General features: G+C 37.3%; 79 protein-coding genes, 3 tRNA genes and 1 pseudogene (1 of these 83 running past the window's edge). 49 read left to right on the top strand and 34 right to left on the bottom strand.

Translation table 11 applies throughout. From position 1 onward, the window contains the following. Positions 1 to 12 precede the first annotated feature (12 nt). The 3 genes from LUA90_RS00630 to LUA90_RS00620 form a co-directional block, all read right to left on the bottom strand. Positions 13 to 96 (bottom strand) — tRNA-Leu (locus tag LUA90_RS00630). A 49-nt stretch (positions 97 to 145) separates the two neighbouring features. Continuing rightward, positions 146 to 218 (bottom strand) — tRNA-Gly (locus LUA90_RS00625). A gap of 93 nt (positions 219 to 311) precedes the next feature. Then, entirely contained in the window at positions 312 to 800 is a 489-nt protein-coding gene (locus LUA90_RS00620; protein WP_231460227.1) for a regulatory protein RecX, read from the bottom strand. A 60-nt stretch (positions 801 to 860) separates the two neighbouring features. On the opposite strand from LUA90_RS00620, the gene LUA90_RS00615 reads away from it, so the two are divergent. The 3 genes from LUA90_RS00615 to arsC all read left to right on the top strand — a co-directional run bounded on the left by LUA90_RS00615 (position 861) and on the right by arsC (position 4,425). Beyond that, positions 861 to 3,320: a bifunctional UDP-N-acetylmuramoyl-tripeptide:D-alanyl-D-alanine ligase/alanine racemase gene (locus LUA90_RS00615; RefSeq protein ID WP_231489769.1), complete on the top strand. Its 2,460-nt coding sequence runs from the start codon at positions 861 to 863 to the stop codon at positions 3,318 to 3,320. Between the two features lie 163 nt (positions 3,321 to 3,483). After that, positions 3,484 to 4,074, top strand: a complete 591-nt coding sequence (locus LUA90_RS00610) for a DUF502 domain-containing protein (protein WP_231460230.1) — start codon at positions 3,484 to 3,486, stop codon at positions 4,072 to 4,074. Between the two features lie 6 nt (positions 4,075 to 4,080). Continuing rightward, positions 4,081 to 4,425: an arsenate reductase (glutaredoxin) gene (arsC, locus tag LUA90_RS00605; RefSeq protein ID WP_231460231.1), complete on the top strand. Its 345-nt coding sequence runs from the start codon at positions 4,081 to 4,083 to the stop codon at positions 4,423 to 4,425. Between the two features lie 161 nt (positions 4,426 to 4,586). Here arsC and LUA90_RS00600 read toward each other — a convergent pair whose 3' ends face one another. From LUA90_RS00600 to LUA90_RS00590, 3 genes are all read right to left on the bottom strand, one after another. Beyond that, entirely contained in the window at positions 4,587 to 5,081 is a 495-nt protein-coding gene (locus LUA90_RS00600; protein WP_231460232.1) for a hypothetical protein, read from the bottom strand. A gap of 197 nt (positions 5,082 to 5,278) precedes the next feature. Then, positions 5,279 to 5,986 carry a TIGR00730 family Rossman fold protein gene (locus LUA90_RS00595; RefSeq protein WP_231460233.1) on the bottom strand — a complete coding sequence of 236 codons (708 nt, stop codon included), beginning with the start codon at positions 5,984 to 5,986 and terminating at the stop codon, positions 5,279 to 5,281. Between the two features lie 17 nt (positions 5,987 to 6,003). After that, positions 6,004 to 7,512, bottom strand: coding sequence for a sodium:solute symporter (locus LUA90_RS00590; RefSeq protein WP_231460234.1), 1,509 nt, complete (start codon positions 7,510 to 7,512; stop codon positions 6,004 to 6,006). A gap of 222 nt (positions 7,513 to 7,734) precedes the next feature. Between LUA90_RS00590 and recR the strand changes: the two genes are divergently transcribed. Both recR and LUA90_RS00580 read left to right on the top strand, forming a co-directional pair. Beyond that, positions 7,735 to 8,352: a recombination mediator RecR gene (gene recR, locus LUA90_RS00585; protein ID WP_231460235.1), complete on the top strand. Its 618-nt coding sequence runs from the start codon at positions 7,735 to 7,737 to the stop codon at positions 8,350 to 8,352. Between the two features lie 93 nt (positions 8,353 to 8,445). After that, entirely contained in the window at positions 8,446 to 9,258 is an 813-nt protein-coding gene (locus LUA90_RS00580; RefSeq protein ID WP_231460236.1) for an SDR family oxidoreductase, read from the top strand. A gap of 295 nt (positions 9,259 to 9,553) precedes the next feature. Here LUA90_RS00580 and LUA90_RS19500 read toward each other — a convergent pair whose 3' ends face one another. Then, positions 9,554 to 11,641 (bottom strand): HRDC domain-containing protein, encoded by a 2,088-nt coding sequence (locus LUA90_RS19500; protein ID WP_304622667.1) that lies wholly within the window; start codon positions 11,639 to 11,641, stop codon positions 9,554 to 9,556. A 355-nt stretch (positions 11,642 to 11,996) separates the two neighbouring features. Between LUA90_RS19500 and LUA90_RS00560 the strand changes: the two genes are divergently transcribed. Next, the gene (locus tag LUA90_RS00560) at positions 11,997 to 12,392 is read left to right on the top strand and encodes a LytTR family DNA-binding domain-containing protein (protein WP_231460237.1); all 396 of its coding nucleotides are present in this window, start codon (positions 11,997 to 11,999) and stop codon (positions 12,390 to 12,392) included. Between the two features lie 51 nt (positions 12,393 to 12,443). Here the strand turns inward: LUA90_RS00560 and LUA90_RS00555 are convergent, their stop codons facing one another. The 5 genes from LUA90_RS00555 to LUA90_RS00535 all read right to left on the bottom strand — a co-directional run bounded on the left by LUA90_RS00555 (position 12,444) and on the right by LUA90_RS00535 (position 18,656). Continuing rightward, the gene (locus tag LUA90_RS00555; RefSeq protein WP_231460238.1) at positions 12,444 to 13,751 is read right to left on the bottom strand and encodes an HlyD family secretion protein; all 1,308 of its coding nucleotides are present in this window, start codon (positions 13,749 to 13,751) and stop codon (positions 12,444 to 12,446) included. Continuing rightward, positions 13,741 to 15,933, bottom strand: coding sequence for a peptidase domain-containing ABC transporter (locus tag LUA90_RS00550; protein WP_231460239.1), 2,193 nt, complete (start codon positions 15,931 to 15,933; stop codon positions 13,741 to 13,743). Before LUA90_RS00550 ends, LUA90_RS00555 begins: the two co-directional genes overlap by 11 nt. 1 nt (position 15,934) lies before the next feature. Beyond that, positions 15,935 to 17,023 (bottom strand): hypothetical protein, encoded by a 1,089-nt coding sequence (locus LUA90_RS00545; protein ID WP_231460240.1) that lies wholly within the window; start codon positions 17,021 to 17,023, stop codon positions 15,935 to 15,937. Positions 17,024 to 17,182: 159 nt separating this feature from the next. Continuing rightward, positions 17,183 to 18,115 (bottom strand): grasp-with-spasm system ATP-grasp peptide maturase, encoded by a 933-nt coding sequence (gwsG, locus tag LUA90_RS00540; RefSeq protein WP_231489768.1) that lies wholly within the window; start codon positions 18,113 to 18,115, stop codon positions 17,183 to 17,185. 340 nt (positions 18,116 to 18,455) lie between these two features. Further along, a complete protein-coding gene (locus LUA90_RS00535) occupies positions 18,456 to 18,656 on the bottom strand; it encodes a hypothetical protein (RefSeq protein WP_231460244.1) in 201 nt (66 codons plus the stop codon). Positions 18,657 to 19,071: 415 nt separating this feature from the next. Between LUA90_RS00535 and LUA90_RS00530 the strand changes: the two genes are divergently transcribed. The 5 genes from LUA90_RS00530 to LUA90_RS00510 all read left to right on the top strand — a co-directional run bounded on the left by LUA90_RS00530 (position 19,072) and on the right by LUA90_RS00510 (position 24,565). Further along, a complete protein-coding gene (locus LUA90_RS00530; RefSeq protein WP_231460245.1) occupies positions 19,072 to 20,994 on the top strand; it encodes a histidine kinase in 1,923 nt (640 codons plus the stop codon). A gap of 9 nt (positions 20,995 to 21,003) precedes the next feature. Then, a complete protein-coding gene (locus tag LUA90_RS00525; RefSeq protein ID WP_231460246.1) occupies positions 21,004 to 21,750 on the top strand; it encodes a LytTR family DNA-binding domain-containing protein in 747 nt (248 codons plus the stop codon). Between the two features lie 102 nt (positions 21,751 to 21,852). After that, positions 21,853 to 22,092: a hypothetical protein gene (locus LUA90_RS00520; RefSeq protein WP_231460247.1), complete on the top strand. Its 240-nt coding sequence runs from the start codon at positions 21,853 to 21,855 to the stop codon at positions 22,090 to 22,092. A 128-nt stretch (positions 22,093 to 22,220) separates the two neighbouring features. After that, positions 22,221 to 22,373: a hypothetical protein gene (locus tag LUA90_RS00515; RefSeq protein WP_231489767.1), complete on the top strand. Its 153-nt coding sequence runs from the start codon at positions 22,221 to 22,223 to the stop codon at positions 22,371 to 22,373. Positions 22,374 to 22,492: 119 nt separating this feature from the next. Next, positions 22,493 to 24,565, top strand: a complete 2,073-nt coding sequence (locus LUA90_RS00510) for an FUSC family membrane protein (protein WP_231460248.1) — start codon at positions 22,493 to 22,495, stop codon at positions 24,563 to 24,565. 52 nt (positions 24,566 to 24,617) lie between these two features. Here LUA90_RS00510 and LUA90_RS00505 read toward each other — a convergent pair whose 3' ends face one another. Further along, the gene (locus LUA90_RS00505; protein WP_231460249.1) at positions 24,618 to 24,887 is read right to left on the bottom strand and encodes a hypothetical protein; all 270 of its coding nucleotides are present in this window, start codon (positions 24,885 to 24,887) and stop codon (positions 24,618 to 24,620) included. Positions 24,888 to 25,003: 116 nt separating this feature from the next. Here LUA90_RS00505 and LUA90_RS00500 point away from each other — a divergent pair, with 116 nt between their 5' ends. The 4 genes from LUA90_RS00500 to LUA90_RS00485 all read left to right on the top strand — a co-directional run bounded on the left by LUA90_RS00500 (position 25,004) and on the right by LUA90_RS00485 (position 32,405). Next, positions 25,004 to 25,627, top strand: coding sequence for a class I SAM-dependent methyltransferase (locus tag LUA90_RS00500; protein ID WP_231489766.1), 624 nt, complete (start codon positions 25,004 to 25,006; stop codon positions 25,625 to 25,627). Positions 25,628 to 25,778: 151 nt separating this feature from the next. Next, entirely contained in the window at positions 25,779 to 27,155 is a 1,377-nt protein-coding gene (locus tag LUA90_RS00495; protein WP_231489765.1) for a YeiH family protein, read from the top strand. Between the two features lie 544 nt (positions 27,156 to 27,699). Further along, complete coding sequence (locus LUA90_RS00490) at positions 27,700 to 30,816, top strand: SusC/RagA family TonB-linked outer membrane protein (protein WP_231489764.1); 3,117 nt, start codon at positions 27,700 to 27,702, stop codon at positions 30,814 to 30,816. Between the two features lie 11 nt (positions 30,817 to 30,827). Beyond that, a complete protein-coding gene (locus tag LUA90_RS00485; protein ID WP_231460253.1) occupies positions 30,828 to 32,405 on the top strand; it encodes a SusD/RagB family nutrient-binding outer membrane lipoprotein in 1,578 nt (525 codons plus the stop codon). 96 nt (positions 32,406 to 32,501) lie between these two features. On the opposite strand, the gene LUA90_RS00480 is transcribed toward LUA90_RS00485, so the two are convergent. After that, a complete protein-coding gene (locus tag LUA90_RS00480) occupies positions 32,502 to 33,380 on the bottom strand; it encodes an AraC family transcriptional regulator (protein ID WP_231489763.1) in 879 nt (292 codons plus the stop codon). A gap of 217 nt (positions 33,381 to 33,597) precedes the next feature. Between LUA90_RS00480 and LUA90_RS00475 the strand changes: the two genes are divergently transcribed. Both LUA90_RS00475 and LUA90_RS00470 read left to right on the top strand, forming a co-directional pair. Continuing rightward, entirely contained in the window at positions 33,598 to 36,057 is a 2,460-nt protein-coding gene (locus tag LUA90_RS00475; RefSeq protein WP_231489762.1) for a glycoside hydrolase N-terminal domain-containing protein, read from the top strand. A 92-nt stretch (positions 36,058 to 36,149) separates the two neighbouring features. Further along, positions 36,150 to 36,395 carry a DUF3253 domain-containing protein gene (locus tag LUA90_RS00470; RefSeq protein WP_231489761.1) on the top strand — a complete coding sequence of 82 codons (246 nt, stop codon included), beginning with the start codon at positions 36,150 to 36,152 and terminating at the stop codon, positions 36,393 to 36,395. Between the two features lie 106 nt (positions 36,396 to 36,501). Here the strand turns inward: LUA90_RS00470 and LUA90_RS00465 are convergent, their stop codons facing one another. Further along, positions 36,502 to 36,957 (bottom strand): nuclear transport factor 2 family protein, encoded by a 456-nt coding sequence (locus LUA90_RS00465; protein WP_231460257.1) that lies wholly within the window; start codon positions 36,955 to 36,957, stop codon positions 36,502 to 36,504. Positions 36,958 to 37,256: 299 nt separating this feature from the next. Between LUA90_RS00465 and LUA90_RS00460 the strand changes: the two genes are divergently transcribed. The 8 genes from LUA90_RS00460 (at position 37,257) to egtD (ending at position 45,749) form a co-directional block, all read left to right on the top strand. Next, a complete protein-coding gene (locus LUA90_RS00460; RefSeq protein ID WP_231489760.1) occupies positions 37,257 to 38,660 on the top strand; it encodes an MFS transporter in 1,404 nt (467 codons plus the stop codon). A gap of 418 nt (positions 38,661 to 39,078) precedes the next feature. After that, entirely contained in the window at positions 39,079 to 39,537 is a 459-nt protein-coding gene (locus LUA90_RS00455) for a GNAT family N-acetyltransferase (RefSeq protein ID WP_231489759.1), read from the top strand. A gap of 175 nt (positions 39,538 to 39,712) precedes the next feature. Beyond that, positions 39,713 to 41,098: a mercuric reductase gene (locus tag LUA90_RS00450; protein WP_231489758.1), complete on the top strand. Its 1,386-nt coding sequence runs from the start codon at positions 39,713 to 39,715 to the stop codon at positions 41,096 to 41,098. Between the two features lies 1 nt (position 41,099). Then, positions 41,100 to 42,059 (top strand): ABC transporter ATP-binding protein, encoded by a 960-nt coding sequence (locus tag LUA90_RS00445; protein ID WP_231489757.1) that lies wholly within the window; start codon positions 41,100 to 41,102, stop codon positions 42,057 to 42,059. After that, complete coding sequence (locus LUA90_RS00440; RefSeq protein WP_231489756.1) at positions 42,052 to 42,201, top strand: hypothetical protein; 150 nt, start codon at positions 42,052 to 42,054, stop codon at positions 42,199 to 42,201. Before LUA90_RS00445 ends, LUA90_RS00440 begins: the two co-directional genes overlap by 8 nt. A gap of 21 nt (positions 42,202 to 42,222) precedes the next feature. After that, positions 42,223 to 43,620: a glycine betaine ABC transporter substrate-binding protein gene (locus LUA90_RS00435; protein ID WP_231489755.1), complete on the top strand. Its 1,398-nt coding sequence runs from the start codon at positions 42,223 to 42,225 to the stop codon at positions 43,618 to 43,620. Beyond that, positions 43,620 to 44,771 carry an ergothioneine biosynthesis protein EgtB gene (gene egtB, locus LUA90_RS00430; RefSeq protein ID WP_231489754.1) on the top strand — a complete coding sequence of 384 codons (1,152 nt, stop codon included), beginning with the start codon at positions 43,620 to 43,622 and terminating at the stop codon, positions 44,769 to 44,771. Before LUA90_RS00435 ends, egtB begins: the two co-directional genes overlap by 1 nt. Before the next feature lie 6 nt (positions 44,772 to 44,777). Beyond that, the gene (egtD, locus tag LUA90_RS00425; protein ID WP_231489753.1) at positions 44,778 to 45,749 is read left to right on the top strand and encodes an L-histidine N(alpha)-methyltransferase; all 972 of its coding nucleotides are present in this window, start codon (positions 44,778 to 44,780) and stop codon (positions 45,747 to 45,749) included. Here egtD and LUA90_RS00420 read toward each other — a convergent pair. Next, positions 45,746 to 46,816 carry an aminotransferase class V-fold PLP-dependent enzyme gene (locus tag LUA90_RS00420; protein ID WP_231489752.1) on the bottom strand — a complete coding sequence of 357 codons (1,071 nt, stop codon included), beginning with the start codon at positions 46,814 to 46,816 and terminating at the stop codon, positions 45,746 to 45,748. The two genes, egtD and LUA90_RS00420, sit on opposite strands and share 4 nt — an antisense overlap. A 95-nt stretch (positions 46,817 to 46,911) precedes the next feature. Here LUA90_RS00420 and LUA90_RS00415 point away from each other — a divergent pair, with 95 nt between their 5' ends. Together LUA90_RS00415 and LUA90_RS00410 are read left to right on the top strand one after the other, a co-directional pair. Beyond that, the gene (locus tag LUA90_RS00415) at positions 46,912 to 47,385 is read left to right on the top strand and encodes a DinB family protein (RefSeq protein ID WP_231460267.1); all 474 of its coding nucleotides are present in this window, start codon (positions 46,912 to 46,914) and stop codon (positions 47,383 to 47,385) included. A 19-nt stretch (positions 47,386 to 47,404) separates the two neighbouring features. Further along, complete coding sequence (locus tag LUA90_RS00410) at positions 47,405 to 47,788, top strand: VOC family protein (protein WP_231489751.1); 384 nt, start codon at positions 47,405 to 47,407, stop codon at positions 47,786 to 47,788. Positions 47,789 to 48,090: 302 nt separating this feature from the next. On the opposite strand, the gene LUA90_RS00405 is transcribed toward LUA90_RS00410, so the two are convergent. Continuing rightward, on the bottom strand, positions 48,091 to 49,455 hold the full coding sequence (locus LUA90_RS00405; RefSeq protein ID WP_231489750.1) for a sensor histidine kinase KdpD: 1,365 nt from the start codon (positions 49,453 to 49,455) through the stop codon (positions 48,091 to 48,093). A 402-nt stretch (positions 49,456 to 49,857) separates the two neighbouring features. On the opposite strand from LUA90_RS00405, the gene LUA90_RS00400 reads away from it, so the two are divergent. Beyond that, on the top strand, positions 49,858 to 51,147 hold the full coding sequence (locus tag LUA90_RS00400; RefSeq protein WP_231489749.1) for an MFS transporter: 1,290 nt from the start codon (positions 49,858 to 49,860) through the stop codon (positions 51,145 to 51,147). Between the two features lie 266 nt (positions 51,148 to 51,413). On the opposite strand, the gene LUA90_RS00395 is transcribed toward LUA90_RS00400, so the two are convergent. The 9 genes from LUA90_RS00395 to LUA90_RS00355 all read right to left on the bottom strand — a co-directional run bounded on the left by LUA90_RS00395 (position 51,414) and on the right by LUA90_RS00355 (position 63,998). Continuing rightward, positions 51,414 to 52,847, bottom strand: coding sequence for a DNA/RNA non-specific endonuclease (locus LUA90_RS00395; protein ID WP_231489748.1), 1,434 nt, complete (start codon positions 52,845 to 52,847; stop codon positions 51,414 to 51,416). 569 nt (positions 52,848 to 53,416) lie between these two features. Beyond that, positions 53,417 to 54,427 (bottom strand): zinc-binding alcohol dehydrogenase family protein, encoded by a 1,011-nt coding sequence (locus LUA90_RS00390; protein ID WP_231489747.1) that lies wholly within the window; start codon positions 54,425 to 54,427, stop codon positions 53,417 to 53,419. A gap of 226 nt (positions 54,428 to 54,653) precedes the next feature. Beyond that, complete coding sequence (locus tag LUA90_RS00385) at positions 54,654 to 55,367, bottom strand: class I SAM-dependent methyltransferase (protein ID WP_231489746.1); 714 nt, start codon at positions 55,365 to 55,367, stop codon at positions 54,654 to 54,656. A gap of 611 nt (positions 55,368 to 55,978) precedes the next feature. Beyond that, positions 55,979 to 56,057: transfer RNA gene (locus LUA90_RS00380), tRNA-Met, on the bottom strand. A 276-nt stretch (positions 56,058 to 56,333) separates the two neighbouring features. Next, positions 56,334 to 57,347, bottom strand: coding sequence for an SDR family oxidoreductase (locus tag LUA90_RS00375; protein WP_304622666.1), 1,014 nt, complete (start codon positions 57,345 to 57,347; stop codon positions 56,334 to 56,336). A gap of 338 nt (positions 57,348 to 57,685) precedes the next feature. Further along, complete coding sequence (locus LUA90_RS00370) at positions 57,686 to 58,315, bottom strand: arylesterase (RefSeq protein ID WP_231460275.1); 630 nt, start codon at positions 58,313 to 58,315, stop codon at positions 57,686 to 57,688. A gap of 194 nt (positions 58,316 to 58,509) precedes the next feature. Next, on the bottom strand, positions 58,510 to 61,740 hold the full coding sequence (locus LUA90_RS00365) for an error-prone DNA polymerase (protein ID WP_231489745.1): 3,231 nt from the start codon (positions 61,738 to 61,740) through the stop codon (positions 58,510 to 58,512). Positions 61,741 to 61,767: 27 nt separating this feature from the next. Then, a complete protein-coding gene (locus LUA90_RS00360; protein ID WP_231489744.1) occupies positions 61,768 to 63,228 on the bottom strand; it encodes a DNA polymerase Y family protein in 1,461 nt (486 codons plus the stop codon). Between the two features lie 32 nt (positions 63,229 to 63,260). Next, on the bottom strand, positions 63,261 to 63,998 hold the full coding sequence (locus tag LUA90_RS00355; RefSeq protein ID WP_231489743.1) for an ImuA family protein: 738 nt from the start codon (positions 63,996 to 63,998) through the stop codon (positions 63,261 to 63,263). 589 nt (positions 63,999 to 64,587) lie between these two features. On the opposite strand from LUA90_RS00355, the gene LUA90_RS00350 reads away from it, so the two are divergent. Then, positions 64,588 to 65,040: a JAB domain-containing protein gene (locus LUA90_RS00350; protein ID WP_231489742.1), complete on the top strand. Its 453-nt coding sequence runs from the start codon at positions 64,588 to 64,590 to the stop codon at positions 65,038 to 65,040. A gap of 505 nt (positions 65,041 to 65,545) precedes the next feature. Here the strand turns inward: LUA90_RS00350 and LUA90_RS00345 are convergent. Next, positions 65,546 to 65,737, bottom strand: coding sequence for a hypothetical protein (locus tag LUA90_RS00345; RefSeq protein WP_231489741.1), 192 nt, complete (start codon positions 65,735 to 65,737; stop codon positions 65,546 to 65,548). 783 nt (positions 65,738 to 66,520) lie between these two features. Between LUA90_RS00345 and LUA90_RS00340 the strand changes: the two genes are divergently transcribed. From LUA90_RS00340 to LUA90_RS00285, 12 genes are all read left to right on the top strand, one after another. Beyond that, on the top strand, positions 66,521 to 67,630 hold the full coding sequence (locus LUA90_RS00340) for an XdhC family protein (protein WP_231460280.1): 1,110 nt from the start codon (positions 66,521 to 66,523) through the stop codon (positions 67,628 to 67,630). Beyond that, on the top strand, positions 67,630 to 68,220 hold the full coding sequence (locus LUA90_RS00335; protein WP_231489740.1) for an NTP transferase domain-containing protein: 591 nt from the start codon (positions 67,630 to 67,632) through the stop codon (positions 68,218 to 68,220). The genes LUA90_RS00340 and LUA90_RS00335 overlap by 1 nt, the downstream gene beginning before the upstream one ends. Then, entirely contained in the window at positions 68,217 to 69,197 is a 981-nt protein-coding gene (gene moaA / locus LUA90_RS00330) for a GTP 3',8-cyclase MoaA (protein WP_231489739.1), read from the top strand. The genes LUA90_RS00335 and moaA overlap by 4 nt, the downstream gene beginning before the upstream one ends. Before the next feature lie 4 nt (positions 69,198 to 69,201). Further along, entirely contained in the window at positions 69,202 to 70,380 is a 1,179-nt protein-coding gene (gene glp, locus LUA90_RS00325; protein WP_231489738.1) for a gephyrin-like molybdotransferase Glp, read from the top strand. A 7-nt stretch (positions 70,381 to 70,387) separates the two neighbouring features. Then, positions 70,388 to 71,128 (top strand): sulfite exporter TauE/SafE family protein, encoded by a 741-nt coding sequence (locus LUA90_RS00320; RefSeq protein WP_231489737.1) that lies wholly within the window; start codon positions 70,388 to 70,390, stop codon positions 71,126 to 71,128. Positions 71,129 to 71,160: 32 nt separating this feature from the next. After that, positions 71,161 to 71,394, top strand: coding sequence for a MoaD/ThiS family protein (locus LUA90_RS00315; protein ID WP_231460285.1), 234 nt, complete (start codon positions 71,161 to 71,163; stop codon positions 71,392 to 71,394). 6 nt (positions 71,395 to 71,400) lie between these two features. Next, complete coding sequence (locus tag LUA90_RS00310) at positions 71,401 to 72,513, top strand: HesA/MoeB/ThiF family protein (RefSeq protein ID WP_231489736.1); 1,113 nt, start codon at positions 71,401 to 71,403, stop codon at positions 72,511 to 72,513. After that, positions 72,510 to 72,953 carry a molybdenum cofactor biosynthesis protein MoaE gene (locus tag LUA90_RS00305; RefSeq protein WP_231460287.1) on the top strand — a complete coding sequence of 148 codons (444 nt, stop codon included), beginning with the start codon at positions 72,510 to 72,512 and terminating at the stop codon, positions 72,951 to 72,953. The genes LUA90_RS00310 and LUA90_RS00305 overlap by 4 nt, the downstream gene beginning before the upstream one ends. 1 nt (position 72,954) lies before the next feature. After that, positions 72,955 to 73,860 carry a bifunctional molybdenum cofactor biosynthesis protein MoaC/MoaB gene (gene moaCB, locus LUA90_RS00300; protein ID WP_231460288.1) on the top strand — a complete coding sequence of 302 codons (906 nt, stop codon included), beginning with the start codon at positions 72,955 to 72,957 and terminating at the stop codon, positions 73,858 to 73,860. A 110-nt stretch (positions 73,861 to 73,970) separates the two neighbouring features. Then, positions 73,971 to 74,750, top strand: a complete 780-nt coding sequence (locus LUA90_RS00295) for a (2Fe-2S)-binding protein (RefSeq protein ID WP_370634340.1) — start codon at positions 73,971 to 73,973, stop codon at positions 74,748 to 74,750. Between the two features lie 21 nt (positions 74,751 to 74,771). After that, positions 74,772 to 75,785 carry a xanthine dehydrogenase family protein subunit M gene (locus LUA90_RS00290; RefSeq protein ID WP_231460289.1) on the top strand — a complete coding sequence of 338 codons (1,014 nt, stop codon included), beginning with the start codon at positions 74,772 to 74,774 and terminating at the stop codon, positions 75,783 to 75,785. 16 nt (positions 75,786 to 75,801) lie between these two features. Continuing rightward, a complete protein-coding gene (locus tag LUA90_RS00285) occupies positions 75,802 to 77,928 on the top strand; it encodes a xanthine dehydrogenase family protein molybdopterin-binding subunit (RefSeq protein WP_231489735.1) in 2,127 nt (708 codons plus the stop codon). Positions 77,929 to 78,196: 268 nt separating this feature from the next. On the opposite strand, the gene LUA90_RS00280 is transcribed toward LUA90_RS00285, so the two are convergent. Further along, complete coding sequence (locus tag LUA90_RS00280) at positions 78,197 to 78,742, bottom strand: pyridoxamine 5'-phosphate oxidase family protein (RefSeq protein WP_231489734.1); 546 nt, start codon at positions 78,740 to 78,742, stop codon at positions 78,197 to 78,199. Positions 78,743 to 79,598: 856 nt separating this feature from the next. On the opposite strand from LUA90_RS00280, the gene LUA90_RS00275 reads away from it, so the two are divergent. Beyond that, positions 79,599 to 80,699: an AI-2E family transporter gene (locus LUA90_RS00275; protein ID WP_231460292.1), complete on the top strand. Its 1,101-nt coding sequence runs from the start codon at positions 79,599 to 79,601 to the stop codon at positions 80,697 to 80,699. 129 nt (positions 80,700 to 80,828) lie between these two features. Here LUA90_RS00275 and LUA90_RS00270 read toward each other — a convergent pair whose 3' ends face one another. Then, complete coding sequence (locus tag LUA90_RS00270) at positions 80,829 to 81,737, bottom strand: SMP-30/gluconolactonase/LRE family protein (RefSeq protein ID WP_231489733.1); 909 nt, start codon at positions 81,735 to 81,737, stop codon at positions 80,829 to 80,831. Positions 81,738 to 82,110: 373 nt separating this feature from the next. Here LUA90_RS00270 and LUA90_RS00265 point away from each other — a divergent pair, with 373 nt between their 5' ends. The 4 genes from LUA90_RS00265 (at position 82,111) to LUA90_RS00250 (ending at position 86,983) form a co-directional block, all read left to right on the top strand. Then, complete coding sequence (locus LUA90_RS00265) at positions 82,111 to 84,912, top strand: PAS domain-containing protein (RefSeq protein WP_231489732.1); 2,802 nt, start codon at positions 82,111 to 82,113, stop codon at positions 84,910 to 84,912. Between the two features lie 380 nt (positions 84,913 to 85,292). Then, the gene (locus tag LUA90_RS00260; protein WP_231489731.1) at positions 85,293 to 85,967 is read left to right on the top strand and encodes a YceI family protein; all 675 of its coding nucleotides are present in this window, start codon (positions 85,293 to 85,295) and stop codon (positions 85,965 to 85,967) included. A gap of 218 nt (positions 85,968 to 86,185) precedes the next feature. Further along, positions 86,186 to 86,608, top strand: a complete 423-nt coding sequence (locus LUA90_RS00255) for a ribonuclease inhibitor (protein ID WP_231489730.1) — start codon at positions 86,186 to 86,188, stop codon at positions 86,606 to 86,608. Positions 86,609 to 86,734: 126 nt separating this feature from the next. Beyond that, positions 86,735 to 86,983: a DUF3072 domain-containing protein gene (locus LUA90_RS00250; protein ID WP_231489729.1), complete on the top strand. Its 249-nt coding sequence runs from the start codon at positions 86,735 to 86,737 to the stop codon at positions 86,981 to 86,983. Between the two features lie 187 nt (positions 86,984 to 87,170). Here LUA90_RS00250 and LUA90_RS00245 read toward each other — a convergent pair. The 4 genes and pseudogenes from LUA90_RS00245 to LUA90_RS00230 all read right to left on the bottom strand — a co-directional run. Next, positions 87,171 to 87,700: pseudogene (locus LUA90_RS00245) on the bottom strand (GlxA family transcriptional regulator); the annotation flags it as partial. A gap of 103 nt (positions 87,701 to 87,803) precedes the next feature. After that, positions 87,804 to 88,481 (bottom strand): IS21-like element helper ATPase IstB, encoded by a 678-nt coding sequence (gene istB / locus LUA90_RS00240; RefSeq protein WP_255717522.1) that lies wholly within the window; start codon positions 88,479 to 88,481, stop codon positions 87,804 to 87,806. Positions 88,482 to 88,614: 133 nt separating this feature from the next. After that, the gene (istA, locus tag LUA90_RS00235; protein WP_231489727.1) at positions 88,615 to 90,159 is read right to left on the bottom strand and encodes an IS21 family transposase; all 1,545 of its coding nucleotides are present in this window, start codon (positions 90,157 to 90,159) and stop codon (positions 88,615 to 88,617) included. 201 nt (positions 90,160 to 90,360) lie between these two features. Beyond that, complete coding sequence (locus tag LUA90_RS00230) at positions 90,361 to 90,864, bottom strand: DJ-1/PfpI family protein (RefSeq protein ID WP_231489726.1); 504 nt, start codon at positions 90,862 to 90,864, stop codon at positions 90,361 to 90,363. Between the two features lie 141 nt (positions 90,865 to 91,005). On the opposite strand from LUA90_RS00230, the gene LUA90_RS00225 reads away from it, so the two are divergent. Beyond that, on the top strand, positions 91,006 to 91,443 hold the full coding sequence (locus tag LUA90_RS00225) for a VOC family protein (RefSeq protein WP_231460299.1): 438 nt from the start codon (positions 91,006 to 91,008) through the stop codon (positions 91,441 to 91,443). Positions 91,444 to 91,617: 174 nt separating this feature from the next. Here the strand turns inward: LUA90_RS00225 and LUA90_RS00220 are convergent, their stop codons facing one another. Then, positions 91,618 to 91,920, bottom strand: coding sequence for a hypothetical protein (locus tag LUA90_RS00220; protein ID WP_231460300.1), 303 nt, complete (start codon positions 91,918 to 91,920; stop codon positions 91,618 to 91,620). Positions 91,921 to 92,550: 630 nt separating this feature from the next. Between LUA90_RS00220 and LUA90_RS00215 the strand changes: the two genes are divergently transcribed. Next, positions 92,551 to 94,941: a TonB-dependent receptor gene (locus tag LUA90_RS00215; protein ID WP_231489725.1), complete on the top strand. Its 2,391-nt coding sequence runs from the start codon at positions 92,551 to 92,553 to the stop codon at positions 94,939 to 94,941. Between the two features lie 34 nt (positions 94,942 to 94,975). Further along, on the top strand, positions 94,976 to 95,176 hold the 5' portion of the coding sequence (locus LUA90_RS00210; RefSeq protein ID WP_231489724.1) for a DUF4374 domain-containing protein. The gene runs 1,041 nt beyond the window's last position; 201 of the gene's 1,242 nt are visible here — the first part of the coding sequence; the start codon lies at positions 94,976 to 94,978; the stop codon falls past the right edge of the window.

Raw genomic sequence — 95,176 nt, 5'->3', positions numbered from 1 at the left:
TTTTTTTTGAAGTACTCGGGGCGGGAATCGAACCCGCACGCCTTTGAAAGCACAGGATTTTAAGTCCTGCGTGTCTACCAGTTCCACCACCCGAGCAGGCGATTAACCTTTTAAAATAAATGCCTCCTGGTAAGAAGGCATTTAGAGCGAAAGACGAGATTCGAACTCGCGACCCCGACCTTGGCAAGGTCGTGCTCTACCAACTGAGCTACTTTCGCATTAACAAAACTGATATGCTGTTTCGTTTTGGTGATGCAAATATAGAGAGATTTATATTTCTGTCAAGAGATTTTTTATTAAAAATTTAATATTTAGTTTAAATTGCTGGCTTTCAGCGCTAGTAAAATTAAATCATTTTCAAATCCTCTTCCTTGTAGGTAGGTCATTAGCTTAATTTTCCGTTTTAACGGGTTAGATTCATTTAGCGTAGCGGCCTTTTTTTGTGCTAAATTTTCTAAAGTCTGCATGTAATCATCATCATCCATACTATACAATGCTTTTTGTAAAATTCTATCAGGCACGCCTTTTAATTTTAAACCTTGCTTAATTTTTATTCTTCCCCATTTTTTAATATTGAATTTGCCCGATGTGTATTGTTTAGCAAAACGCTCTTCGTTAATAAAATTATTAACAATTAAGTCTGATAAAATTTCTTCGAGTTCATCTCCGCGTAGTCCCCATTCTACTAATTTGTATCGTACTTCTTTTTGAGAACGTTCCTGATAAACACAGAAATTTTCAGCTTTTGCTAAAGCCTGCTTTTTATCTAAAATTGCGCCTTCTCTTTTATCGCTTTTCATAATTATTTACTGAAATTCGTAAAAATAAAAACGATTACCATATTTTTTTAAATATAGACCATGCTAAATCCGATATATACCATTTCAAACATTGTAGAAATATTAAGTGCCGATGCAAGAATTTTTGATGATAAATCTATTATACAGTATTTGGTTACAGATAGCAGGTCAGTTCTAATTCCCGAAAATTCGCTTTTTTTCGCACTTCAATCCCATAGGGATGGACATGAGTTTATAAAAGATGCTCGTAATAAAAGAATTACGAACTTTGTAATTAGTGATGAAAAATACATAAATCAGTATCCTGATTGCAATTTTATTATAGTTACAGATGTTTTGGTCGCGTTGCAGAACTTGGCTGCCGTTCATCGTAATCATTTTGATTTAACCACTATAGGCATTACCGGAAGTAACGGAAAAACGATTGTAAAAGAATGGTTGTACCAGCTTTTGGCTGCCGATTATAATATTGTTCGCAGCCCTAAAAGTTATAATTCACAAATTGGTGTACCACTTTCAGTTTGTCAAATTGATGCGCAAAATACATTAGGCATTTTTGAAGCAGGTATTTCTGCTGTAAATGAAATGGAAAATCTTGCCAAAATTATTAAGCCAGATATTGGTATTTTAACCAATATTGGCGAAGCGCATGCTGAAGGTTTTGCATCAAAAGAAGAAAAACTAATAGAAAAGCTAAAGCTATTTAAGAATGCTGAATTACTTATTTATTCTCCTGACTATGTAGGGGAGGTAAAATTTACGGATTTACCTGGAAAAACAAAATTTAGCTGGAGCAATAATCAAGCAGCAGATTTAAGAATAATCTCTGTAGAACAAGTTGATGAAACTTCTTATTTAAAGGCGATTTTCAATGATCGTGAAATTGAATGTGTTTTACCCTTTCGGGATAAAGCCTCAATAGAAAATGGAATAATTTGTTGGGCAACTTTACTCGCTTTGGGTTACACCGCAGAGCAAGCTGATTTTAAATTAGAAAAGCTGAGCCACGTTAGTATGCGTTTGGAGCTTAAAAACGGCATTAACCAATGTTCTATAATTGATGATTCTTACAGCGCTGATATTTCCTCATTGGTGATTGCCCTCGATTTTTTAAACCAGCAGAATCAACATCCCAAAAAAACAGTAATTCTATCTGAATTATTTGAAACAGGCAAAGCCGACCTCGATTTATATACTGAAATTGCAGATTTACTTTTGCAAAAGAAGGTTAACCGTTTAATTGGAATTGGTTCGCACATTAGTAAATATGCTGAAATTTTTAAATTTGAAACTCAATTTTTTGAAGATACTGATGTCTTTATTGAGGCTTTCCCAAGCCTGCAATTCAGCCACGAAACCATTTTAGTAAAAGGAGCGAGGCGATTTGAATTCGGCAGAATTAGCAAATTGCTTACACAAAAAATACACGATACGGTTTTAGAAATAGATTTGAACGCGATGGTTGATAATTTGCAGTTTTATCGATCTAAAATAAAACCAGGCGTTAAAATTATGGCTATGGTTAAGGCTTTTTCTTATGGTAGTGGAAGTTTTGAAATTGCAAATCTTCTTCAATTTCACAAGGTGGATTATTTGGCAGTTGCTTATGCCGATGAAGGCATCGCTTTGCGAAAAGCCGGAATAACCTTGCCAATTATGGTTATGAGTCCGGAAGTTTCTGCTTTTGATGCCATTATTAAACATAACCTTGAACCGGAAATTTATAGTCTTGATATACTAAACAGCTTTTTGAATGCCCTTTCGGGTACTGAACTCAATTACCCAATTCACTTAAAAATTGATAGTGGAATGCATAGGTTAGGATTTGATGCAATCGAAATTGAAGAGTTAAGTGATATCCTTAAAGATTCTAACAAAATAAGTGTTCAAAGTATATTTTCTCATCTCGTAGCCAGCAGCGAGGCCGAACATGATGGTTTTACACAACAACAGATTGATAAGTTCAATCTGATTGCACAAAAATTAATAAATGCTTTAGGCTACAAACCTCTACTTCATATTTCAAATACATCTGGCATTAGCCGTTGGTCCGAGGCACAAATGGATATGGTGCGCTTGGGTATCGGCTTATATGGTTTTGATGCTGCTTTGCAACATAACAAAGGTTTGAAAACGGTAATGGTTCTAAAAACAACTGTTACGCAGATAAAAACACTTGATGCAGGCGAAACCGTAGGTTACAGCAGGCGAGGTGTAATGCCCGAGGGCGGGAAAATTGCTACAGTAAAAATTGGCTATGCCGATGGATATAGCAGAGCCTTCGGCAACGGTGTCGGGAAAATGATTATTAACGATAAGTTGGTGCCAACAATTGGTTCTATTTGTATGGATATGACAATGCTTGATGTTACCGGAATAGATGTAAAGCCTGGTGATGAGGCTATTGTTTTCGATAAAGAGCATTCAATAATGCAACTTGCAAAAGATACAAACACAATCCCTTATGAAATTTTAACAAATATTTCTCAAAGAGTAAAAAGAGTATATTTTTATGAATAATTGGTTTATTCGTTCATTTGTCATTGTTCTCATAGTTCATTGGGCGTGATGCTGATTGTTCATTCATTCATTTTTCATTGGGCTGGATGCAGATTATAAATCAAGCTAACCAATGAACTAATGACAAATGAACTATTTAAAGAATTTTAAATAAATTTGTAGCATGAATAAAGTAGGGAAAGCTATTATAAACTATTTGATTAAAGGTTTGTTAATTGTTGTGCCCATTGCAGTGAGTATTTTCATCGTAATTTGGGCAGTTACCACTGTAGATAGCTGGTTGAATGTTAATAATATTTTAGGTGTAAACCCGCAAACGGGCGAAAGTAGAAACATACCAGGGTTGGGTTTACTAACCGTTTTAACCATTATTTTACTTGCCGGAATTTTTGTAACCAATTTAGTTACCGAACCAATGTACAATTGGTTTCATAGAATGATGCATCGTTTACCGCTGCTTAATTTTATTTATTCTTCGATAAAAGATTTAACCGAAGCTTTTGTGGGTGATGAAAAGAAATTTAACCATCCGGTAATTGTGGAAGTAGAAGGGAACCTGAAAAAAATTGGTTTTTTAACACAGAACGATTTAAAAAAACTAAACCTAGTTGATGAAGTTGCGGTCTATTTTCCGCTTTCTTATTCCTTTGCCGGACAATTATGTATCGTAAAACGAGATAAAGTTAAAGATTTGAATATGACAGCGGCTGATGCAATGAAACTTGTAGTAAGCGGTGGCGTTAGTGGTTTATAAAATAAAATGATTCAAATTTATCATAATAACAGGTGTACAAAAAGCCGCCAGGCTTTACAAATGTTAGAAGCCAGCGGAAAGCCGTTTGAAATTGTTTATTATTTGGAAACGCCGCCAAATAAAGCGAAGCTCGAAGAATTAATAGCAAAGCTGAATATTAAGCCTTTAGACTTAATTCGTAAAAGCGAGCAGATTTTTATCGAAAATTATAAAGGTAAAAGCTTAAGCGATGCTGAATGGATTGAAGCAATGGTCAAAAATCCAGTTTTAATTGAAAGACCAATTATAGTTTCCGCGGATAAAGCTGTTGTTGCAAGGCCAACAGAACGAATTAAAGAAATTTTGGGATAGATTATTCGTTATTGCGAGGAACAGTATATCCTTAATGCCCGGGAAAGCAATCTATTGTTTGTATACTTTACTTTTTTAACTTGATGTTTCGATATTATTTATCCCTGACTGTAAATTACAAGGATTAAAATAGTTAGAAACAAAATTTTACACTAGTAAACTTAAAAAATACTCCTTACCGTCGACATAAATATTACGAAGAGAACCAAAGCATAAATTAACCTTGAATAATATTCTCTTATAAATAGCCCGGCAAAAATCAATAAATCGTCATCAACGTTGCTATGAATTAATCCACTATTTGTTGTCGAATTAAATATAATTTGTTTATCCTGATGGTTATTCAGGCTCCATCTGCTTAACCAGCTATTCTGAAAACTCCAGTCAAATTGCTCACCTGTTGGAATGGAAACCTTCGCCTTAAAAGCCATCCAATCATAACGAATTACAGCTAAAACCTCGTTTTTATTATTTAGAATTTTAGTTTCCGGAACAGAATAACCTTCACTTTTTAATAAGTAAATTCCATTTTGTGTGGTTGCAATAGCCGTATTTTTAAATGAGCTAAAGTTTAACGAAAATTTTAAATACGCTTGCTCGTATACCTGATAATTACTATCAAATAATCCTTTTCTCCAATTTAATATTTTCTCCATCTGTATCGCCTTTACCTTTTTGACTCCCGAATAAACCAATCGTTACAAATAATGTTTGCAAATAAAAAAAGTGCTTGCGTTAACAAGCACTTTTTTACCTATAATTGAATTTTGAAGGATTAACTTGAAATGATTAAATTTTGAATCACTTAATTATAGAATTTTTATAAAAATCTTGAAAATCCTCTCAATCCTACTTAAAAATTAGGTTTTAATACATACTTATCGTAGAATCTGAAGATATGTTCAGCAGCCTCTTCAGCAGTATCAACCAAGCGGAAAAGATTTAAATCTTCTTCGTGGATATTGTGTTCTTTTAGTAACATGGTGTTTTTCAACCAATCAATCAAACCGCCCCAATAATCTTTGCCAATTAATACAATAGGGAAACGGGCAATTTTGCCGGTTTGAATCAAAGTTAAAGCTTCAAAAAGTTCGTCCATTGTGCCAAAACCTCCAGGTAAAACAATAAAACCCTGACTGTATTTCATAAACATTACTTTACGCACAAAGAAATAATCAAACTCTAATAATTTGTTGTGGTCGATATATTTATTGTGAAATTGCTCAAATGGCAACTCTATGTTTAAACCAACTGATTTACCTCCATTTGTATGTGCACCTTTATTACCGGCTTCCATAATACCCGGACCACCGCCTGTAATAACGCCATAACCACGGTCGGTTAATAATTTGCCGCATTGCTCTGCAAGTTGGTAATATCTGTTTGTTTCTGCTGTACGTGCAGAACCGTAAATGGTAACACATGGACCTATTTTGGCTAGTTTTTCAAAACCATCTACAAATTCGGCCATTATTTTAAAAATCTGCCAAGAATCTGTTACTTTAATTTCCTGCCAATCTTTATTTTCAAAAGCACTCCTAATTTTTTCTTCACTCGTCATATAAAAGTATTCTAATATTAAAATTTTGTTTGCGCATCAGTTTTTTTGCTGATGAAGAGCAAACCTATAAATGTGATTAAACCATTAATTAAAATAAGCTCAACACTAAACACATATCCGCCGAAAATTTCTTTGGAATAGCTCGAAAGCAAGTAACATAAAAAAGGCGATAAAATGCAAACTATCGGCACTAATTTATCGTGTAAACCTCGTTTTTTTACAAACAATCCAAAACTATAGAGGCCTAAAAGCGGTCCGTATGTGTAAGATGCAATAGTAAAAATTAAACTTACCACCGATGAACTATTCAATGCATTTATCACAATAATTACCAGGAACATTAAAATTGAAAAAGCAATATGAACAGTATGGCGTTTTTTTACAGCATCTTTTGCATTCATTTTATCAGCTTTTGCCATGTCTAAAAAATCTACACAAAAAGATGTGGTTAGCGCTGTTAAAGCAGAATCTGTTGTGGCAAATGTGGCTGCGGTTAAGCCCAACATAAATATAATTGCGGGTAAAGCACCTAAGTTATTCAGTGCAATTTCGGGGAATAGCAAATCTGTTCTTGGTTTTCCCGTGATGTGATCTAAAGGAATATCAATACCATTTTTAGCTGCATAAATGTATAACAATGCACCAACGCTTAAGAAAAATACATTGAGGATTACAAAAACTCCGGTAAAGGTAAACATGTTTTTCTGAGCTTCTTTGATGGTGCCCATACTTAAGTTTTTCTGCATCAAATCCTGGTCTAAGCCAGTCATAGCGATGGTTACGAAAATCCCGCCAATAAACTGTTTACTGAAATAAAACTTGTTCGTTAAGAAATCATCCAAAAAGAAAATTTTGGAATAGCTGCTGTTTTTAACGGTTTCAAAAGCTTGCGGAATGCTGTAATCTAAACTATTACAAATAAAATAGATGGTTAAAAATACTGATAAAACAAGAAAGAATGTTTGTAAGGTATCGGTGATGATAATGGTTTTTAAGCCGCCTTTAAAGGTATATGACCAAATTAATGCAAGCGAAATTAACACGGTTAACCAAAACGGAATGCCATAATTATCAAATATAAATCGCTGTAAAACAATTACTACAAGGTATAATCTGGTTGCCGAGCCAAGCGTACGACTTAGCAGAAATATTGATGCGGCGGTTTTATAACTGTAATGCCCTAAACGTTGTTCGATGTAGCTGTAAATGGATGTTAATTTCATCCGATAGTATAGTGGTAATAAAACCGTACAAATGATGATGAAACCGACTGCGTTACCTAAAACAAACTGAAAATATTGAAACTGATTACCAGCAGGAGCACCAACTTCGCCAGGTACGGAAATAAAAGTTACGCCAGAAAGCGCCGTTCCAATCATTCCAAAAGCCACTAAATACCATTTAGAATTTCTGTTGGCAACGAAAAACGAATTATTGTCTGATGAATCTTTTGAAGTAACGAATGAAATAATAATCAGCAGTAAAAAGTAGCCAATTAGGAAGCATAGAAGAATGGTTGGTGACATAATTTGGTTTTAAGCTGATAAATGTAAGAAATTACTAATTAGTAAAGAAGTTCATTTCTTTAGTAGTTCATTTGGCTGAAAATTTAATCAGTTCATAAGCCTTTTATTTAGCCATTTAATATCTTCACACACCCTAATGGCTAATGAACCAATCACTAATGAACGCTTAACTAAAATACCAAACGACTAAAAAACCAAACAACTATTTCCTATTTTTACAGCATGAATTTTTCATCCAAACTGCTTGAAGATGCGGTAAACGAATTCTCGAAATTACCTGGCGTAGGACAGAAAACCGCTTTAAGGTTAGTTTTATATCTTTTGAATAAGGAGCAAGAAGAAGTTAATCAGTTTGGAAATACTTTAATTAAGCTTAAGCAGCAAATTAAAAACTGTAGCATTTGTTACAATATTTCTGACCATACCATCTGCGAAATTTGTACATCGCACAAGCGAGATAAGGAAACAATTTGCGTTGTGGAAGATACGCGTGATGTAATGGCAATTGAAAATACTGGTCAGTATTTTGGCGTTTACCATGTTTTGGGTGGCTTAATTTCTCCAATGGATGGGATTGGTCCTTCTGATTTGTATATCGATAGTTTAGTTCAACGTGTTGCCGCCGGCGGAATTAAAGAAATAATTTTGGCGCTTAGTCCGAACATGGAAGGCGATACTACACTTTTTTACCTGTACAAAAGGTTAAAAGAATTTAATATTCCGGTTACTACAATTGCCCGCGGAATTGCTTTTGGTGGCGAATTAGAGTACACAGATGAAATTACGCTCGGTCGGTCGATAATTACACGTGTGCCATACGAGACCGCGATGATGAAATAAGGGCAGGACTTTTAGGATTTTAGATTTCCAGTATAAAATCAACAGAAAAAGGACCTGTAAACCAAAACGACCAAAAAACGAACAAAACAATATATGAAAGATAAAGTAATCATCATTACAGGCGCATCTAGCGGAATAGGGAAAGCGTGTGCTGAAGAATTTGCCAAACGCGGTGCAAACCTTGTTTTAGCGGCACGCCAATATGTTACACTTTGCGAAATAACTGCCGATTTAGAAAAAAGATTTGGCATTAGAGCAGTAGCAGTTCAGGCTGATGTAAGTAAGGAAGCAGATTGTGAATTGATAATTAAACAAACTTTAGTTTCTTTTCAGAGAATTGATGTTTTGGTAAACAATGCAGGTTTATCTATGCGTGCTTTATTTAATGATTTAGATTTATCGGTTCTTAAAAACCTAATGGATGTAAACTTTTGGGGAACGGTTTACTGTACAAAATATGCTTTACCGGAGATTTTAAAAACCAAAGGAACGGTTGTCGGGATTTCATCAATTGCGGGTTATCGTGGTTTGCCAGGCAGAACAGGCTATTCTGCATCTAAATTTGCAATGAATGGTTTTATGGAATCTTTACGTACCGAACTTTTAAAAACCGGCGTTAATGTTTTGGTTGCTTGTCCGGGGTTTACGGCATCAAATATACGGGTAACTGCCTTATCTAAAGATGGTGCAGCGCATGGAGAAACCAGTATGGATGAAGGCAAAATGATGACCTCGGAAGAAGTTGCGAGTATAATTGCCGATGGAATTGAGCAACGCAAGCGTACTTTAATAATGACCGGCCAAGGTAAATTAGCCGTTTGGATGAATAAATTGTTCCCTGCTTTTGTAGATAAAAAGGTTTTCGATTTGTTTGCAAAGGAAAAAAATCCGCTGATAAAAGCATAAAGATATCTGTACAGCAACGACCTATTATTTGAGTTTCTGGCACAAGCTTAAATTAAATAGCCCCGACAGAGTGGAAAGCCCGGAATGGTAGCGCAGCGAAATGAGGACTTGGAGCGGTGGCGGGACTGCTGTAACCAATGAGCAGAGGTTTGACGCTACAAAAAAAGAAAGAAGAATTATGTTAATATTTCAGTAATTGCCAGGCACAGTTTGTTACGACTGTTCGGGAAAGCAATCTTTATACAATTGATGCTGTGGCTTACACTAACGAATTATAAAAACATTTTTATTAGCCTTAAAACAGCTCTGAAGTTCCTAAATAGCCATTAACAGATTTTAAAATATCTTTACCAATTTCAACAGCATTACCAACGCCAACACCTTTTATTGCCGCAAGTTGCTCGGTTGTTTTGGGTAATTTAGCAGCAATTGTTTGTAAAGTTTGGTCAGATAGTACGTTGTGTTCTTGTACATTCCTTTTATCGCTTATTTTCTTCCTTAAAATTATAAGCTCATTATACAATTGCTGATTTACAATTTCTTTAGCTTGTTCAACAACTTTTTTCACCCTACCGGTTTGGATGTGTTCATAATTGCTTCCGGCTTTATGGTAGACTTTAGCAAACTCATCGGTAGTAAAATTGCTCCAGGAGATTTTAAAAAGTGCTGATTTTATCGCTAAATCATTTACAAAATCGCTAATACGACCTAATATTTTTTCTGCCCGCTCATCTCGGTAAACATTCATGTCATTAAACTTATCTGCAATTGCAAGTATTGATTTAAGTTTCGGGCTAAAATATTGTGACGCTTTAATTAATCTATCTACAATAACTGTATTTTCTACAACCGGCAAAGATTTATTTTGTCCTGATAATTCCTTTTTGATAAATCTATCTCCAATGGCAATAATCTCCGTTTCTAAAGGTTTAGAAATTTCATCAACAATAGCATGAAAAGCTGCGTTTTCATGATTGTTCGGAAAGTTTGATTTTTTAAGAAAATTCCAGTTTTTCGCAAGGGCACTAAAATCCAGCAAATCGTGAATAAGATTCCATTCATAATTTATGGAGGCTTTAGCTAATGTTTCTGCACTTGGTTTGGTTAAAATTGCATTATGGGTAAAACTTATCACTTTGTTATCTGTAATGATGTTTTCTGGCTTTACAGGCGACTTTAAAATTAACCCTTCTAAACTCCTGCAACGGCTTAAAGCAACATAAGCCTGCCCGTGGGTAAAAGAAGAACTTACATCGATAATCGCTTTATCAAAGGTTAACCCCTGGCTTTTATGAACGGTAATTGCCCAAGCTAACTTAAAAGGGAATTGTGTAAAAGAACCCGTATTTACCTCACTAATTTTATTTTCACCGTCTAGATTGTATTTTACATTTTGCCATTCTTCTCGGTTAATTTCTATGGTTGTGGCATTATCATTGTCAAATGAAACTTTTATAACGTCTCCATCAATGGCTTTAACAACCGCAGCTTTTCCGTTATAATACAGTTTTTTACCCGATGAATCGTTTTTAATAAACATAACCCTTGCACCGATTTTCAGTTCTAATACTTCATCAACCGGATAGGCATCTTTAGGGAAATCGCCCGTAACTTTTGCTGTAAACTGAAAAGTTTCACCATTCAATTTCTCCAGGTACTCTTGATTAATTTGAGTTACCTGATTGTTGTGTGTAGTAAGCGTAATGTATTCTTCCTTACGGATATCGCCTAAATTTTCGTCATATCGCTCATTCAGTTTTGACAGTAATTCGCTGCTTAAATTATTTTCCCTGATTCCGTTTAATATATTTAGAAAAGTTGGGTCGGATTGACGGTAAACTTTATCTAATTGAAAAGTGATTATCGGGTTTGAAAGTATCGCTTTACTATCAAAAAAATACGGACTAGCATAATAATTTTTAAGGATATGCCAGGCATCATGTGCAATAGGAGAGAGCTGGTAAAGGTCGCCAATCATTAAAACCTGAACACCACCAAACGGTCGGTTTATGGCTTTTGTTTTTCGCAAGGCGATGTCAATATAATCGAGCACATCTGCCCGAACCATACTAATTTCATCAATAATTAATAGCTCCAAGCACATTAAAAGCTTAATTTTCTCAACCGAATACTTTACCTCATCGCTAACTTCCTTATCAGGTATTATTGGTCCGAATGGAATTTGGAAAAAGGAATGAAGCGTAACACCACCGGCATTTATTGCAGCAACGGCAGTAGGTGCAACAATTGCATAGTTTTTTTCAGTGGTTTCTTTTATGTGTTTTAATAAGGTGGTTTTACCGGTTCCGGCTTTACCGGTTAAAAAAACTGGCTGGTTTGTACTTTTAAGAAAATCGAGAATAAGCTGATGTTGATGCGCCAAGGTTTTTGGATATTTTAAATTATGCAATAAAACATGCGTAAGACACCAAAAATACAATGTTACTTTTGTTTATGCTAATAATGTTAGTATTTAAATAATATTATAAACGTCTTTAATTTGGTATTTTATGATTTTTCTCAAAATTTACCGGTAGTTGGTATTGAAGAGATAAAATTACTAGCTTAACTCTTAAAAGTTATTTTTTACTAATGCTTGTTGTTATCTGGCTGATTTTCAATAAAAACGATATAGTATAGCTTTCTAAAAGCTTGCAAATAGAGGTTGTGTTTGTATTATTCGTAATACTTTTAAGTTGTTGTTGAACAATTTGTGTTATTAACTGTTCTGTACCTTAATGAATAGCCCTAAATTATACAGTTGTGTCCTCGTTGATGATGACAGAACATCCCTCTCTCTATTAAAAAATTACATCAATCAAATTCCAAAGCTAAAAATGCTTGGTAGTTTTGATTCTGCAGCAGAGGCGATTACCTACGTAAGAAATGCCGATGATGAAATTGATTTTCTGTTTCTGGATATTGTAATGGATATATCAGGTATCGATGTTGCCCAGATTTTACGCGATAAAGTTAAATACATAATCTTCATTACCGGCTACGATGGTTTTGCTTTGAAAGCGTTTAATGTAGGTGGCGACCAATATTTAACTAAACCTGTGCAATTTTCTAAGTTTTTAGAAACTATAAACCAGGTTTTAAGGCGGAATAATGTTCAGGTTAACCGAAAATAAACACTTGGTAATTTTTGATTTTTTATTAATATTTTTCAGGAAGTTTATTCTTTAAGAATTTTGGTAGCCTGCCAGCTTTCTGATTTGGTAGAAAAAACGTTCTATCAATCTTAAATCCTGAGTAACAATTTCAGCACTGCCTTTAAGTTCTTTATCAAATGTTAAAGTTTTTTGGTAAGATGTTTTTAAGCCGTTTGGAAGTAAAACATCTACATAATAATTCCCCTTTTCATCTGGTGTGAAAGAGATATTCTGAACAATACCTTCAACAATGCCATATTCCTGAAAACGGTAATTATCTAATTTTATTAACACTTTTTCTCCTTTAGCTATTTTACCAGAATTAGTTGCGGCAACTAACATTTTACCTATAAGTAAACTGGTATTATTGGGTAATATAGAAAGAACAGGTTCTCCGCGTTTTACAAATTGATTTTCGCCCCAAAACTGCTGAAAACTTGCTACACCTTCGGTAGAGGAGATTATCAAATAATTTTGCTCCCATTGCCGCAAAGATTTTCTTAATTGTTCCAGAAGTTGTAGCGTTTGCGAAGCAAAATTAATCTTATCCTTTTCTGCATTTATGGTTGTTCCACTTTTAGCTTTATTAAGGTTATCAATCGCTTCTACTGTTTGGGATAATGAAATATCTATATTTTCTATGCTTTGCTGCGCCTGTAAATATTTAATTTTTTCATTTTCAAACTCAAAAGATGATATTACTTTTTGGCTAAAAAGCTGCTGTGCCCTGAGATAATTTTTTTTTACTAATTCTATCTTTGAAAGCTCGAAAACCTTTTGGCGTTTTAAGGTTGCGAGTCTGCTTTTGTTGGTTTGTATATTTTGGTCTGTAGCAATATTTTCAGGAGCATAAGGCTTAAGTCTTGTAAACAACTTTTCATCTTGTAAAGCTTTTGAAAAAGTGTTGTAATCACCTTGTAGCTCACCCAGCTTGTATTTAGATAGTTTTTCTAACGGAAAAGAATTTAATTGATTTGGGGCAACAGAATCTATAAGTTGTTTAAGCGATAGTACATCTGCATAATTTGCTGTTGATTGCAAAACCATCAATACATCGTCTTTTTTAACCTTTTGATGGTCGGCTACAAATATTTTTTCAATTTTAGAATCAGTTCTGAATTGCAGTTTTTCTGGCGGATTTTGAGAGGTAACAATTACAGTTGCGGGTACAAATTCTGGGTATTTGATAAAATAACTCATCAAAAAAATCATTAATAATATAGCAAGTATTATAACATTTCCCCAACGGAACATCCAATGTGGTGGTTCTGATAAAACGTCCTGTACAGCTTCAGAGCGAAGTTGCACTTCATCTAATTTATCTCTTTTAGTTTCCAAGTTCGAGCTGATTTTTAATAAGTTTATAATATTCACCTTTTTTAGCAACCAATTCATCGTGATTGCCTTCTTCTGCAACCATTCCTTTATCCAATACGATAATTTTATCGGCATGTTTAACAGTTGATAATCGGTGTGCAATTACCACGGCGGTTTTACCTTTAAAAAACTGTTCTAAATTTTCGATGATTACTTTTTCGTTGTTCGCATCTAAAGCACTTGTTGCCTCATCAAAGAAGATATATTCTGGCGATTTGTAAACGGCTCTTGCAATAAATAGCCTTTGTTTTTGTCCGCCACTGATGCCAATACCTTCGTTACCAATTTTGGTGTTGTAGCTTAGCGGTAAATTTTCTATAAATTCCTGTATGTTGGCAATTGCTATGGCTTTTCTTAGCTTCGTTTTATCTACAGTATCTTCGCCAATGGCGATGTTATTGGCTATGGTATCATTAAATACATAGCTTTCTTGCATCACCACGCCGCAATGGTTTCGCCAGTAACGAGGCGAAATATTTTTCATATCCGTATTGCCGATTTTAATTTCGCCCACGCCAGGCTCGTAAAATTTAGTCAGCAATTTTAACAAAGTTGTTTTTCCGCTACCGCTTGCACCAACTATTGCTGTTGTTTTTTGATATGGGATGGTTAGGCTTAAGTTTTCGAATACAAAAGCATCTGTACCGGTATACCTGAAAGAAACATTCTTTAATTCAATATCTTTCGGTGCTATTTCCGTAGTATATTGAATTAATTCGCTCTCTTCATCTTCTTTATTGTGAATTTCACCTAACCGTTCAAGCGAAATTTTCGCATCTTGAGTTTGACGTATAAAATCGATTAATTGCATTAACGGATTATTCAGCTGCCCGATAATATATTGGACCGAAAGCATCATGCCTAAAGTAAGGTTACCGCTTAATACTAATTTTGCAGCTAAAAAACTCACCAGAATATCTTTTATCTGGTTAATGAAACCACCACCAACAGATTGCCATTGTTCTAAGGATAGGGCTTTAATTTTTATTTTAAAGAGTTTGACTTGTAAAAATTCCCAGTTCCATCGTTTTTGCTTTTCGGCATTATGCATTTTAATTTCCTGCATACCGTTAATTAATTCTATTACAGTGCTCTGTTCCTGGGCTACTTGAGAGAACATTTTGTAATCTAATTCTTTTCTTTTTCTCAGGAAGAAACTAATCCAACCAACATATAGAATAGCTCCAAATAAATAAACAGTAAATAGCTTGTAATCGTAAATTAGCAATACAACACTAAAAATTATTAGGTTCACCATCGAGAATAATGTGTTTAAAGAGGAGTTAGTCAAAAGTTGCTCTATTCTATGATGATCATTAATTCTTTGCATTATATCTCCAGTCATCCGGGTATCAAAGAAACTAATTGGAAGTTTCATCAACTTTATAAAAAAATCAGAGATGATGGAAATGTTAATTCTTGTAGAAAGATGCAGTAAAATCCAGCTTCGTATAATTTCGATACCCATTTTTCCAATAAAAAGCATAACCTGAGCAAGCAATACCAAATAGATAAAATTAATATCCTGATTTTGAATGCCTACATCAACAATACTTTGTGTAAGAAACGGGAAAATTAAAGAAAGTAAACTGCCAGCTAATAAACCAACGGCTAGCTGGATAACAAGCGATTTATACTTAAGCAAATACCTTGACAGGAAAGAAAAACTTGCTTTGCTCTCTTCTTCGTCAAATTCGTTTTTGTAAAAAGACGGGCTTGTCTCTATAATTAAAGCAATGCCTTCTTCAGTATTTTCATCCGCATTTTCACCAATCCAATGTTTAATAAATTCTTCCTTTTTGTAAGAAATTAAACCAAAACTCGGGTCTGAAACATAAACGTTTTCCGCTTTATCAATATTATAAACTACAACATAGTGGTTCTTATTCCAATGAACGATGCATGGTAGGGGTGCATCAGCAACCAGGGTGTTAAAATCTATTTTAACTCCCAAGGTTCTAAATCCTAAAGTTTCTGCCGCATTACTAAGGCCAAGCAAACCGCTACCTTCTCTGGTGGTTTCAGAGAGTGTTCTTAAATGTTGCAAGGGTATATTTTTTTTATAGTGTTTAGCTATAATACGTAAGCACGTTGGTCCGCAATCTTTAGAGTCTGGTTGTTTGTAAAAAGGGAATTTTTTCATGTTAAGTATTCCAAATTCTGTCGAAATTTTCGGATAACTTTTCTTCGTTTATTGTACAACCTGATTCAGAAATTGTAACTCCAGAATCTTTTAAATTGAGATAACCTTCTTCATTATTCCATTTCGAAATATAGGGGTTGTAAGTACATTCAGAATGATGAAACCAATGTTCTGCACCCTTGCTTGGCACACGACTATCTACACACATGTATCTAAATTCACAGTCTTTACATACCAGCATCTGATGTTTTTTTATTTCGCCTAGTTCATTGTATTTTGATGATGAAATTATTTCTAAAAATTGTGTTAAAGTCATTGATTTGATACTACCAAAACTCTCTAAATTATTTAACCCATTCTTTATATTTCCAGTTTCATCGATGTAGATTTTGCCAAAATAGTAAGAATGAAAATTGTTAGATTCTAGAAAATGTTCTGTATTAATAACCAATTTATCGATACTGAGATTTCTTTTATAGGTAGAAAATTCTTCTTCATAAAAGTTATAGTATATGTTTTGAGATAGTTGCGTTTTCTCTACAACGTTTTTTGAATTGAAAAAATTTACTGAAAAAATTATACTGTATTTTGCAATTTGCTTTTTATACGCTTCCAAATTTTCAATGTTAATGTTTTCGATATATAGATAAATACTATCTATCTCAAGCTGACTGACTTTTTCTAAAATCGAAAATAAGTTTTCATCTATATTCTCCGATATAATTGATAGATTTAAAAGATATTCAACTTTAATTAAATTTAAAAAGTTAGAATCTATGTTCGAATGGATAATAACATTAGTTACGCGATTAGGAGTTTCAAAATTCTTATCCAAAATTGTGAAATGCTTTTTTTGTTCTTTATTAGATAGTCTAAATATAATTTCCTCTTTCATCAAAAAATCGATGAGTTCATCTCGCTCTGCAACATCTTTAATTTTGTCGAATTGTATGAAGTCGTTTGTATCCAGAAGATCATAATGTTCTTTTGGAATAAGAAAATAATCCTTTCTAAGAATATCATAGATAATTGCTCTGTTGTATCCATTTACTGGCACACATAATTGATTTCTCAAAAATAAATTGTTCATAATGGGGATTTATAGAGAAAGTTTAATTGCAAACTATTGGTTGTAAAAATTTTTGACTGCCTGGTTTTTATCAGGTATTTAGGTTTATCTTTTTTTATTAAAGATTTTAAATGGATAGGAGCATGTCCAATAAGTATCTCGAGTTCGATATTTTTCATATTAGAGATTTAAGGCGATTTGCTTTTCTAAATTGTAGTTGCAGGGTGTAGAAACCATCCCAAATTGACCAATTGGATTTAGATCTAAAAAATAATATTGATGATCTTCTTTTGAATAAACAATATCGAAAGATGCACAATTTAAACCTATCGCATCAAGCAACTTTTTTATTTTGCGTTTGTACGATTTGGGCAATTCATATGGGGTTATCCTATTGGGTTTTGAATTGTCGTAATTTCTAAAATCTACTTTGGTTTTATTATTATTTTGCGAAAAAATAGCCATTGCATAAAAGCTCCCATTTAGATAGAAACATCTTAATTCGTAGGCCTTAATAATATTTTTCTGAAAAAATGTAGGCACAAATTCATCTGGTAAACTTTGAATATCATCAAGGACTATTTCACAGGTGTATGCCATGTGAAGCGAATTTTCCGAGTCGTAAACAGAAAATGGTGCATTAAGAGGTTTTGAGATAATATTTTTTTCTTTATTGTAAAAATCTATAAGTACGTTTTTGAAACTTGTAACTACATAATTTGGAGCAAGTACATTAAATCTTTTGCATAAATCTAAAATGTATAATTTATTAATATCGCTAGTTTTAAAATTATTTACAGAATTGATTTTATCAAAAGCATAATGCATATATTCCACTAAGCATGTATTTTCTATAGATAAATAATTGTCAATATGCTTGCTTTTAAAGTTATTCATCAAATATAAATCGCCTCTTCTGTACCATATTTTGCTTATTGCGTTGCTTTTCAATATTTTACCATCAATATTTAATGAGAAACCTTGATCTTTAAGCGATATTAATTTTACACTGGTACTTTCGTTAATGCGAATAAATTCTTTTTTTAGATATATTAGCCAATTAATAACTCGGCTTGTAGAATAATCATCATCAATAGAAAAAATTAAAATCATAGGTTTATAAATTCAGCTTTTAATTAATTAGTATTTCAAAAACGGAGGGCAGAGCCTCCGCTTTTTAATAAATTGTTTTTACTCAACTAGCAAGGGCTACAATCATAAAAATCCATATTCGATCCGGTCTGTTTACCATTATCATCAAAAGTAGTAGTGTAGGTGTCAGAGCAATGACGGGCTTGCGTTGCGCTCGAGCATTCATGATAAGTTGTAGCTAGTCGGCCTCCGTTGATTTGGCAGCTTGATAGATCAATCCTTTTTTCGAATAAATTTTTGTTGTTTTTCATGTTTTTGTGTTTAAATTTTTAAAAATCTGCTTATTAAAATACTTTAATAATTAAGGGCAGTTGAAGTCTGTACATGTTTTTATCACAGTACCTTTGTCTGTTTTTGTTATGTACTTTGTGTCTGAACAGTTATCAGTACTTGTGGCCGTTGAACTTTCTTTTTGAGTAGCTTCTTCAGCCAATCTTCCCCCATTAATTTGACAACTTTTTAAATCGATTTTCTTTTCAAATAAGCTTTTGTTTGTTTTCATAATAAATAACTTAATTAAGGTTTCGCCAACTTACCCTGGCGTTTAGGTTTTTAATTAATCTAAAATCGATACACAACGTATGGCTTACAACAGGTAGTTAATATGTGTAAGGTTTGAATGTTTTTTCGTGAATTTTTGAGGTAAATTCGTTAAAGAATCTATTTTGAAAAAAAGTTTAAACGATTGAATATGCTGATTTTAAGGTTCAGATAGCCATAAATTAAATTGTTTTTGAACAGCATGATTTTGTTTTGTTTATTCTCAAATAAAGCGCAAACCGATACAGATATGAGCTGAAATCCAGCAGATATTTGATGATTATTTTTTTTAGCTTGTACTATTTATATTTTAGGCACTTCTTATATTTTAACTAAAAGTTTGGAGAGGCAAAATTTTACTAACGATAACTTAATTCATGACGTTTGATAAAAAAATCACATATACCTTTTGTTTAATCTTTAGTTTTTTCTTGGTTTCAAATTGCAGAAACGATGAAAAAAAATCTAAAATAGAAATTGGAGTAGCACCAGTTGAATCAAATAAAAAGGATTATTTGGCGCTGATTATTTCATTAGATACTTTGCCGTCATCATCAGTTAAAGAAGTTATTTTAAAGGAAGATAGTCTGCTCAATTCAAGCAATGGGGGTGAGGCAAATCCTTTTATTTATTATTTTAAAGCACGTAGATACGTTTACGATAAGAAAAAAGACAGTGCCTTAGCAAGCTATCAAAAAATTAAGAGTACAAATCCTAACTCGGATGTAGAATTTCTTAAGGTAAGTTCTATCATAAATCTCAAAATAGGTGGTGGCGTAATGGTAGATCCACCTTTAATGAGCGAAATTTTTTCTGCTTTAAAAGCTGCTGAGCAGGTGAAAAGTAAATTAACATATCGTTTTTATGATTTACTGGCACAGGCATATTTCCAAAATCACGAAGAAAAAAAATCAATTGAGTATGCTGCTATTTATTATAAGCTTCACCCTTATAATACACATACAGTTGTAAGTCAACGTTATTTTGATATTTCATTTTTACTGGCATCCCGTTTAGGTGATTTTAAAAAAATGTCTCTTTATAATGCTAAGGCGAGAGCTTTAGCTCTAAAAATAAACGATAGTTTAGCTATAGCCCGAACTTATGATAACGAAGCACAAATTTACAGTAAGCAGTTACAAACGGGTAAGGCATTAGCAAGTAGCAAAATTTTCTTCGATTACTTAAAAAGGAGCAATAACCTTAATGATGTTGCTTTTAATAATCTTGGAACCGCTTTTTATCAAAATAAGCAGCCAGATTCTGCTATAAAATACTTCCGAGATGGCATTGCTTTGGCTAAAAAAGATATTTCAGGTAAACAAAAGGCCATGCACTACAATGGTTTGGTTGATGCCTTTAAAATGAAGGGCGATTTTTTACATGCGCTTGAAGCTGCAGATTCTGCTTATTTAATCGAGTTAAGAAGTTATAAAGCAATTGAAGCGGTTAAAGTGGCCGAAATGCATGAAAAATACGAATCTGAGAAAAAAGACATTAATATTGCTGAATTAAATGCCAGAAATAAACTTAATGAAACCATTATCGGGCAGCAACGCTGGACTATCTTTTTAACGATATTGGTTTTTGTAAGTGCGCTTTCCTTCTTTTATATATTTTATCGCCAACAGCGTTTAAGGGAAAAAAATAAACTACTTAAATCCGAAAATAAGCGGTTAAATGTAGAGCAAAAAATGCTGCAGGCTCAATTAAATCCACATTTCATATTTAACGCTATCGCAAATTTACAAAGCCTTATTGCATCTGGGCAGAATGATGAATCTGTTCAATACCTCAAATCATTTTCGGGGTTATTGCGTGGTATTTTAGAGCAAAATAGAAAAGATTTTATCGAAATTGAAGACGAAATTTGCTCTTTAAATAACTACCTCCACCTGCAACAAATGCGCTACACCGATGCTTTCGATTATAAGATTATAGTTGATGAGCATTTAGATACGCAAGAAACGTTAATTCCGCCAATGCTTATTCAACCTTTTGTAGAAAATTCAATTGAGCATGGATTTAGAAATTTAACTTATAAAGGTTTGCTTTTAATATCTTTCACAATCAAAAATGAAAAGTTAATTATAGAAATTGATGATAATGGCAGCGGCTTAAAAGCAAAGCAAAATGAAAAGCACAACAAGCAATCGCTTGCTCAGGTTATTTTAAAAGAAAGAATGGATTTGTTATTTACACAAAATGGAGAAAATGCCTATTTCAAAGTAAAGAATAAACTGGGGGATGCTGAAACTGGTGTGCATGTCGAAATTCAAATCCCGGTAACAATTGATTAAATATAAGCCATGAAGCTATACATTTTAGAAGACGAAATCAGAATTTTACAGCATATTTTGCAGATTGTTGAAAAGATAGACTACCTTGAAGTTGTAGGTTCGGCAGGTGAAATTGCAGTTGCCGGTAAAGAAATACCTGCCTTAAAACCCGATATAATTTTAGCAGACATCAGACTTAAAGATGGAGATAGTTTCCATTTATTTGATGCAATTGGAACAAATGATTTTCAGGTAATATTTTTAACAGCCTATGACCAATATGCCATTCAGGCTCTAAATTTAGGCGCATTTGGATACTTGCTTAAACCCATTGATGAGTTATCATTAACCACTCATTTAAATAAATGTTATCATCATCGTCAGCAGGAAGCAATAGGGCAGCAGCAACTTGCCATTGCCAAAGAGCATTATCTTGCGCAAGGCCTAGCGGCAACAAAACGCATCGCTTTAAAAAGCCTTGAATATATCGAGGTGGTATCTATTGAGGATATTATTTTTTGCAAAAGCGATAAAGGCTATACAACCTTTTATTTGAATAATGGTAACGAAATTTTGGTTTCCAAAGGGTTAAAAGAATACGAAAGTTTGCTAACGCCTTTTGGTTTTTTAAGATGCCATCAATCTTATTTAGTTAATTTTAAATATGTAAAAAAATACTATCGCGAAGGCTATTTACAAATGGAAAATAAAGTAAAGATTTTAGTTTCAAGCCGAAAAAAAGATGAAGTTTTACGGTATTTAGAAAATATCGCATAGCTTCTATCAGCTTAGAAGATTGAACAAAATTCAATTTTTTATTTTTTTTTAAACTAAAATACAATTACAGCGTTTAATAAGTGTAATAATAACACTAAGCCTATGTATAATTCAGCAAAAACTGAAACCAGAATAATAAATTTCGATGGAACAATTATCGTTCTAAATGCTGAGAAATTTAATGCAAAACGATATGCTGTTAGAATAGATGGCATTTTTAGCGGTCATTTGGAAAGAAAGAATAACGCATTAATCCTTTCTATGGGTACCGAAATAAAAGAACCTTTTTTACAGAAAATAAGCGAGATATTTAATGTTGATAAGCAATTGGCTATAAACTAATGTTTTCTGCTGACTTAAATTTTCAGAATTAAAGTTATACGAGGCATAACAAACGTTCTCAATAAAATTTAATAGCTTCTAAAACTTTTTTTGCTGGTTAGGGTTATAACAGTTATAATATCCCAATAATGTCGAAACGTAACTCGCAACTAACCAAATTAATATTAGATACTCCTAAAGATAAATTCTCATTTATCTGGCCAATAAGCTTAATCATATTATTGCTTTCATTAACTTATTTTTTTGGTCCTGATAATTACGCATTCTGGCTTGCAAAATAATATCCTATTGTAACATAATTACCGTTAAATTTTCTCTTAAACTGTAGATTTCTTTACATTAACATAAAGCTTTATGGCATTATAATCCTTATTTTTGCGCCATAAAATCAATATCTCTTTTGAAGTCTAACCAACAAAGATCTTTCGGTCTAAATATTTTATATTTCTTTTTGGGTGAGTATTTTTCTGATGCATTGAGAAATACAATTACAATTGTTTTGCCAATAGTGCTGTTTTTTTGGCTCAAACTACCCGAAATGGCTTCTGGAATTGGTGTTGGAGCATTATTGGTAAGCTTAACAGATTTTCCTGATAATAAGTTCAATAAATTTAAAACTGCCTTATATGGCATTGTGGTGTTTTTCTTAACAACCATTATCATCTCACTTTCGCTATCGTCTGCGTGGTTGCTTGCAGTTGTTATGACAGGTGCCGCCTTTGTTTTTTCGATGTTTGCAGTGTACGGAAACCGAATTAGTATTATTGGTACAATGGCACTTGTGGTTTGCTGTTTTGTTATGGGCTTGCATCCCGTAAATCCATTTCATTTTAGTTTTTACATGCTTATTGGCGGTGTTTGGTACTATCTGGTAAGTTTATTACAGATTTTAATCTTTCCTTATCGCTCCTTAAATCATGCAATTTTTGAGTGTATGATGAGTAGTGCAGTTTTTTTAAAGGCCAAGGCGAATAATTATGATGTTAATATACCCTTTGATGCATCGCAGAAAGAAATTATTAAACTTCACATAAAGGTAAATCAAAAGCATGAACTCATCCGTAATTTATTGCTAACGGATAAACAGGCAATGGCGCCAGATAATAATGAGGGGCAGATTTTATTGGGTAGGGCTTTATTGCTGATAGATTTATACGAGCAACTTAATGCCGTACATTACGATTATGCTCGTGTACGTGAAGTTTTGAAAGCATCATCGCTTGCCTTAATGACGAAGCTACTAAATTTACTGGCTTTTGAACTCGAAGATTTGGCAAGAAACATCAAAGATAAAAGCAAAGATTCTATCCATTCTTCAAATCAGAATTATCATGAATTAATTGATTTACTGAACGTTGAAATAGCAAATGCAACAGCCATACAAAAGGATTTTCTATCGCAGTTTATTGCGAATACAGATTCTGTAGTGCACAGTCTTGAATTAATTAAAGCGCACACTACAGCAAAAAATTTACAATCTGAAATAGTTGGTATCAAGCCGAATTACCCGGCATTTGTAACGGTAGACAATTCTACTTTGAAAGAAAATTTATCGTTTAAATCACCATTTTTCAGGTTTGCTTTACGCTTGGCGCTTTGTTTCCTTTTTGGTTTTTTGTTAATAAGTCAATTATCTTTAAATAAATATAGTTATTGGTTGTTTTTGACTTTGGTTATTGTGGCAAGGCCAAAATTTACCGTAACCTGGAGAAGAAACCTGCAGCGGTTAGCAGGTAGTTTGGGTGGTATTATCCTTGGTTTGGTATTAATCTATTTAATTAAAAGCCCGGCAATACTGTTAAGCTTATCTGTGTTTTTTCTACTTGGATTCTTTTCTTTCAACCGGATAAATTATACCATCAGCGTTTTATTCATTACTCCGGCAGTAATTTTAACACTTGGAAGTTATCATGGGCATTTCGATCATATTATACAAGAACGGATTCTTTTTACAATTCTAGGCTGTTTGATAGCCGTTTGTGCATCAATTTTATTTCCTATATGGGATAGTAAACAACTAAAAGATAAAATTAATCAGGCCATAAAACTCACAAAAACCTATTTAATAAATACGGTCAGCAGCCAACATCAAGCAGATAAAAATTTGCTTAGAATATCAAGGAAAGATGCAAATATGAGCCTATCATCACTTTCAGAAGGTATAGATTCTGCCAGTCAGGAACCTTTCAGAAAACGCGGCAGTCTAAATACTTACTATCAGATTCAACTGTTTATATATCAGATGAATGCCTTGATTACTTCGTTAAATATTTTAGACAATGATGTAACCATTTTTGAACAAAATATCATCAATAAAATATCTAAAAATTTAAGTTTTGAAGATGATAAATTAAACAATCTGCACGAGGAAGATGAGGGTGCTATTAGACAAAAGAATTTACCTGAACAAAAGTTAGCTCATATCTTAGTATTATCAGAAAATTTTAAATCTCATTACAAAGAATTAATCTGATTACATCCGGCATAAATAAATTTTTAAAACTCAGCTTTTACCTATTTATCGCTTAATTACAAACGCGTTTTGTGTTTTGCTTTATGGTTTCGTAAATCTCTTTTGCTATGTCGCTTTCTGCCAATTTGGTAATAATTGCATAAACAGGATTTACAATTATGGATACCAGATTTTCATCTTCTCTCTCAATGCTTAGCGTTTTATTATCCTTGCTTAAAACTGTTTTAACGTGAAACAAGCCAGTAGAGATTAACTCCATTTCATGCAAATAGTTATTTACTGATTTATTAAAAGGGATATAGATATATTCTTTAGTCGTCATAATTGTATATGGGTAGATATTAATAACAATGAGATTTCAAAAAGGTTACGAAATATTTTGAATATCTATATCAGGGTTTGTTAACCACATATCAAATCATGTTTTATATCTTTATAATGATGATTAAAGCTATGGAGTCTATCCAAAATATTTACGGAAATATCGACATTTATCTTTTCGACCAACTGATGAAAGGTACTTATGCAAACTGTCAGCGCATTTTAGATGCGGGTTGCGGTAGCGGTAAGAATATTGAATTCTTTTTACGTAGCGGCTGCGATGTTTATGCAATTGATAACAATCCAGATGCAATAGAATCGGTCAAGCAACTGGCTTTGAGTTTATCACGGCAAAGCTTAAAAAATCATTTTCTTATTGGTGATGTAGCGCTAATGCCATTTAAAGAAAATTTTTTTGATTTGGTTATCAGCAGTGCTGTTTTGCATTTCGCAAATAATCAACAGCATTTCGAAACCATGCTCAGTGCTATGTGGAAGGTGTTGCGAAAAGGTGGTTTTCTTTTCGTTCGTTTAGCTTCTGATATTGGTATCGAATCTTTAGTGCAACCAATTGGTAATGGCAGATACATTTTACCCGATGAATCTGAAAGATTTCTAGTAAATCAGGATATGCTTTTAAAGCTAACCAAAACCTTAGGTGGTGTTTTGCACGAACCAATTAAAACAACCAATGTGCAGAATTTAAGGTGTATGACTACCTGGTGTGTTCAGAAACTTTAAGCCGAATGCAATTTGTATCATTTTAGCTGAACAATGTATATAAAGAAGCAATATTTGGTGCGTAATAACTATTTTCATTCCTTTATTACTTGCAAAAAACACTTTTAAATTATTGCTATTAAACCGTATTAGAATCATCAACCTGTAAAAAATGTCTGTAAAAAACCAAAACTTAGCAAATAGCAGTTCTTTAACTGAATCGGGGATTACGCCTGATAAGAAAACGTTTTTAAAATCCATTACCGAAGATTGGTGGGCTTTAATTTTGGGTGCATTTATTATTGCTATTGTTTTATTGCTTAAAGTTAATGCTGCAAGTTTGAATTTGCCGGTTTATAAATGGAGCAACCAGTCAGATTTATTTGATAAAATTCTTTCTACAAACAATCTCTGGCTTATCATTAAAACCGGCCTTGCATTTTTAGCATTAGCCGGAATTGCAATTCAATTATCCGGAGGAAATCTAATTCGCTTTGCAAAGGGTTTTATATTGATTTACATGTTGGCAACACTTTCGTTTATCATAGGAGGAAATAAAAATGTAGCCTATTACGGTTTGGAATATGTGGTATTTGCGCTTCTAATCGGAATTATACTGGGTAATCTTTTTAATTTGCCAAAATGGTTAAAGGAAGCAGTACGATCTGAGTTTTACATTAAAACCGGACTGGTTATTTTAGGTACAACTATACTTTCTGCAGATTTAATTAAAGCGGGCTTGCCGGGTATAATACAGGCTATTATTGTGGTGACTGCGGTTTGGTTTTTCTCTTTATGGTTAAGCAGAAAACTTAAAGTAGATGATGAATTTGGAATTATCCTCGCCTCAGCAGTGTCTATTTGCGGCGTTTCTGCAGCAATTGTTGCAGCGGGTGCCATCAACGGAGACAAAAAGAAACTTTCTTATGTAACAACGCTTGTGCTAATAATGGCTATACCGATGATGATTATTTTACCATGGATGGTGAAATATTTCAACATTCCTGAAGTGATTGGCGGAGCATGGTTAGGTGGAACCCTTGATACTACTGCAACAGTAACCGCTGCCGGAGATTTAATTGGACCAATAGCCGTTAAAGCAGGTGTAATTGCAAAATTTTCGCAAAATGTTTTTATTGGTGTAGCTGCTTTTTTTATTGCCATTTGGTGGGCTTACAAAAAACCAAAAACTGATGGCGTAGCAATAGAAGCTGCAAAAGTTGAAAAGCCTGGCTTGCAAATTGTTTGGGAGCGCTTTCCGAAATTTGTTTTAGGTTTTATTGGCGCTTCACTTGTGTTTTCTTTTCTATTATCTGTAGAAACAGCTAAAAGTGTAGCACCTACCTTAAATGGTATTCGAACCATTTGGTTTGCCTTAGCGTTTATCGCGATAGGAATGGAAGCTAAATTCTCATCGTTGGTTAAGTTGCAAGGCGGAAAACCAGCGCTTACATTTGTTACGGCTCAGATTTTTAACATCATCTGGACACTTTTATGGTCGTACATTTTATTTGGCGGCTATTTATTTCCAGTTCCTGATTTTAAATAACCATTTCATAAATCAGCATAATCTTTTTTTAAGCGTTTCATTAAAATGCTTTGGTTTTTATTGAAAGGTTAAACAGATAAAACTATTTTAATCTAAGGTCACTTTTTGGTTGAATAAGTCGGATTTGTACAACAAATTTTCTTTTTGGTACAAACATTAATAAAAATTATATAATAAGTTTGTTACACAATTTTACAATAGTCGATACGAATCATCCCATTTATCTCGATAAGTATCTGAACAGAAAAAATTATTAACTAAAGCTTTACTAGTATCAAGCAAAATATAAGTATTTGAGGATTGTTTTATTCAATATTATATTCTGATTGCCAGCAGCCGACAAACTAAATACTCAAAAACCAAATTGATTAATTTCTTTCAGAAAGAATAAAGCTTTAAAATATGCATAAAACGTTTTAGTTTAATTGTGCACTAGCAAATTCGAATTCTGAGAAACTAATATATAATCAACCTAAAACTAAATAACTAACCAACCAGTATGAACATGAGGGATATTTATTCCAGCAACTGTGTTAAAGAAAAAATGTTTTCTAGCACAACCAGAAACGTACTCAAATTTGCTTTGCTGAGTGCTTCAGTAATCGGTTTGCCAACTTTAGCAAGTGCAAAGGGTACTAATGCAAAGAACGTGATTCTGAAATCTTTGGAAGCCGCTAAATACACGGGCAGCACCAAAATGAATTTTTTTAAACCAATAACTGGCTTAGTAACAGATGAAACTGGTAGTCCACTGCCTGGTGCTACAGTAGTTGCTAAAGGCACGAATGCTAAAACAGTAACAGATGCTGATGGTAAGTTCTCCTTTAACATTCCTGATAATGCTACTGTTTTAGTTATTTCTTATATCGGCATGACACCGCAGGAAGTAAATATCAGTAACTTAACTAATGTTACGATAAAACTTTTACCATCGGGAAGTGCCAATTTAAATGAAGTTGTTGTAACCGCTTTAGGTGTAAAGCGTGAGAAAAAAGCATTAACCTATGCTGCACAACAACTTAACGCGGTTGAGTTAACCAAAGCAGGTGCGCCAAACTTTATGGAGGCTTTAAGTGGTAAGGCAGCCGGTGTAGATGTGGGTATTAGCAATTCGGGTGTTGGTGGTTCTACAAAAACTGTTTTAAGGGGTTCTAAATCTATTGCAGGGAGTAGTGAAGCACTATTTGTTATTGATGGTGTACCGGTAGTAAACAATAAAGGCGGACAGCCAGGCTCTTATGGTGGTACAGATGCTGGAGATGGTTTATCAGCGTTAAACCAGGATGATTTTGAATCGGTAACGATATTAAGAGGCGCAAATGGTGCAATTTTATATGGTAGCCAAGGCGCTAATGGTGTAATCTTAATTAATACAAAAAAAGGACAGGCTGGTAAGATTGCTATTGCTTTAAACTCTACAACCAATTTTAGCTCAGTTGCTACATTACCAGAGTTTCAGTACAATTATGGAGCTGTTGGCGGTAACGATAGAAGTTGGTCTAAAACAAAAGGCAACTATCAAAGTGGCTATATCGAAGATTTTTTCCAAACTGGTGTAAACACCATTAACACTATTTCTGTATCAGGAGGAAATGAAAAAACAACAAACTATTTTTCTTACGGAAATAACTATGCAACTGGCGTTGTACCTACAAGTACATACAATAAACATAATGTTACTCTAAGTCAGGAAACTAAATTATTTGATGATAAATTGGTTTTAAGCGGAAACGTAAGATTCTCTTATGAGAAATCAAAAAATCGTCCGGGTGCAGGTTATTATAATAACCCCCTAACAGGTTTATACCTTTTCGCACGTGAACGTGATTTCGACAGTTTCAAAAACAATTATCAAATCTTTGATACAACCAGAAATTTATTCAGACAGAACTGGTATTCTACAGAAGAAAAACAAAATAATCCGTATTGGGAACTTTATAACGACCCTAAACTTACAACAAGCCATAGGGTAATTGCTACAGCAAAGGCTTCGTATTCTTTCCTGCCTCACTTCAGATTTGATGTAAGAGGAAACATTGATTACAACGATAGGTTATTAGATTATCGTTATGCTGCCGGTGGTAACTCGGTAAGTGTAAGTAGTAATGGTAGCTGGAATTATTCAAAGTACAACGATAAGGCTTTATATGGAGATGCGATTTTGAACTATGATAATACCTTTGGTAAATTTAGTTTAAACAGTGTTTTAGGCGCAAGTATTCAAGATTATACTTTTAATGATGGAATGACATTCAGTAACGGAACTGTGCCATTGCAATACCCTAACTTTTACAGTTTTGCTAACTTACCATATAATTTGGTAGTTAACCAAACATTTAGCCGGGTTCAAAAACAGGGTTTGTTTGCCAATGCATCATTAGGATTTAAAGATATGTTGTATTTAGATTTAGCCGGTCGTAATGATTATGCTTCTACATTAGCTACCACGGGTAACGATTCATACTTCTACTATTCGGCAGGTTTATCAGCCATTATTAGCCAAATGGTTTCACTGCCAAAAGCAATCAGCTTCTTAAAATTAAGAGGTTCAACCTCAAGAGTTGGGAACGAAGTGCCATATAATATTGTAAATCCTGGTAACACCATTGGTGGTGCTGGTGGTCCGGATGGTATAGGTGGTATCAACAGAAATACACAAACTCCATTTGCTACATTGGTTCCTGAGAAAGTTATCAGTAATGAGATTGGTTTAGAATCCCGTTTCTTTAATGATAGGTTAAATTTAGATTTTACTTATTATAAAAATTCAAGCACTAATCAGTTTCTTTCTTTAACTGCGCCTTCGGGATCTGGTTATACTTTCTATTACGTTAATGCAGGTAAGGTGAACAATCAGGGCTTTGAGTTAACTTTAGGTGGCGACCCTATCAAAACTGATAATTTCAAATGGAATTCTACTGTGAATTTATCTCAAAATAAAAATAAAATTGTAGAGCTTATTGCAGATAATCCTAATTATCAGGTTGGTAGTAATGATGAAGGTTTTAACTCCATTATTAAATCTGGTGGTTCTTTCAACGATTTGTACATCTACAAACTGGCACGTAACGCTGCCGGGCAAATTATATTAGATACTGATGGTAAGCCAACAAGGACCACAAACCAGGAATATGTCGGAAATCTTAACCCGAATTTTATAGCAGGTTGGAACAATACATTTACATACAAAGATTTCAGCTTAAGTGCTTTAGTTACAGCTAAGTTTGGTGGTGTAGCATTTTCAAAAACAGAAGCATTCTTAGATTCGTATGGTGTTAGTAAAAGAACTGGTGAAATTCGCGATGCAGGAACCACTATGCCAATTAATGCTATTCAAGGTACAACACCTGTTACTTCAATAGATCCGGAAGTTTACTACAGCGTAATTGGTGATAGAAACGGAATTATGGAACCTTATGTGTTCTCCAGAACCAATGTGCGTTTAGCGCAGGTTTCATTAGCATATAACATTCCACTTAAAGGCTCTACCTTTAAATCTGCATCTGTTTCATTAGTAGGCAGAAACTTATTCTTCTTCTATAAAAAAGCGCCTTTCGATCCGGAACAAGCAATGAGCACAAGTAATAGCAACCAGGCAAATGATGTTTTTGCTGTTCCTGCAACCCGTTCTTATGGATTTAATTTAAAATTGAACTTTTAATAAATAAAGTGATGAAAAAAATATGTTTAGTGGTGCTCGCTTTGATTTTATTCAATTCCTGCACCAAAAATTTCGAAGAAATTAATACAAATCCCAATCAAATAACAGATAAGCTTTTAGAACAGGATTTTAATCTGGTAGGCTCTTCTTTCTCTGTAATGTTATTCAACCTTATGGGTCATCAAATTGAAGAAGATTTATGTTATGATAATTGGATGGGTTATATGGGTGCACCTACGCCATATGTTGGTGGTGTAAACAATACAACTTATTACTTACGTTGGATTGATGCTTACTGGAATCGTGTTTATGGAAGTGTTATGTCGCCTTCTAAACAAGTAATTCAATTGGCTCAGGAAAAAAATCTTCCGCTTTTTGGCGATTGGGCAAAATTTGTTAGAATATTGGCAATATCTAAATTAACGGCTATTCATGGCCCTGTTATTTTCTCAAATTACGGAACTGCAGGTTTAGGTACAATCAAATACGATAAAGAATCTGATTTGTACAACAACATGTTTACTCAATTAGATCAAATTGAAGCAAACTTCAAAGCAAGTCCTAATTACACTGGCTTCGCTAAATTCGATCCAAGTTACAAAGGCAGCATAGCCTCATGGTTAAAATTGATTAACTCCGTTCGTCTTCGTTTGGCAATGCGTTTAGTAAAAGTAAGTCCTGCAGTGGCTAAAACGCAAGGTGAAAAAGCTTTGGCAGATCCTGTTGGATTAATTAGCGCCAATTCAGAAAACTTTATGATTCCATTAAATGGTAACGTAATGCCGGTTTCTATGATCAGTTTTGATTGGGGTGATACACGTATGGGTGCAACTATGGAATCTTTTATGGTAGGTTTAAAAGACGGACGTATGGCTAAATATTTTAATGAAGTTACTGATGCTTCGTTAGTAACAGACCACCCGACTTATAAATACAAAGGTATTCGTAGTGGGGCTTTTATCAATGCAAAAGATGATAGAATCTCTTATTCTACAGTAAGTTCTGATTTTAAAACTGTTCAAAACCGAAGAGGGTTTACAGCTGCAGAAATTTCATTTTTAAAGGCTGAAGCTGCTTTAAGAGGCTGGGCTAACGCAGGTGATGCCAAAACAAATTACGAGAATGGTGTTAGACTTTCATTTTCTGATTGGGGAGCTGCTGGTGTTGATGCTTACTTAGCAGATGCAACTAGCAAACCAATTAATTACATCGACCCTAAAGATGCGAGAAATAGTTTTACCGCACTTTCTACCGTTACAGTTGCCTGGAATGCAGGAGATTCTAACGAGTTAAAACTTGAGAAAATTATCACTCAAAAATATCTCTCCACTTTTACAAATACGTTAGAGGCTTGGGTAGATTTTAGAAGAACAGGTTACCCTAAAATTCCGCACGTAGCTAAAAATGATAGTAGCCCGGATTGGGGTATTATCACTTCAGATCAATGGATTAAAAGAATTGTTTATGTTCCGGCAGAAAGAACAGGTAATGCTGCTGCGGTAACTGAAGCATCTACATTTTTAGCTTCTGGTAAAGATGATATTGCATCACGTTTATGGTGGGATACAACAACTACAAGCAATTTCTAAAATAACTTAAAATAGGAGAATGGCTACCTGAGATGGTGGCCATTTTTTTTGCAAATTTTTTTTAAAAAAAATTATAACTATGGAAAGATGTTTTTGTTAATGCGGTGGATACATCTGTTTTTTATACGTTCCGGGAGCCAAACCAGTTAATCTTTTAAACATTTTTGAAAAATACGATAGATTATCAAATCCAATTTGTGTAGCAATCTGACTGTAGTTTAAAGCAGTTGTAGCCATAAGGTATTGTGCCCGTTCTACACGTTTTTGGTTAATGAAATTAATCGGTCTCATCCCGGTATGTTGCTTAAATTGTCGGGAAAAATAATCGCTATCGTGGTTTATCCTTTGTGCAAGATGCGAAACCGATAAAACAAGATTCAAATTATCCAGGATGTAATTTACTGTTTCAACCATCTTTTTCGAATGGTGGTTGTAATGGATTCTGCTTTCGGTTTGTTTATTTAAAAACCTGGAACTTAGTTGTTGCAGTATGCCCTGTGTTTCATGAAAAACTGCAGGATGCTGCTTATAATTTAATTGCTTACAATCTGTATAAAAGGCTTCATATTCGTAACTTTTAGGGTCATAAGATTTACGAATGCCCCGGTCTGGATTAATCTTCAGAAGTCTGTTAAATAAATGATGATCTAATACGGATGCCGGCACTTTTTGAATCGATTTAATGTCTTGCAACATAGAATATCCAATACCTTCATCATCAAAAAATTGCACATAATACTGTGCTAAAGTGGTATCGCAAGCCATTGTAATCATAGTAAAACTCGGAATTAAGTATAAATAACCTTCCTCAAGAATTACCTTTCCGGTTGCATCTGAGAGATAGCCACTACCGCCATTTATGTAATAGATTCTTATGTAAGGACTTATGATGTTAGCATATTGCCAATTTGAAGAAAGTTCTACGTAGTCTACATTGAGCAGTGAGTATCGCTGTTGATTGAAACGGTTCGGCATTGCAGATTTTATTAATGTAACTCTTCCTTTAAGGTGAGTTATTTAGGGATTGTATATAAATCTGTAATAAAGATATATAATTTTAGCTCAATGGGATTTTTTTGCTTCCGCTTTTCAATTTAAAATAATACATATTTTTTTTAAGTAGCTGTGAATTATTGTGAAATAAGTTGATAAATTCGGGTCAAAAAAACTTCCTAAATCCCTGCAACCAGTTATGAGATATATAACCCTTACCATTTTACTTTTTGTATCGTTAACAAGTTTTGCTCAAAACAATTTACAACTATGGTATGATGCACCTGCAAAAGAATGGACGCAAGCTTTACCAATCGGTAATGGCCAAATCGGAGCAATGGTTTTTGGTGGTGTCGAAAATGAACTTTTCCAATTAAACGAAAGTACCTTGTACAGCGGCGGACCGGTTAAAAAGGTTATCAATCCGGGTGCAAAAGCCTATTTACCCGAAATAAGAAAAGCGCTGATTGAAGAGGAAAATTTTACGAAGGCAAATTTGCTGGCTAAAAAAATGCAGGGCTTTTATACAGAATCTTACATGCCATTAGGTAATTTGATTATAAAGCAATCTTTTAAGGGCAAAACATCAAATAGTTATAAAAGAACACTGGATATTTCTCAAGCCATATCAAAAACAAGTTTTTCGGTAGATGGCGTAATCTATAACCGCGAAGCTTTTACATCCTTAAATAAAAATGTTCTCGTTATTTACCTAACCTCTTCAAAAGTTGGAGGTTTAACGTTCGATGTATCGGCAAACAGCTTGTTGAAAAATACAGTCGTTTCAAAAGATAAGGCACTGGTTTTAATGGGGAAAGCACCAGCTCATGTAGATCCAAATTATTATAACGTTACTGGCAGGCAGCCAATAGTTCAGGAGGATACATCTGGTTGTAATGGTATGAGGTTTCAATATAGAATTAGTCCGAAATTAAAGGATGGAACCCTGCAGATTGACGCAACTGGCATCCATGTTTCCAATGCAACTGAGGTAATGCTCATCGTTGCGGCAGCCACAAGTTTCAACGGCTTTGATAAATGCCCCGATGCTGAAGGTAAGGATGAAAATGCTATTGCTTCGAAACTTATATCAAACAGCATTAATCAATCTTACGCATCTTTAAAAGCCGAACATGTAAAAGATTACCAACAATATTTTAACAGGATTGAGTTTAGCTTAAATAAAGGAATTGATAACCAAAATACTAAATTACCATCTGATGCCCGCTTAAAAGCTTACAGTAAAGGCGCAAAGGATACGGATTTGGAATCGCTATATTTTCAGTTTGGACGTTACCTTTTAATTTCTTCCTCGAAACCCGGAAGCCCGCCAGCAAACCTTCAAGGCATTTGGAATAAAGAATTACGTGCCCCATGGAGCTCAAACTATACGATAAATATTAATACTCAAATGAATTACTGGCCTTCGGAGGTTACAAATTTATCTGAATTAACTACGCCTTTATTCGATTTTATTAAGGATTTATCGGTTACCGGAAAGCAAACTGCAAAAGAATTTTATGGTACCAGAGGATGGGTTGCACACCATAATTCTGAAATATGGGCAACTGCAAATCCGGTTGGCGACCGTGGTGATGGCGATCCGGTTTGGGCGAATTGGTATATGGGCGGCAACTGGTTAACCAGACACTTATGGGAGCACTATTTATACACTGGCGATAAAAAATTCTTAAAAGAACAAGCCTATCCATTAATGAAAGGAGCTGCCGAATTTTCTATCGATTGGCTGGTAGAAAATAAGGAAGGATTGCTGATTACTGCGCCTTCAACCTCTCCCGAAAATAAATTTTTCGATAAAAATGGGGTAGAGCAAGGTTTATCAATGGCCACTACAATGGATATGTCTATCATTCGCGATTTATTTGCCAACACCATTGCAGCAGCCAAAATTTTGGGTATCGACAAATCTTTCAGAGATACCTTAATTGCTAAACAGGCAAGGCTTTATCCTCTAAAAGTTGGGCAGAATGGAGGCTTACAAGAATGGTATAAAGATTTTAAGGAAACAGATCTATTACACAGGCACGCGTCTCACCTGTATGGCCTATATCCGGGCTACGAAATCACAGAAAAAACACCCGAATTTTTTGCCGCTGCTAAAAAATCACTTGAACTTAGAACTGATTTAGGCACAGGGTGGAGCAAAGGCTGGAAAATCAATTGGTGGGCCAGACTTAAAGATGGCGACCATGCTTACAAATTAATAAGAGGCCTGCTAAATTATGTTGATGTTTCTGAAGGCAATGGCCGTCAGGGAGGAACGTATCCAAACTTTTTCGATGCACATCCACCTTTTCAAATTGATGGTAATTTTGCGGGTACAGCTGGAATGGCAGAAATGCTTTTGCAAAGTCACCTGAATAATATACAATTATTACCGGCCTTGCCACAGGCATGGAAAAATGGTAACATTACTGGATTGCGAGCCCGTGGTGGTTTTGAAGTCGCCATATCGTGGGATAACGGCTTATTAAATCATGCCGAAATTATTTCACTTTTAGGAAATACTTGCGAAGTTCAATCTGCTACGCCTTTTGCAATTAGGGGCGTTAATGCAAAACTCGAAAAAACAGCCGGTGGTTACAGCATGAAATTTGCGACTACCAAAGGCAAAAAGTATAATTTAATAAAAATATAGTTTATTGAAAATTCATTTCTGATAAACCATTAGAGTATCTGAAGTTAATTTAAGAGATGAAAGCAATTGTCGCGATGCATTGTTAAACTTATATGGTAAAGCCAAAAAATATTGCTGAATCGATTATTTCTACAGCTCAAAATCGCGGGCCAGAAAAAAGCACTTGCCCATCAGAAATTGCAAGGGGTTTATTTCTAGATGATTGGCGAACGCATATGAAAGAAGTTTTAGCAGTTGCTATAGAACTTGAAAAGGACGGACGTGTAATCATCACTCAAAAAGGAAGCAGAATTGATACGAATCATATCAAAGGACCAGTAAGAATCAAAATTGTATGATTTAGAATTATTCTGTTCGCTTTAAACATAAACTGCATTTTTATATTTCTAGATTTTCACTGATTAATCAATAAAATTCATAATTTTTAAGTATTAAACACTACTGCTATCCTTTAACCGGAAACAAATTTTCATCTACCTGTGTACCCTGGCCTGCAACTCTACACCATTTACCTGCATTTTTATGGTAAACTTCAAGTCTGCGTACTTTAATATCTACATCTTTATTGTCTACTACTAATTTAACCTCAATTAATAAATTAACCACAGCCATGGTACCATCATAAATTCTTATAAATTCATTTCCGGGAATGGGGCGAACAGATTTAAATATCAGTTTTTCTTTCTTCTGTACCTCAACCCATTGTTCATGAGAAAAAGATATATCGCCTTTCGGACCAACGGCAATAAAATCATTGCAATCTATAAGTGTGCCTGGTTTTTGATTGCGAAGCAACGTCCGTATTTCTGCACGTTCTTTTGCAAAACTTGTTGTATCAATTTGAGCGAAACCAGCAAAGCTGGTAACCGTTACGATTAGGATGGTTAGGAATGATTTCATCTTGAATTTTTATTTAAACTTAAGAAATTAAGTTTATTTTATGCCGATATTTTTAATAATTAATGAGGTTAAGTTATTGAAATTCAGTGCATATTAAAGCAATTTAAAACATTCGGAATTAAATTATTTATATTTTATGTGTGCTTTAAAGAGGTGATACTCATAGTTAAATTTTTGATTAAGCATTAAAGAACTCAAAAAACCATTCTAATGCTGTTTTGTTGTTCCTACAAATTCAAATAATTCCGAAATTTAAGGCTTGCCAAAGCTTCCAATAGATTAAGGAATTACACGCCATTATGAAGAAAACCATTACAGTACCGAATCAGGAAGCAACAAAAAAAATGTTACCGGTTATTTTGGCAACAGCTATTTTTATGCAGATGCTCGATTCTACCATTTTAAATACTTCATTAAGTGCTGTAGCCGCTGATTTAAATGAATCACCACTCAATATGCAGAATGCAATTATTGGATATGTTTTAACCCTGGCGGTTTTTATGCCAATCAGTGGTTTTTTAGCAGATAAATTCGGCACCAAAAAGATATTCATCTTCTCGCTCATTATATTTGGTTTAGGTTCTTTATGTTGCTCGCTTTCTACCAACCTTACACAACTGGTTTTATCTAGAATGATACAAGGTGTTGGTGGCAGCCTGATGACACCCGTTGGCAAACTGGCCTTAATCAGAACATTTGCCAAAAAAGATTTGCTCAATGCTATGAATTTTGCCATTATACCGGCATTAATTGGTCCGGTATTAGGGCCGCTTGTAGGTGGCTACATGGTTGATTATTTATCCTGGCATTGGATATTTCTTATCAATGTTCCAATGAGCATACTTGGTATTGCACTTAGTTTAAAATATATGCCCGATTATCGCTCTACAGTTATAGATTTTGATTTACGTGGCTTCTTAATTTTTGCAGCAGCTTCGCTGGCATTGTCTATTGGTTTAGAACTTTTTGGTAGCGAGGTTTATGTAACGCCAGCCTTGTTTGTATTGCTACTGGGTTTCATGCTGATGTATTTTTACTACCGCCATGCCCGTAGTGATGATAACCCAATATTTCCACTAAATTTATTTAAAGTAAGAACCTTCAGAGTAGGCATTCTTGGTAATCTGGTTACCCGCTTGGGTATTAGTTCAGTTCCATTATTGTTGCCTATGATGGTGCAGATTGCCTATAATGAATCTGCCGTGGTTTCTGGTTGGATGGTTGCTCCGATGGCTTTAACGGCCATGCTTGGTAAATCCAGAGTGATAAAAATTCTGCGCCGTTTCGGCTATCGTTCTACGTTAATGATAAACACCTTTATAATTGGTGTTTTAATATGCTGTATGGGTTTGCCTTTGGTAAGCCAATCCATCTACTACTACATTCCTATTATAGCCATATTGGGTTTCTTTAATTCTATACAGTTTACTGCGATGAATACCATTTCCATTGCAGATTTACGACTATATCATACCAGTAGTGGCAATTCGTTAGTATCGGTTAATCAGCAACTTGCCATTGGCTTTGGCGTTGCATTTGGTTTAATTGTGTTAAAGATTTTTCAGGGAGATGTAAAGGTAATGACCGAAGACATTCATGATGCCTTTAGAAAAACCTTTTGGGTTATTGGTATCCTTACCATTTGTTCTAGCTTTATTTTCAGGCGTTTACACGAGAAAGACGGACTGAATATGAACACCTAAAGCTTTTGCTAAATCAAACTCAAATAAGAAGTAGCAATTTATGGTCTTGATGGAAGAGTTTCGCTGCATAGTATTAATCATTTCAATATCAACTTCCAATAAATTGCCAGCCTAAAAGGAGATGATGTACATAGCGTAGGTTAAAAGATTTATTCTGCTCAAAACGTATAAATATAGTATGGGCAGTAATATTACTGCATTTAAAAAGATGGCATAGATTGAAAGGATAAATGAATAGCTTTAAACCATAATCGAAAAGCATAATGCCAACACAATTATCAAAGGTAAAGAAGCGGCGAATGTAACTTTGTTTAAACTAACTTAATCCTTAAAGTAAATATAATTTTAATATGCTTGTGTTAACATTGCAATTTTAAATGCCATTTGCTTAACTACTCACACCTCATTCAAAAAAAAAATGACTACCCAAATAGATATATCTGCTGATTTCCAATCGATATTGAACCCTGATTTAGACACCATAAACTTCGAACGTATATTAGAACTCTTCCAGAAGATAAACTGGAAACACCGCATTGCCTCAGAAATAGAGTCTGCATTCCGCAAAAGTACAAGCACTTTATTTATATACCATAACGAGCTTTTAATTGCTTTTGGCAGAGTAATAGGCGATGGACGTTATTATGCAATGCTTGCAGATATTGTGGTAGATCCTGACCATCAGGGACAAAAAATAGGTTCTTACATTGTTAATGCCTTAAATGCAGAATTAAAAGATTACCATTTTGTAAACTTAAGTGCCGCACCCGGCGCCAATAAGTTTTACAAGCGTTTGGGTTGGAAAAAACAAACTACCGCTTACATTTGGCCTCAAGGGCCGAAACAACTTAGGCAACATTGCGAAGATTCAGAATAAATTAAGTGCAGAATGTGCTAATCATGTAAGTCAATCATCAATTACTTTTTATTTTTATAAGTGCTTTCTCATTGTTTCCTGCCTTTCATCTCCATGTCACTAAAACAATGAACATGTATTCGGGTTATCAATTCATATTTTAAAAGTATTTCCTTCGGATATTAAATTTTTAGAGATGAAGCATTTTGATGCAATAATTATTGGTGCAGGACAAGCCGGTGTTCCTTTAGCAAAAAAACTTGCTGAGGCAGGTAAGAAAACCGCAATTATAGAAAAACGCATGGTTGGGGGAACCTGTATTAACGATGGTTGCACACCAACCAAAGCCATGATTGCTTCTGCAAAACTGGCCCATCAGGCTAGAAATTCTGATGAACTTGGCGTTGAAACAGGAGCCATAAAGGTTAATTTCAAAAAGATAAAGGCACGTAAAGATGCTATCGTTAGGCAATTCAGAAATTCCGCAGAGAAAGGCGTTAATTCAACAAAAGGCTTAACGTTGTTTATGGGCGAAGCCAGATTTAGCGGAAAGAAAGAAATCACCATATCGTTAAATACGGGTGGCGAAGAAGTTTTAACGGCCGACTGGATTTTTATTAATACCGGAGGCAAAACTGTAATTCCTGAAATTGAGGGACTGAATGAGATCGAGTATTTAACTTCAACAAGTATTATGGAGCTGGAAGAAATACCCGAACATTTGCTGGTGGTTGGCGGAAATTATATTGGATTAGAATTTGGTCAGATGTTTAGCAGGTTTGGGAGTAAGGTTACCATTCTTGAAAAATCAGCTTCAATAATAGCCAAAGAGGATGCAGATGTATCTGCAAGCTTAACCGAAATTTTAGAAGCAGAAAAAATACAGGTTATCACGAATGCCCAACTGCTCAAATTCTCATCAAAAAAGAAAAATGAAATAATTGCTGAGTTTAAATCTGGTAAAGATAACGAGAAGTTAAAAGTTAGCCATGTTTTAGTAGCAACAGGCAGAATACCCCAAACTGAAGTGCTAAACCTATCGCAATGCGGAATAAATGTTGACGAAAAGGGCTATATTGTTATAAATAATAAGCTGGAAACCAACGTTAAAGGGATTTTTGCTTTGGGCGATGTTACACCTGGTCCTGCTTTTACACATTTTGCTTACAACGATTATACAATTGTGTACCGAAATTTGATAGAAGGCGCAAATTATAGCATTAAAGGCCGGCCAATACCATATTGTATGTTTACCGATCCGCAATTGGGCAGAATCGGAATTTCAGAAAGGGATGCAAAAGCCCAAAAGCTTGATTATAAAGTCGCTGTTTTACCAATGTCGTATGTAGCCAGAGGAATAGAAACCGGCGAAACTTTAGGTTTGATGAAAGCTATTGTGGATACTAAAAGCAAAAAAATACTTGGAGCGGCTATTTTAGCATCAGAAGGTGGAGAAATTATGTCTGTTTTACAATTGGCAATGGAAGGCGGTATAACGTACGATAAGATTAGGTATTGCGTTTTTGCGCATCCAACCTATTCAGAATCACTAAATAATCTTTTTATGAAACTTGACGATTAAAATGATTGAACTTCGTAACGTTAGTAAAACATACGGCAAAAACGTTGCAGTAAACAATGTTTCTTTTAAAGTTGAAGAAGGAGAAACAATGGTATTGCTGGGTACAAGCGGCTGCGGTAAAACCACAACCCTTAAAATGATTAATCGTTTGGTAGAACCAGATGGCGGAACAATTTTACTTAATGGGAGCAATGTAACACAGCAAAATACCGAACAGTTGAGAAGAGGAATTGGCTATGTAATGCAAAATATTGGGCTTTTTCCGCATTATACAATTGAAGAAAATATTGCAGTTGTTGCGAACCTATTAAAGTGGGATAAAAAGAAAACCTTAAACAAAATTGATGAGTTAGTTGATAAGCTTCATCTTCCGAAAAATATACTACAGCGATTGCCAGATGCCCTTAGTGGCGGGCAACAGCAAAGGGTAGGACTTGCCAGAGCGCTGATTGCTGAACCCGCGATTTTACTTATGGATGAGCCTTTTGGGGCTTTGGATAACGTTACAAGGTCAAGCATTCAACAAGAATTTAAGAATCTCGAAGAACTCAAAAGAAAAACAATTGTGATGGTTACACATGATGTATTGGAGGCTTTTGAACTTGCAGATAGGATTTGTTTAATGGATAAAGGCAGAATTATGCAGGTAGGCACACCAAAGGAATTGCTTTTTAAGCCTGAAAATGATTTTGCAGAGAAATTTTTAGATGGTCAGCGACTTGCGCTAGCTTTTAAAGTAATTCAAATTAAAGATATTTGGTCAAATCTTCCTGATAATAAAAGTGCTGAAATGAAAGGTTTAAATGTGGATTTAAGTATTTGGGAGGCGATGGAAAAACTTCGTTCAGGAAACTTTAACGAATTAAATTTTAAAAATCCTAAAGGAGAAAGTAAGAAAGTAAACTTTGAAGATTTAACAAGAGCCTTTAATCAACATACAAAATTAGTTAGGCATGAATGAGCAGCAAACCTTATGGCAATTCATGTCGATGGAATCGGATAAATTGCTTAGTCAAAGCTTACAACACATTGGCTTAACTTTTATCTCCTTACTTTTTGCCATTGCAATCGGGTTACCACTGGGGATTTTAATAGCACGTTAACGCAAACTATCCGGCACAGTTTTGGGTATTGCCGGTGTTTTGCAAACCGTACCAAGCATTGCCTTACTGGGTTTTATGATTCCTGTTTTAGGTATCGGTGCAAAGCCTGCAGTTGTGGCATTACTTATTTATGCTTTGCTACCCATCATCAGAAATACTTATATTGGCATTATTGGTATTGATAAGCACATAACCGAAGCGGCAAAGGCGTTAGGAATGAGTAAAACTCAAATACTTTTTAAGATTGAAATCCCTTTGGCAATGCCGGTGATTCTTGCCGGTATACGCACCGCTACGGTTATAAATGTTGGCGTGGCAACTCTGGCATCATACATTGCAGCAGGTGGTTTAGGCGAATTTATTTTTGGTGGCATCTCCTTAAACAATACCAACATGATTTTGGCAGGCGCCATTCCTGCAGCTTTACTGGCTATAATTTTAGATGGGTTACTTTCCATCATTCAAAAATTAGATTTTAAAAAACTTAGGAGGATTTTGATGGGCCTCCCAATTGTTTTAATTGTGCTAAGTGCATTTTACATTTTACCATCTGCCTATGGCTCTGCTTTGCGGGCGGGTTTTACACCAGAATTTATGGGTAGGCAGGATGGAGATTTAGGGCTTAAATCTGCCTATGGATTAAAAATACAAACGGTTGTTATCAGCGATGCGGTAATGTATAAAGCAGCTTTTTCAAAAGAACTTGATGTAATTAGCGGTTACTCTACCGATGGAAGACTGAAAGCTTTTGGACTTAAAATTTTAAAAGACGACAAAGGTATTTTTCCGCCTTATTATGCAGCGCCTATCGTACTTCAATCTTCCTTGCAAAAATTTCCTGAGTTAGAAAAAACCTTGAATTTACTGGCTGGTAAAATTACCGATTCTGTAATGACTGATTTAAATTACCGTACAGATTATCTACATCAAACGCCAGAAAGGGTAGCTAAAGATTTTCTGTTGAAAAATAAACTGTTCAAAACACCACGAAACGGGAGCGGGGGAACGGTGAAAATCGGCTCAAAAATTTTTGGTGAGCAATATATTCTTGCTGAAATCTATAGCATACTCATTAAAGGAAATACAGATTACAAGGTTGAAACCAAAACCGGACTTGGCGGCACTAAAATATGTTTTGATGCGCTGTTAAATAATCAAATTGATTTCTATCCTGAATATACGGGCACGGGTTTGCTGGCCATTTTAAAGCCAAATCCTAAATTAATAACTGAAATATCAAAAGACAAAAACAAAACTTACCGATATGTGCAGCAGGAATTTTTAGATAAATATAAAATCAAATGGTTAGCGCCAATAGGGTTTAATAATTCTTATGCTTTAATGATGCGACAAAAACAATCAGCAGAACTTAATGTTAATAGCATAACAGATCTAAAGAATCATCTCGATAAAAATTAATGAATTTTGCTGAAAAATACCTAAGCATCAGGAAGCACACTGAACAACTTTGCGGTCCTTTGCAAACCGAAGATTATGTAGTTCAGCCCGTAGCCGATGTGAGTCCACCGAAATGGCATTTAGGGCATACAACCTGGTTTTTCGAAACTTTTATTTTGAAGCCTTTCTCCTCAAATTATCAGATTTACAACGAAGACTACAATTTCGTATTCAATAGCTATTACGAAACCGTAGGAAATCGTGTTATCCGTACGGATAGGGGTAACCTGAGCAGGCCAAGTGTAAGCGACATTTATCAATACAGAAGCTATGTTGATGAGGCGATGGTTAAATTTCTATCAAATGAAATTAAAGATGATGTTAATGAATTGTTGGTGCTGGGTTTTAATCACGAACAACAACACCAGGAATTACTTTTAACTGATATTAAATACATTTTAGGGAATAATCCATTATTTCCGGTATACAGCGAATTTAAATCTGAAATACTAAACTTACCATCGGCAGCCCAAAAGTTATTAAATATACAAGCCGGTGTTTATGAAATTGGTTTTAATGGAGATGGCTTTTGTTTTGATAATGAGTTAAACCGTCATAAAGTTTATTTAAATGATTTTGCTATTAGCTCTTCGCTGGTTTCTAACCATGATTTTATTGAATTTATAGCAGATGGCGGTTACAGCAATTTCAATTTCTGGCATGCTGAGGGTTGGGATTGGGTAAAAAGCAACCATATTAAAGCGCCAATGTACTGGCATAAAATTGATGGCAAATGGTTTAACTATACGCTTCAGGGATTAAAACCAGTTAATGATGAACATTCTGTAACGCATATAAGTTATTACGAAGCTTATGCCTATGCAAGTTGGAAAGGAATGCGGTTACCCACCGAGTTTGAATGGGAAATTGCAGCTAAACATTTTAACTGGGGCGAACGGTGGGAGTGGACCGAAAGCGCCTATTTGCCATATCCTGGTTTTAGTAAAGCACCGGGTGCAATTGGAGAGTACAATGGCAAGTTTATGGTTAATCAAAAAGTTTTACGCGGTGCATCAATAGCCACACCCGAGGCACATAGTCGCATAACTTACAGAAATTTTTTTCACCCGCATTTAAGATGGCAATATACCGGCATTCGCTTAGCCAAATAAAATTTTATGATACTATCAACAGAAAAAACAGCTTTAGCAAATACGGAATTTCTTGAGGAAACGCTGGAAGGATTGAAACAAGAGCCAAAGCGAATGTATTCTAAATATTTTTATGACGAAACTGGAGATGTTATTTTTCAGCAGATTATGAACATGGAGGAATATTACTTAACCAATGCAGAAATGGAAATTATGAAGCATCAGGCTAATCATATTGCTGATGTACTCTCTGATAATAATGCAGGTTTTGATTTGATTGAACTTGGTGCCGGCGATGCCACAAAATCAATTCATTTACTTAAAGCATTGATTGATAAAAAACTCGATTTTAAATATTTTCCTATTGATATTTCTGAACATGTAATTGCTGAATTAGAACAAAGTTTGCCGGCAGAATTACCTGCGCTTAATTTTCAGGGATTAATTGGCGATTATTTTAAAATGCTTAAAAAAGAAACTGCCATCTCAGACAGAAAAAAGGTGGTTTTGTTTATGGGAGCAAACATTGGCAATATGGATGTTCAAGAAGCGCAAACTTTTTGCATGGGCTTGAAACATTTATTATCGCCAAATGATATTTTAATTATCGGTTTTGATTTAAAGAAAAATCCTCGAAAAATTTTAGAAGCCTACAATGATAAAGCAGGAATAACAAGCTCATTTAATTTGAACCTTTTATCGCGTATAAATAGAGAACTGGATGGTGATTTCGATGTGAATGCATTTGAACATTATGCAAGTTATAATCCCGAAAATGGGGCTTGTAAAAGTTATTTAATCAGTCTGCAGAATCAAACGGTTAACATCGGTTCCGAAGAATTTAATTTTAGTAAAGACGAATATATTTTGATGGAAATTTCTCAGAAATATTCGAAGCAGGAAATTGAAGAACTCGCAAATGCATCGGGTTTTAAAGTGGTAAAATACTTTACAGATGAGCAACATTATTTTGTTGACGCAGTGTGGAAAGTAGCCTAATCTATAACTTCGAGTAAATGATTTAAATCGTTTTCGGTATTGTAAAAATGAAAGGATATTCTTGTACCTGCACCTCTGGGCGATACAAGGATTTTTTCGTTATTTAAGCGTTCTACAATAGCTTGATGTAATGGCAAACTCATAATTGAAGACTGTTCTTTTCGCTCCATAATCCAATCGGGAAGCAAACCTTTTTTATGTAATGCAATTCTTGCTTTAGCAGTTAACTCCATTATCCTTTGCTCGATAACATCAAAACCAATGTTGTTAAGATAATTAAGTCCTTGATTTAATGTACCCAAATTTAAACTATCTAAATGGCCGGGCTCTAAAGTTAATGATAGATAGTCCCGACCGCTCAAAAATGGCACATCTGGTAAGCTTAATTTTTTCTTATGTTGATAAATGAGCTTTCTGGCAGCATCCGATAGGAAAATATAACCATTACCATAACCGCCCAACAACCATTTATAGCCGCTTCCTACCAAAACATCCAAACCCGATTGCTGGAAGTTAAATGGAGCAGTTCCTAAAAATTGTGTACCATCAGCTATTAAAATCAAGTCTGGATAATCTGATTTCAGCTTTTTGATAAAATCGCTTTGCATTTTTAATCCGCTGATGTATTGAACCATGCTGAAAGCAAAAACCGTTGGTTTAAATTGTTCAATTGCCCTTAAAATTTGCTCTTCTAGATTTGCATTAATTGGAATTTCCAAATAATCGAAACCTCTGCTGGTAACCGGGTAATTTAGCGAAGGATAATCTTCCTGAAGCAACAAAAACCGATGGCTGATATCCATCCCATTTAAAACAGAATTTAATCCATTTGAGCAGTTGGAAGTTAAGAAGGTATTTTCACGTTTTACGGTAAAAACAGATGAGAGATTGGTTTTGAGTTCATCCATAATCTCCAGACTATTTGCCCTGAAAATACTTCCTTCATTAATGAAATTTTCATCGTGTTTTCTACGCCAGTTTGCAATTTCTGTAGATAGCAGGCCAGAATAAGCCGTATTTAAATAGGTGTAATTTTGAAGAATAGGAAAATGCTCAATAAAACTCATGCCCAAATGTAAATAATTGCTAACATAAATGATTTATGTTGTAAAAAACTGTAAGGTTTTTTATTTGTTGATAGTAAATCAATTGTCAGAAATATATGGAGCACAAGGAAATATTAATAGCCGAATTAAAGAAATTATTAAACGGCGGAATAGCCCATGCAAGCTTTCAGGATGCTATCTCTGGTTTGCCTTTTCATTTGCTTGGTGCAAAACCATATAATCTACCTTATAGTATTTGGCAATTAGTTGAGCATATTAGAATTGCCCAATGGGATATGTTTGAGTTTAGTAAGGATGTTAACCATAAATCTCCAGAATGGCCGGATGATTACTGGCCAAAAGAAACTGCTCCAAAAAACGAGCAGGAGTGGGAAGATTCGTTAAAACAAATTAATGATGATCTGGCGGCATTTATCAACTTAATTGAATCAGAAGATTTATTTGAAAAAATACCCCACGGAAGTGGTCAGAATATTTTACGGGAGGCTTTGCAAATTGCCGATCATAATGCTTATCATATTGCAGAAATAGTCGTTATCAGGCGTTTACTTGGTGTTTGGAAAAATTAAAATATCTAAAAATTAAAATATGTTAAAAAACTCAAAAGGGTTTAGTTCGTTTGCAGTAAACGACATTCCAAAAGCAAAAGATTTTTATGAAAATACTTTAGGCTTAACTGTTAAAGTTAATCAGATGGGTTTAATAGAAATCGAGATTTCAGGGTCGGCAAACATTCTGGTCTATCCTAAGCCAAATCATACACCTGCAACTTTTACGGTATTAAATTTTCCTGTTGATAATATTGAAGAAATCGTTGATAAATTGATTGATAATGGTGTAAGATTTGAGCAATACAACGATGAGTATTTAAAGACAGATGTTAAAGGCATTTCAAGAGCTAATGGCGGACCGAATGTTGCATGGTTTAAAGATCCATCTGGAAATATTCTCTCGATTATGGAATTGCGCTAAACTGCATTAAAATAGTAAGTTTATTCCCCTAAATAGATGGCCGCCATTTTTTTATATTTCTATATTTCAGTGGCCACATAAATCTCTAATGGTAACAAAGACATTGTCTGAAATAGAGCAAAAACGATGCAATGAAAAACGGAAGAAATGGCAACAAGATTTAATTTGGTAATATTAGCGTACAACATCTTAAAACCTTTACCGGATGATATGGATGTTAAGTGTGTATAGATTATAATTAATTTATATTTTTTGCTCTAATATGATGCTTAGCAGCATCTTTCAACGAAACGTTTCAGTAATCACTCAGCCAAGGGGAGGCTAATGGAAAATTTAGAACCTTCATTCAAACGACTTTCAAAACCGATTTTTCCGCCCATGCGTTCTGTATATTCTTTAGATAGAACTAAGCCAAGTCCAACGCCCTTTTCATTATTTGTACCATAGGTTGGCGCTGCTTTAATCGAAAAAATAGCCGACTGTTCACTCGCAGCCATTCCTCTACCATTATCCATTACGGTGATGTTACATTCATTGTTAAGAATTTCAGCGTTTATTTTAATCATGCCGCCAATTGCCGTAAATTTTATTGCATTATTGACCAAATTGCGCATTACAATCTGCAGCATATCTTTATCGGCTAATATCTTAAGACGAGTTGGAATTGTATTCTCAAATGTAATTTCTTTCTTCAGGGCAGTAACACGAGCCATCTCTATCGTACTCTCGAGCACTTCCAAAACATTTATCGCTTCGAGCTGCGCAAATGATCCGCCCATCTGGGATTTAGACCAGTTCAACAAATTAGAGAGCATGGTGATGGTATGACTGGTTGCGGTTTCTAATGATTGCTCTATCAAAAGCCGCTGTTCATCGCGTAGCTTGTTTTTATTTAACAGAACAAGGTAGTTTTGAATATTAATTAAGGGCGTCCTTACATCATGGGAGATGATGGACATCAAATTGTCTTTTTCCAAACTTCGTTGCTCCAACTCTTCTTTCTGCTTTAAAATTTGCTCATTGCTGCTTTCTAATGCAATTGTCTTTTGCAGGGCATTGATGCGTTCTATGTCATAGTTTCGCCTGATAAACCTGATAACAATATAAATAACAAATACTGGCAATGGAAAAGCGGTCATCCGATCTAAATATTGTCCTTTAGGGGTATCAAAGGGATATTTTATAAACTCCGGATAATAATACCCAAGGGTGTGCAAAACAAAAAACCAGGTTAAGTAAATCACAAGCCAGTTAAGATGATGCCTGTATGGTGAAATGACCAGTAAAACCAGCAAATAGGCTGGCCAGATGATGTCTGTTGAGCCGGCAATACCACCGATGGCAAAATAATTTATTCCAAATATTAACAATCCCATCAACCCGAAAAGGACACTGCTGTGCGGTTTAGCTCGAAACCTGGAATAATAATACTGATAAGAAAAAAACATACTGAAAAACATTGCAGAAATAGAGCCTACATAGAGACCTGCAAATAAATTATAAGGCGCATAAATCAATGTTGCTGCAATTAGGCCAAGGCTAACAGAATGAAATACCCTGCTTTCTAAAGAAAACTTTGTTGGGCTGCCAATAAGTGCTGACCAAAAATTCGTTTTTCCATTTTCACCTGGAGCATAAAGAAAATCAAGATTAATGAATTTCGCCATAATTTAATTTAGGAATGATTTGATTCAGTTCATGCATAGATATAGTCAATACATAGGCATCCTGCTATCTTGGGATTTATTGCCTTAAAGCTAACAAAGGGGCATTAAACTGAATGAAAGCTGAAATTAGTTATTTAATTGTGATTTGGAAAAACAACTTTTCTAAGCCTGTGTGTAAATAGTGCAATAATAAGATAACCAGTGATTTAAAAAACAGATAATTCTAATGTAAGGTTGGATAAACTATGCGCTATGATTTTTTTCGCTAAAAAAAATATCCTACATCCATTTACAGGGGTTTTAGTGCTACTAAAATAATTGTAAAAACCGCTGAACAATCTGCTGTAATTTCTGTTGACCTTATATTCATTTTTGCACTGAAACTCATTTTATCTCCCTAAATTGTTAACAAACCTTCCCGTACTAAAAGAGAGTAAAAGCTTAAGGTATTTTAGTTTCTTCTATTTATATGTTATGCAAGGCATTCCTTCGGGTTTTGCATTAACTGCTGTGGCAAATTATTTAGCCGCCAAGGGTTTATCATCTTATTCTGTTGGTTCGTTTATAGCTATTGTAGGTTTGCCATGGGTGCTTCAGTTTATCTGGGGTCCAATAATAGACCGATACCAGTTCTCTGTAATTGGTCATCGAAAACATTGGGTTGTGCTCACTCAAGTCCTAGCATTTGTTGCATCATTGGCCTTGATGATGGTTAACGATCCGGTTAAGCAAATTTTACTTTTATCCCTCCTTTTTTTTATCCATAGTAATTTTGCGAGCGTTCAGGATGCAAGTGTAGATGCAATGGCCATTTCTATTGTGCCCGAAGCAGAGCGAGGACGTGTAAATGCTTTTATGAGAGGCGGCTATTTATTAGGTATTGCAGCAGGTTCGGCGGGTTTATCTACCATTTTAAATCATTACGGGTTTTTTTATGCGGCAGCTACCCAATCGGCACTTTTACTTTTTTTTACTATAATAACATACATTATTAAACTCGATTCAGCGGATAATTACCTACCTATTTTTAGACCAATACCCAGTGCAAATGATGTTCATTTCAATGATAATCCAAAATTAAAGTGGTTATTTATACAGTTGTACAAGGCGGTAACAGTAAAGAATAGCATGAAAACCTTTTTGCAAATTGCAGTGGTATATACATGTTTAAGCATATTTATAAGGGGTTTTTCGTTTCATTTGATTCATAACTTACATTGGACAAATAACGCTGTATCTGTTTTGCAAGGTGGTTGGGGAACCATAGCAACCCTCATGGTTACCTTATTAGGAGGATATATGGCTGATAAAATTGGGCCAGAAATACTCCAAGGGAAGGTGATGTTCGTTATTGCGCTATTCCTGATTACTTTTTCACTCTTAGGGAGTTTTTGGTATTTAAAATCTGTTAGTATAACCGGTTTATTATTATTCAATTTTGCCGACCCAATGTTTAGTGTTGCTGCAATGCCGGTATTAATGTTGCTTTGCAGAAAGAGGATAGAGGGCTCGCAATTTACGGCTTACATGGCTATGGTAAATTTCTGCGATGTACTGGGTTCATACTTTTCTGGTTGGGCGATGACTTTTGCCTCTGCATCTCAGATTGGATTAGTTTGTGGTTTAATAATTTTATCAGTAATGATTTTTTTCCGAAATAGGCAGCGTAATATCTTATCTTCTGAGGTTTAGATTGCTGCAAATCTTTCATTACCTTCTATGAATAGAAATGTTTTAATAACAGAACGATTCAAATCTATCTAACTCTCAATTTTTAGCTTTGAACGCAATGGCTGGGCTAATGCAGGTCTTGATTTTTAGATAGTTGAGTTTGATATGGGGAGAAAAATTTCCCTCTGCTCTGGTTAATAAAATATAAAAGGGGCTGATTATTACTATTTATGATGCAGCCCCTTTTCAATATTGCTATTACTTACGAAATGAATTGATAATTTAAGTTAATTCCCTGAATCTTTCACTTTCTCCACTACATCCTGGATGCTTTGGGGTAAATTTGAAAGCAGGTTGTAACCTGTTACACTTTCAATATCTCTTACTGATACGATGTAATCTTTCCAGCTTGCACTGGTACCGTTGATGTTTGGTGTATTAATTGCAATCACTCTTGTTGAAGAAGTTACGCGGCTTAAATCATTATCGCCCGTTTTCAGTAGCACTGCAACTTTCCAGACATTTGCCGGAACGGTTACTTTTCCATTGTTAATGGTATTCACAACTGATGCACTTGCGGAACCAATGCCACCAGTACCATAACTGCCCATAATTACATAAACTTCATAGCCATTTAAGGCTTGCCCGCGAAGGTAACTTTCGAACGATTCCCATGTTTTCTGATTATTGTTTGGTGCCTGCGGGATCATATTGGTCATCAAAAAAGTTGCTGAGTTGGCTGTGCTCGAACTGGTGCGGTCGCCACTTGGACAATTGTGACCTCTATCAAAACCAGAACCTGAATAGCTATTACTCTGTACCTGATACCAATCTGTTGGCAAACCAGTAAATGCAGCAAAATCGTCTTTTCTGCTTGCTGTGCCGTTGAAATTATTAGGATCTAAGTGCCAGCTTACCCAATTAGGAACACCGCGGCTCATACTATAACTTTCTACATAATATTTTTGATCTATCAAATAGTTTTCTGATGAGACTACGGAAGCCAAGGCGCCTGAAGGATTACCGAACAATGAGTTTGAATTGTCGCCACTTGCTGGTGGTGCATCTGCACCCGCTTCTGGTGTACCTCTCCCCGGAGTTGGGGTTGTTGCGTTTCCATTGTCCACCGGATCAGTATCAGGAGCACCTACGGTAATGCCAGGATCGCCAGTGCCTTTAAAAATAATATCATCAATATTGATTCGGGTGGTGCCTGCTTTTTTTATCTGAAAGCGAATTTTGCCTGTACTACTCACTTTAAATGAATCTGTTACCAATGTGGTACTGCTTTCAACAATATCTACACCCAGTTGTGTATAGGTTTTGCCGCCGTCAACAGAGCTCAGTAGCTGCCATGTAGAATTTGCATCTGTACCGTATTTGGCATGCGATATGTAAATCATTTTAGCGCCTGCAATGTCAAAGTTCATGGATAAGTAACCCGTTCTTAATCGTACAGACTTGGTGCCATTCTTGGCATCAGCTGCAAGGTTGCCGATAAGGGCATCGCTCATTGTCCATTTGCCGGTTAATAGCTGCACACTGTCTAACGCATAGGCCCCTTTAGTGCCAGATTCGAAAGTTTCTGTAATGGTAAAAGCTCTTGGAGCTTGAGGAGGAGTTGCCGGCGTTTCGTTTTCAATTGTCGTTTTTTTTGAACAGGCGGATAGAAACAGGATGCCAATAAATCCTGGATAGATAAGGATGTTTTTAAATTTCATTGTTTTTGAATGTCTAATGGGATGCGTTAATCAGATCATTCTAAAATGCATGCGAAGGTATAAAGAAAAGGCATTAGCCATGTTAATTTATTATTAACAAATTTGGATAAGCTTTTTTGTTCAGAGTTTCCTAATGTTTTGGTGGTAGTCTTATTGAAGATTCAGCAGGAAGTGGTCAACTTCTGGTGAGGAATTCAGATCTGTCCTCATTATTTCATAAGCATTGTGGTAAAGTATTTCCGATTTAAACCTAAGCCGGCAATACTGAAACCAATAGCAGGTAATGGAGTGGGGTTAGTATTGAGGCATCCCAGAATGAATTGGGCATGAGCAACTCATAATATCAAACAGGTGTTTCCGATATGGGAGCATATCTAAATTTAGACAATAAAAAAAATACCGCATTGTTCAGAACCCTTTCTGCCAATTCGCTATTAATATCAAACAAATAATCAATGTTAAGAAGGCTTTTAAAAGCCCCTTATTTCAACTTATTGATAGCTAACTTTTCAACTTCCTGAAAAAATATAAATGTAATTGAAAACAGTGACGCATTTTAGCTGGCAACATCAATATTCTATTACTATTTTGCCAACGGTTTTACCGCTTTCTAACAACGCATGTGCTTTTTTAAGATTTTCGGTGGTAAAGCCTTTCAGGTGTTGATTGATAGTTGAGCAGAGTGTTCTATTTTCAAACAATGATGCGGCTTCATTCAATATTTGGTGCTGTCTGCTCATGTCTTCTGTTTGAAACATGGAGCGTGTAAACATCAATTCCCAGTGGAAACTTACGCTTTTGCCTTTTAAAGCCCTCAAGTTAACGTTTTCTGTGGGGTCGCTTATTGAACCAATTTGGCCCTGTGGTTTAATCAGCTTAACCATAGCATCCCAGTATTGGTTGAGATCCACAAAATCTAGAATGAAATCAACCTGCTCAAATCCAAGTTGCTGCACTTCCTGTACAAGGTTTTGATGGTTCACGATGAAATCTGCACCCTGTTTTCTGCACCATTCTGCACTTTCTGGTCTGGAAGCTGTAGCGATGACATTTAATCCGGCAACTTTCTTTGCAATTTGAATCGCAATCGACCCTACACCACCCGCGCCGCCAATAATAAGTAGTGTTTTTCCTCTATCACTTTCATTTATCCGAATGCGGTCAAACAATATTTCCCATGCGGTGAGTAGGGTTAAGGGCATGGCAGCAGCTTCAGCTGAAGTAAGATTTTCAGGTTTTCTGCCAACAATGCGTTCATCAACCAGTTGGTATTCTGCATTACTCCCGCTTTTATTAAGATCGCCTGAATAGTAAACCATTTCTCCTTTGCTAAACATGCTTACATCGGGGCCGGTTTCTTCAACGATACCCACTGCATCCCAGCCAATCACTTTTGGCTGCTCAAGCACTTTATCTTTTGCACTGTTTTGACGGATTTTAAAATCAACAGGATTGACACTGATTGCAGCAATTTTAATCAACAGTTCTCTGCCGCTGGCCGATGGTTTTTCTGTAGCGAAGGCAATAAAGCTTTCTGTATGGTTAATAGGTAAAGATTCCTTAAATCCTATGGCTTTCATTCTGGAAGATTCTGATTTTATTTATTGACAATTGTTACCCAGGTGGAATGCATAAATTTGATGTGTTCCACTTTATGGTGCTAATCTACCAGCTTGTGGGATTAATTTGATAATAGAGCTGTCATTTTAATTGAAGAAAATTTACTGTATCACTCATTAATCTGGCAATTTTCTAAAACCCCGTCAATTACTCAATATTGAAGCAGTAAATGAATGAGAAAGATAATCAATTACTTGTTTTCTCAAATAGCAGAAAATGTTGCAAAGGCAAAAAATCACCGTTTTGAACCAGTTTAAAGCCGTTTGCCGCCAACTCTTTTTTTGCCTGTCTGATGCTCATCTTATGTTCAGCTTTAATGGCAACCGTTGGATCTTCCTCCTTGTATTCTAAAAGCAGTAGCTGTCCATTTGGTTTAAGGGCCTTTCTGAGTGCAGCGAGATAAGCCACCGGATGTTCCAGTTCGTGGTATACATCCACCATAAAAGCTAAATCAATAGAATTTGGTGCTAAGTTAGGGTATAATTCTGTTCCCTTGATAATTTCTACATTGGTCAGCTTTTCTTCAGCGGTCTTTTTCCTAAGATAAGTTAAGGCATCGTTTTGAATTTCAACGGCATAAACCTTACCTTTAAGAATACGCCGGGCTACCCGGAAGGTATAAAATCCTGAACCCGCACCAATATCGGCAACAACGCTATTGCTTTTTAAGGGCATCGAGGCCAAAGCCTGGAGTGTATTTTCTTCCCTGATTCTGCTGTTTCGTTCGAGCCATTCCACCCCTTCAAAACTCATGACCTGGGCAATCTCCCTTCCTAAGTAGACCTTCCCGGTACCATTGGCGGATGGGTTTTTATAGGTGTAGCTTGATTTGTCCTGAGCAGATGCAGTGTAGCAAACAATGTATAAAATGAAGAATAGTAAGCGCTGGAACGTTTTCATAGAATGTTATTCTTTTATTGAACCAGCCAATCTTTTTTTAGGTCGATGGCTCGGTTTGTGCGCATCATAATCAAGCATAGTTTAAAAATTGACAACAGGGCTTCCAAAGAATGCTTCCAGAGCTTTTTGAAATATAATTAATAATCATCATCGATTGGATTCTGCTCTGCTGAAATGAATCCTAAAATTATAAGTGATGCTGAAATGATGTAAAATGCGATTGGTGTGATTAAGAATGTGCTCATTGCAATAGGGTTTAGTTAGAGGATAAATATTTAGCTTCGAAATTGATAAAGTGGTTCATTTGGTAAGCTATTGGTTATTGAACGCAGAAGATGAAATTAAATTATGACATAAATTAAAATTTTTCAACCCATAAAAATAAAACCACTAAAAGAGTGGTCGTTCTTTGAAGTAATTTAGTGCAGCAAGCTATTTAGGTCTGGAGACCTTGGTTTTCAAAAGAGATTTAAGTGATCCGTTTGAACACTTAAACCAGGGGGTGAACCTAACCAAATGAATTGCAGAAATAACAGGAGATACGGCTAAAAAGCGCCTTCTAGGGCATAAAAAAACCCCTTAAGAATGTCTCAAGGGGTGATTTTTGTTTGTGGGCCCAGCTGGGCTCGAACCAGCGACCAAAAGATTATGAGTCTTTTAATTTTTCGCTCTAAATATCTGTAAATCAATGTTTTACAAATTTATTTTCAGATTTTCTTAAGTATTTATTAAGTATTTAATAGGGCATCAAAAATGTTTCTTTTACAATTTTCTGACTTTATAAATTTTAATGAAAATTTCGAGAGTATGGATTGTATTTAATGTTTAACATTTCGGAACAAATGTATCTGTGAATATTTAATCATGCATGTAATGAAAGACGCTAATTATTATGGTCAGGCATTCTGACTTATAGCAGTAATTATATTTTCTAGCGCCACAATTTGTTTACAATATTTCCAACTGCTACGGTTGACCGTTTCCGCCGGCTGCACCATATATTTGACCCGTTGAAAAACTCGCATCATTCGCTGCAAGTTGTACATATATCGAAGCCAGTTCTGCCGGTTGTCCCGGTCTTCCTAGTGGAGTTTCTTTTCCGAATTCTTTTAGTTTTTCTGGAGTAGAACCACCACCCATTTGCAATGGTGTCCAGATTGGGCCGGGTGCGACTCCATTTACCCTAATTCCTTTTGGACCAAGTTGCTTAGCTAGTGATTTAACAAAATTAGTTGTAGCTGCCTTTGTCTGTGCATAATCGTATAAATCAGGTGAGGGATCTGTTGCCTGAACTGAAGTCGTACCTATGATAGATGATCCCGGTTTTAAATATGGCAAGGCAGCTTTTATAATCCAAAATGGGGCATAAATATTTGTTTTTATGGTCCAATCAAATTGCTCTGAGCTGATATCTAAAATAGATGGATTTGATTGCTGGCGTGCTGCATTACTGATTAAGATGTCGAGGCCACCCAGCTGTATGGCCGCCTCATCAACTAATTTCTTACAAAAACCCTCTTCACGAATGTCGCCAGGAATGGCAATTGCTTTTCTCCCTTCTTTTTTTATAAGCGCTAAAACTTCCTGAGCATCTGGTTCCTCTTGAGGTAAATAGTTAATCGCGACATCAGCACCTTCCCGGGCATATGCAATAGCCGCTGCCCTTCCCATTCCAGAATCTCCACCTGTAATCAAGGCTTTTCTTCCCATAAGTCGTCCTGAGCCCTTATAACTGGTTTCGCCATGGTCCGGTCTTGGAATCATTTTACTTGCAAGTGCTGGCCAGGGCTGATTCTGATGAGTGAAAGGCGGACGCGGGTACTTGGTCGTTGGATCTTGCAGATCATCCAATCTATCCAGACTTAAATTGGGTGTACTAGGCACTGCATTTCCCAAAAATGGAGTTGTGGCAACTGTGGCCATCGCTAAACCTAACCCTCCTAAAACTTTGCGTCTTGAAATTTTGTTGTCGTTATTCATAATATATGGTATAGATGTATAAAGACAACCTTCGTATTTTGGTTTAGTTTTGAAAACTTTGATTGATATGCAATTCCTGGTAGATTTTTTTAAAACTTTTGTCTCTATCCCTACTGGTCGTTTCATTTATAAAAACTTAAATAATATGAGACATTTTAGAAGGTATAAGTTTAGAAGAAAATCAATTGGATAAACTATAGGTCCTTTCATTAATATCTCTTGCTGGTAAGTTGAAGTTTAATATGCTTGACACAGATATCAAACAGGCTAGTCGATGCTCTAAAGCTATTATTTTATTTATTAATATATCTTAGCTATTTGGATTGTACGAAGGAATTTTATTCTTCAAGGGTTGATTTGAGCAAAGGCCAAATTCGAGCTGAAATGATTTTGTAGCCCTCTTTATTAGGATGTACCAAGTCCGACATATTTAAATTTTTATTACCAATCACCTCTTCGAGCATAAATGGTAAAAAAACCAAATCGAATTTGTAAGCTAAGTCAGTATAAATATTTTGATATCCGCTCAAGCTTTGGTGCGCTATCCATTTAGGTAGTTCCATACCCAGGAGTATGATTTTTGAACAATGGTTTGCCAATCTTATTTTTTGAATTATTGATTCAATGTTGGCAGCCATTTTTTTTGGATCATATGCACGAAGTATGTCATTCGCACCAATACCGATAACAAAAATATCAATATAATCAGTCAATACTTTTGGGAGTCTCAGCAAGGCACTTTGGGTGGTATCACCACTAACGCCAGCATTCATGTAATTAAATTCAAAGCCTTCAGCTTTTGCTCTTTCTGCCAGCAAAGCAGGGAAAGATTCTAAAGACGGATTTGAAAGCCCATATCCTGCAGTAAGACTATCTCCAAAGAAAACAATACGCTTCATTTTTTTTTTGACGCTATTCATTATTATAAGGGTCAATATAGGTAATTTCAAAGGTAATTGAACAGACATTTAAGGTCAGGCTCAGATTGATTATCTATTGCCCCATCGACTTTCCTTGTTTATAAGTTTTCTAGCACCAAAAATCCGCACGAATTCCTGGCAATTGCTGATTGGCGGCAGCATTTATCGTAGTAAAAAGATTATGGAATTGAAATATACAAATAGCTGCTAGGTTAAGTTACATGAATAACTTTAAAATTTCTCTATTTAAAATTGCGTCCCCCATCAAACACTTGATGAGGGGAGACCTGACGAACCTGTGAGCGTTTGTTCTGAGTAGGATATGGTGGCTCTTTCTCACCTGATCGGGATAAGGTGAGTATAGGTAGGTGATCATCGTCTTTTTCAGTCAGTCCTTTAAGCAGTTTTGTGAAATCAAAGCATTTTGACACGATAACATTAGTCACCTCGCCCTCTTTCTGAACTTTACCCTCCACCATTAGCAACCTTGAATGTAGAATTTCTTTTCGGTAGCTTTCGAACAGTTTTTCAAAAATCACCACATTAAACCATCCAAATTCATCTTCCAATGAGATAAAGCATACCCCGCCAGCTGTTCCGGGTCTCTGGCGAACGATAATTAATCCGGCGACCTTGATGTGGCTGCCATTCGAAATGGTTTTGATATCCTGTGATGACTTAATGTTAAAAAGTTGTAATTTTTCTCTTATCAGACTAACCGGGTGGGCTTTAAGTGATAGGGAAGTTGAGGTGTAGTCTTGCACAACATGCTCTCCCTGAGACATTAATGGTAATTGTATCTGTTGTTCTTTTTCTGATGAAGATGGCTGTCCCTTGAAGGCACCTATGGGCCGGTCTTTTAATGCAGATATTTCCCAGAGAGCCTGCCTTCTATCCATACCTATTGATCTGAAAGCGTCAGCATCTGCAAGGATTTCAAGCGCAGCAATAGATACACCCGCATCCAGTAGTGAATGTAGGTTCTGATAGCCCGAGAATCTACTTTTTATCAAAACCTCTATATCCTCCTCTTTGACTCCTGATATTTGCCTAAATCCTAATCTTAAACCACAATATTTTCCCGTTTTCTCTTCTAATTTATTGTCCCAGTCTGATAGATTTACGTCTATTTCTTTAATTTCTACACCGTGATTGCGAGCATCGATAACCAATTGAGCAGGCTGGTAAAAGCCCATTGGCATAGAATTCAGAATCGCACAGGCAAACACGTCAGGATAATAGCATTTCAGCCAGCAGGAGACATACACTAAAAGCGCAAAACTTGCTGCGTGGCTTTCTGGGAAACCATAACTTCCGAATCCTTCCAATTGCTTAAAAACTCGGCGTGCAAATTCTTCTGTGTATCCGCGGGCGGTCATTCCGTCCACTAATTTTTTTTCAAATTTAGTCACCATTCCATGCATCTTGAAGGTAGCCATGGACCTTCGCAGTTCATCAGCCTCGGCTGGAGTAAAACCAGCGGCCACAATAGCGATCTTCATTGCCTGTTCCTGAAATAGCGGTACTCCGAGGGTTTTGCCTAAGATTTCCTCAAGTTCCTTTGAAGGATAGCTTATGGGCTCTTCTTTATTTCTTCTGCGAAGATAAGGATGGACCATATCACCCTGAATAGGTCCTGGACGTACAATGGCTACTTCAATAACCAAGTCATAAAAACAGGATGGGCGAAGTCTAGGAAGCATCTGCTGCTGTGCCCGGCTTTCGATCTGAAAGACGCCTATTGTGTCTGCATGGGAAATCATCTCGTAAACCTTGGCATCATCTTCTTTATTGATTGATGCCAGTGTAAGGTCTAAGTCATAATGTTTTTTAGCGAGATCGAAGGCTTTGCGAATGCAGGTGAGCATACCTAAAGCTAGCACATCTATTTTGAGGAAACCTAAAGCATCAATATCATCTTTATTCCACTCAATATTTGTCCGATTCTCCATGCGTGCATGAAAGATCGGGCAGAGGTCGGTAAGTTTTCCAGCGGTGATCACAAATCCCCCGGTGTGCTGGCCAAGCTGACGGGGAAAGCCCATCATCTGTTTTGTTAAATTTAGTACTTTTACCAATAACGGATCTCTTGGATTCAAGCCCTGCTCAGAGACCCGTTCACTTTCAAACCACTCATCTGTAAATTCCCAGATAGAAGCAGACAGCCGGTCAATTGTATCGGTTGATAGACCCATTGCTCTGCCAACATCTCTCAGTGCTCCTTTTTGGTGGAGCTGAGTTACCGTAGCTACAATAGCTGCCCGGTCCCGGCCATATTTCTCATAAATATACTGGATCACTTCCTCCCTTCGCTCATGTTCAAAGTCTACATCAATGTCTGGGGGCTCATTTCGGGCAGAAGAAATAAAACGCTCAAATAGTAAGTCAAATTTTGTTGGATTGACGGAGGTTATCCCGAGGCAATAACAAATGGTGGAATTTGCCGCAGAACCCCTTCCCTGGCAAAGTATTCTCTGTTGCCTGGCAAACCTCACAATATCATAAACAGTCAGAAAATAAGAGGCATAATCCATTTCCTTCACAAACTTCATTTCATGGGTTATGTTTTTGATTACTTTTTCGGGTAGGGGAAGTCCAAACATTTCTTCAGCACCTTTCCAGGTTAGGTATTCCAGTTCTTCCTGTGGGGAACGCTCACCCGAAAGTATTTCATCGGGATATACATATTTTAGCGAGTCTAAACTAAATTGGCATTTTTCTGCAATAATGGTTGTATTCTCGATGGCCTCTGGATACTGCCGGAAAAGGCGGTGCATCTCTTCTATAGGTTTTAAATGCCTTTCGGCATTCATTTTTAAAAGAAAACCTGCATTGTAAATGGTTGATTTTTCACGTACACAGGTTAAGATGTCCTGAAGTTCTCTTCTTTGCTGATGATGGTAAAGTACATCATTTGTAGCCACCATACCCAGTGCAAGCTTTTTACTCAGTTCATTCAGGCGGAATAGCCGTTTTTGGTCCTGCCCCTGGTACAATCGATTAGCAGCAAGGTAAAGCGAGCTGCCAAGCATGTCTTTGTATTCTTTTAATGCTGCAATAAAGCGTGAGTCAAATTCAAAGCCTAGTGAAAGTTCTTCCGGGGCAATGGCGATGAAAAGTATCTCCTTTTGGTTAATGTAGATGTCATTTTTATAGAGAAAACATTTTCCTTTCTCAGCACGCATGTTGCCCTCGCTCAACAGAGCAGATAAGCTGCTGTAGGCCTCTTGTGTGGTTGGGTAGGCGAGTAGTGGTGGTCCGTCCAGCAGTTCAAGTCTGCAAGCCGGAATAATTCTAATATTATGATTTCTTGAAGCAGTGTGTGCACGTACAATTCCGGCCAGGGTGTTCACGTCTGTAATCGCAATCTTGGGATAGCCGAAAATCGCCGCCTGTTCGATGAGCTCCTCCGGATGGGATGCACCTTTCAAAAAACTAAAATTGGAGGTCGTTTGCAGTTCGCAGTAGCTCATAATTAATTCTATTCTTAACTTTTATGGTTACGCGAAAAATCCGTGCAGGAACCACTCAGATGTATCCTCATTGTAGTGGCCCGATCTGAATACCCAATATCTGCATCCCTTATCATCTTCTAATATGTAGTAGTCACGGTGCTCTCCCTGAGAGAGCCACCATTCCTGCTCGATGCGCTCTGGCCCATCTGCTTTTTTTACCCAGTGCAGCTCCTCCTTGTAACGAAAGCTCAATGGCGGGTAATCAGGTATAGGCGCTGTGACTTTGATGGCAGCAGGTTTATGCAACATTTCCATGGGGCGGGGATTTGCTTTCTGCCATTTAATTTCCGTTTTTTCATCCAGTGTTATGGCCTGACGAAGAGAGCGCTCCGGCCAGTAGTGGGCCTGAGGGATGTATCTTTTTATGGCTTGATGGCCAACCTTTCCTGCAAGTCTGTCCAGTAGCTGGGCAAGATTCTGATCTTCAAGCCCGAAGTTTCCGCCCCAAAGTTTCTCTTGCTCAATAAGGACCTGCTCGGTTTTACTTGCCGTCAAGATAAGAAGTTCTATGCCTAGCCCAGGCGCTATTTTATCTATCTTAAGCCCAAATAGTTTCGTCAAATGTTTAATGTTATGGGTGGACTGATTGGTGCCAATTTGTATTTCGGTTATTTTACCATCCAAACGGTAGCATTGCAAGTCGGCTAATCGGATTCCCTGTCCTTCCTTTGATAATCTTTTGCATAGCAATTCTAGCAGTTTCTCAATCCCAATTTCAATGGCTGAGCGGGTTTTGATAGGTTCTAAGCAAACCAGACGCTCCTGGTAGGGCGCTTTAAAAATGATTGGCGTAAAGGCTTCCTCTTCAGTGCCAAGTGCTTGGCCAAGACGGCTTAGCATTTCGGTTCCAAACCTTCTTCTTAATATGGATGCTGGCATTTGAATAAATTTTCCAATTTTATCAAATCCGAGTTTATGTAATCTTTCGATAACGGGTTGCGTTAGGCGTAAGGCGACAGGGGGTAGGTTAAGTAAGGCATTATACTGTTGTCCGGAAGGTATTATTGGTAATTTATGCCCAAATCTTGCGATAGCCCAGGAGGTACCTATTGAATCTGATAGGCCCCCAAGACAGTAATAACCGAATTGTTCAAGTTTGCTTAGAATGTTTTTCAGGTATTTTTCTTCTCCTCCAAAAAGGTGAGCGCAGCCAGTGCTGTCCAGCACTATGCCGTCCGGTAATTCTACGGCAACATTAGGTGAATAGCGTATTGCCCATTTTGCGATTCTAAAAAGTAGCTTTTGATTGAAATCAATTTTTTCATCAAATGCTAATATATCCGGCACTAATGCCTTGGCATCTGCAAGAACCATGGGAACATGTATGCCTTGCTTTTCAGCCTGGCGCGATGAGGCAGTCACCATCATTCTATTTTTCTGGGACATGGTAAAAACATAACAGGTATCCTTAAGTTCTGGTTTTCTGATGGCAAGACGATCTGTCAAAAGGTTTGGAAAGTATATACTTAGGTACCTGCTCATGCAATTTTTTCCTTCACTTCTTTTAAAACAACTGGATGACTACTTTCTACCGGAAGAAACCTATTATCCGCCCATTCCAGAAGAAACGTACCGCCTTCAGCATTTTTGACCTTAATTAAATTTATCTCCCATCTTGGATTTCCTACCCCAGGCAGGTTATTTATCGTTGCTGATGGATAAGGTTTGATCGCCCACCTAGCGGTACAAGCAGTAGCGGAGATTCTTGATTTTGATCGCTTTCTTAAAATAAATCCGGTAACATGACTTTTTTCGGTAACAAGTTGCAACCTTCGACTTTGTGCAAAATCCACGTCTGGAAGCTCCGCAATCACGCAGGCAAGCCCCTCACATTTCAGCGCTTCTTCCAACACCCATAGAATATCTTTTTTATAGTTTAGGTCGATAAAGATGATGTGTTGTGGATCGGCACCAAAGATTTCCAGTGAGGGCGGAAAAAGTTTTCGCTCTTGGCTAATCCATAAGCAGGAGCGCCCGTTTTCCATGAGCTTTGACAGCAACCCTGTCATGAAACCTTCGCTTGCTGCCGCTTCTTCTGGGCTTTCTGCAAGAAATTCGTGAATGGTTCCAGTAGGAAAAGTGCTGGTCGGAAAACAGGATTCAATGGGACCGAGACCAAAGCTATTGCCTGATGCTTCCGGGAGTGATTTATACCCCTGCATTTCTAATAGCTGCTGTCGCAACTTAGCTAATATTTCCTGCTTTTCCACTATCATTGAATATAACTCTCCTAATTTTAAGCTGATTTCAACTTATTATTATACAAATATATTACTAATAATATTAGTAACTACTAACAAAATTAGTTATTTTTTCAACAATTTTACATTTCTTACTTCCCGGTTATAGACAAGATTATCATAAGTTTTATGCGTGATTAGGAGGGTGTTTTATTTCAATTCTTATTAGTTACGGATTATTCTACTACTTCCACTTTTTTTTATTGTCTCGGTATAAAACTATTACATAGGTAGATTAGCTTTCTTATCTGATATTTGCTTTTGCCAATCTGTGATTGAAAGTTATATTTTTTAGGTAGGTCTTATCCTGAATGATATAAAAAATGGTTCCGTTTTACCTTCCATTTTTAGTTTCGTATTTCCAGAAAGTTCTCGAATTGATGTGTGAAGAAGTGGATGTATCTAATTTTGTTTCAAATTTAAGGTTCAGTTGCGGCATGCAAAGGAATTTCCGGCATAAACCCGCTTGTAGCCTTTTCAACTCGAATCCATTTATTCCATTCCTCCTTTTGCTTTGGCGCAAGGGCTGAACCTTTTAATGCACCATAATTAAATCTTAAATATTATGGAAAAGCAATTTAAAGTTTCAGAAATCGAAATCAGTTATCGTCCGGCTTATAAACTTTCGGAAAAACCTAAAGTAATTTCTTCGGATACTGCTTATGGGGTTTTCAATCAGTGTTGGAATGCTGACAAAATGCAATTACTTGAAGAATTCAAAGTGATGTTGCTCAACAGGCAAAATAGGGTGTTGGGTGTACTCAGTGTCGCTCAAGGTGGCTTTTCAGAAGTTATGATTGATCCAAAGGTGGTGTTCTCCGCGGCGTTGAAAGCTTGTGCGAGTGGGATAATCCTCGCTCATAATCATCCTAGCGCTGAACTATGTCCGAGTGAGGCCGACATCCGATTAACCAAAAAAATGATGGATGGCGGAACATTGCTTGGGATAAAGGTGCATGACCATATCATCCTTTCCGCTTATGGTTATTATAGTTTCACTGATGAAGGCATGATGTAAGATAGATAAGTATTTTGAGCTATTTTCTGGGATTTTTAGCTTACAAGAGCGTTGTTCTTAAACAAAAAAACAAAGCCGAAATTCCCGGAAAAGTCCAATACTTAATAATCCAATAGCGACATAAATAACCTTCAGTTCTTGAGTTTAGGCTCTATTCGAAGGTTTTAACTTTTTCAGTATGCTTAAAAAAAGGATATTTAGATTTAGGGCAGGTAGCAGCTGCTAACAAAACAATGGTTAAAATGAAGGTTGGCCAGTTTTCCTGAAAGCACCATTACTGGAATTTGCTTTGACTAAATCATTTTGTATCAATGTATTTTATAAACAAGCTTTTCTCACCGGGCATGAATCCCGTTTTAGACTAAGCAGTCAATTGTAATATGATGCATGAATCAGTGCCAATTACCTTAGGATAGCCTTTTCTTATTTGTCCAGACCACAATCAAAAAATAAAGATATCAGAATACTTAAAGACCCCAGCGGATGCTGGGGTTTTAATCTATCTTTAATTGGACGGTACTGGATTTGTGGTAGAATCCGTTCGGACAGTATCACTCATTTGCTGATTGTTGGTCGCTGTGGTGTCAATTGTATCGGTATTAATTTCCGACTCACGATTTTTCTCTTCAGTATTGTTATTGCATGCGCCTAAAAATAGGAACACTCCGGCAATGGCGATTAATCTTAATGTTTTCATAATTTTCCTTATTGATGTAATTAAAGAACATCATAGTTACAGAAAGGTTCGAATTCTTTTAGGATGGATGAAATTTTAACTGAGCCATTATACAACTCCCATAATTTCCGGTTTTTTATACTTTCCGTATTGCATCCAATCGCTGGATTTAACTATTCTAAATCTTGTTTTTTACAACTTCAAAGGATTGAACATGATTGTATAACTTTTAGACAAAAATCTTCGGCATAAGTATCTTAACCAATCAATACTTAATATTGAGTATTGTTTGTAGAGATTAAATTATATAGGATTGCAGAAGACATTGTAGTCATGGGGATCAATGGATGACGATCCTCCAACCTTTCGGATGAAAGAAGAATCCTCTGATATGCAAATACCAGGGGATTTATTTTGTCTTTTTATTTCATTCGGTGTAAACGGTAATAGGTTTTCAGCCTACCAACTTTATTAGAAGATTAAGATTTTAAATATATCAAATTGGAAGAACAGGATCTTTTTGACATAGAAACAGATGAACATGCCGATACCATAAACCCCCTATTTTGATTTTTAGCATTGGAAGCCTGTTGTTTTAGCCTTGCTGATGTAGGCACACCGGGCATTAATCTGATGTGTGAAAAATAGCCGCTTTCAACGTTTCCGTATATATACTAAAACTGAAAATTATACATTGCGCTTATTGGTAATTTATTTAACACAACAACACTTTAAAGTCTTTCTTCTGTTACCTTTGGACGAGCTGATTTTTTATTTTGAATTTTTAAGTTTTGCAAAATACCTATGAAAGAAATTGTTGATATCCTTGATGCGTACAAAGAAGCTGTATCGACAGGTAAAAGAGCTGCTTTGGCGACTGTGGTAAAGGTGGATGGTTCCTCATATCGCAGGCCGGGCGCAAGGATGTTGGTCACCGATGATGGAAACCTAACGGGTGCGATAAGTGGTGGTTGCCTGGAAGGGGATGCTTTGAGAAAGGCCTTATCTGCAATTCATCAGGGTGAGAATAAACTGATAAGATACGATACCACCGACGAAGATGATGCTAAGTTTGGTGTGCAACTGGGTTGCAATGGTATTGTCCACATTCTCTTTGAGCCCATTTTTGCGCAGGATGAGATAAATCCAATCGAGTTATTGAAAGCGGCAAACGCCAGTCGAGAAAACTGTGTAATGGCTACACTTTTTGCGATGAATGATAAACAACAGCCTGGTTCTGTTATGCTTTTTAGGGAGAATGACTCGACGGATAAACTCGATTCTGAAATTGCCGGTTCGGTTAAAAACGATGCTTTTGATGTGCTCAAACTCAAACGCTCCACAATGGAGTCTTATGTAGTCTCGGGCAAAACATTTGATGCTTTACTGGAGTTCATTCCGCCTCCTATACAACTTGTGATTGCTGGGGCCGGAAATGATGCGCAACCGTTAGCAGAAATGGCGACCTTTTTAGGCTGGGAGGTAGTGGTTGTGGATGGGAGGCAAACCCATTGCACGGCCCAGCGGTTTCCAAAAGTGAGCAAGACCCTGGTGTTGAAACCTGAGCAGTTGCTGCATCAGCTACGAATTGATGAACAGACAGCCTTTGTGCTCATGACCCATAATTATAATTACGATTTAGCATTGCTGGGCATTTTGCTTCATTCAGAAGCCCGATATATTGGTACTTTAGGTCCCAAAAAGAAATTACTAAGAATGTTGGAGGATTTAGCGCAGGAAGATGACGCTGAAAGGGTGCACGGACCCATTGGCTTAGATATCGGAGCGGAATCACCGGAAGAAATTGCAGTTTCTATTGTAGCAGAAATTAAAACTGTTTTTACCGGCGCATCCGCAATGATGTTGAAAGAAAAGAAAAACCCCATCCACTTTTACCAGGTGAAAGCAGATTAATGAGTACGGCAATTATCATACTGGCCGCTGGGAATTCCAGCAGATTAGGCAGACCAAAACAGTTATTACAATATAAAAAGCAAACGCTTTTAGCCTCAGTGACCGCTTCAGCTTTAAATACCCCGTTTCATCCGGTCATCGTTGTGCTTGGTGCATACTCAGATGCTATTAAAGCTTCACATAATGATCCGCAGGTTATTTATCTGATCAATGAAGATTGGGAAAAGGGGATCTCTTCAAGCATCAGCCTGGGCGTTAAGAAGGTTTTAACAGATTTTAAAAATATAAAAAACGTAATAATCACTGTCGCAGACCAGGCCCATATCAACCCGGAGGTATTTAAAGCATTGCATACAAAGCACCTATCGGATAAGAAAAACATTGTAAGCTCAGCTTATTCAAAAACAACAGGTACACCAACCTTGTTCAATAAGAAGTATTTTACTAAATTGGTAGGCGTTCAAGGCTCCCATGGCGCCAAAGAATTAATACAACAGCATATCGATGATAGTGCTTCAGTTGCATTTGAACTTGGAAGCATTGATATCGATACTGAGCTTGACTACCAAAATTTAATCAACCCTAAATGATAGCAGATTCCTTCGGCAGAGTGCATGATTATTTGCGTATATCGTTAACCGATAACTGTAACTTCCGCTGCTTTTACTGTATGCCAGATGAAGACTATGACTTCACACCAGCATCCAGGCTCATGCAGCCTGCGGAAATTTTATCGATTGCTAAAACTTTCGTGGAACAGGGCGTAAAGAAAATCCGACTTACCGGTGGGGAACCCCTGGTAAGAAAAGACGCTGCAGAAATTATTTTGGGTCTTGGAAAACTTCCGATTGAATTGGTTATCACCACCAATGGCACCCGTATCGCTGAAATGCTGCCTGTTTTGCTGGAAGCAGGCATAAAAACGGTAAATATCAGTTTAGATACATTACAGGCTGAAAAGTTTTTGCTCATTACCAGAAGAGATGTTTTTCACCAGGTGCGCAGTAATGTTGAATTACTGTTGCAACATAAAATTTCGGTGAAGATAAACATGGTGGTGATGAAAGGTTTAAATGATAGCGAAATCAAAGATTTCATCGATTGGACCAGACATAATCCAATTCAGATCAGGTTTATAGAATTTATGCCTTTTGCAGGAAATAAATGGACCAGTAACAAGATGTTTTCGCTGGATGAAATCCTGAAAACAGTTGAGCAGCATTTTATAGTCTTGCCGGTTAAATCTGCTCCAAACGATACGGCAAAAGCCTTTATGATTCCAGGACATGAGGGCTCATTTGCGATAATCAGCACTATGACAGCGCCATTTTGCAGTACCTGTAACAGAATGCGCTTAACCGCTGACGGTAAATTAAAAAACTGCTTATTTTCAGTTGGGGAAACGGATCTATTGAGTGCTTTCCGCGCTGGGCAGGAGATCCTGCCTTTAATAAAGGCCTCAATTTGGTCTAAAGAAAAGGCGCTTGGTGGACAGTTAGGTCAAAATTTTGAAAACCTGGACCCCGAAACCCTTAGCAATAGAAGTATGATTACCATTGGTGGCTAATTTAATGATAGGGGTAGAACAAGCAAAAGATTTTATCGCCGGGCATTCTATAATGCTTTCACCGGTCGAGCAGCATATTTCCTGCTCACATCAGCATGTTTTAGCAGCAGACGTATTTGCCATCTGCAACATTCCTGCCTTCAAACAGTCCTCTATGGATGGTTATGCCATAAAATTTACCGATAGACATTCAGCACTTGATCTGGTTGGTGAAATGGCAGCCGGAACTTCACAAGACGGTGAAATTTTAAGCGGGCAAGCCTGCAGGATTTTTACGGGGGCACCATTGCCAAAAGGCGCAGACACGGTAGTGATGCAAGAGAAAACAGGTTTCGATGGCGGCCAACTGGTCATTCAAGACCCAAATCTTTCTCTAGGTTCAAATACCAGAAACGAAGGCTCAGAAATTAAAACCGGAGCGCTAGCCATGCTCAAAGGTAATCTTTTGACTCCGGCAGCCATTGGATTTTTAGCTGGCATAGGCATCACTCAGGTTTTGGTGTATCCTATGCCGAAAGTTTCGATTATTCTTACGGGAAAAGAACTGACTAAGCCGGGTTCAGTCCTGCAGTTCGGGCAGGTTTATGAATCCAATTCCTATTCATTGAGGGCTGCGCTGCAACAGGCTGGAATAAAGGTGCTAAAAATATTTGAAGCGGATGATGATCTCGAGGTTTTAATACAGGTTATTCAGCAGGCGTTAGATATAAGTGATGTGGTGATTTTAACAGGTGGGGTTAGCGTTGGCGATTATGATTTTGTTTTAGATGCGTCCAGATGCTGTAATATTGAGCATATTTTTCATAAAGTAAAGCAAAAACCCGGTAAACCATTATTCTTCGGAAAACTCAATCGGAAACTGGTGTTTGGTTTGCCTGGTAACCCATCATCTGTTTTAAGCTGCTTTTATAATTATGTTTTACCTGCAATATGCGCTCTTTCCGGTAAACAAAATCCCGTAAATCAAATTAGGGCAGAATTGTTAAATCATTATAAAAAACCTATCGGACTCACTCATTTTTTAAAAGGAAATTATTTGGATGGCAAAGCATCAACACTGGATGCACAGGAATCCTTCAGACTGCGTTCCTTCGCGCAGGCAAATTGCCTGATTATCCTGGATGAAGATCGTGACAATTTTACACCAGGCGAGATTGTGAATGTTTTATTAATACCCGAATAATAAGAGAATGCAGGCAGAACTCCTACTTTTTTTCGGGCTTTTATTCATTGTAGCTTTTCTCTATGCTTCCGTTGGGCATGGTGGCGCAAGCGGCTACCTTGCTTTAATGGCTATTTTTTCAATCTCGCCTCTGATAATGAAACCAACGGCACTACTATTGAATCTTTTTGTTTCCTCAGTTTCCTTCATTCAGTTTTACCGTGGCAGGCACTTTAAATGGAAAATATTCTGGCCTTTTGCTTTAGCCTCCGTTCCGCTTTCTTTTTTAGGTGGCACGATGGCAACCGACAGCAATCTCTACAAAAAAATATTAGGCGTTTTATTGCTTATACCGGTAATACGTTTTTTCTTTTTTAAAAATACCGAACCAAAAGATTTTAAAGCGGCAAATTTTGCCCTTTCTTTAATTATTGGGGGTATCATCGGTCTGCTTTCCGGTATGATTGGTATTGGGGGAGGTATTATTCTTTCGCCTATTTTGCTCCTTTTGAAGTGGACAGATCAAAAACAAACAGCGGCCATAAGTGCGGCATTTATTTTCGTCAATTCAGTTTCAGGACTTGGCGGCCAATTGGTTAAAGGCATCACTTTTAATCAGGATATGATTGCCTATGTTCTTGTGGCCTTTGTTGGCGGCTGTTGTGGCGCTTATTTTGGCGCTTTAAAATTTCCTCAATCAATCTTAAAAAATGTTCTGGCCTGTGTACTAGCACTCGCAGCATATAAATTACTTTTCACTTATGCTTAAGATATCATAGATTCTTAAGGTAAATTAGCAATATGGAAATCAATATTCTGAGCTTTGGCAAAATTGCCGAAATTATGACCATCACTAGTCTGAAGACTGATGAGCCTATGGATACAGATGGCTTAAAACTGCAACTGGAAGAATCTTATCCTGCGCTTAAAACAATTAAATATAAACTGGCCTTGAACAAGCAAATTGTGCAACAAAACCGCAAACTTTTATCGGGTGATGTTGTTGCGATTATGCCACCTTTTTCCGGAGGATAGCAATAAATGAGTGAACGTTACAACAGGCAGGTGATATTAAATGGCTTCGGGCTGTCCGGTCAGCAAAAGCTTGCGAAGGCGAAGGTGCTCGTTATCGGGGTTGGCGGGTTGGGTTGTCCTGCGCTTCAGTATCTTGCCGGGGCCGGGATTGGCACACTGGGCTTTATCGATGGTGATAGGGTTTCGATTAGTAACCTGCACCGTCAGTTATTATTTAAAACCAGCGAGGTTGGCAGGTTAAAAGTTGAACTGGCAGCAATCAGTCTTTCAGCCTTAAATCCTGAAATTATATTTAAACCTTACCCGTATTTTATTAACCAGGCTAACATCCTGGATATTCTGAGGGATTATGACTTAGTCATCGATGGAACAGATAATTTTAATGCCCGATATCTGATTAACGATGCCTGTGTCTTACTTAAAAAACCCTTAGTATTTGCAGCAGTTTCCGGTTTTGAAGGACAGCTGGCTGTTTTCAATGTGCCGGATGTGAACGGAATAAGCACCAATTACAGGGATGTTTTTCCAATACCACCTGAAAAAGGAGAAATTTTGAATTGCGCTGAAAATGGTGTTATCGGTGTATTACCAGGTATATTTGGGACGATGCAAGCCGCAGAAGCAATAAAGGTGTTGAGTGGGATTGGTAGGCCGCTGGTAAATAAATTGCTGAACTATAATTTATTGGCGCAATCTGTATATGAAATTGAACTTTCTCCCGGACCGGCAGGCAGTTATGTACGAGCCAAAGATGAAAACTCATTCTTAAGTTTAAGATTTGAGAATTTAACCGCTGATAATGCCGGCGTGGTCGAAATAGATTTTGAAGAATTACAAATTATAAAAGCAAAGGGCAATTGCCTACTTGTTGATGTTCGTGAAGTTTATGAATCACCCAAGTTAAGCTCCGGCGAATACAGACAGTTTCCCATGTCTGAGATTGAAAAGCTAATGAAGGAAAACCTTTTGGAAAAAAATATAGTTTGTATTTGCCAGCATGGAATCAGAAGCCTGGGCGCCGGGGAACAACTCTGTGAAAAATACGGAATTACTAAAAATATTTACAGCCTCAAAGGCGGAATTGCCCGTTGGAAGCAATTTTTTACCTCCCGGTTATGAAAGAGAAGAACATAAAAAATATTTTTGTTGATGGTCCGATAAGCCCTGCTTTTATTGGCGGTAGTATTGCAAAACACAGTGCTAAAAAAGAGATCGGTGGCCATAGTATTTTCTTAGGCCAGGTCAGGGCAGATGAAATTGACGGCAAACGCGTGTCAGCAATCGACTACACCGCTTACCAGGAAACTGCTCTGGAGCAGATGCATGCCATCAGAGCGGAAATATTTGAGAAATATAACCTAACCTGCATGCATGTTTACCAGTCTTTGGGTACCATAAAAACTGGGGAGATTTGTTTATTTGTATTCACCTCCTCAGCCCATCGAAAACCAGCCATTATGGCTTGTGAGGAAATTGTAGAACGATTAAAGGCAGAACTTCCGGTATGGGGCAGGGAAATTTTCGAAGACGGTACGCACCATTGGAAAGAAAATATATAATATGGTAAACATTACGCATAAATCAAATACGCTCCGCATTGCCATTGCGACCGCAACGGTAAAAGTGTCTAAAAAAGAAACAATAGAAGCGGTGGAGCAACGTAGAGTGCCCAAAGGCGATGTCTTCGAATTTGCCCGTGCAGCAGGTTTACTTGGCGTAAAAAAAACAAGTGATGTTATACCCGATTGTCACCCGTTACCAGTAGAGTTTACGGCGATAAGCTATGATATCAAAGATTTATCTATCATCATTTCGGTCGAAGTACATACCATTTATAAAACAGGGGTGGAGGTTGAAGCCATGCATGGCGCATCGGTTACCGCATTGACGATGTATGATATGCTCAAGCCAATTGATAAAGGCGTTGAAATTGAATCGATTAAGCTCCTTAAAAAGTCGGGTGGAAAAACGGATTTTAATCCTTTGGATTTTATGGGTTTAAAAGCAGCGGTTATCGTCTGCTCAGATACCATTTCATCTGGTCGAGGAGTCGATCAATCGGGTAAAATTATTGTATCCAGACTGGAAACCTTTGGTATTCAGACCCAGTTTTATGAAGTCATCCCTGATGAGTATGATACCATTCAGGAAAAAACGAAGACATTGGCTCAAAAAGTTGACCTTCTGATTTTTACCGGCGGCACAGGACTTTCTCCCCGGGATGTGACCAGTGATGCCGTCGGGCCATTGATAGAAAAATCGATCAATGGCATTATGGAAACCGCCAGGCGCTATGGACAGGAACGTATGCCTTATGCGATGCTATCGCGAAGCGTTGGCGGTTTGATAGCCAGCACTTTGGTGCTGACCTTGCCAGGTTCGGTAAAGGGTGCCCAGGAAAGCATTGATGCACTCTTCCCCCAGGTTTTGCATGTTTTTAAAGTGATTAAGGGCGAACGGCATTAAATTCTGTAATATTTCTGATTGGCTGAAACCTTCGCACAATTCAACTGTTCTTTTATGGTAGAGCGGCTAATCAATCCCTCAGCCGCTATGATAACCAGCAGAACAAAAGAATGAATCAGCAAAAAACTCAACTTACAGCGGAGGAAATAAAACTTTTCGGCGACCTCATGCCTGAGGAATTAGCGGAAATTACGCAGTCGGGCTTAAATAGGAGGCATTTCATGAAACTGGTTGGCCTGGCTTCGGCTGGCTTACTGACCAGTCATCTTATCGGGGCTGAACAGCTTTTTGCCCGGGCTGCGGATATAAATATTGAAGATTTACCGGAAAGTGCCATTGAAAACGGTGTGATGGTAAGCTTTAAGGTAAATGCTGCTGATAAAAAGGTGCTTGTAGATTCCAGAAGTAGCTTGCTGGACACCTTGAGGGAAAGACTAGGTCTAACGGGTTCTAAAAAAGGTTGTGACCACGGTCAGTGTGGCGCCTGTACGGTAATCCTGGATGGAAAGCGAATATTATCCTGCCTGACACTTGCTGCAAGTTGTGAAGGTAAATCAGTGATCACGATCGAAGGCCTTGCCAAGGGAAATGAATTAAACCCGATGCAGGCTGCGTTTTTAAAACACGATGGTTTCCAGTGTGGGTTTTGTACACCGGGACAAATCTGCTCGGCAGTGGCATTGATGAAAGAAGCAAAAGATGGTCAGGTGAGTTACCTGACCAAGGACATCCGCACAAAGGCAGCACCGGTAATGCTCTCTGATGAGGAAATTGCAGAAAGAATGTCTGGCAATATTTGCCGATGTGGTGCCTATCCGAATATTGTGGCTGCAATTAAAGAAGCTCAAAGCGGAAAAGATGTTCAACAAAACTGGCTGTTTGCAGGCTAATATTTAAGCAATACCCCAATTATGAGACCATTCAAATATACTGGCGCCAATAGCCCTTCCGATGCGCTAAAGCTCTTGATAAAAAATCCAAATGCGCGTTTTTTAGCTGGCGGAACGAATCTAATTGATTTGATGAAGGAAGATGTAGAAAGGCCTGATGAACTCATTGATTTGACCCGCCTGGATTCGACTTCATTTTCTAAGATCAGTTTTGGTGTAAACACCGCCGGAGTCTCTCTTGGTGCGACGGGTAAAAATACAGATGCTGCACACCATCCCGAAATCCGGCAGAATTTCCCAATTCTTACCAAAGCTATTTTAGCCGGGGCATCTGCTCAGATAAGAAATATGGCTACAAATGGTGGAAACCTTTTGCAAAGGACCCGTTGCTCTTATTTTTATGATACGGCAATGGCTTGTAATAAACGATCACCTGGCTCAGGTTGTGCTGCAATGGAAGGCATCAATAGGATGCATGCCATCTTTGGATGGTCTGAAAACTGCGTGGCTGTATATCCCTCGGATATGGCTGTTGCTTTATCTGCTCTGGATGCGCGGATCAAGGTCATGCAGGCAGATGGTAATGTACGCAGCATCCCTATACACGATTTTCACAGGTTACCCGGAGACCATCCCGAAAAGGATAATAACCTAAACAGAACAGAATTAATCACATCGATTGAAATTCCTACTAATAAATTTGCTGCGCACTCCGCTTATGTAAAGGTGCGTGATCGCAACTCTTATGCATTTGCATTGGTATCAGTGGCGGCTGGTCTGGTGCTGGAGGGAAATAAGATTCTATCCGCACACATAGCCATGGGTGGAGTTGCACATAAACCCTGGCGAGCTTTAAAAGCAGAAGCTTTACTTAAAGGCAAAATCGCCAGTACGGCTAATTTCACCGCTGCAGCACAGGCAGAAATGACTGAAGCAAAACCATTATCGCATAATAAATTTAAGGTGGCTTTAGGCAGGAATACAATTGTTAGTGCTCTGGAAATTGCATTAAGGGGAGCCGAAAGCCCAATCTAATTTATCATTTATCATCATGGAAGAAAAAAATAAATCGATTGGTAAAGCCGTTAACAGGATTGATGGGATTTTAAAAATAACAGGCAAAGCTACGTATGCAACAGATTATCCTATCAAGAACATGGCCTTTGCGGTCATTTTTAAAAGTACAATTGCTTCGGGAACGATTGTAAATTTAGATACCACATCAGCCGAGCAGGCAAATGGGGTACTGGCTGTAATCACCCATAAAAACGCTCCAAGACTAAACGAAAAAGGTGGGATTCGGGGCGGAGCCCTATTACAAAGCCCGGAAATCCTCTTCTATGGTCAGCATATCGGTGTGGTTGTTGCCGAAACCTTTGAACAGGCTAGGCATGCCGCCCATTTAATAAAAGTTGATTATCAGAAAAAAGAAGGTAAAACTGATTTTGAAAAATTAGCTACATCAGCAGGCGCGCCAAGGGGTAAAGAATTGGCTGATCTGATTCGGGGTGATGCGCTAGGCATGTTGGATACTTCGGCAGTTAAGCTGGAAGAAGTCTATGAAACACCAATTGAACACCACCATCCCATGGAGCCACATTCGACGATTGCGGTTTGGGAGGGGGATAAGGTTGTTTTATATAACGGTTCCCAAATTATTAATGGTGCACAGGCTGCTGCAGCAGAAACACTGAATTTAAAACCTGAGCAGGTGAGAATTGTATCTCCTTTTATAGGTGGAGGTTTTGGCTCGAAAGGTGGCCAGTGGGCTAACCTGATCCTGACCGCGGTAGCTGCCAAGGTCGTTAGCCGGCCGGTAAAACTGGCTTTAACACGCCAGCAGATGTTTAATTCGGTTGGACTGCGGCAGCAAAACATTCAAAGAATTAGTCTGGGGGCATCAAAAGATGGTAAGTTAATTAGTCTTGTACACGAAACTACCACGCAAACTGCAATAGACAGTGAGTTCTTAGAACCCTGTGGGGATTGTTCGAAGGTTATGTACGAGGTTCCAAATGCCCTGATTTCTTACAAAGTTGCCCCAATGCACATGATGCTGCCGACCTATACCCGCGGGCCTGGAAAGTCAACCGGAAGTTTCGCCTTAGAATCAGCCATGGATGAATTGGCTTATAAACTGCAGATGGACCCAATTGAACTCAGGATAAAAAACGAACCGCAGAAAGACCCTTCTAACGGCAAGCCCTGGTCATCCAGAAAAACAGTAGAGTGTCTCAGAGAAGGGGCGAAAGCCTTCGGCTGGGCTAACAGAAAAGTAGTTCCTGGCAGTAACAGGGTGGGTGATGATCTAATTGGCTATGGCGTTGCCTGCGGCACTTATCCTGCCAGGCAAAGAGACAGTTCAGCGGTAATTAAGTTAACAAAATCCGGAGAAAATGTCTTTGCCATTGTAGAAATTGCAGCCTCAGATTTAGGAACAGGTACCAACACCATTCTTGCTCAAACTGCAGCCGACGGATTAGGGATCCCTTTAGTTCATGTCACAGTTAAACTCGGTGACTCTGACTTGCCACCCGCTGCAGGCTCTGTTGGTTCTGTTGGAGCGGCTAGTTTTGCAAATGCGGTTAATGACGCCTGCACGAAAATCACGGATGAACTTTTAGCTAGGTCAGCTAAACAGTTTTTCATCCGGCCAACGGCATACCAGCTAATTGTCTCAGAAAACATCAAAAATTATCAAACCAGAGTGGATGCGAAGGCGCCAAAAGAAGCAGAGCAATATTCTGCACACAGTTTCAATGCGAATTTTGCGGAAGTTAGAGTGAATGCGCTAACCGGAATGGTAAAAGTAACGCGGTTTTTAGCGGTCACAGGCGCCGGAAAGATCCTTAACCCTAAAACTGCCCGTTCTCAGATTATAGGTGGTAATGTCTGGGGTATTGGGATGGCCCTTAGTGAGGAGTCGGTAATGGATCCCAGATGGGGTAATTTTGCAACACGTTCCTTTGGAGATTACCATGTGCCAGCAAATTTGGATGTTGGAAAACTAGATGCGATTTTTATTAATGAAGAGGATAAAATCCCTAATAAAATGGGTGTCAAGGGTATTGGTGAAGTCGGTATTGTTGGTGTGGCCGCAGCCATTGCTAATGCAATATTTAACGCTACAGGAAAACGCATTCGAAAATTACCAATAACGCCAGATAAATTAATATAGGTCGCTTTTTAAGAACGAATGGTTGGTGAGCTGCGTATTGCTTTAGCTGTACTTGTATCCATTTATAAATGCTTCCTTACACACTAATTATTTCATCGTGGCGCTTGCCTGAAAGCGCAACGATTTTCTTCAACTATTCTGGTGGACGTTTGAAGCGAATCGGGCTGGTATTAGTGTAGGATAGCTTCTACAAATGGTTTGAAAGGTTTGTAAGAGATTTTAAAGGAGAAATACCGGAAATGAACTTTGCTTTGCTATGTTTTCATTATCAGAACAAAGCGGTCGGTAGTTTATCGAGGCTTAATCTATTTTTTTCCTGTTTATATTGTTCTAGACCTTCCTCACCTTTATTTTCTGCCCATTTTTGTGCTTGGCTCCGCTCTCCGGCATAATCATAATATGGAACACTGAATCCACATGATGTCTGGACTTCAAACACGTCAGCCAGAATAATTTGCCGGGTACCCATTTGTAAATTAAAGTTTTCAGAAAGTGCTGCCCATTGCTTATCACTGGGCAAAACAGTTGTTCCTTTGCAGTATAAACGGAGTATGTTTGGTGGTCCTTCAAAGGCGCAAAACATGATGGTCAGTCGTCCGTTCTCAAGTAAGTGCGCAGAGGTTTCATTGCCACTTCCAACCAAATCCATGTAGGCAACTTTATTTTCACCAAGCACGCGGAATGAATCTAATCCTTTAGGGGAAAGGTTAACATGGCCTTGGCTGCCCAAGGGAGCCGAAGCGGTAAAAAATATTTTCTGTTTTTCGATGAATGCGATGTGCTTATCAAGTAACTGGTTGAAAAATTTTCCCATAATAATGTTATAATTCTGTGCAGAAATGGCCAATCGTTATAAGTTCTATCTTCATATAGTTCCTTAAATTAAGCCATGCCCATTCTCGTAATTAATCCGCATGTTGTTAGCGCGCTGCGCTAAATCTAAATTACTAAAAAATATAATATTTGAACAGTTGTATATGAGCCAGATTTGCTTTCGGGTCGTTTGGTATTTATCAGCTTTTTAATTATAAGCTGGAGTGTTTATTTCTACATCATACTGCTCTTTCTAAGAAGGATAGTAAATAAACCTGTGTGATATGGTTGAAACGATATCGGATAGGCGAGAAACATTCCAGTTTTGATAGACTTTGCCTAAAAATATTTTATCTGTTCAATCCTTTCCAGAGCAATTGATTTGTACATCGAATTTCTTGTTTTTTCATTGAACATGTAAAGGGGGCCAAGTATAATTTTTGAAACAAAAACAATTAGGGTCAAATTGAGTTTTAAGTCTAATTTCCGGTAAGCGGGGGCTTTGGCAGATGGGAATGAACGCCAAGAAATTTTTCAATCTTTTTTAATCCAATATGCACAAGATAGTACCACCAGGAAGTGGAGTACGGAAACTCAATACGGCCCACCAGGCTTCCCGGTCAGTCAAGAAAATTTCTGAAAAGTTTTCCCTCAGCTTATTGGTAACATTTAATGCTGGTGTTTGGCGTTCAGGCAATTGGTCATGAAGATTTTTATAATTAGTACAATTTGTTTTATGTGTGCAGAATGTATCCCCAATAGGATGGCCTACAATCAGCCGGATAATAAGAAGTTAATATAATAGTTGTGAATCCATCAATAAATTTTTCGAGTAATTTTTAGCTATCCAAAAACCAATGAAGAAAGAATTTCCATTTTACATCAAGGCCCCAGTGATTATGCTGGGTTTAGTGATTGCTGTTTTTATTTTAAGTGTGTTAAGAGATATTCTGGTACCACTTGCATTTGCAGCCCTGATTGCTATACTGCTCAATCCATTATCGGTGAGGTTGGAAAAAAAACTTCCGAAAATTGTTTCCATCATTATTGCGATGCTTATTGCGATATTGGTCGTCGCAGGTATTGCCTATTTTTTGTCTTCACAGATAGCGCATTTTTTCGATAATGTGGATGCGATGAAGCAAAAATTTTCTGCATTGCTGGATAATGCTCAAACCTGGCTGGAAAAAACCTTTGGGATAGGTGCCAAAAAACAAATAGAAATGGTTAATGAAGCGGCCAGCAACAGCAAGGCGGTAATCGGTCAGACTTTAAACGGGGCCTTAGGGGTACTGAGTGTTGTTTTCCTTATTCCTGTATACACATTTCTCATTATGCTGTATAAAACGCTGATTCTGAATTTCTTATACGAGGTTTTCTCTAGTGAGAACCAACAGAAAGTGGCTGAGATTTTAGCCGAAACCAAAGCAGCCATACAGAGCTATATTGTTGGTTTACTGATTGAAACAGGAATTGTTGCGGTCATGAACTCCTGCGCGCTATTGGTGCTGGGTGTGCCAAATGCGATATTGATTGGGGTTATTGGCGCCATATTGAACCTGATTCCCTACATCGGTGGAATCATTGCGATTGCTTTGCCGGTACTAATGGCAACGGTTAGTTTCGATGGCTATACTACCCAGCTGTTAATTGTAGCAGCCTATGCACTGATTCAGTTTATCGACAATAACTTATTGGTGCCAAAAATAGTCTCCTCGAAGGTTCAGATTAATGCACTTATTTCGATAATTATTGTACTAATGGGTGCCGCCGTGTGGGGGGTTCCGGGGATGTTTCTATCCATTCCTTTTATTGCGGTACTGAAAATCATTTTTGACCGGATTGATGGACTTAAACCTTGGGGTAAGCTTTTAGGCGATAATATTCCTACCGAACACCTTGGACAACTTAAAAGACTTCGAAGAAGTCGTATTCAGTCAAAACCCAATCGTCATTAATAGTGTAAATTTGATGTTGTTCACATTTGGTGGATGGTGAGGACGGTGATAAAAATCAAGTGGGTATTCCCTTCATGGATTCAGGAGGTCAGTTTTTTTGCAAAAAAATAATCGCTGAAGGTTAAGCAGTTATTCGATGCCACTGACCCGAATAGGAATGGTATAAATGGCGGTCGAAGCGGTAATGAAAAGCTCATTATGGTTTTTTCCGCCAAAACATACATTACTTGTCCATGATTCTTTGATTACTATTTGTCCAATCTTTATGCCTTTTGAATTAAATATGGTAACCCCATCGGCTGCAAGATATAAATTTCCTTGCTCATCAAGGGTAATACCATCAGCACGATGATTGACAAAGAGTTTCTGGCCATATAGCATACCTTTTTTACCTATGGAATAACAATATATTTTTGCCCCACCAATATCGGATACATAAAGGTACCGACCATCGGATGAACTCACAATACCATTTGGTTTGCTGACCTCCTCAGCTGCGACTCTCGCTTTATGGTGTCTGCCCGGGGGCAGGTAATACACTTTCTGTCCTTCTATTTCCGGCTTTTGCCTGGACCAGTAATTCCGCTGGTAATAGGGGTCTGTAAAATATATCCCACCAAATTTATCAGCCCAGAGGTCATTCGGTCCGTTGGGTTTCTTACCATCTATAGTGCATAGCAATATTTTTATTTTTTTATTTTTATCAACAGACCACAATTCATTGTTCTCATCCGCACAGATAAGTAGCTGGCCATTTCTATTGATGTATGTTCCGTTTGCCCGGCCAGCATTATCCATAAACAGGGAAAGTTTACCGTTTAGATCATATTTCCAGATCTGATTATTTGGCTGGTCGGTAAAAAAGATATAGCCCGCTGGATTAACTGATGGGCCTTCTGTGAAAGAAAACTGACGGGAAATGAGTTTTAAACTATCCTGGCTAAATAACTGCGCACCAGCTTTCAGGGCAGTGAATAAAAACAGAAGTATGCACAGCAACGAAAAGGGCAGCGTGATTTTGGATTTTGGATATTTCATGATGATGAATATAGTTTTTAACTATTACCCATAAATATAACAAGTGAATCCTTATTTGATGATACATTATTGGGAAAAATGAGTTATCATGATTATGAGTTAACTTAACTCCAACTGTTGCTTGGGCTTCGGAATGCGCATTGAATAATTGTTTCTTCTGGCTTACGCCGAGCGGGCCAGTATATACTCTGGTAGACGCCCTCTTTAAGCCTTCTGGAGGGTATAGTTTTCTACTTTGATTAACCTTACTGTATAACTGAAACCACATTAATCTGGCAAATCCCGAAAATTAATTAAATTTATTACCGAACATTTATGGAATAAAAATCGTTATAAATAACCTACAAGCGTATTTGTCCGACAAAAATTATATATGAACCCTGCCATTTCTAGCGAGCGTCGTCTTGCTGCACTCTTATGTGATTCTGCTGATTTTGCTTTTTACCTCAGTCCAGACGGTCAGTCAAGACATGATCTTAATGTAACTTCACTACCCCTACTAGTCTGCGAAAGTTATGTTGATTGGCGCCAGAGGCATATTCATATTGATGATATTGATGCGTTCAATGAGCATTTTAGTAAAGCGTTAAATGCGCAGCACAAATTCGAGTTTGAACACAGGGTAATGCAAGAGGATGATTCTATAGGCTGGTCAAAAACCACAATTCTCCCGATCCGGGATGAATCAGGTGAAGTTTTAGAATGGTTTGGCACTACTAGAAATATCAGCGGGAAAAAAGAGGCAGAGACTGCGGTGCAATTGACCCTTCGTAAAGCAGAAGAGCAGCAGATTTTATTTGACACTATCACCTCCACAACGCCTGATTTGATATATGTGTTTCAGCTTGACTACCGCTTTAGTTATGCCAATAAAGCACTGCTCGAGATGTGGGGTAAAAGCTGGGAGGAGGCAATTGGAAGGTCTTTAATCGAAAATGGATACGAAACTTGGCATGCGGAAATGCACGAACGAGAAATTGATGAAATTATTAAGACCGGAAAGCCCATAAGAGGAGAAGTCGACTTTCCACATGCCAGCCTGGGTAAACGGGTATATGATTATATCCTGACTCCCGTATTTGATCATACTCATAAAGTAATTGCAATTTCAGGTGTTACACGTGATGTTACCCTTTATAAAGCACAGCAAGAAGAGAAAAATCAGCTTTCACTTGAGCTTAGTAATAGCACACAGGTAGCTGAAAAGGTTAACGATGAACTTATGGCTGCTCACCGGAAGCTGTCTTCATCACAGAATAAATTAAATGAGGCAAATCTTAATCTGAATCTGATAATCAATATGCTTCCGGCCTCAATAGTTGTGATACGAGGTTATGATCTAATTGTGGAGATGATTAATGAGAGTAACCTTAAATACTGGAACAAGACAAGTGAAGAAGTTGTTGGGAAAAAATTTCTTGATATTTTGCCAGATCTTGCCGAGCAGCCCTTTGCTGCCCAGCTCAGGAAGGTCATTGATACTGGCGAGGTTATCGATGTAAAAGAAAGTCCGGTACTATTTACCATGGAAGACGGTCATATTAGGGAGACTTTTGTGGACTACACTTACCAACCCCTTTATGGTGAGCAGGGAAACCGTAACGGAGTTCTGGTTATGTCATTTGAAATCACTGAAAGAGTGAATCAAAATCGACTATTGGACAAGTACTTAAAGGAGTCAACTGTGCTTAATGAATCCCTACATAATTTGAATGCTAAGCTTTCCGCTAGCGAGGCGAGGTTTAAGTTCTTTATTGAGAAGGCTCCGGTTGCTATTGGTATTTTAAGGAGCAGGGAACTGATAGTGGAAACAGCAAATGAAAAAATTCTGGAAGTTTGGGGCAAAACCGACCGTATCATTGGATTACCCTTGGCGCTGGCGCTACCAGAAATAAAAGGTCAACCTTTTTTGGGGATGTTGGATAACGTTTTTACATCTGGGCAGCCAATACATGCAAGCGAAATACGCGCTATGCTTGAACATGAGGGTTTTATGAAGGAGATTTTTTTCAATATGGTTTACCAACCGATAAAAGACCATAGCGAACAGGTAACAGACATTCTGGTTGTTGCCTCAGATGTAACTGAACAGGTACATGCCAGAAGAGTTGTAGAAAAAAGTGAGCAACATTTTAAGAAACTTTCAGATCTGATTCCTGCGAAGATATATAATGCGCTTCCAAATGGTGAAGTAACATTTTTTAATCAGCATTGGCTGGATTTCTCGGGCTTAGATTTTGAACAAATGAGGGCCTCTGGCTATCAGGAACTTATTCATCCTGATGATCTTGTCTTACTTCAAAAGGGCTTGGATAGGGCAGCTCAATCAGGAAAAGCATTTAGTTCAGAGATTCGGTTTAAAAATATCCATGGAACTTACATCTGGCATTTATATGTATCATCGCCCATCCTGGATGAAGACCAACAGATTACGATGTGGGTAGGTTCTGCAACTGACATTCATGCGCTTAAGGAAGAGGAACAAAGGAAAAGTGATTTCATAGCCATTGTCAGCCATGAGCTTAAAACGCCATTAACTTCCATGAAAGCTTACATTCAGGTACTGCAACTTAAAGCAAAAGCGTTAGCGATTCCATTTGCTACCCAGGCGTTGGATGGAGCAGAAAGGCAAGTACTTAAAATGACGGAGATGATTGATGGATTTTTAAACCTCTCGCGTCTGGAGAACGGCAAATTACGTTTAGATTTTCAAAAAACTGATGCGCAACAGCTGGTTGAGGGGGTAATTAAAGAATTCCAAGCTATTGACGAGACGCATCACATACAATACTTATGCGATAAATCTGTTTACATCACTGTAGACCCGGTAAAACTGGGGCATGTAATTAATAACCTGATTAGTAATGCGATAAAATATTCGCCTATCGGCTCCCTGATCACAATTGACTGCACTATCGATGAACATCGCTTTGTTTTTAGTATTAAGGATAGGGGTATAGGGATTCCTCAACAAGATCTTCCACACTTGTTTGAACGTTTTTTCAGGGTAGAAAGCAACCGTACTTCAACGGTGTCCGGATTTGGAATAGGGCTATATCTTTCTGCAGAAATTATCCGAGGGCATGGGGGTAACATTTGGGCAGAGAGCGAAGTGGATAAAGGCTCCATCTTCAGCTTTGAAATCCCTATAGCTAATCTAAAGATAAGTTATTGAAACTTATTTTTAAATGCTAGAATTTTATGACCTATATATTCAAATCATTATCATGAAAATAGCTTAAGATATAATGAGTAGATAAATAGCCCATTTATGACGATGAAACAGCCCGTAGGCTTGAGATAGGCAAAAATAAAGGTAAACAGTCATTGGCAAAGGAAGACTCCAGGGTATCTGCTGTGCTCTCGAGCGGATTTAATCGTTGACATCTAAGCAGGGTAGATTTTGCTCCCATGAAAGCACATACTCCCAAATGAGGATGGCTGGTTTTCAGTTTATGAGTGAAAATAATTAACATACATCAATATCTTCTTTGGGCAGAGTTTTTAACTTTGTTTGGATAATAAAATAACCTTGTTAACTAAAATTCAGAAATTATGAAAACAAAAATCTTTATCGTGGCGCTCCCTGCGCTTTTCCTCTTGGCATCATGCGGAGGTCAAAGCAGTGATTCAGCGAAAACCACTACCGAGCAGACAGCGGCTTCACAAAGCGGTGAAGTACTTAATATAGATACTGCTGCAACTATGGTAAGCTGGAAGGCAACCCATAAAGGTGGACTTGCGCCAAGGTGGGGCACAATTGGTGTGAGTAGCGGTAGCCTTTCGGTAGAAAAGGAGGCTTTGACCAGCGGTGAATTCATGATCAACATGAATGCCCTTTACGTGGATCCCGCTTCAGTGACGGAGAAAGATAAGAAATCAACGGACCTTGAAGGTCACCTGAAAAGTCCTGATTTTTTCGATACAGCTAGAATGCCAACTGCGAAATTTATTATTACGAAGGTGGAACCTTTCAAAGGAGATAAAAAATCCGCATTGATTGCAGACCCAAATTACCTTATTAGCGGGAACTTAACTCTTAAAGACAGTACCCTTAATGTGACTTTTCCGGCGAAAGTGGAAATCACTAAGACAGCAGTAAGCGCAACGGCGAAGTTTGTTATTGACCGGTCTTCCTGGGGCATTAATTATAAATCTGAAGGAAGCCCTGAAAACTGGGCAATATCTAAAGATGTGGAAATAGGTTTATCATTGTCTGCAAAGAAGTAAAATATGCCATTCCTACAGTAGCCTTTACATGCAGCTGCTGATTCAGATCTTATATTTTGAAGATGCTAAAGGTAATGTGCCTTTAGCATTTTTGATTTATGGGTTTAGGTCCCTGTTTTTATCTGTAGTTTCAAATATATATCGATTTTCAATCAATATTGAATCATGTGGGCCGGATTTATGTGGAGTGATCAATTATAAATAGCTATAATTTACCTATGGATGAACACTGTATTGGTGACAACGCCACTATCTCTTCCTTTGCAATAGAGGGCAAGAATATAGATAATATCTTTTCATTTTATCAGGAGATTAACAGGGCTTTGATGTTCAACGAAGCTTGGCAATTAGGAGAAAGTCTGGATGGCTTGAACGACCTGTTGTATGGGGGATTTGGTATACTTAAAGTTCATCGCCATGTAAGGTTAATTTGGATTGACGCTGCGCTTTGCCGTCAGACTTTGGGCTATGAAACGACTAAAGCCTACTATTTGCAAAAGCTGATACCAGGCTCGCCCTTTAACAGGACCTATCATCAGCAGAAACTCGCAGAATTAGAAGCTGGTATTGGACAGACTTATTTTGAAATCGTTCTGGGAATTTTTGCGGATCATCCCAATATTGAGCTCATCTGTAAATAGGTTAGAGCGTATTTTCAAGGGATAATCAGAATTTTTTTCTCTTAGGCTTAATTAATATTCCTCATAAGAATCTTTCAAACTTCTGACTTAGATGATTGTTGTTTACTCGAATTAATTCCTATAAATATGATTAACGAAGAAAACCAACGGCCTGAGCAAAACAGTGATAAACTGAAAGGGGATAATACGGTTAAAAATCCGGATGACTGGACAACTGGTGATGAGCCAATGACAGGTGCACAAAGTTCATACTTAAAAACGCTGTCGGATGAAGCAGGTGAGCAGTTTAATGAGCACCTGTCTAAAGCTGAAGCTTCAAAGAGAATTGATGAACTGCAACATAAAGCAGGTAGGGGTTTAAATGAATCTAAATAACACGGGGCGTTACTGGATTGAAAATTTGAAAAAAGCTCGCGCCATAAATTCTGATAGTCATTATCAGTATTCATGGCGCGTGCCAATCCTGAATTTTTCCAGGTTTCAGAACATCCACAACGCACCCTTGGATGTGGGAATTGCGGCCCTAAATCATTAGTGCCTCCAGTTCCCGCACCTCTTTAAATCAATAGACCGCCCCCTGTTCAATAAAACTTTTATTGTATTTATTTCTATACCCTACGGGTGTAAGACCTGTAATTTTTTTAAAAATCGAGCGAAAGGCCTTTGTATCAGAATAGCCAACATCGTACATGACTTCTGTGATATTTTTTCGGTTAGATTCAAAACTTCGCTTGGCGGATTCTATTTTTACCCGGTTGACATATTCCAGAACAGAATTGTTGGTTGCGGTCTTAAATCGTCTTTCAAAACTTCTTCTCCCTAGTGAAGTAAGATTTGCCAGTTCATCAACTGTTATCTTTTCTTGAATGTTGTTATCGATAAATTCCTGAGCCCGTTTTATGGCCTCGTCTGTTTTTGCCCCTGAAACATTGCAAAAGCGGATTGACTTGCTCTATCAATATCGATTGCAAAATATTTCGATGCCAATATTGCTGTTTGCCTGTCGGTATATTTCTCAATCAAATGTAGTAATAAGTTCCAGTAAGAGTTTGCACCTCCACTAGAATAGATTCGGTGTTCTTCAGTAATAATGTGTGTATAACGGCATTGATGGGCCAAGGATTTCGGAGCATAGCGGGCCAGTCATTTCGGGAATCAACGGGCCACTTTCCTTTTACAATTATAAGTGATTTTTTTAAGTGCTCAATTGTTTATTTTTTCTAAGGGATTCACCTTCGAGCTCGATCCTGTGCGAGGAGAAAACTATCCGGTCAAGAATAGCATCTGCAATTGTGCTTTCTCCAATAAGGCCATGCCAATTTGCTACCGGTATCTGTGTCGCAATTATAGTGGATGATTTTTCATGACGCTCTTCCACAACGTCCATCAATACGTTACGTGATGCCTGATCAATGGTCGCCAGTCCAAAGTCATCCAGTATAAACAGTTCTGTTGTCTGTATCTTTTTGATAAGCCGGTGGTATGTACCATCAAGCTTGGCTAGCTTTGCAAGGTCAAAGAACCTGGAGGTATTAAAGTACATCGTTTTATTCAGTAACTGACATGCCTTTACGCCAATACATTGGGCCAGAAATGACTTTCCGCAACCGGTAGGTCCGGTGATAATAACATTTTCCTTTCTACTGATAAAGTTCAGTCCAAGCAGCCGTTCGTAAGTTGTCCTGTCCAGATTCCTTTTAGCTTTATAATCAATATCAGCAGCTGAGGCTGCCTGTTTGAATCCGGCTCTGGTTATCAGATTCTGGATGTTTCTATTTTGCCTGTTCTCCCATTCAGCATCTATTAGCATACTTAAGAAACTATCCAGGGAATAATCCTGAAACAGATTATCTGTGAGGCTACTGTGATACAATTATGCCATTGCGTTCATGCGCATCCTGCGCATTTTTTCTACCGTGTTGTGTTCATTCATTTTGATTGAGGTTGATTATGTTAGTTTACCACTTATTTGTTTTTCTGCTCCAGCCGGGAGTCAGCATGCTCCATTAATGGTAGCTAGCCGCTCCCCTTATATTACCGTGTTCAGGTGTTGAAGCAGTTTTTTCTTCTTCTTCTTCCACCATGTCCAGTCTGTTTTTGAGTATATTCGATACGGTATGAAATGAGGCTTTATGGTAGGTGGATGCTCTCATGCATGCCTTTTCAAGTCGTTCAGAACTATATAGCCTGACAAAGGAAAGGATACCAAGCGACTGCTTGTAGGCGATTTCAGGATATCGGGACTGGTTCAGCAGCATCTGAATATACTTTAGTGTACCCGGACCAACCTGGGTTGCCCGCTGCTCGAAGTACTCCGGACTCCATTGACCATAAGCCTGATGAGTGGAGGGCATATGGTCCGCAATGGTTTTATAGTTGCCGCGTCGATAGCTACGTTCATGCGATGCAATACGTACATGGTTATAGAGTATCTCAACAATATCCTGATTATACTGCACCTCGACATACATTCCGGTATACCTGAATGGAACGCTGTAATAGTTTTTGTCCTCACTGAGAAAGATATGCGAAGTACGCTGAACCTTAGCCCTTTTATAATAACGAATACTATATTTTCCTGATGCAAGACGATAAAGATAATCCCGCTCGAGATCAATAAAATAGCTTCTGCGCGTACCGCCGCCATGGGAGAAAAGGTAGTTGTTGTATTCTATAAGCTGCTCAGCGATTGCCTTGTTAAGTGAATCCAGGTCAAAAAAGGTAATCTTGCTTAAGGGATAGTAGATTCTTTGGTACACCAGTTCCACGCTCCGCTCCACAAGGGCCTTATCCTGGGGGTGATACGGACGGGCAGGATCAACAGCGCAGCCATAATGGAGGGCGAAATCGGCAAGGGTCTTATTGATGATGGGCGCATATTTCGAACCTTTGCTAACAGCAGATTTCAGATTATCTGAAACGATAGCCTGTGGTGCACCGCCCATCCACTGCAGACATGCATCAAGGCAGCAGATCAGATCTTCCCGCTTTTGTGAATGGACTGCTTTTACAAAAGTATATTGACTACAGGGCAGCACTGCAACGAATACCTCAACAGGCACAAGTTCTCCTGTAGCTTTATCAATATATCCTAATTTCTTGCCACAGAAATCAATGTAAAGCTTCTCACCGGCCTTGTGATCCAGTTTACCGCTATGATTATTGAGTTTTTTCCATTTGCGGTAATGAAGGGTAAACTGGGTATATTTATATCCCTTGGGGTGCTTTTCTATATAATCCTTCCAAAGCGCCTGAAGGGTGCACCCGGGCTTGGTAAACTCTTTTTTAAAGGAAGGGAATAAAGCGGAAAGTTCCTCGTAACGCTGTTTCTCAGTCTGGCTCTCTTCAGTGAAAAGATCATTTAAATCGGATTCACAAAGTTCGTAAAGCTCCTCATAGGTGATGCCAAGTTCGGTGAACCGCTTGATGTACCCATCAACAGTCTTACGGTTAATCTTCAAAAGGAGAGCTACCTTCCGGTTGCTGAATTTCTTTAGCTTTAATGCAATCAAAGTGCGAAGTTCCATGATATCAATTCGTTGTCCTGCCATGTATCTGCTTTTTTATTTCAGATACAAGACTATAATAAATCATGGAAAGTGGCCCATTGACCTCCGTTTTAGAAGTCCGGAATAAATAATTTTGGCCCGATTACCTCCGTTTTATAGAAAGCTAATAACGGAAGGCTGGCCCAATGACCAGCGAAATAAAGCCTTTTTTTTGGCCCAGTGACGAATGAAATGGGTGGCCCGCTATGCAGCGAAATGAGTGGCCCAGTGACCTGCGTTATAGACAATAATGCTACCGCTCACTACCTTAACACTGGGAAACATCTGCCGGAGTTGGTTTTGAAACCCCCAATGGGTAGAGCACCTTTTACCATCCAGCAATCCTGTTGAGGCAAGCAGAAAAGCGCCAACACATAAGGACGCTATTTCTGCGCCGTCTTTATATTGGTTAATTATCCAGGGCAACATTTCTTGATTTTTCGCGACTGCGGATTTCATATCACCAAATAAAGCAGGAATAATTACCAAATCGGTTTTATTTACATCCTGGAGGAGCTGGTGTGTATTTACAGTGTACAAACCTTCATTTAGGGTTACTGATCTTTTCAAACCTATTAACTTGACTTCGAATAGGGGTTTTTTTCCATTGATGATCATAAACTCATTTACAGCGCAGAATAAATATTGGGGATCTGCTATGGCTTGCAGAACCGAACTTTCTGGGACAAGAATACTTACTTGTTTCATCTTTCTAAGTTTATTCATCACAATATAATAAATTCTGTCGTAAATCACCCTTTTGTTGTCATTCTTGCACAGTGTCCGCTTCTAAAGTTAAGTGCATTTTTGTGTGGTTAGTTCAATTATGGACTGATTAAAATAAAAAATATGGCACTTATCAATCCACACATTAATTTTAATGGAAATGCAGAAGAAGCATTCACGTTTTACAAATCAGTATTTGGCGGAGATTTCGCACTAATTATGCGCTATAAAGACCTATCGATTCCAGGAAACCCCGTTGCAGAAGCAGATGCTCATAAGATTATGCATATTGCGCTGCCGATTGGTAAAAATGTATTAATGGGCAATGACGTCCCCGAATTCATGGGCCGGGTCAATGAAAGTGAAAACAGATCTAAAATCGTTATCGGTGCAGATAGCAAAGCGGAAGCTGATCAGCTATTCAACGGACTTTCAGCCGGCGGAACAATTGAAATGCCGATTGGTAATAGTCCATGGGGTTCTTATTTTGGTATGTTCAGAGATAAATATGGTATTGAATGGATGTTAGACTTCGATCCAAAACATATGGGACAAATCTAAGAAGGGATGCAATCCGCAAGCTCAAATTAGATTCGGAAATAAGAAGCGAAAACAACAAAGAAACCTATGCGTTTTTGATATTTTTTTTGAGATACTTTTGTTGGATAAACCATGGTTTCGAACTTATTTTGCCAGGCTCGATAAATATGGATGGTGCCACAAAATACTCCTTCTTTAATTTGTCAGGCAAATGCCTGGCTTGGTCTTAATATTTTCTGGTATCTGTAAAGTATGACCAGAAAGAAAAACATTTACGCTATAAGAACTGCCTGATATTCGTTTTTCAATGATGTAAAGGGCATTTTCTTCTAGTTTTGCGGGAATTGAACTCAAAAAGTTTATGGATAAGGTTCCTGACGAGCAGAAGCCTATCGAAACCTTAAATTCACGTAGGTCGAAAACGAGTGCACCCATAAGTTGAATGATATTTTTATCAATTAATTTCGCATCTTCCCGTATAAATTGTTTTTCAAACATATATTCATAACACAAATCCTGTTAATTTGATTGAAATATTTGATTCGAAAAAGTCGATCTCCCTAGTGACAGCTTTAAATGGAATTCTTTTAACACGTTATTGGATTTGTGTTTGATAATTTCACTTTGACTTCTTAGATGACGACTATACAGGTCCGTCCCATCATTGTACTCAACTTATCCTCAGATGGCTTTGCTGCATAATTGGAATCTGAGCAGATGTTCTTCACAGGCGGCAAAACATTTTTAGACTTTTTTTAGCAAATTAATTGTTCAAAAATCTCTTCTTAGCAATCACTCGCTAAAAAAATCGTATCTAAAAATTTCTGTAGCGGTCCGTTCCTGTTTGGATTTATTGTCCGCTCAGATAATTAACCGAAAATTTCTATTGGCATGTGAATCGCTCAGAGGGCTAAACCAGCTACAAATTCTCTCATTCATCCATATTAAAATCTCTAATCAGGAATTCTTAGAGCTAAGAACAAATTTAAAATTTGATATATAATTATTTATATTTGGACTTATTCTAAATAAGACCTATGTTTGTACTATAATAAAAAATGCCACATGGTTCGCACCCATGTGGCTAAACCGGACAAGCCGGCTCACCTTTAATCTCAGTTAAAAGTCATGCAATTTAAGAAAATTTTGCTAACGGGCATGCTATGTGCCTTTGTAATTTTCACATACGCCCAGAATCTTACCTCATCGGTTTCGGGCTATCTAAAAACCTCTGCAGGTGAAGCACTTTCAGGTGCTACTGTAAGAATCCTGAAATCTAATTTCGCAACAGTAACGGACACCAATGGCTATTTTAGATTGGCAAGAATACCACAAGGAAATTACCATATCAGTATTAGTGCGATTGGATATAAACCCATAAAGAAGGATTTTTATTTAATAGCTGGAATAGAAACTAAAATTAATCTGTCCATATCTGAGGATGCGGCGCACATGGAAACGGTTAATGTCCTTGGCCGTACCAAAGCGCAGGAAGTTAACCGGCAGGCATTCAATGTCACTGCGATTGATGCAAAAAAGCTCTACAACACAACTCTCGACATTTCTGGTGCATTGGATAAAGTTGCAGGTATACGTGTAAGGGAATCTGGTGGGGTTGGCTCAAATTTTAATGTTTCGCTCAATGGCTTTTCCGGTCGCCACATTCGCTATTTTATCGATGGTGTACCTATGGATAATTTCGGCTCCTCTTTTCAGATTAATAATATTCCGATAAATCTGGCTGAACGTGTAGAGGTTTACAAAGGTGTTGTACCTATTTGGTTGGGTTCTGATGCTTTGGGAGGCGCGATAAATATTGTGACCAATAACAGTCAGCGGAATTATTTGGATGCATCTTATTCTTACGGATCTTTTAATACTCATCGCAGTGTAATTAACACAGCTGTCACCACTAAGAGTGGTCTCACATTTCAAATTAATGCTTTTCAAAACTATTCAGATAATAATTATCGTACAGATTTGAGACTGTTGTTGCAGAATGATATGCAACCGGAATTAAGAGCTGCATCTGTAAAAAGATTTCATGATAACTACCATAATGAAACCTTAATCGCAAACGCGGGTGTTGTTGGGAAATCATGGGCAGATAACTTTTTAATCGGGATGACTTTGGGAAAAAACTATAAAGAGATCCAAACCGCTGCGAGACCTGAAGCTGTTTACGGTCAGGTACACAGACGGGGTAATATCGTTATGCCTTCTTTGAAATATAAAAAAGTTAACCTCCTAAAGGGGTTGGACGTAACCATTAATGCTAATTATAACTTTGGCTACGAAAACACCATTGATACCGCAAGAGCAGATTATGACTGGGATGGCATACGAGATCCAAAGGTGAGTATGGGAGAGCGTGGCGATGGGGGGCAATATAGCGAGTACAGAAATAATAATGGTTTGGCTACAGGGATGGTGAATTATCAAATTTCTGAGCATCAGTCATTTGCTATTAATAACGTGTATTCTACATTCAACAGGAGAACAGATAATCTTTTATTCCCGGATAGAAATGTTTTGGACCCAGCTAAAACGATGCATAAAAATGTCTTGGGTTTCGGCTATTCATATGCCATGCAGAATCAATGGAATCTGAATGTTTTTGGTAAATACATCACCTTAAAAAGTGTTATAGGAAGCATAAATAGGTCAAATAACGATAAGAAGTTGGGTTATGGAATGGCTCTATCCTATTATATAATGCGGGATTTACAGCTGCGGGGTTCTTATGAATTAACCAATAGAATGCCGGAAGCAAATGAAATTTTCGGTAACCTTGAAAATGAAGCTGCAAACCCTCTGTTAAAGCCGGAGAAGAGTGACAACTTAAACTTGGGGATTGTTTATGGTTTTAAGCTAAATGAGGTTAACCGGTTTTCAATTACCGCAAATGCGATTTACAGGTATTCTGCAGATTTTATCTTCAGCCGGTTTGTTGGAGGTACAAGTTCCCAAAGAGATTTTACAATTTCGGATAACCGGGATGGTGTAAGGACTACGGGGCTTGATGGTGAAATTAGATATTCATTTAAAAACTGGTTAACTGCGGGAGCGACAGTTACTTATCAAAAACTGATTAATTTACAGCAATACGATTACGATCCAAATGCCAAAAGGTACTACACAATAGAAAGTTTAACCTACTTGGATCAAATGCCAAACATTCCTTTCTTTTTTGGTAACGCTGATATTTCAGGAACATTTAAAGATGTATTTGTGAAAGGAAATAACTTAACGATAGGCTATAACCTTTTATATGTACATGATTTCTGGTTGGACTGGCCTAGTTTCGGCTCGCCCGATACAGAGTCAAAATATGGCATCCCAGCCCAGGTTTCCCATGATGCAAATTTCGTCTATTCATTCAAAAATGGAAGGTACAATGTCTCTTTTGAGGTAAGAAATATTGCAGATAAACCTGTCTTTGACAATTTTGCTTTGCAAAAACCTGGTCGCAGCTTTTATCTAAATCTCAGATACTTTATTAATAAATCACGAAAATAAATACATAATCATAAATCTTTTAAAAAAAAATAATATGAAAACAACAATTACCAGAACACTATTAGCCTTAGCTTTTGTAGGTGTATTAAGTTCTTGCCAAAAAAAATATGATAGGGAAGTCATTCCCGAAAACCCCGGGAATTACATCATTGCCGTTAGCCCGACCGCGATTGCCAGTAAAGCAGATTATCTTGTAACTGCAAGCAGCTTAGAAAACGGCGCAGTTTCTATTGTG

The organism is Pedobacter sp. Leaf170, assembly GCF_920984665.1.
In the GTDB taxonomy this organism is placed as follows: domain Bacteria; phylum Bacteroidota; class Bacteroidia; order Sphingobacteriales; family Sphingobacteriaceae; genus Pedobacter.
This window is presented reverse-complemented; position numbering and strand designations above follow the sequence as displayed.

Bases quoted from the DNA above. Each gene is read 5' to 3' on its own strand.
- LUA90_RS00535 (WP_231460244.1), bottom strand. From the start codon at position 18,656: ATGAAAACAAACAAAAGCTTATTTGAAAAGAAAATCGATTTAAAAAGT.
- LUA90_RS00395 (WP_231489748.1), bottom strand. From the start codon at position 52,847: ATGAAATTTAAAAACATCCTTATCTATCCAGGATTTATTGGCATCCTG.
- LUA90_RS00465 (WP_231460257.1), bottom strand. From the start codon at position 36,957: ATGAAATCATTCCTAACCATCCTAATCGTAACGGTTACCAGCTTTGCT.
- egtB (WP_231489754.1), top strand. From the start codon at position 43,620: ATGAATTTTGCTGAAAAATACCTAAGCATCAGGAAGCACACTGAACAA.
- LUA90_RS00525 (WP_231460246.1), top strand. From the start codon at position 21,004: ATGAAGCTATACATTTTAGAAGACGAAATCAGAATTTTACAGCATATT.
- LUA90_RS00345 (WP_231489741.1), bottom strand. From the start codon at position 65,737: ATGAAAACATTAAGATTAATCGCCATTGCCGGAGTGTTCCTATTTTTA.
- LUA90_RS00590 (WP_231460234.1), bottom strand. From the start codon at position 7,512: ATGTCACCAACCATTCTTCTATGCTTCCTAATTGGCTACTTTTTACTG.
- LUA90_RS00385 (WP_231489746.1), bottom strand. From the start codon at position 55,367: ATGAAAACGTTCCAGCGCTTACTATTCTTCATTTTATACATTGTTTGC.
- LUA90_RS00285 (WP_231489735.1), top strand. From the start codon at position 75,802: ATGGAAGAAAAAAATAAATCGATTGGTAAAGCCGTTAACAGGATTGAT.
- LUA90_RS00490 (WP_231489764.1), top strand. From the start codon at position 27,700: ATGTTTTCTAGCACAACCAGAAACGTACTCAAATTTGCTTTGCTGAGT.
- gwsG (WP_231489768.1), bottom strand. From the start codon at position 18,115: ATGATTTTAATTTTTTCTATTGATGATGATTATTCTACAAGCCGAGTT.
- LUA90_RS00545 (WP_231460240.1), bottom strand. From the start codon at position 17,023: ATGAACAATTTATTTTTGAGAAATCAATTATGTGTGCCAGTAAATGGA.
- LUA90_RS00445 (WP_231489757.1), top strand. From the start codon at position 41,100: ATGATTGAACTTCGTAACGTTAGTAAAACATACGGCAAAAACGTTGCA.
- LUA90_RS00225 (WP_231460299.1), top strand. From the start codon at position 91,006: ATGGCACTTATCAATCCACACATTAATTTTAATGGAAATGCAGAAGAA.
- LUA90_RS00315 (WP_231460285.1), top strand. From the start codon at position 71,161: ATGGAAATCAATATTCTGAGCTTTGGCAAAATTGCCGAAATTATGACC.
- LUA90_RS00255 (WP_231489730.1), top strand. From the start codon at position 86,186: ATGGATGAACACTGTATTGGTGACAACGCCACTATCTCTTCCTTTGCA.
- LUA90_RS00390 (WP_231489747.1), bottom strand. From the start codon at position 54,427: ATGAAAGCCATAGGATTTAAGGAATCTTTACCTATTAACCATACAGAA.
- LUA90_RS00415 (WP_231460267.1), top strand. From the start codon at position 46,912: ATGGAGCACAAGGAAATATTAATAGCCGAATTAAAGAAATTATTAAAC.
- LUA90_RS00485 (WP_231460253.1), top strand. From the start codon at position 30,828: ATGAAAAAAATATGTTTAGTGGTGCTCGCTTTGATTTTATTCAATTCC.
- LUA90_RS00290 (WP_231460289.1), top strand. From the start codon at position 74,772: ATGAGACCATTCAAATATACTGGCGCCAATAGCCCTTCCGATGCGCTA.
- LUA90_RS00450 (WP_231489758.1), top strand. From the start codon at position 39,713: ATGAAGCATTTTGATGCAATAATTATTGGTGCAGGACAAGCCGGTGTT.
- LUA90_RS00600 (WP_231460232.1), bottom strand. From the start codon at position 5,081: ATGGAGAAAATATTAAATTGGAGAAAAGGATTATTTGATAGTAATTAT.
- LUA90_RS00580 (WP_231460236.1), top strand. From the start codon at position 8,446: ATGAAAGATAAAGTAATCATCATTACAGGCGCATCTAGCGGAATAGGG.
- LUA90_RS00420 (WP_231489752.1), bottom strand. From the start codon at position 46,816: ATGAGTTTTATTGAGCATTTTCCTATTCTTCAAAATTACACCTATTTA.
- istA (WP_231489727.1), bottom strand. From the start codon at position 90,159: ATGGCAGGACAACGAATTGATATCATGGAACTTCGCACTTTGATTGCA.
- LUA90_RS00320 (WP_231489737.1), top strand. From the start codon at position 70,388: ATGCAGGCAGAACTCCTACTTTTTTTCGGGCTTTTATTCATTGTAGCT.
- LUA90_RS00365 (WP_231489745.1), bottom strand. From the start codon at position 61,740: ATGAGCTACTGCGAACTGCAAACGACCTCCAATTTTAGTTTTTTGAAA.
- LUA90_RS00265 (WP_231489732.1), top strand. From the start codon at position 82,111: ATGAACCCTGCCATTTCTAGCGAGCGTCGTCTTGCTGCACTCTTATGT.
- LUA90_RS00335 (WP_231489740.1), top strand. From the start codon at position 67,630: ATGAGTACGGCAATTATCATACTGGCCGCTGGGAATTCCAGCAGATTA.
- LUA90_RS00275 (WP_231460292.1), top strand. From the start codon at position 79,599: ATGAAGAAAGAATTTCCATTTTACATCAAGGCCCCAGTGATTATGCTG.
- LUA90_RS00220 (WP_231460300.1), bottom strand. From the start codon at position 91,920: ATGTTTGAAAAACAATTTATACGGGAAGATGCGAAATTAATTGATAAA.
- LUA90_RS00475 (WP_231489762.1), top strand. From the start codon at position 33,598: ATGAGATATATAACCCTTACCATTTTACTTTTTGTATCGTTAACAAGT.
- LUA90_RS00270 (WP_231489733.1), bottom strand. From the start codon at position 81,737: ATGAAATATCCAAAATCCAAAATCACGCTGCCCTTTTCGTTGCTGTGC.
- LUA90_RS00480 (WP_231489763.1), bottom strand. From the start codon at position 33,380: ATGCCGAACCGTTTCAATCAACAGCGATACTCACTGCTCAATGTAGAC.
- LUA90_RS00505 (WP_231460249.1), bottom strand. From the start codon at position 24,887: ATGACGACTAAAGAATATATCTATATCCCTTTTAATAAATCAGTAAAT.
- LUA90_RS00280 (WP_231489734.1), bottom strand. From the start codon at position 78,742: ATGGGAAAATTTTTCAACCAGTTACTTGATAAGCACATCGCATTCATC.
- LUA90_RS00515 (WP_231489767.1), top strand. From the start codon at position 22,221: ATGTCGAAACGTAACTCGCAACTAACCAAATTAATATTAGATACTCCT.
- LUA90_RS00455 (WP_231489759.1), top strand. From the start codon at position 39,079: ATGACTACCCAAATAGATATATCTGCTGATTTCCAATCGATATTGAAC.
- LUA90_RS00310 (WP_231489736.1), top strand. From the start codon at position 71,401: ATGAGTGAACGTTACAACAGGCAGGTGATATTAAATGGCTTCGGGCTG.
- LUA90_RS00250 (WP_231489729.1), top strand. From the start codon at position 86,735: ATGATTAACGAAGAAAACCAACGGCCTGAGCAAAACAGTGATAAACTG.
- LUA90_RS00460 (WP_231489760.1), top strand. From the start codon at position 37,257: ATGAAGAAAACCATTACAGTACCGAATCAGGAAGCAACAAAAAAAATG.
- LUA90_RS00620 (WP_231460227.1), bottom strand. From the start codon at position 800: ATGAAAAGCGATAAAAGAGAAGGCGCAATTTTAGATAAAAAGCAGGCT.
- glp (WP_231489738.1), top strand. From the start codon at position 69,202: ATGATAGGGGTAGAACAAGCAAAAGATTTTATCGCCGGGCATTCTATA.
- LUA90_RS00495 (WP_231489765.1), top strand. From the start codon at position 25,779: ATGTCTGTAAAAAACCAAAACTTAGCAAATAGCAGTTCTTTAACTGAA.
- LUA90_RS00610 (WP_231460230.1), top strand. From the start codon at position 3,484: ATGAATAAAGTAGGGAAAGCTATTATAAACTATTTGATTAAAGGTTTG.
- LUA90_RS00520 (WP_231460247.1), top strand. From the start codon at position 21,853: ATGTATAATTCAGCAAAAACTGAAACCAGAATAATAAATTTCGATGGA.
- recR (WP_231460235.1), top strand. From the start codon at position 7,735: ATGAATTTTTCATCCAAACTGCTTGAAGATGCGGTAAACGAATTCTCG.
- LUA90_RS00355 (WP_231489743.1), bottom strand. From the start codon at position 63,998: ATGATAGTGGAAAAGCAGGAAATATTAGCTAAGTTGCGACAGCAGCTA.
- egtD (WP_231489753.1), top strand. From the start codon at position 44,778: ATGATACTATCAACAGAAAAAACAGCTTTAGCAAATACGGAATTTCTT.
- LUA90_RS00375 (WP_304622666.1), bottom strand. From the start codon at position 57,347: ATGAATAACGACAACAAAATTTCAAGACGCAAAGTTTTAGGAGGGTTA.
- LUA90_RS00595 (WP_231460233.1), bottom strand. From the start codon at position 5,986: ATGACGAGTGAAGAAAAAATTAGGAGTGCTTTTGAAAATAAAGATTGG.
- LUA90_RS00550 (WP_231460239.1), bottom strand. From the start codon at position 15,933: ATGAAAAAATTCCCTTTTTACAAACAACCAGACTCTAAAGATTGCGGA.
- LUA90_RS00295 (WP_370634340.1), top strand. From the start codon at position 73,971: ATGAATCAGCAAAAAACTCAACTTACAGCGGAGGAAATAAAACTTTTC.
- LUA90_RS00410 (WP_231489751.1), top strand. From the start codon at position 47,405: ATGTTAAAAAACTCAAAAGGGTTTAGTTCGTTTGCAGTAAACGACATT.
- LUA90_RS00560 (WP_231460237.1), top strand. From the start codon at position 11,997: ATGAATAGCCCTAAATTATACAGTTGTGTCCTCGTTGATGATGACAGA.
- LUA90_RS00530 (WP_231460245.1), top strand. From the start codon at position 19,072: ATGACGTTTGATAAAAAAATCACATATACCTTTTGTTTAATCTTTAGT.
- LUA90_RS00350 (WP_231489742.1), top strand. From the start codon at position 64,588: ATGGAAAAGCAATTTAAAGTTTCAGAAATCGAAATCAGTTATCGTCCG.
- moaA (WP_231489739.1), top strand. From the start codon at position 68,217: ATGATAGCAGATTCCTTCGGCAGAGTGCATGATTATTTGCGTATATCG.
- moaCB (WP_231460288.1), top strand. From the start codon at position 72,955: ATGGTAAACATTACGCATAAATCAAATACGCTCCGCATTGCCATTGCG.
- LUA90_RS00615 (WP_231489769.1), top strand. From the start codon at position 861: ATGCTAAATCCGATATATACCATTTCAAACATTGTAGAAATATTAAGT.
- LUA90_RS00500 (WP_231489766.1), top strand. From the start codon at position 25,004: ATGATGATTAAAGCTATGGAGTCTATCCAAAATATTTACGGAAATATC.
- LUA90_RS00230 (WP_231489726.1), bottom strand. From the start codon at position 90,864: ATGAAACAAGTAAGTATTCTTGTCCCAGAAAGTTCGGTTCTGCAAGCC.
- LUA90_RS00405 (WP_231489750.1), bottom strand. From the start codon at position 49,455: ATGGCGAAATTCATTAATCTTGATTTTCTTTATGCTCCAGGTGAAAAT.
- LUA90_RS00305 (WP_231460287.1), top strand. From the start codon at position 72,510: ATGAAAGAGAAGAACATAAAAAATATTTTTGTTGATGGTCCGATAAGC.
- LUA90_RS00260 (WP_231489731.1), top strand. From the start codon at position 85,293: ATGAAAACAAAAATCTTTATCGTGGCGCTCCCTGCGCTTTTCCTCTTG.
- LUA90_RS00370 (WP_231460275.1), bottom strand. From the start codon at position 58,315: ATGTCTGTTCAATTACCTTTGAAATTACCTATATTGACCCTTATAATA.
- arsC (WP_231460231.1), top strand. From the start codon at position 4,081: ATGATTCAAATTTATCATAATAACAGGTGTACAAAAAGCCGCCAGGCT.
- LUA90_RS00340 (WP_231460280.1), top strand. From the start codon at position 66,521: ATGAAAGAAATTGTTGATATCCTTGATGCGTACAAAGAAGCTGTATCG.
- LUA90_RS00470 (WP_231489761.1), top strand. From the start codon at position 36,150: ATGGTAAAGCCAAAAAATATTGCTGAATCGATTATTTCTACAGCTCAA.
- LUA90_RS00215 (WP_231489725.1), top strand. From the start codon at position 92,551: ATGCAATTTAAGAAAATTTTGCTAACGGGCATGCTATGTGCCTTTGTA.
- LUA90_RS00440 (WP_231489756.1), top strand. From the start codon at position 42,052: ATGAATGAGCAGCAAACCTTATGGCAATTCATGTCGATGGAATCGGAT.